The following is a 115343-nucleotide window of genomic DNA, read 5'->3' as shown; positions in this document are numbered from 1 at the left end:
ATCGGGAAGTTTATGCTTATAATATAAAGCCCCACTAAAATAGCTAAAATGATAATAAGAGAAAGTATGCCAAAAAAAGCTTTATGAACAAATCTTGTTTTTAATAGAGAAATTATATTATTTTTTTCTATTATAACAGTAATTGCCGTAAGTATTAATGTTACAGCTAATACAACCCAAAAAACAGCAGTAGGTCTTTGTGTAACTGCATAGAAAAATATCCAAGCGAAAAATAATAGTACCCAAGAAGCTATAGTAGCAATTTTTAAATTAAACTTTTTATTAGACATTGATTATAAATTCCATTTTTAATTAAGATTTAATTGAAATGTTTTAATAAATTTCAATACTGTTTTTATAATCGTATAACTATAGAAATACTTTATAATTATTTTTTTATTTGCTGTTTAAGATAAGCAGATATAAACTCATCAATATTACCGTCCATAACAGAGTTCATATTACCAGTTTCATGACCAGTTCTCAAATCTTTTACCATCTGATAAGGCTGAAAAACATAACTTCTAATCTGATTACCCCAAGCAATATCAGTTTTTTCCCCAGCTTATTTTTTTGTTTTTTCTTTATCAAGCTTTTCTTTTTCTAATTGATAAAGTTTAGCCTTAAGCATTTTCATAGCCATATCTTTATTATTATGCTGACTTCTCTCAGCCTGACATTGAACAACTATATTTGTAGGTATATGAGTTATTCTTATAGCAGAAGAAGTTTTATTAACGTGCTGACCGCCTGCTCCTGAAGCCCTATAAGTATCTATTCTCAAATCAGCCTGATTAATTTCTACTTCAATATCTTCATCTATATCAGGCATAACACTTACAGCAACAAAAGAAGTATGCCTCTTAGCATTAGCATCAAAAGGAGATATTCTTACAAGCCTATGAACGCCTATTTCAGAGCGTAAATATCCATAAGCATAAAGCCCCTGCACATAAAAACTTATTTGTTTTATACCAGCCTCATCACCAGGAAGCTCATCAGTAGTCTCTACTGTAAAACCATGCCTCTCGCAAAAACGTACATACATTCTTGAAAGCATAGAAGCCCAATCGCAGCTTTCAGTACCGCCTGCTCCTGCATTTAAAGTTAAATATGCATTCTTACTGTCAAACTCACCAGAAAATAGATTCTTTGTCTCTAATTCATTAAAAACCTTCTGAAGCTCTATACATTCAGTTTCTAATTCTTTCTCCATTTCTGTATCATTAGATTCTATTGCCATTTCAACAAGTTCATAAATATTGTTAGCATTTTTTATTAAGTTTTCAATAGGCTCTATTTTATCAAGAAGAAGCATTCTCTCTTTCATTATTTTTTGAGCAGCAATATTATCATTCCAAAAGTCATCTTTAGAAGATATCTCATCAATTTCTTTTACCCTTTTATATATAGCCTCAGGGTCAAAGATACCCCCTTAAAATTTCAGTCTGCTCTTTAATCTCTAATACTGTATTTTTTATTTCAGATAATGTCATAATATTTTTCCAATATATTAATTATTATTCAATAGAAAGCATTCTAACGCCATTAGTAGGTTTTACAATATAAACATCAGCGTCCCTTCTAGTTTTCTCTTTATAATTAGTATATAAAGCTTCTATTACATTTTCTACTTCAGTTTTCTTAAGCAAAATTAAAACACCGCCTCCAAAACCTGTACCAATCATACGTGCACCAAGAACTCCGTCCATTTTTGAAGCTTCTTCCACCAAAATATCTTGTTCTGCAGTAGAAACTTCATATAATTTACTTAAACTATCATGAGTTTTTGATATTAATGCAGCTAAATCTTTAATAGCACCTTTCTTTATAGCTTTTACAGCTTGATTTACTCTATCCTCTTCAGAAGATACATATAAAGCTCTTCTTTGTTCTTTATTTTGCAAAGTCTCTTTAATAAAATCAGCATCTTTAGGCTTTAAATCTGATAAAAATTTAATAGAAGATTTTTTTTCTTTAAGCTTTTTTAAAGCATTATCACATTCTCTCTTTCTAGCATTATATTCACTATCACTAGAAGTTCTTTTTTTATTACTATTAACTACCGCTACACAATACTCACCAAAGTTTATATCCAAATATTCATAGCTCATTTTAAACATATTAAATAGTAATAAACTATTTTCTTTTCCTAAAAATATAGTAATATGATCGCTCAATGAAGTTCTATGAGAAGCGTATTTAATTTCGCCTTCATAAGATAATTTAGCCAATTCTATAATATCACTTTTATCTAAACCATTTACATCAAAAATAGCATAAGTTAAACAAGCACATAATGAACTAGATGAAGCTAATGAAGTATTAAAAGGCAAATCTGTATATGCATAAATATCCATACCAGTTATTTTATATTCTCTTTCCAATAATACAGAAAAAACACCCTTAAAATATATAGCCCATTCATCTTCTTTGTTTTTTTCTAATTCATTAAAGGTAAATGATTTTTTAGCTTTAAATGAATGACCATAAATATTAATTTTATTGTCTGGTCTTTTTCTAACTACTAAATAGGTGCCTCTATCTACAGCAGCTGTAATAGTATCACCGCCTGAATAGTCTATAAGTTCTCCTATAAAAGTTAATCTTCCAGGAGCAAAATACAATTTTACTTCACCTTTTTGTCCAAAGACATCTCTAAATCTTTCTACTAATCTTAAATGTAATTTTGGTATCATATAACCTTCTCAGTTAAATTATTTGTTATTTATATTATAAATTTTAAAAAAGTCAACTACTTTTAACAGATAATATAATCGATAATATTATTAAAAAGTTAACATATTTTATTATATTTTTATTTTATTAAAAATAACATATAAAAAGTAAAAAGTCAATTATAAACGGTATTTATATATTATCTTTTTCCAAAAAACAATTTAGCACATAGTTTAAAAATCTCAGATGCTATAATCACTATAAAAGACAAAGCAACTATTTTAACCCAAGTAAATAAACTTAAAGGTACAGTATTAAAGAAGGCCCCAGCAAATTGTGTAGCTAATATCTGTAATACAAAAGTACCAAACATGCTTAAAAGTACTAATTTGTTATCAAGGAAATGTTTGAATACACTATCATAACCTAATTCTCTGCTATTGAAAGAATTAAATATCTGGAACATTACAAACATAACAAATAATACAGTAGAAGCTTCAGCATCACTTACATTTAATATATTAAGCTTACTTTGAAGCATAAATAATATAATCATCACAGTACCGGAATATATAATCTTTCTAAGCATACTTAAAGTAACTATATTAGCATTTCTTTTAATAGGCTTTCTCTTCATTAAGTTGCTTCTAATAGGTTCAAGTCCTAAAGCAATAGCAGGAGGTCCGTCCATGATAATATTTATCCATAATAACTGTATAGCTGTAAATGGAGATTTAAATCCTGTTAAAGTAGATAACAACACAACTACAACAGAAGCAAAGTTAACTGTAAGCTGAAACTGTATAAATCTTTGGAAATTGTCATATATACCGCGTCCCCATTGAACTGCCTTAACTATTGTAGCAAAAGAGTCATCAAGAAGCACTATATCACTAGCCTCTTTTGATACTTCTGTACCTGTTATACCCATAGCAACACCAACATCAGCATTCTTTATAGCAGGAGCATCATTTATACCGTCCCCTGTAACCGCAACAACATTACCCATCTCTTTTATAGCATTAACAACACGCATCTTTACTGTAGGAGTACTTCTTGCTATAACAGAAATCTTACTTAAATTCTGCTTTAATGTGTTATCGTCCATAGCATCAATATCTTTTGCCTCAAGAACTATGCTATTTTCATCAAGTATTTTTAATTCTCTTGCAATAGCTCTTGCTGTAACTATATTATCTCCTGTAAGCATTTTTATGTTGATACCAGCACTTCTGCATTGCTCTACAGCATCATAAACTTCTTTTCTAACAGGGTCAGATATAGCAACAAAACCGTCATATATCATATTGCTTTCAAGTTTCTCTCTTATGTTCTCTACATTATCATCAACTTTCTTGTGAGCAAATGCTATAACCCTCTTTGCCTCTTCTTGGAACTTCTCTATAGCCTCTTCTATACATTTTTTCTCTTCGCTGCTAATATCACACATAGCCATTATCTTTTCAGGGCTTCCCTTTGTAAATACAACACTCTCACCGTCTATTTTGGCAACAGTAGTCATATTTTTTGTCTCTGATGAAAAAGGATATTCGTATATTATTTTAGCACTTTCTCTTATAGCTTTATAATCAAAACCAGATTTTTTAGCCCCTACAAGTAAAGCACATTCTGTAGGATTGCCCAAAAACTTAATTTGACCATCTTCTTTATAATCAATATCAGCAGTAGAGTTAATAGCAAAGTTATTAATTATGTTTTTATCTTTTATATTCTCAGGCTCTACATAAGCACAATTAACAAATAATTGATTTAATGTCATTTTGTTTTCTGTGAGAGTACCTGTTTTATCAGAACAAATTACATTAACACTTCCTATAGTCTCACAAGCAACCATCTTTTTAACCAATGCATTTTGTCTAGCCATTTTTATAATATTAATAGATAAAGACACAGCTACTATTGTAGGAAGTCCCTCTGGAACAGAAGCAACAATCAATACTATACTAGTAATAAAAGCCTCAGATATAGTTTCAAAATTAGCAGTTCCAAGTCTAATATGATTAACTAATTGAATTATAAAAACTATCATAGAAGCAGTGATACCAATTATAGCTATTTTTTTACCCAATTCTGCTAATTTCTCTTGAAGAGGTGTTGAAGTTCTTTGTGTTTTTGAAAGCTCTCTTGCTATTTTACCAAACTCTGTAGAATCCCCTACGGCAGTAATAACCATTTTACCATTACCAGTAGTAACAAAAGAACCAGAATAAGCCATATTTATTCTATCTGCAACTGCTGTTTTTTCATCTGTAATTACAGCTTCAGCATCTTTTTCTACAGGAACACTTTCTCCTGTTAAAGCAGATTCATCTATATTAAGCGATACACTTTCAATAAGTCTTCCGTCTGCAGGAAGTTTGTTTCCTGTTTCTATAAAAGCAATATCACCCACAAGCAAATCTTTTTGATTTATTATTTCTATATTGCCGTCTCTTATAACTTTTACTCTAATATCTTCATTTATGCTATTTAATGCCTCAAATGCTTTAGCACTTTTTCCTTCCATCACTATTGTAATTGTAATAGATAAACTTATAGCGATAAATATTCCCAAACATTCCAAAAAGTCAGCATGCCCGCCATTAAAATATGCTACAGTATTTACACCTATTGCTATTAAGCCTGCAAATATAAGCATAAGTATCATAGGCTCTTTTAATGATTCTAATATTTTTTGAATCAATGTGGCACTTTTTTCTTTGGTGAAACTATTAGCACCATACTTTTCTAAGCTTAATTTTTGAGCTTCTTTTGTAAGACCTATTTTGGTGTCAACATTAAGCTCTTTGAGAATATCTTCTTTGTTTCCTAAAAAGCTACTCATCATAAAATACAACCTCTCATTAATAATAAACTGTAAAAAAAATGCATAAAAAAAGACTCATGCATAAATAAATCATCAAAGTGTTTTTTACTGTGAAAATTTATTTATACTTGAGTCTCATTAATTAAGGCTAGCCAAACTTCTATTACTTATAGTATTTTTTGATAGAAGTTGCGATTGTTGACTTAGCCACGTAAAAACTTACGTCAACTACTCCCTCTGAGTATGTTAATTATAATAAACTATAATCAATATAATGTCAAGCAAATTTATATTAATTATTTATTTGGAAAAATTACACCTTTTTTAAGTATAATATTTGCATATATTTCAAGTTCGCTTGTAGCCACAATTGCATAAACATTTTTACATCTGTCATAATAAGCAAATCTTTCCAAATACTCATAATTTACTTTTTGATGTTTAGAAATTATGTCTTTATATTTAGCCCACACATCAGGCTCTCTTCCAAAATCAGCATTAGGCTGCATCAATACAACAGGGCTTTCTACAAAAGTATCTAAAGGAAATAAAGGCATAATAGCTTTTAAAACTGTAGGTATATCTATACCATCAAGTCTTATTATTTTTTTTACATTATAGTCATGAGAAGGAAAATTTCCGTCAGCAAATAATATTTCGCTTCCATGTCCCATTTCGCATAATGTCTTTAATAATTCAGGTGAAACAACAGGGTCTATTCCTTTTAACATATTTAAATCCTTAAACAAGATTTTAACTTTTTTAATAAAAGCCCCATTTAATAATAATCTATTAAATGGAGCTTAAAAATCATAATTAATTATTTAGTTACTTTTCCAAACAAAGGTCCAAAATGTTTACAAGCTCTAAAATCAGCACCTTCTAAATCTTTTGTACCAAATGCTTTCCAAGCTTTAGGTCTAAATATTCTCTCTTCACTTACGTTATGCATACTTACAGGTATACGGAGCATAGAAGCTAATGTAATTAAATCAGCACCAATATGACCATAAGCAGCAGCACAGTGATTAGCACCCCAATCATTCATTACAGAATAAACATCTTTGAAAGAATCTTTACCTGTAAGTATAGGAGCAAACCAAGTAGTAGGCCAAGTAGAGTCAGTTCTTTTGTTAATAGGGTCAAATATACTATTATCAATATTAACAGCATAACCTTCAGCTATTTGAAGTACAGGACCATAACCTTTAACTAAATTAAGTCTGATTATAGTCATAGGCATTTCACCTTTAGTTAAGAAAGTAGATGAGAATCCGCCTCCTCTAAAGTATTCTCTGCTTGCAGGAGAGAACTCTGTAGCATCAAGACATTTTTTAGCCTCTTCTTCAGTGATATTCCAATATTCTTTCAAAGCAGGATTTCCGCCAATCTTTTGCTCTCCAGTCCAGTCTAAAGAAGCAGCACCAGAGTTAATTAAGTGAATGATACCGTTTTTAGCTTTACCAGTAAGCTCTTTACCAGTAACTCTTTTAACTGCCTCAGGACTCCAATAAGTTCTAACATCTGCGAAAAGCTGAGATTTGCAAGTTAATAAATGAGCAAATAGCATAGAAAGACCATTCAAAGAGTCATTTTCAGTAGCAACAACATAAGGCTCTCTTATACCGTTCCAGTCAAAAGATGAGTTAAGAATAGCTTCAGCAAAGTCTCCATTAGGCATAAAGTCAGTCCAATGTCTTTGACCTTGGAAACCGCCAACTATAGCATTATGACCTTGTGCTTCTTCTATATATCCCATTTCTGCTAACTTAGGATTGCCCACCATTAAGTCACGCATAATCATAGCCATTTTTATAGAAGTAGCCCACTCTTTTTCTTTTTCTTCAGCAGTAGCTTGTACTTTATTTTTATCTACTCCAAACTTACATTGTTTAGCCCATTCCCATGCTTTTTTGAACTCTTCTTTATCATAGATTTCTAGTTCTAATCTTCTTTTGATTTCACTCATATCTACGAATTCAGTTCTCATTCCTAAATAGTCAAGTAAAAACTCAGCATCAACCATAGAGCCCATAATACCCATAGCAACATATCCCATGCTTATGTATGATTGATCTCTCATAGTAGCAACAGCAAGTCCAGCTCTTACAAATCTTAATATTTTTTCTTTAACATCATCAGGAACATTTTCATCACCTGCATCTTGAACATCTTTACCATAGATAGAAAATACAGGAAGTCCTAATTGAGTGTGTCCTGCATCAGCAGCAGCCAAGTAAACTGCTCCAGGTCTTTCAGTACCATTAAATCCCCAAATTGCTTTAGGTATAACAGGAGTCATATCAATAGTCTCAGAACCATAACACCAACAAGGTGTAACAGTAAGAGTTAATTTAACATTATTTTCATCAAATTTTTTCTGACATCTAGCAGCTTCAGCAACACCGCCGATTGTAGTATCAGCTATTACACATTCAACTTTTTCTCCGCTAGGGTGTTTAATATTTTCTTCTATTAGCTTAGCAGCTATTTTAGCCATGTTCATAGTAGTGTCTTCGAGAGATTCTCTAACTCCGTTTCTCCTACCATCTATAACAGGTCTTATACCTACTTTAGGCAAATTATTTTGCATTCTAAACATATTGTTTAAATTCCTCCGTTAATTGAATAAATAAAATTATTCATATAATAATTTAGCTATTTCTGGGTCATCAATATTTGTTTTGTCATACCATTTAGCACCAGTATCAACATTAGCAACAGGTTCGCCTTTAGAAGCTTTATAAGCTAAAGTTACAGCTTGATAACCAATACTATAAGGGTCTTGAGTAACAGAACCTTGTATTATACCGCTTCTTATAGCATCTAATTGAGGTTTACCAGAGTCAAATCCCATAACAACCAAATCACCGCCGTCTTGAGCATCGCCAACTATAGTATTAGCAGCACCAGCTTCAGCACTTTTGTATACTACTAAGAAACCTCTAGCCATAGCTTCATTAGATAAATATATACCTAAAACACTTTTTCCTCTTAAAGCATTAACTTCGTTAGCTATATCAGCTTCGTTTTGAGTAGTAGGAACTATAACTTGTAAAGTATATTTTCCAACTGTAGTAGCATCACCGTCAGCTAATTCAGTAAATCTTTTTACAAAACCTTCAGCTCTTCCTATACCAGTATCAGAGTTGTCTAATTGAAGTACAGCAATTTTAGCTTTATTAGCAGAAGTGAAAGTAGCTATTCTAGTTTTTAAAGCTTCAAACATTTTATCAGCAACTACAGCAGCAGCAGCTCTGTTATCAGTAGAAGCAGTTGCAAGTACAGCACCTTGTGCCTGATCAGGTAATATACCAGAGTCAAAACCGATTAAAGGAATATTTTTTTCTTTTATTCTTTTAATTTGTTCTGTGAAATCACCTGTTACAGCAGCAAAAGCTATAGCATCTGGGTTTTTATTAATTTCACTATCTAATAAGTCTTGCTGTATTTTTGAATCAGATTCTGTTTCAGGTCCAACAAAACTAATTTTTACACCATTTTCTTTAGCAGCATCTTCGGCACCGTTTCTAACAGTTACCCAAAACTTATGCTGGAATCCTTTAGATACAACAGCTATATAAGGCTCTTTATTTCCGCAGCTTGCCAACATAACTGTTAATCCTATTAAAGTAGTAGCTAGTAATAAAATCTTTTTCATTTTATTCTCCTTAAAAAATATTTTTTTATTTTTAATTTAAAGATATTATCATTTTAATTTTTTCTTTTCTTCTAATAAAGAATTAATTTTAGCTTGTACCTCTGATATCTCTTTAGAATAGTCTTTAGTATTATCAGATATCATATAATCTATTCTTACTCTATAAGATTCAATTTCTTCTTCAAGCTGTTCACGTTTTTCTTTTTTTACATCTACTTTTTTTACTTTATTAGACATTTTTATTCTATAAACGTCTATAAGAACAGCTATAATAACTACTATACCTATAGTAAAGTATTGGAAGAACTGCTCAACACCAACAGAAGGAAGTCCTACTTTAAGTACAGACATTATATATACACCAATTATAGTACCTATTATAGAACCAACACCGCCAGAAAGAGAAGTTCCTCCTATAACTACTGCAGCAATCGCATCAAACTCATAACCCTGTCCAGCTCCAGGACTTATGCTTGAATAGCTAGCAGCAAAAGTTAAACCTCCTATACCACAAAAAAATCCTGCTATAGTATAAGCAATTATTTTCCATTTATTAGTTTTTATACCAGAAAGTCTTGCAGCCTCTTCATTGCTTCCTAAAGCAAATATATATCTTCCTACTATTGTTTTAGTAAGCACAATTACAGATATTATTGTAAATATGGCTAGCATTATAAAACCAGATGGGAAATTAGATTCTGTAGCGTTAAATAATACTCTAAACCAACCATAATCAGGGTCTGTTATAGTTGGATAATATATAGTTTGAGATTTTGAAACAATACCAGATAAACCTTTTGTAACCATTAACATACCTAATGTAGCAATAAATGGAGGCAAATGGAAATATGAAATTAAACAGCCATTTATAAATCCGCCTAAAGTTGCCACTGCTATTACTATAATAAGCACTGCCCACATAGGTGTTTTGAAATTTGTTATCATTACGCCGCCAACCATTGCCGCAAACAGAGAAAGAGAACCAATGGATAAATCAATACCGCCTGTTATTATAACAAATGTTACACCTATAGCTAAAAATCCAATAAAATAAGAGTTTCTTAATATCAATGAAAATGTATCAAATGTAAAGAAATTTCTTCCTGCTATAACAAAAAAGACATACAATATAAGAAGAGCAACTATTGTTAAAAATTTTTGAAGTCCATTATTTTTTAGATATATTAGAGAATTTCTTACTTTTCTCCTCATTCTAGCTTTAAAACATAACTTACCAGTAAAAGTGTTAGTTTCAATATTGTACATATATAAACTCCATAATATTATTTTTTTTATAGTAAATGATATTATCTCATAGTAGCATATTTCATAATATCATCTTGAGTAGTTCCTTTTATGTCTAATTCGCCTGTTTTTTTGCCTTCAGACATAACCAATATTCTGTCACTCATTCTAAGTATTTCTACTAAGTCTGATGAAATCATTATTATAGATTTTCCCATAGATACTAATTTTTCCATAAGATTATAAATCTCACTTCTTGCTCCTACATCTATTCCCCTTGTAGGCTCATCAAATATTAATACCTTACATTCTTTTATAAGCCAATTCGCTATTACAACTTTCTGCTGATTTCCTCCAGATAGATTCTTAACCAACTGTTCTACAGACGGCGTTTTAATATTTAATGATTTTACTTCTTCTTCTGCAGTATTTTTTACTTTAAGATTTTGAACCATAAGCATATTTGAAAACTTATCATAATTACCCATCATCATGTTTTCAAATACAGGAAGACCTAATGCTAAACCATATCTTTTTCTGTCTTCTGAAAGATAACCAATACCGCTTTTTATAGCATCAACTGGCGATTTAATTGATACCTCTTCTCCATCAACAAATATTTTACCGCTTTCAAATTTATCAGCACCAAAAATAGCTCTTGCAGTTTCTGTTCTTCCAGCACCCATAAGTCCCGCAAATCCTAATATCTCTCCATGTTTCAAAGAAAAGCTTACATCTTTAACAACACCAGGTACTACTAGATTTTCTACTCTTAATATCTCTTTAGCATCTTTTGCTACTTTACTTTCAGTTTTAGGTGTTTCATATATAACACGTCCAACCATCAAGTTAACTATTTCATCTTTGTTAGTTTCTTTTGTTATTTTTGTGTCTATATATTCTCCGTCCCTAATAACTGTTATTCTGTCTGATAATATAAATAACTCATCTAATCTATGCGAAATATATACTATTGATACACCTGCTATTTGTAAATCTTTAATAATTCTAAAAAGCTCTTTTGTTTCAGACTCTGTTAAAGCTGCTGTTGGTTCATCAAGTATTAATATCTTTGAATTATGAGTTAATGCTTTTGCTATTTCTACTAATTGCTGTTTTCCTACAGTTAAAGAACCTATTTTTGCAGATGGGTCTATATCCACATTCATACCTTTAAATATTTTACCAGCACGTCTTATCATCAATTTATCATCTATAAGTCCAAATTTATTTAAAGGTTCATGACCTATATATATATTTTGTGCTACAGTTAAATGATTCATCAAATTTAACTCTTGATGCACTATTGATATACCCATCTCCTCAGCTTCTTTAGGTCCTGATACTTCTAAAGGTTTTCCAAAGTATTCTATAGTGCCAGAATCTTTTTTGTATATACCAGATAAAATTTTCATAAGAGTAGATTTACCAGCACCATTTTCACCTATTAAAGCGAGTATTTCACCCTTAACTAAAGAAAAATTAAAGTTTTTTAAAGCATAAACACCTTTAAATCTCTTTTCTATACCTGTCATTTTTAAAATAATATTATCAGTCATAGAATGATTTATCCTTAATTTATTTTTTATCTAATTAATATTTTAGTAAAAATAATAACAATAATCAATAAAATATGTTATTTTTTTATAAATAATAAATTTTATAAAAAATAATTATTGTTTTAAAAAATGATATTTTTAAACAAAAAAATGACATTTTAATAAAAAAGATTATTTTTTTATTGAATAGGAAATAAAAATTGATTATAATTATATTAGATTATAAAAATGGTGTTTTTTTATGACTAGTAAAATTTATTCAATAGCTTGTGATTTTGGTTCTTCTGGAGGTAAAATATTTTTATCGAAGTTTGAAAATGATAAAATGACTTTAGAAGAAGTACATAGGTTTTCTTTATCCCCTATAAAAATTAATAACTATTATTATACAGATTTTATATATATGTATAATGAATTGTTAAAAGGAATTAAAAAAGTTGTAGATATGGGTATTCAGCCTTCATCTTTAGGTATTAATTCTTGGGGTGTTGATTATGGTTATTTAGATAAAAACGGAGAATTATTGTCTAACCCTGTAAATTATAGAGATACTAGAACCATAGATACTATAAAAAAACTAGAAAAAATCGGATTATCTGCAAAAGAATTATATAAAATAACTGGAATATCTTGCATGCCTTTTAACAGCATAATGCAAATATACGAAGATATACAAGGCAGAGCAAATATAGTAAATAATGCTTCAAAATTATTATTTACTCCGGATTTATTTGGATATTTTTTAACAGGCAATATTTCTGCTGAATATACAATATCTTCCACTTCTCAGCTTATAGATATAAACAAAAAAGAGTGGTCAAAAGAAATTCTTGAAAAGATTAATTTTGATATTAACAAACTTCCATCATTTCAAGAACCAGGAAGCAAAAAAGGTTTATTAAAACAAGAAATAGCAGATTATTTAGGCTGTAAGCCATTTGATATTATTGCTGTTGCTTCTCATGATACCGCTTCTGCCGTATTATCTGCTCCTATATTTGATGATAATACAGCATATTTATCTTCTGGCTCATGGTCTTTGCTTGGAGTAGAATTGAAAGAAGCAGTATTAACTGATGAAGCCTTTGAAAATGGTTTTACAAATGAAATGGGATACAATAACACTATAAGATTCTTAGAAAATATTAACGGGCTTTGGACTATACAGCTTCTTCAAAAGAAATATCAAATCTCATTCAACGATATGGAACAGCTTGCAAGAGATAATATTAAAGATGAACACAGAATAGATATTAATGATAATAGATTCTATAATCCTAAAGACATAGAAGATGAAATATTAAATTATTATAAAGATACTAATCAGGCTAATATAGAAAAAGATAAAAAAGGTGTTATAATAGCTTCTGTATATAATTCTCTAGCAGAAAGTTATGCTAAATATATTAATAGTCTTAAAAAACTTTTAAATAAAGATATTAATAAACTATGCATTGTAGGCGGCGGAACAAAAGATAAATTAATATGCGAGCTTACAAAAGAAAAAACTAATTTAACTGTTTCAGTAGGACCTATAGAATGCACTGCTACTGGTAATATATTAGCACAATTTAAAGCTTTAGGGGTTTTAAAAGATACCAACGAAATGAGAAAATTAGTTGTTAATAGTTTTGATATAAAACAAATATAATGTTTTTTTAAATAATAAAATTTTTAAGGAGAAAAAATGGCTACTGCAAACAGAAAAGATTTAGCTAAAAGCATAATAGAAGCTTGTTTAAATATGAGAAAAGATGGTGTTAATCAAGGTACTGCTGGAAACATAAGCATAAGATTTAAAGATGGTATGCTTATTACACCTTCAGGTATGCCTTATGAGATTATGACGCCTGATGATATTGTTTTTGTAGATGGTAATGGAAAACCAGAAAAAGATAAAATACCTTCAAGCGAATGGAGATTTCATTTATCTATTCTTAAAGATAACCCTACTTTTAATGCTGTAATACATAATCATGCTATTTATTCATCTATGGTTTCTATTTTAAATATAGATTATATTCCAGCTATTCATTATATGGTAGGCGTTGCAGGAGGAAATAAAATTCCTTGTGTTAAATATGCAACATACGGCACTCAAGAATTATGCGACAATATTTCTAAATCTATGAAAGGATATAAGGCTTGCATACTCAAAAATCATGGACTTTTAGCTGCTGATGAAACATTACAAAAAGCATATCATGTTATGATGGAAGTTGAAAATCTAGCTAGATTATATATGGGAGTAAGAGGTATTGGTGATTACTCTATTTTATCTGATGCTGAAATGGAAATTGTTTTAGAAAAATTCAAAAATTATGGTCTTAATGTAAAACATAAAACTAAAAAAACAACAAAAACAACAGTTAAATCTTCTAAGTCTAAGAAGAAATGATTTTTAATAATTTTTTATATAAGAAATAATTTTAAAAAAGGAGTATTTTAATGGCTAGATACATTTTAAATGAAACAAGTTATTTTGGCATAGGTATAAGAAGCGAGCTTGCTACAGAAATTAAAGCAAGAGGTTTCAAGAAGGCTCTTTTAGTAAGTGATAAAGTTTTGGATTCTTGCGGTGTACTTAAAAAAGTTAAAGATGTTTTAGATGGTGCTAATATTGCTTATGATGTATTTTTGGATATTAAGCAAAATCCTACTATTAAAAACTGTAAAGACGGTTTAGCAAAATATAATGAATCTGGTGCTGATTTCTTAATAGCTGTTGGAGGCGGTTCTGTAATGGACGTTGCTAAAGCTATAGGTATCACAAAAAACAATCCTGATTTTGCTGATGTTAAATCTCTTGAAGGAGTTGCTGCTACTAAAAATAAAAGCGTACCTATTATGGCACTTCCTACTACTTGCGGTACTGCTGCTGAGGTTACAATCAACTATGTAATAATTAACGAAGAAGAAAATAGAAAAATGGTTTGTGTTGACCCTAAAGATATACCTATAATTGCTTTTGTAGATGCTGAACTTATGGCTTCTATGCCTAACAGTCTTGTTGCTGCTACTGGTATGGACGCTTTAACTCATGCTATTGAAGGTTATATTACTAAAGGTGCTCATACTATTTCTGATATGTTTGAATACAAAGCTATGCAGCTTATATCTAAACACTTAAGAGGTGCTGTTAAAGATAAGAACATGACTGACATGGATGGAATGAGTATTGCTCAGTATGTTGCTGGTATGGGTTTCAGTAATGTTGGACTTGGTATTGTTCACTCTATGGCTCACCCGCTTGGAGCTATATTTGATATTCCTCATGGTGTTGCTAATGCTGTACTTCTTCCTACTGTTATGGAATTTAATATGCCTGTTTGTATAGATAAATATGTTGATATAGCTGTGGCAATGGGTGAAAAAGTTGATGGATTAAGCAAAGAAGAAGCTGCTAAAAAAGCTGTTGAGGCTGTTAGAAAACTTTCTAAAGATGTTAATATTCCTGCTAATTTAAGAGAATTAAAAATCAAAGAAGAAGATTTACCAAGATTAGCAAAAGATGCTTTAGCTGATGTATGTACTGGCGGAAATCCTAGAGATGTAACATTAGACGATATATTGGCTTTATATAAGAAAGCTTATTAATTAATTATATATTCTATATTCTTAACTTTAATAAAAAGGCTGCTTGAAACATTAGCAGCCTTTATTTTTGATAAATATATTATCAATATTATAATTTTTTCTCACTTCCTCTCAAATTAAATTGAGCAGAAAAATTATATATTTGTTTAGACATATTGAAACTTTGCTGTTCTAATAACACTTCAGTTGCATTAACTCCTATGTCAAATGCTGGAAAAACTACTTCTGATATATTCTGATTCTCTGAATACAAATTAACTACCTTGTCAAATGATATTATTGATACATCTTCTGGTATTGATAATTTTAATTCTTTTAAAGCCTTTAATATACCTATAGCAACTATTTGATTAGCCGCTAATATAGAATCAAATTTTATATTTTCTTCTACAAGTTTTTTAATTATATAGTACCCGCTATCGCTATTATTAAAATCACCATAATATACTCTTTCCATTCCATTATCCAAATTATGGCTCTTAATACTCTCTAAAAATCCATCTTTTCTCTCTTGTGCATTACTTAAATTAAGACTTCCTGTTATTATAATAGGATTTTTTGCCCCGCCCTCTATTAATAAATCAGTTGCTTTTTTAGCAGCACTAAAATTATTAGATAGATTTTTTATATATATATCTTCAAATTCTAAATCTCTATCAACCAACGATACAATATTACTATTTTTATTATATGGCAATTTATCTCTTTTAGCAGAAGCAGGAACCCATATCACTCCTATATCTTTATCATTTTCTATCCTAGAGAATATTTTTGTTTCCTCTTCAATAGATTCATTAGTTAAATATATTTCAAATGGTATATCAGATTTTTGTACAACAGATATTATACCGTTAAACATATCTATATAAAAGCTATTACTTAAATCTGGAATTATTAAAATAACTCTCTTTATAGCATTCATAGAAAAATAATTATCTATACCATTATTCTTTAAAATGTCATTTATTTTATTTCTTGTAGATACTTTTACAGAATTAGGATCTTTTAGCATTCTAGAAATAGTTGCTGGAGACACACCGCTTATTCGAGATAATTCTCTTATTTTCAATTTCATTTCCTCTATTTTTTAAATACATCTCATTTTTTAATTGCAAATATTATAATATTAAAACAAAAAAAGTAAATATAAATTATTCATTGTTTCATTTTTATAAATATATATATTTTTTGTTTTATAAAAAAAAACAGATATAAATAAATTAAACTATAAATAATTTTAAATATGTTTGCAAAAAGATAGAAAAAAGAATAAAATACTATAGTTAATATAATATATATTAGTAGGTGTTTATGAAAAAGAATATTATTATCTTTGTTATACTTTTTGAATTAATTATTATAATAATGACTTCCGGATTAGGTGCTCAAGGGAAAGCATATATACCTGATATAGTATCAAAGAATAAACTAAATTACGGCAGTGCATTAAAACTATATAATGATAAGCAATATAAAAAAGCATATGCACAATTTACAAATCTAATAAACAGCAGCAATGATTTATTAATAAGAGATTATATTATATATTATGGAGCAAAAAGTGCTTTAAGTACTAATATGTATGATGAGGCAATAGATTTATATTCTAAACTTATGACAGAATATCCAAGGTCATCATTATACCCTTTTGCTGAACAATATAAAGCATTAGCAGAGTTCTACAAAGATGATTATCCTATAAGTAATTTTTTCAACAGCAACAAACAAAAATGGATAAAAGAGTTTGTTGGATTAAAAGCAATGAAAGAAACTGAAGACACTAATAAAGCAAAATTAATAGCATTAGAGTTAACTAAAAAATACATAAACAGAGAAGCTTTAATATATTTAAATAATAATTTTGAAGAAGAGATATATAATTTTAATAATAATATAAAATATAAAGCAGCTGTAGAATTATATGATGCTGGATATAGAACTGCCGCTTTAAAATATTTTAATAATCTTATAGAACTTAATGCCTACAAAAACAATTCAATATATTATAAAGCAAGAATTAATCAATTAGCAGGAAACAGAGAAAGTGCTTCTACATTATTTAATGAATATCTTGCTAATACCAACAATAAAGAATATAGAAAACTAGCAATTTATTGGAATGCTAATAATTATGAAAGGCTAAAAAATTATACTAAAGCGAGAGAGTTATATAATACTTTTTTAAGAAATTATCCAAAAGATAGTTATGTGCCAAGAATTTATAATAGCTTTATTAATATAAGTTTAAATAATAATAATTTGCCTGAAGCTAAAAAATATTTGACAAACTCTCTAAAGAATTTCCATAACAATAGATATACAGAACTTTCATTAAAAAGTTATTTAAGAAAGGCATTAAAATTAAAAAATAAAACAGAAACATATTATGCAATTAATGAATTAGACAAAATATATCCAAAATACAGACATGACTTTGTATTATCATGGTATATGTGGGCTGCTGAAGAATTGGGTGATACTGAAACAAGAGATAAGTATATAATGAAAAGTCTGCTTGAAAGTAAAAATCCTTTTTATGTAAAAGGAGCTTTAAGTTTAGCAACTGATGAAATGATAAACAATGTTTCTAAAAGCAATACTTACTATTTAAACGAAGCAAAAAAATATTATGCTGATTCAAATTATACCCAAACTATGCAAATGCTTGATAAAATGCAGTTTATAGATTATATAGTAACTAAAAAAGAAGATAATTTAGTAAAAGAAGCAAGAGCTATAGCTAAAGAAATATTTATGCAAAATAAATTTGTTCAAGACTTTTATTCTAATAAAAAAGAAAATGAAATATTCAATGAATTATCTTTGCAAACAAGAGAGGAAGTAAACAAACCTATATTATTATATTATTATGGTGATATGGACAATGCTTATAGAGAATTTAATACAGTTTATCAAAAAACACAGGTTACTTATCCTTTATTTTATTATGCAGAAAAGATATATAAGTCATCATTAAACACAAAGAGATTTATGCAGATTTGTGCTAATATAGGAAAATATTTTGGATATAATTATTATGACAATGTGGATTTACTTCCAGATGAGTTTAGAAAATATGTTTATCCTAGATACTTTGATGAATATGTTGTACCTGAGGCAAAATATTATAAAATAGAGCCAAATTTTGTATACTCTATAATGAGAGAAGAGAGTTTATTTGATGTAAAAGCAAAATCTTATGTTGGGGCAATGGGGCTTATGCAATTAATGCCTACAACTGCCGCTGCTGAAAATAAAAAATCAAGATATAGATATAACCCTCTAAACTTAACAGATGCTAAACAAAATATTAATATTGGCATATCGCATTTAAGCTGGTTATTCCAAAGTCAAAATGCTAGTAATTATGCATTAGTTGCTGCTAGCTATAATGCTGGTTCTGGAAGAGGAAACAGATGGAAAAAAGAATATGGTACAAATAATATGTATCGTACTGCAAGGTTTATAGATATAGAAGAGACAGAGTTTTATGTTGAAAGAGTAATGAAAAGCTATGAATATTATAGCAGATATTATAAAAACTAATTAATATTTTATACTATCTTTATAATATTTTAACCCTTTATATGGAGCTCTTAACTCATAATTTATAATATTATTATACCAATTAATATAGTTAAAATTTTCAACTTCAGACATAATAGAATGTTTTTCTTCTGTATGTATATCATATTTATTAAACATCATAGCAATAGTTTGAAGTATATAATAAGCAAATATATCATTTAAAGTTTTGCTATCAATTTTCACAACACCTCTTTGAGATACAAAAACTTTATTATTAGATAAAAAAGGATAAGTGCTAATTACAGCTAAAGACTTTGTATTTTCAATATTTTTATTTTCAAGTACTAACCTATCTATTATTCCAGCCTCAGATATAGCTTTAGCATCAGCTCCTTTATAGTTCGCTGTTATAGGCATATTTATTATTATAATATGCGAATCTATTTTAGAATCTTTTAAGGCACTTCCTATAACTCTCCAATACTGTGCTGTATACATAGCTACAATATCTTCTCTAAGTAATTTTTTCCGTTTGGTAATGGTGTATTCCAGAGGGTTAATATATTTTGTTTAAAACTAGGTGCTATATTTGAAGCTAATTCCTCTAATGAGGTTGTTGAACTATCATAATTAAATAAAGTTTTTAGGCTACTGTAGGTTTCATTAGAAAGAGAATAGTAAAGAATATTTTTTGCTAAAATACTATTACTTGTTTTTTTTATATCAATATAATCTCTTTTAAAAAGTTCAATATTCTTATTTAAAAGTTTTCTATTGTTCTTATAAAAGTCTTCAGCATTAATTCCTTCTTTTAATACATATTTTATTCTATAACCTAATAATTCATAAGTTAATAATGGAAGTTTTGAATTAAAAATATAAAAAAAATCTGACGGATTTAATGCGGCTAGATTATTATCTTTAACATATGTAATATTTACAACATATTCTTTATTTTTATTTAACGGTTTTATAGTTTTATTGCAAGAGCAGATAATAGATATAATAAATAGTGTAAGAAAGAATATTTTTTTCATAATAACAAATCACTCAGACATAGAACCGCTTACACCATATGCTTCTATTCTTTCTGTTTCTACATAATATCTAATCTCTCGACCTCTAACAATACTATTTTCTTGCGAAAGATAAGGATTTTCTCCCCATAATCTTAAATATTTAGCCTTATCAAAATATGTAGCCCAAGCACTTTTTGAGTTCATATCCTTCATCTCAACATAAACATTTCCATTAGCCCTTAATTTCTCATCATCATTAAATATCTGCATAGTAACAGAAGTTATCTTCATGCTTCTATTTTCTAAATAAGCATGCGGAGAACCGCTAACTGTAGCAACCTTAGTATCAGGGTCAAGATGAAGTAAATCACCCTCTAATGATATACCTTCATCATAATCTACCATCACAACATCATTGTGAAATATAATATCTCTAAACTTCTCATCTCTTTTATATTCTATCCACTCACCGAAAGATATTATTCCTCTGTCTGGTATTCTTACAGAAGGATCTTGATACATATATATATGCTCATTATCCATATCATATATAATATATCCGCCTTTAAGTATCATATTCTCTTCAAAGAAATAAGCATTAACATTTCCATAAGCATATAAAAATCTATTAGTCTGATTTGCCCCACCCTTTTCATCTAGAAAAAGTCTATCCGCCGTTACAATATTATAATTACTCACCTTGCTATTTTTAGTTTCATTAGTTTCACCAGTTTGAACATAATCATTAGTTTGAAGTATATATATCTTACTTCTTCCCATAACATTTGCTGTAGAAGTTTTTGCATTATATTCCAATATCTCGCCTTCTATTCTATCACTGCCTTGATAAAGTCTTGGATTTCCTTTTAACACAGAAATTTGCGTATCCATATCATAAATTAACTCATCAGAATATCCATCAGTTCTTCTGTCATTTTCTTTATCTATATGTATAAGATGAACATTGCTTATAGCCTTTGCAGTAGGAGTATTAAAATCTCTCTCCATAAAAGTACTTTTTATTGTCATATTGTTTGTAGATGAACGAAGTATTGGATTATTTCTAGCATATGCATATCTAGTTTTACCATTATAGCTAGCATATCCTGCATCTATTGTAGAGCCGTTTGTTTTACTTAAAAGTCTAACCTTTCCTGTGAATGTTGCAAGCTCTGTTTCTTTATAAAAAGTCATCTTATAGCTTGTTATTAAAGCTGATTTATCTTCTAATCTAGAATTGCCTGTATATTGAAAAACTTGATTTTTATTGTCGTATGTAAATTTATCAGCACTTCTTTGAGATTGAGGCATTAATGTAGATATTAATACAAATAAAATTACAAATGAATAAAAAATCTTACTCTTCAGCAATTGGCACTCCTATAGCATCACCTTCATCTTTTTCATTATATACAGTTATATTTTCCATAGCCAAATCACCTTCCATACTGCTTCCAGTAAGCCAGCTTCCATCTTCTTGCTCTACTCTAATTGGTACAGGGCTTTTAAAATGGCTTTTCTCATGATCATACTGTACATACTCAGTATATAGAGTACTATTATTAGAAGCCTTTGCAACAACATTTGTAAATATTTCTGTATATAAAGTATTTTTATTTATTTTAGCAAACTCTCCGGATACTCTTGCTGCAATAGTGCCATCAGCATCATAAGTATAATTACGTGAATCATATAACTCTATTAAAGCTCTGCTGTCATAAAACTTAGCATTAGTTGCAAACATATCCATTTGTTTGAAATTGGTAACATAGCTTTCTCTTCTAAAACCATAAAACTCCATCTCAGGAGGGCGTTCAAAATTATCATCTCCAGTATTTTGTCCTATCTTGCTAAAATCAGTACAAGAGATTATAGAAAATATCATTATATTAAAAAGAATAAAACTCTTTGAGAATTTTTTCATAATCACCCCTAGCCTTTAATACCATATCTATGGCAGCCCTTACAGCACCATTTCCTCCCTCTTTATCTAATACTATATTAGCAATTTTTTTTTACTTCTTTAATAGCATTTTTTGGTGCAAAAGAAAATCCAACATATTTTGAAGGTGCTAAATCTATAACATCATCACCCATATAAGCAACTTCTTCATTTTTTAAACCATATTTTTCTATTAATGTCAAAAGAGCAGGCATTTTATATTCTTCACCCTGTATTAAATCTTCAAAACCATGTACTCTAAACTTATCAAATCTTTTTTTCACACAACTAGCCTTACTTCCAGTAATAACAGCAATTTTAATTCCAGCTTTTAATGCCATTACTACACCCATACCGTCTAAAGTATTGAAAAATTTAGTTTCTACGCCATTATCATCAAATATAAGTTTGCCATCGGTCATAACACCGTCTATATCAAAAACAAACAATTTTATTTTTTTGGAGTTTTTTAAGATTAAAGTAATAGGATAAAAAAGTTTTAAATTCATGATTGTATTGTAATTGGGGCTTACAGGACTCGAACCTGCCCACCCGGTTTAGGAAACCAGTGCTCTATCCTGATGAGCTAAAGCCCCTTATTTAAAGAAGCTCAAACCAAATCGGAGAGTGTGGGACTCGAACCCACATGGGTGTTAGCCCGGCGGTTTTCAAGACCGCTGCTCTACCAATTGAACGAACTCTCCAAAATTAAATATGTCATGTATTATAACATATTTAAAATAAATTTCAAGTTTTTATTTATAAAAAATTATTTACAAACCTCCATCATCTTTACAACTTATATACAATATAGAAAAATTAATATTGATATTTAATAAAAGCTTTACAAAAAATGAAAAATTATGTATTTTATATTGACTTATATATTTTTTATATTAAAATCATTCGTATGAGACAACAAGAAATGACACCTATATTAGAAAATTATTTAGAAACTATATACAATTTGGAAGTAGAAAAAAAGTTTAAAGAAGCTATTAGAATTACTGATATAGCAGATTTAGTAGGACGCTCAAAGGCAAGCGTTAATACAGCTATAAAAACATTATCCAAATTAGGCCATATAAAACATGAACATTATGGAGATATAGAATTAACAGATTCTGGAAGAGCTATAGGAAAAGATATAGCTGAAAGACATGCAATATTCTATTATTTCTTAACTAAAGTATTAAATATAGATGAAAAAATAGCAGACGAAGAAGCTTGTTTAATAGAACATGCCATGAGCAGAGATACAGTACATAAGTTTAAAGAGTTTCTTTGCGATTATTGTAAGAAAGAAAATATTTTAAATAAACAAAACTAATAATATTTATTTTATTAAATATTATTAGTTTATATACCTTATAAAAACTCTGTGATTCTTTTTTATAATTTCAAAATACTATTTAAACAATATAAAGATTTAATAAACATTCATAACAATTAAAACAAATACAAAAATTATATTATTTCATCTTTTATCATATCTTCAAAACTCTGTCTTTTTCTTATAATATAATGTTTATCTTTGTCTATCATCACCTGTGATATTAATGGACGTGAATTATAATTGCTAGCCATACTAAAGCCATAAGCACCAGCATCAAGCAAAGCAACATAATCACCCTCTTTAAGAGTTTCGCATTCTCTATCATTAGCAAACACATCAGAGCTTTCACATATAGGTCCTACAAAATCATAATTTGAATATTTATCAGTTTTTACTAAAGGCATTATTTCATTATAAGCTTCATACATAGCAACCCTAACATAATCATTCATACCGCCGTCTAAAATAGCATACTTTCTGCTAAGCTCTTCTTTTATATATTCAACTCTCATTATCAAAGCACCAGACTCTGCAACAAAATATCTTCCAGGCTCTGTTGTAACACTAAGTTTCATATCTTTAAGAAGACTTATACTATCTTTTTTAAACTTATCAAAATCAAATCCAGAATGTGCCCTGTTGTATCTTACACCAAATCCTCCGCCTATATCTATATTTGTTATATTAAAGCCTAAACTATTAACCTCCGCTATCAAATCTCTCATTACTAGTATTGCTTTATAAAAAGGTTCAGCATCTACCATTTGAGAGCCTATATGCATAGATAATGAATCTATTTCTATATTATCTAAAGACTTTAACATATTAGCATTTTCTCTAATTGTCTTTATACTAATACCAAATTTATTTCCATTAATTCCTGTTGTAATTTTTTCATGAGTATGAGCATCTATATTCGGATTAACTCTTATAGAACATTTTACTCTTCTTTTTAATTCCTTTGCTATAGAGTTTATTCTTATTGCCTCTGGAATAGATTCTATATTAAAACGCTTTATATTTAATTCTATTGATTTTCTTATCTCTTCTTCTGTTTTAGCAACACCTGAAAATACTATATTCTCTGCCTTTCCGCCTGCTTTTATATATTTCAAAGTCTCGCCAATAGATACTACATCTCCTCCAATCCCCTCTTCTATCATCATCTTTAATATAGATAAATTATTCTCAGCCTTAATAGCATAAACAATAGAATGATTCTCTATATCAGAAAATACATTTTTTAAAAACCTAATCTTTTGTAAAATATCGTTTTTTGAATAAATATAAAAAGGAGTCTTATAAACATCTGTAATATTTCTAATCTCAATATCTTCACACATTAAAATATTATCTTTATAGTATATCATCAAAAAACTCCTAGCTATTATTATTTAAGGATACGTTATAATACTATACATAGAATAAAAGTCAATGATTTTATTATGCATTATATTTTTAACTTGCAATAAAATAAAAATTATATATATTTATTATTATAGGATAAATTTATGGCATAATATACGGAGATTTATAAAAAATGCCTATAGCACCTTTAGATTTACAAGTGCTTTATATGCAGCAATCGCATATAGGCAGAATGGAACATGTAAGAATGGCAGCCAAAACAATAGCCATGCAATCTGAAGATAAGGATATACATAGAGATTCATACATAAAAGATTCAACAGTTGTAAAATCTGAAAACGTTGCTGAAGATAATAAAATTAAAGAGAAAAAAGATAATCAAAAAAATAAAGGTTATATGTCATATAGAAAAAAAATAAAAAGAAATCTGTATTTAATCAAAACTATGATGATAGCCAAAATAATAATATAGAGATAGAAGAAGTATCCCTTACTGAACAAAGTAAAGGATTAAAAATAGATATATTTGGATAAAAATAGGATAACTCTAAAAAATGCAAATCTTAATTAGTATAATAATCAATGTTATAATATTAGCAGTTGTAATGCCATTATTTTATGTATATATAGTTTCAAGAGCGAGGGAGAGATTAGAAAAAGAGGTTATAAAAAAGGCAAGAGATGAAATTGAAGCATTGGTTAAAGAATTTAATAATATAGCATTAAGCAGAATATCATTATTAGAAGATGCTATAACTAGAGCGAATAATTTAAACAAACAATTAAATGAAAAAGATCCTCAATTTAGTCAATTAAAAGAAAAGAAAGAAGCTGCTTTAAATGCCAACATAAAAATGAAATATGATGTATCTGCATTAGACGAAAAAAATATATTAGATATAAAAGTGGAAGATGATAAAAAAGATATTACTGAAGAAAATGAGGAAAAAAATAAAGAATCATTAAATAATAATAATATTTTAGATATCACAATAGAAAAAACAGAAAAAGAAAACAAACAAATAGAAGAAAATAATGTTAAAAAAACAATTAAAGAAGATAATAATTCTAAAAAAGAAGAAATAAAAATTAGCAGATATGATGAAATAAAGAAAAAATAAAAGAAAATAGTAAAAAAGAAGCCATAGAAAAATTAAGAAAGCAACTCGATATGACTATACGAAACAACATAACATTAAATAGAAATAATAATTTAGAAGATAACAACTCTGCTAATGATTATAACTCTGATGAAAAAATAAAACATGAGAATATACTAAAGCTACATAAAGAAGGTCTTAGCAATAAAGAAATAGCAGCTAAATTAAAATGCTCATTAACAGAAGTTGATATTATAATAGAATTAAATAACAATTAAATATTTTATATTATAAATAATCAAATCTTCCAAGTATTCTCGCTAAATGTGCAATTATTATTTGACGTTGTATTGGTTTTGCAATATAGGTATCTACTTTAAGATTTACAAATTCCATAAAAGTGTCTTTATTAGTATGTGAAGTAACAACAACTATTTTTCCTTCATAATTCAAAGCTCTTATTCTTTTAAGTAAATCTATACCATTCATCTGAGGCATTTCAAAATCTAACATTATAATATCTGGTTTGTCTGGTATTTCTCTTAAATATTTCAAAGCAGCCATAGCATTATCTGCTTCCATAACAACATTAAAATCTTCTGATAATAATATTTTTTTCTCAGCTATTCTTATAATACTAGAATCATCTACTATCATCACTTTATATTGTTTACCGTTTTTACTATTGAAACCTAATGGAGTTGATGGCATAATTAATTCTCCAAATATATAAGTAAATATTTTTTAAAAATATAACGCGTAATATAGTATTATATTATTACACTTTTGTCAATTACATATTTGATTTTTATCTATTTTTTTGTTATCATATTTCAATGAATATATCTATAAAATTACATAACAAACTGCAACAGCAAAAAGAAGAATTATCTGATATTTATAAAATCGATGTAAATAAAGATGGATTAAAAATAATATATAAAAATAATAGAGCAATACACAGCAAATATAATATTGAAAATGAATGTAAAAGAGCATTAGAAAATATAAATAAAAACAAAAATCTAATAATAATATACGGTTATGGATTAGGATATATATTAAAATATTTATTAGAAAACATTAACAATTATTTTAATGATGAAATTATAAAAGATTTAAAAATAGTTATTGTAGTAGAAGATGCTGCCATTTTTAAGTATTCATACTATAATATTTACTCTACAAACAAAGAAAACATTTTTTTTATAGATTCTGAAGATGACATAGAATATATAAACAAAATAATAGATTATAAAAATATTAATGGTATAAATCTTGTAATGCTGCCATCACTTACAAAAGAGGAAAAAGATAATGCCAATATATTTTATACTAATATATTAAATAATATGGAAAAAGAATTGTCTAATATATTAACAAATATGTATTTTGAAAATATATGGACAAAAAACATTATATTTAATAGTGAATATATTAATAAATCTTCTGATGTATCTATATTAAAAGATGCATTCAAAGATTTTAAGGCTTTATTAATATGCCCTGGACCTACTTTGGAATATTCTATAAAAAAAATAAAAAATAACAGAGAATCATTTATAGTAATATGCGTAGATACAGCTTATAGTGTACTTTGCAAAAATAATATAATACCAGATTTTGTAGTTACTGTAGACGGAGGATTTTTTAATTCTTTAGATTTTATTTATGAAAGTGCTGATTTTCCATATTTAATAATGGATATAGCATGCAATAAAATAATACCAAAAAGATTAGAAAACAAAACTAATATAATAAGATTTAGTTCAAATGAAAACTTAGAATTGATAAAATATATTAATGATTATACTGCTATATCAGCATTAAATACTTCAAGTACAGTAGCAAGCACTATGATTGATTTTGCATACTATACAGGTTTTAAAGATGTACTTCTAATAGGTTTTGATAATAGCTATCCATTTTATCAAAGACATATTAAGCATACATTGTCATACGAGTATATGATAAACAAAACAAATAAAATAAAAACATTCGAATCTTATTATTTTAATACAATAAAAAACAACACTAATATTGATGTTTACCCTCCTACAGAGTTTGTATTTGAAAACCAAATAGAGTATTTTAAAAGTTTCAAAGATAAATACAAAAACATGAATATAAAAAGACTGACTTATGATGCTGTAAAAATAGAGTATATTGAAGAGGGAAATATTGATGATTTTGTATTTGATAGAAATATGGCATTAAATATAGCTGATAAAAAATATAAAGAAAATGATAAAACTAATATAAAAGAAGCTTTTAAAAAGTTAAAAACTATATTAGAAGAGTTTAAAATTGAAATATTAAATATTTATAATGAAGCAAAAAATACTAATGATGAAGAAAAAATAAACAATATTTATAATACTTCTATAAAAACAATAAAAACTTATCAAAAAAAAGCAAATATATTAAAAACAATACTCTCTTCTACTATGATGATGTCAAATAGAGCTAATTCAACAAAAAGAAATAAACTTATCTTTCTTCTAACTGAAACATTAAGCAATGTTACCTATTTTTTAAGCAGAATAAACATAGCTATAAAAAAATTATAAAAATATTAATTTTGACAAAATATAATTTATTAGTATAATATTAAGTCATATAAACAATTATTAAGGTAGGCAAACTATGTCAACATTAAAAACATTTACAAGTAAAGAAAACAATAAATTTGACTATGATTCTAGATTAAATAGACTATTAAACATTACTAAAGAAACAATTTTAATAACCAAAAACGAAAACATATTTTATTTGACAGGTTTTAAAGGTACAGCAGGCTGGCTTTTAATATATGATTCTAAAAAGTATTTATTTGTAGATTCAAGATATTTTGAAGTAGCATCTAAAATCACACATAAAACTACAGTTGTTTTGGTTGCAAATACTTATCAAGATGCTTTAGCTGATTTTATAAAAGAAAACAATATAAAAGAAATAACTGTTGCTAAAAACTCATTGTATCTTACTGATTATGAAAACGTAGTAGCTTCTATGGTAAATAATTCTATTAAGGTATCTATAAGTAAAGCTGATATAGACTCTATAAGAATAGTAAAAGAAAAAGAAGAAATTAATATAATAAAAGAGAATCTACACAGTGCTGAAAAGGCTATGATAAAAATGCTATCAACAGTAAAAGAAGGAGTTACAGAAAAAGATTTGGCAGCTGAACTTGAATATCAAATGAGAAAAGAAGGCGGAGATAAAACAGCATTTGACACTATACTTCTTTTTGGTGATAGAACATCTCTTCCTCATGGAGTTCCATCAGATAGAAAATTAAAACTTGGTGATAATATTTTAATGGACTTTGGTTTATCAAGAGACGGATACAAAAGCGATATTACTAGAACTTTCTTTTTCGGCAAAGGCGATAAATTTAATGAAATGCAAAAGATATATAATATAGTAAAAGAAGCAAATGAGAAAGGAGCAGCTGCTATACATTCTGGAATAACTGGAAAAGAAGTTGATAATGTTGCAAGAGAAGTAATAAAAAATGCAGGATACGGACAGTATTTCGGACATGGTCTTGGACATGGTGTTGGACTTGAAATACATGAATCTCCTAGATTATCACCTATAGTTAATCATGTGCTTGATGGCGGAGCTGTAGTTACTATTGAGCCTGGAATATATCTCCCTGATTTTGGAGGAGTGAGAATAGAAAACATGGCTATAGTAACTAAAGATGGTCCTGCAATTTTAAACAGCACACCAACTGATTTAATTGTATTATAAAATATGGCTAGAAGAAAAAAGAAAAAATTAAATAAATTATTTTTGCTTTTTATAGCAGTTGTTTTTGTTTTAATATATCATTATTATGATAGAATAGAAGCTCAATATTCTTTTATAGATAATAAAATTGAAAGATACAATAGAGATGATTGGGGAAAATGGGCAGATGATGACAATGACGGACTTAATACAAGAAATGAAGTTCTTTTGGAAGAGTCTTTAATAAAGCCTTTAATATCAAATAATAAAATAGTATCTGGCAGATGGTATGATAAATACACAGGCAAATATTTTGATGACCCTAAAGATTTGGATATAGACCATTTAGTGCCTTTAAAAAATGCATATATGAGCGGTGCTAGTAATTGGAGCAAAGAGAAAAAAAATAGATATTATAATTATTTGAAAAACGAACATCATTTAATAGCTGTTTCAAGAAGTGCTAATCGTTCTAAGGGTGATAAATCTCCTCTTGAATGGCTTCCAGAAAATGAAGAGTATCAATGCGAATATATTAGACAGTGGTATAAAATAAAAACAGATTGGGGACTTACTATTGAAAAAGGCTTTGATGAGCTATCTAATAGAGTTTGCAAAGGAAAATAAAAATATTTACATTATAATTTTTAATTGACAAAAGATAATAATAGTTTATTATAAAAACACATAATTACATAAGGAGACTATAATGAAAAAGTATCTATTTCTAATGATATTAATAATCAATAGTTCTGTTTTTGCTAAAAGCGGTTTTGAAGCTATAATTAATGCTAATATTGGTAAATCTATTGGCATACCTATTGGAGACGCTGGTTTTGAGAGAAAAGTTTCTTTTGGTTTTGATGGTGCTCTTACTGCTCAGCTTGGTTTTTTAGCAGATTTTAATAATAACATGGCTATGAGTATATTAGGAGAAATAGGTTTTAGTCATGATAGTTTTGCTTATAAAGTTCCTAATACAATGTATCAAAGAAATACTATTAATAACAGGTTTACTAGTTTACAATTAGGAGTACTTCCTAAATTTAATATTAATAATTTTTCTCTTGGATTAGGAGCTGGAGTAAAAATTCCTTTTCATGGAAGAATAGAATCATATACAAGAGTATCATATACTGAAAGTTATAGACATTATGAGAAGATTAGTTTTAATGATATAAAATCAATATACAATCAAATGTATGTTATACCATATATAAAATTAACTTTTGATTGGTTTTTCTCAGATATTAATTATAAAACTAGAGAATTTGTTGATACAAGAGATTTGGGTATTGGATTTTATTTGGGATATAATTTTGGACCTAAATCAAAAAATTATATAGGAACAGACAGTTTTGATATTGGTTTACAGCTTTCTTTAAGATTTAAACCTGCTAAAAATTAAAATATAAAGAGCATTATTTTTTACTGAGTAATGCTCTTTTATAAAATATTCTCTTTAGTTTTTGAAATTAATACAATATCGCCTATTTTCATTTTTTTATCTACTGCTTTACACATATCCCATATAGTTAAAAGAGATATACTAACTGCAGTTAAAGCTTCCATTTCTATTCCTGTTTTATAGCTGCATCTGCAATAAGACATTGCAATTATTCCGTCATCTTCCAAAATAAAATCAATAGAGACTTTTTCTATATTAATATTATGGCATAAAGGAATAAGATTAGAAGTTTGTTTTGCTCCCATTATACCAGCTATTCTTGCAACCGATATAACATCGCCTTTTTTTATATTGTTTTCTTTTATTAAATCAATAGTCTCTTTTGATAAATATATTTTTCCCTGAGCTTTGGCTTCTCTTTTTAAAATATCTTTATTTCCAACATCAACCATATTGGCATTGCCATTTTCATCTATATGAGTTAATTCCATATTATCCTCCTATCATACTAATAGATTTTACATCACTATAAGTGCCATTTTCAGGCTTACCTTCAATACATTTTATAATAGAGCCTCTTATATCATTAAAATCAATTTTAAACTTAATATTACTATGTAAACAGCTAAGCAAATAACCATCAGAAAGAAGCCTTATCCTATTACAATACTTGCATCTATGAGGTCTGTCATAATTAATACTATCAACCTTTTGAGTATTAATATTATAATATTGAATAGTTTGCAATTTAGCATTAACTTCACTTGCATATTTTTCTAATAACGGTAATTCCTCCCTACTCTTCTCATCATAAACAACAACATTAATCTTTAATTGAAAACCAAGTTTAGAAGCTGTTTCAATTCCTATTAAAGCATCTTTTAAATTACCGCCTCTTGTAATATATTTATATCTTTCATCGTCTAAAGTATCAAGAGAAATATTAATAGAATCAAGACCAGCTTTTTTTAATCTTTCTGCTATAGGAGATAGGATAAGGGCATTTGTAGTCATAGCTATAGTTTCAATATTTTTTAAGGTTCTAATCATAGCTACAAGCTCATCAATATTTTTTCTCACCAAAGGCTCTCCTCCAGTAAGACGAACCTTTTTAACTCCAAGCTCTGCCGCTTCTTTTACAACATTATATATTTGCTCATAAGATAAAATTTCATTATGAGTTTTTTTCTCAATGCCTTCTTCCGGCATACAATAAACACATCTTAAATTGCATCTATCTGTAACAGATACCCTAATATAATTAATCTCTCTATTAAAGGAATCTAACATCAACTACACTCCCCGCTTTTATGTTAGAGACACCTATATCTATTTTTAATATACCATTAGCCTCAGAGAATGACGCTATCATAGAAGAATTATTATAATTTATAAGTTTAGCTTCTAACTTTGTATTATTATGAATAAGCTTTACAGGTACATACTCAAGTCTTTCATTATCTTTTCTGTTAAACTCATCTGTTAATACAGCATTTGTATAACTACTATCATAATTTAATCCCAAGCAACTTAATATATACGCCTTTACCATAATCTCGAAAGTCATAAATGAAGAGACTGTATTACCAGGCAAAGCAAAGACCGCCTTTTTATTAAGCTTACCAAAAAATAAAGGTTTACCAGGCTTCATAGCTAAACCATGGAATATTTGTTTCACTCCAAGCTCTAATAACTCTTTATGCACATAATCAAAATCCCCCATAGATACTCCGCCACTTATAAGTACAATATCATTTTCTTCTATAGCTTTAGAAAGTATATTTTTTATCTCTCTTTCATCATCATTTACTTTGCCATAAAACTTACTATCACAAGATAATGCTAAAGTTCTTGATACAAGCATAGGCGCATTAGCATCATATATTTGTCCTTCTTTTAGGCTCTCTCCAATATTTGCTATTTCATCTCCTGTGGAAACAACCGCTACTTTAATTTTTTTCTTTACATCAATATTTGAAAAACCAAAGCCTGCTAATATTGCTATATCTTTTGGAAGTAAAAATTTTTTATCTAGTATCTTTTCACCTGTTTTTTTATTGTTTCCTTTTTTTATTACATTATTACTAATTTCTTTTTTTGTAAATTTAATAGTAGTTTTATCTGCTTCTATTTTTTCAGTCCATTCAACCCTCTGTACAGCGTTGCAATTTTCTGGAAGCATTGCACCAGTCATAATCTTTACGCATTCACCGCTATTAACTTTTATTTTCTCACAAAGCCCAGCATATATAATTTTATTTTTAATTAAAACATAATCATCTTTATTTTCATCTTCTTTATTGTATGCATATCCGTCCATAGATGATTTGCTAAAAGGAGGGTCATCATTTAAAGCATAAATATCATTAACTAAAACTCTATTATAAGAATCAAGTACAGATATTTTCTCTTCTCCATAATCCTCTATATTTTCTAATACCAATTTTAAAGCCTCATCAGGATGCAAAAAAGTTCTAGACATTTTTAATTACCTCAAAAATAAAATATTAAATTATATTATTCTAAAAACATAATATTATCAATATTAATAGCTAAGTTTATCTCCATTCCAACATAATAATCTTTTTTATAATTACATTTTTGCAAATGCCATATTATCTCACTTTCAGTATTTATAGGAGTAACAGTGATGACATAAGAAAAAATCTCTTCTACTATCTTTTTAATACGGCATTTTATATTAATGTTTTGAGAATCATTGAAATTATTATTTTCAAAAAAACTATTAGCCCTAACTCCTACATAATTTATATTATTATTATTACTATTAATTATAATATTCCAATCAATGCACTCTATTTTTTTATCTTCTAATAATCTCACACTTGAAAAGTTCTCACACCCAACAAGCAAAGCAGAAAAATATGTCTTTGGACTTTTAAAAATATTATGCTTAGAATCTATAACCTCAAATTTCCCTCTGTTTAATATACCTATATTATCAGCCATCTTATAAACTTCTTCTCTGTTATGAGATACAAATAATGTAGTGCCGTTAAACTCTTTGATGCTAGATAAAATAAACTTTTCTAACTCCAACTTTATATGATAATCTAAAGCACTTAAAGGTTCATCTAATAATAATATATTAGGAGACGATACAAATATTCTAGCTAAAGCAGTTCTTTGCTGTTCGCCTCCAGATATCTCTCTTGGTTTCTTATTTCTTATATCATATATAAAAAACTTTTTCATTATATCTTCAATATTAGTAACTTTATTTCTAATTCCTGTTTTTATATTCTCTTCAACTGTCATGTTTGGAAACAATGCATAATTTTGAAATAAAAATCCAACATTTCTTTTTTGAGGTTTAATATTAATATGCTTTTTAGAATCATAAAAAACTTTTCCATCAACTTCTATATATCCGCTGTCTGGTTTCTCTATACCTGCAATACATTTTAATGCCATACTTTTTCCGCTTCCAGAAGCTCCGAGTATGGCAAACACTCCACCATCACTCGTCTCAAATTGTAAATCTAAATCAAAATTAGATAATCTCTTTTTAATATCAACTATTAAGCTCAATATTAAAACCTCAAAATATATTTCTTATAATCTTTTTTTAATGCTGCTAGAAACAGGTATTATAATATTCATCATCATTATGCTTATAAATGATATAGCAACAATTATTATAACCCACCTAAAAGCTAATGCCCTATCTCCAGCCTGCACAGCAGTGTATATTGCTAGTGATATGGTTTGAGTTCTATTAGGTATATTCCCCGCAATCATAATAGTAGCGCCAAACTCACCTAAAGCCCTTGTAAAAGAAAGTATGGCTCCACCTAATATAGACTGCCAGCTATTTGGAAGCATTATTCTCCAAAATATCCAATTTTCAGATTTACCTAATGTTCTAGCCGCATTTATAATATTAGTGTCTATCTGTTCAAAAGCTCCTTTACTAGTTCTATACATTAATGGAAAAGAAACTATAAAAGAAGCAAGTATAGCTCCCCTCAAAGTAAATATAAAAGGAAAACCTAACTTTTCAACTATGCTACCTATGAAAGAATTTCTGCCGAAAAATATAAGCAAAAAAAATCCAACAACCGTAGGAGGAAGCACTAAAGGAAGGGTAAATACTATATCAAATATAGATGAAAATCTCTTTATTTTAAAAACTGCAAATGCAATATATATTCCAACAAAAAAAGTTATTATGGTAGAATAGAATGTCCGTTTTTAAAGAAAGTATTAATGGAGAATATTCCATATTATTATACTACATTATTTTACTACAGTAAAACCATAATTTTGAAATATCTCTTTTGATTTGTCTGTAGAAATATACTCTATAAACTTTTTTGCTCCTTCTTTGTTTTGAGAAGATTTTACTATTGATATAGGATAAATAACTTTTTTATGAGTGCCTTCTGGAGCTTCTGCTATTATATTAATATTTTTTGCTATTTTAGCATCTGTAGCATACACTATTCCGCAATCAACTTCTGCAGTCTCTACCCAATCAAGCACATTTCTAACATCAGAACCATAAACAGCTTTTTCTTTAGCAATATCTAGTATAGATAAATTACTTAATATCTCTTCAGAATACTGTCCTACTGGTACACTTTTTGGCTCACCAAGACCAAGTTTTTTTACATTAGAATTAGTTATATCTGTAAATGATTTTATATTTAAATTAGAGTTCTTTGGAGAAATTAAAACAACTTTATTTTCAAGCAAATCTTTTCTAGTTTCACTGTCAATTAAACCTTTTTCTTCTAAAGCATTCATTTGTTTTTGTGCTGCAGAGAAAAATATATCGGCAGGAGCAGAAGCTTCTATTTGAGCTTGCAAAGCACCTGATGAAGCAAAAGAAAATATAATTTCTGTTGATGTTTCTTGTTTATAATTATTAGCTAGTTCTGTAAGCACATCTGTTAGACTTGCTGCTGCTAATACATATATTTCTTTATTTTCTGAATTAGATTGAGTATTATTTGATTGATTACATGATACAAACAAATATGATATTAAAAAAAATGCAAATATAATCTTTTTCATAAAATTCCCTTATATTTCCTTTATTTAATTTTTATATTAATGCCCTTCACCTTTTATCATAGCTATAATATGTTCAAGCAAAGGAACAATTAATTTAGTGCAATATTTTGCTGCCTTCTCACTTCCAGGAAAGTTTACCACAAATACATTATCATTGATTCCAGCATAGCCTCTTGAAAGAGAAGCAAATATAGTCTCTTTCATAGATTCCTGCCTTAAATAGTCTGATACTCCCCTAACCTCTTTTTTACAAAACTCCATAGTAGCTTCAGGAGTTACATCTCTTTGTGATAAACCAGTTCCCCCTGTAGTTATTATTATGTCAAACTTATCTTTATTATTTTTTAATGTATTTAATATTATATCATATTCATCTGGTATAATAATTTTATTGATAATTTTATCTTTTAATTCTTCTTCCAAAGTTTTTATTATAATCTCACCAGATTTATCTTGATATATGCCTTTATATGCCCTATCAGATACAGTAATAACAAGTATCCTCAACTGTAATCTCTCCTCCCTTAATTACTCTAGCAAATATGCCCCTCTTAGGCATAATACAATCACCAACCAACTTTTTTATGTCGCATCCTCTATGGCATTCTTTTCCTATTTTTGAAACTTCTAATATTGTATCGCCTATATATATTTTAGTGCCTATTTTTAAATTATAAAGCTCTACACCTTTGGTAGTAATATTTTCAGCAAAATCACCAGGCTTTAAATTAGAGTTCATTTTTTGATTTGTATACTCTATATCTTCAATTGCAAGCAAAGAAACTTGTCTATCGGTTAATTTATCAAAATGAGCATCATTAAATACACCTTTATCTTCAACTAAAACAATGCTTTTTACAGGTGTTTTTATAGTGCCTGTATTTTTAGATATATTCAAAGATACTAAACTAAATTCTTTATTATTCATATTTTTATTAGTATATTAAAAAAATGAAATTAGTCAACAATGTCTATCTTTTATTAACATATTTTTTAAGTTTAATTAAAAACTCATTTTTTCCATTTTCATCTGTAAGAACATACTTAAAAATAAATCTAAAATAAGGGTGATAAACATATGTTGTTTCTTTTATAGTTATTTTCGTTTTATCGTTATCTAAATCTTCTAATACATATGTCCACAAAACGGTAAATTCATTTTCTAATTTAACAATAGATATCTCTGATTTATCATCATTATTAATTCTTCTTACCTCAGTTAAATCTTGAGATATTTTTTTATTACTATAAGTTTGTATGATTTTTAATTTGTCATCATCTATTTTTTCTACTTGAACAAGTGATAAATACTTTAACCATATAGGATAATTCTCATAATTCACTAGTAAATCAAATAAATCATTTCTTTTTATTTGTAAAATAGAAGATTTTGATTTTGTAAATGATGGAGGTAATTTTTTTCCTATATGGTTAGGTACTAATATCATTACAGCCATTAATATTAATGGAAGAATTATAAATACTGGAACTAAATAAAACATATTATTTTATTTACTCTTATAAAATATTAATTACAAGAAGCTTTACCAGTTCTTACGTTAGTTCCGCCAGCAGCTTTTATCATGCTGATAATATTTTGATTTTTTGGATTCGCAAGCATAAGTATAAGCACTTTTATTTAATTGTCTGCTTACAATATTTACATCTACATTTTTACTTAATAAAAACTTAACAGCATCTTCTCTGCTATTGCCAGCTGCTACCATAAGCATTGTTTCACCGTCTCTTTTATCCTGCTCATTTAAATTTAGTCTTCCATTATACAAAGGATACAAATACTCAATTACTTCAATATTTCCTCCAAGTATAGCAGATTTAAAAGCACTAGTAACATCAGCAGTATCACCTGCATATAAGTTTGCACCTTTACTTACTAAATACTGAACTACATCTAAATATCCTATAAATGCAGCCCAACCTAAAGCTGTTTGTTTTAAACTTGCTGTATCTTGAACTTCAATATCCTGTCCTGCTTCAACCATTTTTTTTATCTCTTCTAAATTACCCTCTTTAACAGCATCAAACCATTTAGCATTAGGTCCTTTTGACTTTTCTCTATAAAATATTCTATGAGAAAGTCTTCTTGGATTTGCTAAATTTGTTAATTGTTCTGGAGTTAATCTTGTAAATCTAGCAACTTGTGAATACAAAGACAATGACATCATTAATCCAGCAATCATTAATAATATTATTCTTTTCACTTTTTACCCCCTAGTAGTAAAATTGCTAACATTATACTTTATATTATAATATAATCAATATATTAATACAAAAATAACTGCTTAATTATTATTCATATAAATGAGCCAAATAATGACTTCTATTTAAATATTCTTTTAAATCATTTGATGAAATAAATATTCTCTCTGCAATTTCTTCATATTCATCTGCAGAGTCATTAATATCTAGATCAGGATATTCAGGCATAACTATAATACCTGTATCTGTTAAAAGAAATATTAAACTATCTGTATTGTTATAAAAATAATCAGAAACATCATATTTAGATAACAAGCCTTTGCTATCAGTAACTAAATCTTTTAAATAGGAACTTATACTTTTTTCACTATCTAATTCAAATATAAGAGAATTATTCTTTACAATAGCTTTTTTAGTATCTTTATCTACTTCTACAGTTCTTTTGTATACGCATATTACTTCATCATCATAGTATGATATATCAAGGCATCTAAAGTCTTTAAACTTCCTATAATATATAAGACCAATATAATCTAAAGGACAGAATATATCAAAAATAAGATTTTTATTGTTCAATTTCTCTTCAAGCTCTTTTCCTTTTTCTTGTTTGAATCTTTCATCAAAATTGTAAGCTCCGCTGATAGCCATATTTATTTTTTCTTTTCCTCTAATAAAAGGATAATTGAAATTAAATAAATAATTAGTAAGCATTTTCTTTGTTTCATCAACTCCCAAACCATCATATTTGTAAGATAGTTTATCAGGAAAACTCATCTGTTCAATTGGAAGATAAAATTGTTTTACTTCTATTTCAGGCTTTCTAATAACTTCAAAAACTCCTTCTATTATTTTATTTTCAATATTCATACTATATTCAATTTCAGATGTTTTTTCATAATCTAAATCTTTTTTAAATGTTATACTTGCTAATTTGTCTCTTACATTTTCTTTTGAATACCAACCCTCAAATTTAGGTTTATCATTTGGATTAAATTCATAATATTGAAAAGGAGTTTCTATTTTGTATTGTCTGTAATATAAATCCTTAAAATATTTTTTGTCATAATCATGGTAAACTACCATTTCATCTACATATAATTTACTAGTTTCACGAATAATTAATTCATCACCTCTATTTATAAATGTTTGACTTGGAAAACGGTCAAAATATTCATTTGCAAAGCCGTCAAATTGTCTTTTTCGTTCATCTTCTGCCCAATTATTATTTAATGATAGTATATCCTCCATTTTAGAATGGTTATCGTTAAACCATTTTGCATAGGCTTTATCTTTATACATATAGCAATAAATATATATATTATTTACTTTATCTTTAAGCATAAAAAAATCTTTTCCATCTACTATTATTTTATTTTGAGAATACCATTGCTTTGAACGCTTCTTTATATACATAAAAATAATATAAAAGATAATAATAAAAACTAAACCTATAATAAACTTTGTATTGTCATCTTGATTTAATAGAAAGTCAAATATATTTTCCATTATAAAAACTCCTATTGTTTTAAACTATAAATGAGTAGCAAGTTTATAGTTTAAAAAATTATTTTTTGTTGTAATGTTTATATTTTATAGTTGTTAATAAACCTTATTGCTAAAAACAAAAAGCTCTAACTAATAAAGTAAATAAAATTTTAAAATATGATTTTTTATACAAATCTCTTATTCTATCTAATTATAATTTTTTAATATGTTCTTCAATATAATTTTTTTAATTTACGCAAATTAATTGATGAAACTTGCTCTGTTCCTTCATAAACAGACATTTCAAGTCCTTCATTAGTAAATTTAAACTCTATATAAGCATCATTTGTAGATATAGTTTTATAATGATTCTCTGATACTTTAGATAATTTATTATTTGCTATATTTCCTTTTATAGCTCTGTCGCTTTCCATTACAACATCTACGCACTTTTTTACAACTTCTATTGTAGATTCATCATTAGGATAATTAATTTCTATACCATTATAACCTACAATTATAAGAAGCGATTTCATATATGTTTCATCAGCTGACATAAAATATTGTCCGTATAGCTCTTCAGGTATATTTGTGTTTTTTTCTGTTTTTTGAGAACATGCTATATTTGTTACTAAAAAAATTGAAATTAATAAAAATTTAAAAATATTTTTCATCATATAACCTCCATATATCGTTTTATTATAAAAATATTTTTTACTGTGTCAATAATAATTTATTGATTAAACAAATAATATAAATGATGATCTTTCTTTATATAGTCTTTTATATTCTTATTATCAATAAATATTTTTTCGTATCCTTTTTCTTTCATTATTATAATAAATGAATCAGTTACTCCAAAAACTAAATTATCTATATTAGAATAAAAATCACTTTTGACATTATATTTTTTTAATAATTCTTCAGCATCATTTACTAAGTCTTTAAAATAAGGTGTAATTAATTTTTGATTATTCAAATCATAAATAAGAGAAAATATTATTTATTATAATTTCTTTACTATCTTCTATTTTTATAAGTCTTTTGTAAATACAAATAGTTTTTTCATCAAAGTATAATATATTAAAAGCATATAAATCCTTAATTTTAATAAAATATTTTCTTAATTTATAAACAGAGATTTTTTTCAAAAAAGAATTAATTTCATCTGAAAGTTCATTTTCTTTTTTATACTGAAAATCCTTTGAAAAACTAGATTCTCCGTTAATATCAAAATTTATTTTTTCTTTATTGTCTATAAATGCATAATAAAAATTAAATAAATAACTAAGAATTATGCTTAATTCTCCATAGTTTTTTAAATATCCAAATCTGTTTATATTAAAGTTTTTTATGTTTATTTTAGGTTCATTTATTAATTCAAAAACACCTTCTATTTTTTTGGAATTAATATCCATAATATATTGAGCTTTTGAAATATTAGCATTATTTAAATTTGTTTTTAAATTGATTTCTGCAATATTTTTTATTTTAGATTTTATAAAGTCTTCTTCAGTATAATAATCAAAAACTTCTATTTTACTGCTGTTTCCTCTAATTTCATAAATACCAAATAAATCTTCATTATTTATAAAAATTTTCCCTCTATACAAATAATGAATACCCTCATCAATATTTTCAAATTTATTGCAGTAAATATATATATTATTAATCTTATCTTTAAGTATTGTAAAAGTTGTATCCTTTATTTCAAAATAAGGACGGTATTTATTTTTCATTAAAAGTTTAAAAACAATAATCAAAATAACAGTAACAATAATTAAAACAAAATATTCGTTATATAAAATACTATATAATAATTCTTTCATAATCTTTATTTAACCCCAAAAATTATTTTACATATATAATTTAATAGTCAATTAATACGAATCCTAAAACTTAAAAAACTAAAATTTTTTATATATAAAATCAATCAAATAAATAAGCCAAATAATGCTTCTTTATTTATATACTCTTTTATATTTTTATTATCAATAAATATTTTTCCATAGCCTTTTTCTTTCATTACTATAATAAATGAATCTGTTACGCCAAAAATTAAACTATCTATATTTGAATAAAAATCTCTAGGTACATTATATTTTTTTAATAATGCTTCAGGGTCATTTACTAAGTCTTTAAGATAAGGGCTTATTAATTTCTGACTGCCTAACTCAAATGTCATAAACATATTATCTATTTCAGCAAGATGCAAATCTTCTAACTTTGAAACTCTTTTATATAAAGATATTGTTTTATCATCATAGTATAATATATTAAAACTTTTAAACTCTTTAAGTTCATTATAATAATCAGCATAATTATCAATATAGTTTAATATACTCTCATTCATTAATGATTTCCAATGTCTTTTTTTAGACTCTTTTACATAGGATTCTACTATATCTTTATTTTCATTTATTTTATCTTTTAAAAACTCATCAGAGAACTCTTTCACTCCATTAATAGATGAATTTATTTTTTCTTTTCCATTTATAAAAAGATAATCAAAATTAAATACATTTAGAGAAAATATTCTCTCAGAACTGAATAAAGTACTTTTATCATTATACAAACCAACTATATCTGTATTATGCAGTCTTATTATTTCTGCTTCATCTTCTCTTATAATTTCAAAAGTTCCCTCTATCTTTACAGGCTCTCTTAAAGTCTTTTTAATATTATCTCCAACATAGTCAACAATACTGTCATAAGGCTTAAACTCAATGACATAGTCAATTTCTGATTTTGATGTATCATCTAATTTTGTCTTGAATTTTATTTCAGCAAAAGTTTCAGCATCATATCTAGAAGATCTGCGACCATCTGATGAGTGTTTATTAATTAAAATTGGATTATCTTTATCATAATAATTGTCAATTCCTATTCTTTCAGCTGAAAAGTAAACATCATTTATAATAAAACCATTATCATTATTTATATATATTCTTCCTATATATGGAAACACATTATTTTTATCAAAGTATAAATCATTATGATTATCATTTGTTCTATGCTCATAAACATAAATATAAATATTGTTTACTTTATCTTTAAGCATAAAAAAATTATTTTTATAAAATCTTACAGGATTTTTATTAGCATTATTTTTAGGTATATTAATAATTATTATGACAAGAGCTACTAAAATCACTGCTGCTAACAAAATTATTATATCCTTATCCATAAATTTAGTTATTAAATTTTTCATAATATCTCCTATTGTTGTTATGCTCACCTCAGCTTAATGTAAACTACTAACTAAAGTTGCGAGCTGCTTCGGCTCACTTGTTTTAGTTGTTATGCCCGCCTAAGCTTAATGTAAACTGCTAACTAAACTTGTCAGATGTTTCGGACAACTTGTTTTAATTGTTATACTCGACTCAGATCAATATAAGTTGCCAACTAAACTTATAAGCCATTTCGACTCACCTGTTAAGCTTGTTATGCTCACACAACAAGCTTAACACTTTAAAATTAATTAAATAAATAAGATAAATAATGCTCCTTGTTTATATTATCCTTTATATCATCTAAAGCAATAAATAATTTTTTCTCTCCTCTTTCTCTCATCAATATAATACCTGCTTCTGTTATAAGAAAAATCAAATTGTCTATATTCTTATAAAAATTACTATCATATCTTTTTAATATCTCATCAGCATTATTAACAAAATCTTTCAAATAAGGACTTATTAATTTTTCATTATCTAAATCAATGATGAGTGATATATTATTTACTGTAAGATTATTATTAGCTTCTATCTTAGCAAATCTCTTGTATACGCATATTGTTTTATCATCAAAATACACTATATTATCAGCATTATAAAAATCTTTTAGTTTGTCATAATATTTAATTTTAATATCATTAAATGGCATACTCTCATGTTTCTTTAAAATCTGTTCAACATTTATCTTCAATTCCTTTTTTTTATCAGAATACGATTTATTATCTCCGTTTATATATGAATTAATTTTATCATTATTCTTTATATTGAAATGATATAAGTCAAATAAATAAGAAAGAATATTTATAAAACGATTATGTTTTGCAGACTTACTAAATATTAATTTAGAATATTCTACATTAATAGCAGGATTTCTATTTACTTCAAAAACTCCATTTATAATTTTAGAATCAGATATTTCTATAATATAGTTAATTTCTGTTTTATCACTATTAAAAAAATCATAAAGAGAACAATCAAATTTTATAATGGCTTTTTCATTTTTTTCTATAATAAAATCATACCAGCTAAAATATTCTTTATCATTTTTTTTATTATCATCAAAATCATAAATAACAATATAATTATCCATAAAATTACTGACTATATTATAATATCCTTTTAGCTTATCATTATTTATAAATATATTTCCCAAAAAACCACGCATTACAGATACTACTCCGCCATAATAAGCATAACAATAAATATACATATTATTTACTTTATCTCTAAAAGTTATAAACATTGAGCTCTCTTCATAAATACTAGGAATATATCTTCTTTTATATACATAAATAAGAGAAGAAAATAAAGCAATCATAATAACTATAAGAATTAAATATTTACCAAATACTAATTTCAAATAATATAAAAAATTATCAGTTTTAGCTCCGTTTAAAACTAATATAGCTGCTATATCTTCATTGCCTTTATCAAGTGCTATTTCAAGCCCTTTGTTTAAATCCATTTTGAATTTATTTCCAAAAAATAAAAATTTCTTTTTCAATAGGCTTTTTAACATAGGTTCATTTTCTTGATTAACCGCCAACAAAAACTCATCGTTTATATCATCATCATTTTTATAATGTTTTAAGATAATTTCAACAACATCATAAGCATAATCATCTACAGCACTGTAAAGAGCCGTTTTACCATTAATAGATTTTTGATAAACATCAGCATTATTTTTAAGTAAGAACTCCACTATATCAATTTTGGAATTATATTTTGAATAAGTATAAAGCAAAGTATAGCCGTCATATACTCCGTTTATATCATATTTCTCTATAAACTTCTTAACAGCTTCTAAATTCCCATAACCTTCTGCAGCATTTTGATATTCATATTCTAAACTATCTATTTCTACAACATTATATTTTTTATAAAGTTCTATTTTTTCTTTTAATACTTTTTCTGCTTCCATTTTTAAAAAATTTTCCATATATCCTTGAGGGTCTTTTGCCATTTCTTTTAATTCATCTTCATTTGCAAACATTTCATCAAAAAGATTTTTATAGTAATTAGTATCATATTCCTCTGAGTACAAAAAGAAAGATGTTATTATTAATAAAATAAAAGATATAATTAACCTAAAAATATTTTTATTTTTTAACATATTTTACCTCATAAAGATTATAAGGATTTTATCCTATACTATAGAAATGTATATGTCAATATAAAAGAGTAAATGGAATTTAAGGCATGAAACTTACATTTACATTTTTTATTATGTCTATTTTTTGAGCTTCAGGCTTTGAATATTTAGCTGATGCTTTTTGAGAATTAGCTTGATTTCCTATATTAATAACAGAAGTATAAAGCACATTATTATCCTGATATATGGTAGCTTCAACAACTATTCTATAAGTACCGTCTTTTACTACGTTTCCTTGATTATCTTTACAGTCCCAAACTATATTAACCTTTCCTTGTTTAGGAGTAGGTTTTGATACAGCATCAATTATATTTTTATCTATACTTTGAGCATTAGCTTTTTTCTGCCAATTATTTAGAGATTGTTTTCTATATGTCCAGCCTTCTCTTCTTCCTGTAAAATCTGTGATATATATTGTGGCTATATAATTACCGTTATTATCTTCTGCCCAAGCAGCTATTTGATTACTGGAATAACCCGGTCTTTTTGTATAATCGAAAGTTATATTAACTTTTTTAGTATTACTCTGAGCATAATTTTCATTGACATATGATAAAGCAAAAATCATAAATAACATAATAAAAAGTTTTTTCATAAAAATACTCCTTTATAAAAAAGCTATATAATATATTACACTAAACCAGAATATTTCTCAAAGAAAGACTGTAATTTTTCTACAACAATTTGTTTTTTTTCAATTTTATTTCCTTGTTTACTAAATCTTGATATTGAAGGAAGTATTTTATCAATATCACTTCCTGAAGTTATTATCTCTCCATATTCAAAACAGCTTGATATAAACTCTTTTGTTTCTTTTTCTTTTAAATTTTCTTCTTTAATTAATATACTTAAGTCTTTCTCTTTCTCTTCCCTTACATATTTATAAAACTCTTCTTGTATATCTGTTTCAGAAGTATTCATTTGATTAATAAAGTTTTCAATTAATTCTCTCTTGCTTCTTAATTCAATACCAGCATTAATTAATTTTCTAACATATTCTATTATAGTAGGTTTATCTTTATTTTCCATTTTTATATTTTGCAACTATTAAAAGTATATAATCAATATTTACTTCAACTTGTTTAATTAACTCTATTTCAAATACAACATCATCTTGAATATTTTCTATTTCAAGATTGTTATTATTGTCTTTGTTTTGAGTAAACTCTGTATATAAATCATTATACTTTCCTTTATAATCTTGAAAATCTATATCTGACATTATTTTCTCTCTGTCTTCTCTAAATTTATCAAAAGCACAAAGAGTGTTTATTATTTTTAGGAAATCTCCAAATAATTTAATAAATTCCTTTTTCTTTTCTTCTGTAGCAATAACTTCATTAATAGGAAATTTAGTTTTTAGTAAATCAGCAATTTCTGTGTATCCTAAAACATGCTCGCCATTTTCATTGTATCCATTAAAATAGTCTTGATAACCTCTAAGTAATGCTATAGACTTGGCTTCTTTATCACCAAAAACTGCAAGTGCTTCATTTGTATTCTTTTCTAAGTTCATAAAAGAAACTATATTTCCAAAAGTCTTAACAGAGTTTAAAATTCTGTTCGTTCTTGAAAAAGCCTGTATAAGACCATGCATTCTTAATCTCTTATCAACCCATAAAGTATTTAATGTAGGAGCATCAAAACCTGTTAAAAACATATTCACTACTATTAAAATATCTATTTGATTATTCTTCATTTTCATTGAAACATCTTTATAATAATTTTCAAATTTATCATCAGATGTATCATAATTTGTATTAAACATTTTATTATAATCTTTTATAGCATTCTCAAGAAACTCTTTTGAATCATTATCAAGATTTTTTGTTTCAAACTCTTCATCTTGAATTATTTCATTATCCTCATTTTTGACAAAGCTAAATATTGTAGCAACTTTTAATTTGTTTTCAGTTTCACTCATTTGTCTTTGAAACTCTTTATAATATTTTTTAGCAGCTTTTATAGATGATACCGCAAAAATAGAATTAAAACCTTTAACTGTCTTTTTTTCTTTTATTTCTTCAACAGTGTTATACTTTGATTTAGCCATTGCCTCTACATTCATAATAACATCATGACTATAATAAGAATTACTTGCATTTCTATAAGTTTTTTGCTCAAAATGTTCTAATATATATTTTACTATTAGTTTTATTCTATCATCATGTAAAAGTATATCATCAGTATTTATGCCCGGCACTTTTTTATCTTCAAAATCTTTAACTTCTTTTACAGTATTAATATAATCAACACGGAAAGGCAAAACATTTTTATCACGAATGGCATCTACTATGGTGTAGGTGTGAAGCTTTTCCCCGAAAGAATTTTCAGTAGTTTTTAGATTTGGATATTTTTCGTAGTCTTCTTCTTTTTTAAAAATAGGTGTGCCTGTAAAACCAAATATATTATAATTTTTGAAAGCCTTTTTTATCTTTTCATTCATATCGCCAAATTGAGAGCGATGACATTCATCAAAAATCATTACAACATGCTTTTTATAAACTTCATGATTTTCATTATTTTGAATGAACCTTGATAATTTCTGAATGGTAGTAATAATTATTTTGGCCCCATTGTCTTCTAATTGCGATTTTAATATTTTTGTGGAAGTATTGCTGTTTGCTGCACCTTTTTGGAATTTATCATATTCTTTCATTGTTTGATAATCAAGGTCTTTTCTATCAACTACAAAAAGCACTTTATCTACAAAATGAAGACTTTTAGCAAGAGTGGCTGTTTTAAAACTTGTAAGTGTTTTTCCGCTTCCTGTGGTATGCCAAATATAACCGCCTGATTCTTTTTTCGACCTTATTTTATGATTTTCAGATATTATAATTTTGTTTATAATCTTCTCTGCCGCTGCAATCTGATATGGACGCATAACCAATAATTTTTTATCTGAAGTAAATACACAATATTTAGTTATTATATTTAATAGAGTGTGCTTTGCAAAAAAAGTCCTTGTAAAATCAACTAAGTCTGGAATAATCTTGTTTTCAGCATCTGCCCAAAAATTAGTAAACTCAAAAGTATTTGATGTTTTAATTTGATGCTGAGTATTACTCACATGAAGGCTTCTTGTAGTGTTTGAATAATATTTTGTATTAGTGCCGTTTGATATTACAAATAATTGCACATATTCATAAAGACCTGAGCCAGCCCAGAAATTTTCTTCTCCATATTGGTTTATTTGGTTGAAAGCCTCTCTTATATTAACGCCCCTTCTTTTTAGCTCAATATGAACCATAGGAAAGCCGTTTACTAAAATAGTAACATCATATCTCGCTTTTCTCTCTGAGTGTGTTTCTGTGTATTGATTAATAACCTGCAGATGATTATTATATATATTATCTTTATCTATAAAATTAATATTTTTTATATATCCATTTTCTAAAGTTATATTTTGAATATAATTTTCTTGTATCTTTTCAGTTTTGTTTATTATATTTTCATTTCCATTAGCTATAATAGAATTAAAAAAATCATTCCATTCATTATCAAAAAAAGTATAATTATTTAATTTTTCTAATTGAGTTCTAAGGTTTTTAATTAAATCATTTTCATTTTTTATATTTACGTATTCGTATCCTTGTTCGGTGAGCTGTTTAATAAATTCTTCTTCGAGTTCTGCTTCAGATTGATATTTAGTTCTAGTTCTTTCAATAGGAGTATATTTAGCGACAACGGTACTTTCCTCAGACATTTTGATGACGTCAATTTTCTCTTTGTTTTGCATATAAACTCCTATTTAATTTCTTTTAATAATATGTTCTTTTTCCCGCGTACGAGCTGTACCAATACTCGCCGTATGGGCTTACCGCACGGTAATGCTTTTCTTTAATTATAATCTCTTAGGCGTGCAGGGGTATTGCTTTTTAATACACAATTATTTCTTCTTCTCCTTAAAAGTAAGTAATTTATCTCTGTAGTATTCATATTGCTTTTTACGCAATTTAATCTCAGCGGGCAGCCCCCTAGTGATGTCATTACACAAAGCATCAAACTTGTCTAATATGTTTACAATACGTTCCTGCTCCTCTAATGGCGGTACTGGGATTTTTATATTTCTTATGCTGTCTGAAGTTATTGAATCAAATATAGCACCTTTGGACTTATCTGCAATATACTTAATGATGTTTTTCAAACTATAAAATACATATTTATTACTGACTTCACAATTAGAATTGATACTGCATAGACCACGACCTATACATATATCAGTATTAGCTATATTTAATTTTCCAACAGGAGCCCTTACACTCATTAATATAGAACCATTAACAGCAATTTTTTTTATATCAGATGAATATGTATTAATTAAAGGGTAAATAGTACCAAATGAGGCACATCCTTGCAAAAATGGAAGACCTATATTTTTATTATTATATGATTTAGAATCTGGAGATTGTCCCATTACTATATGAGCAATATCTCCTAGTCTTTTCCATTGAGCTTTATCATTGCTAAAAGTTAAAAGCTTGTCCCTATAATACTCATACTGCTTTTTTCTTAATTCTAATTCTCTATTTAATAAATCTTGATATTTTGTAAAAGTGTCTAATATACGAACTATCTCTTTTTGTACTTCTATTGGCAGGAGCGGAATTTTTATTTTAGTAATTTTATTTTTATTGATACCGGGTATACCAGCACCATTTTTTAATTCCATTATATGTATTTCTATATTTTTTAATACAAAAAATAAATATTTATTTATTAATTTATCAGTATTTGGTTTTATTATATAACAATGAGCACCTGCCCAAAATTTTTCTAACATAAAATTTACAAATCCAGCTGAAGCACCGCCCTGTGAAATTGTAATTGTTTCTTCATACTCATTGAAATTATTAGTATATCCTGAAGCTTGTATCCCACCATTAATTACAGGATATCCTTCTTTTATCATATTTTTTCTATTTAATTGTTCTCCTGTATAGATGATACAAACATCTTCTAATGTTTTATACTCCACACCGTCGGGGCAGTATTTCTTTAAAAGCTCTTTTAGGGTGCTCATAATATTTTTTTAGGCCTCTATTTCCTTGATTATCTTATCTATTGCCTTACGAAGATTGCTCTCTTCTAAAACTATTGCCTCCAAATCTTTATTTAACACTTTTATATCTACTTGCTCCCTTGTGTCTTTCTGCTCTACATAAGTGGATACTGACAAATTATAATCCTGTGCCTCTATCTCTTCCTTTGTTGCTAAATAGCATTTATGGGCTTTACTCTCCCTAGCCTTAAAATAAGACAAAATATCTTCTATATTCTTATCGCTTAATTTATTATTGTTCGTTGCCTTTTCATAATCTTCGCTTGCATCTATAAATAAAGTCTTACTGTCTATTTTTGATTTCGATAATACCATTATACAAGTAGCTATTGATGTGCCGTAAAATAAATTGTCTGGAAGCTGTATTATGCATTCTATATAGTTATTGTCTATCAAATATTTTCTTATTTTCTGCTCGGCGCCTCCTCTGTACATTATACCAGGAAAACATACTATTGCTGCAAGTGCTGCAGTATCGAGCCAAGAGAGAGAATGAAGAATAAATGCAAAGTCGGCTTTTGATTTTGGTGCTAATATTCCTGCAGGAGAATAGCGGGGATCATTTATTAAAAGAGTATTATCTTCACCTTCCCATTTTATAGAGTATGGCGGATTAGAAACTATTGCATCAAAAGGCTCATCACTTAAATGTTTAGGTTCTGTTAAAGTATCTCCATGGGCTATATCAAACTTTTCAAAACCTATATCATGCAAAAACATATTTATTCTGCATAGATTGTATGTAGTAATATTTATTTCCTGACCAAAATAATGTATTTTCTTTTCTTCATCTTTTAATATTCTTTTGAACTTTAAAAGCAAAGAACCGCTTCCGCATGCAGGGTCATATACTCTTTTAATTTCACTCTTTCCTGTAATTGTAATTCTTGTAAGAAGCTCCGAAACCTCTTGAGGTGTAAAAAACTCTCCTCCGCTTTTGCCTGCACTTGATGCATACATACCCATTAAATACTCATAAGCATCCCCGAATGCATCAATTGAATGGTCTTTAAAATCTCCAAGCTCTATATCAGCAATGCCGTTTATAAGTTTTCTTAATCTCTCATTTCTTTTAATTACAGTAGGTCCTAATTTATTACTGTTTACATCTATATCATCAAAGAGCCCTGCAATTTTTGTTTCGCTTTTAGTTCCTTTAGCAGAGTTTTCTATATCTTTAAATATTTTCTGAAGTTTTTCATTTAGATTATGTTTTTCTTTGCTGTCTTTTTTACTATCTTGATTATTAGCTTCTTTTCTTATATTTTCAAAGAGTTCACTCGGATATATAAAAAAGCCTTGTTCTTTTATGATATCAGATTTTACATCTTCAACATCTTTATCATCTAAATCTGCATAGTTAAATTCTTTGTTGCCAGAGTCCCATTCATTTTGATTTAAATAGTTTGCAAGGTGCTCAGAAATATACCTATAAAAAAGCATTCCAAGCACATACTGCTTAAAATCCCAACCGTCAACGCTTCCCCTCAAATCATCAGCTATTTTCCATATTTTGCTATGAAGTTCATCACGCTCTATTATGCTTTTATTATCTGCCATTGCTCTGCTCCAAATTACATAGATTTACATAATTATAAAATTATTTTATGATTTTTTCAACATTATAAAAATTAATATAATCAGAAATTAATTATTTTATAAATGTATATCCGCTTTCTTCAACTAAATATTGCCCCTCTTTCGAAAGTATAAAATCTATTAGTTTTTTTATATTTGGATTGTTATCCATAGCCTTTTTAGTTGTTACAGCATAAAATGTAGTTGATAGAGTATAAGAGCCATTTTGTATATTTTCTTTATTTGGTTTTATATTATCTATAGTTTTTAATAATAATTTTTTTGTGAATTAAAAATAAAACTAAAGCAGAAAAATCTATTAAAAATATATTTATTTAAGCTATTGAATTTTTTTATATTTTTTATATAATTAATTATACATATATGGGGTATATTTGAAAATGAGCAATACATTATCATTAATTATATTATTAATAGTATTTTTTATAATAATAACTTTTGTGAAGAAAATAATATTCAATATTATGAGCAAAGGTAAATATAAAAACATAAAACTTAATGAAGCTATAGAACTATATAAAAATAATAAAAACATAGGTTTAATAGACGTGAGAAGTTATCAGGAAGTGCAATATAGCGGATACATAAAAAACAGTATAAACATAGCTTTAGATGACAGCAATTTTGACAATAAAATGTCTAAACTAGATAAAGATAAAGAATATATAGTTTACTGTGCAAGCGGTTCTAGGTCTTCTTATGCTTGTATGCGTATGTATAAATTGGGTTTTAAAAATATATATAATCTTACATATGCTGGATATTCAGCACTCAGTAATGCTTTAAAAAAATAGTTTTCAGTTCTTTTTTATAATTCTTAAATTGACAATTATTTTATTTTATGTATATTAATTTTATGGAGAGAGCATGAGAAAGATATATATTTTTTTGTTTATAATTTTTAGTTTAACAGCTTATAGTCAGAGTTTCAATAGCTTACTTAATAAAAACACAGAAGCTATAATTGTTTTTAGCCTATCAACTAATGATAATAAAATTACAGTAAAAGCAAATATTCCAGAAGGTTATTATGCATATTTAGAATCAAAGATAGCAAATAAAATATTATTCTTTGCAGACAATAAAGAAATAAATACAACATATCCAAAAGGAGAAAAGTATCATGAGGATATTATAATAAAAGGCGAACAAGAGTTTATATTAAATGATATTGATATAAATAAAATTAACTTTATAAAAACAACTTATCAATTATGCTCAGCAAAAGACAATGTATGCTTACAGCCTCAAAGCAAAGTAATATACGGTGAAGAAATTGATATACCAAATAATAATATAACAGATGAAAAGCCAGAGAATGCAAGCTCAATAGAAAACTATATAAAAGGAAGCAATAATATATTTATAACATTAATTTTAATATTTGCAGCAGGACTTGCATCTGTGCTTTTGCCTTGTACTTATCCCCTACTATCTATAACAGTATCTATTTTGGGAACCACAACTGATTCTAAAAACAATAAAAAATCAAGTGTATTGGCTTCACTTTTATTTGCTTTAGGAGTAATCACAACATATACTCTTTTGGGTGCTGTAGTTTCTGTGGCTGGATTTGCTTTTCATAAAACTATACTATTTGGAAGCATTGGATATAATCCTATTGTTTTAACCATATTAGTACTACTATTTTTATACTTTACTTTTTCAATGGCTGGATTTTATGAGATTAAAGCTCCTTCATTTTTACAGTCTGCTAAAACAAATGCATACGCTAAAAAAAATCAATCAATATTCCATAAATACATAATGGGACTTCTTGCAGGAATAGTTGCTACTCCTTGTGCTGCTCCTATAATAGCGGTTATATTAGAAATAGGTTTTCTTAATCCTGTATTTGCTACTCTTTATATGGCTGTTTATGCTTTGGGTTTTGCTTCTGTATTATTTGTTCTTGGTACATTCGCTTCAATACTCACAAAAATGCCTAAGGCTGGAACTTGGATGGTTTATGTTAAATATATTTTCACTTTCCTAATGATGATAATAAGTTTCTATTATGCTAATATACTTTTTGGAGTTTTAGGATTTAATAAAATAAGTTATATACTTGCTTCAGCTACAATATTAATATTTGCTATATTAGTTTACATAATAAAAAATAAAACTGCTATGTTGAGTGCATTAGAGAAAAAAATATTTGTTTCTGTGCTTATAATATCTATAGCATTAGGCTCTATTTATGGAATTATAAAACAAAAAAGTGAAGTTTCAAATCTCGTAACATACAATGAAGCATTAGAGCTTTCAAAACAAAACAACAAACCGATACTAATAGATTTCTCTGCTGTTTGGTGTGCGAATTGTTATGAGCTTAAAGAGAAAGTATTTGTAAATGAAGAGCTTAAAAAATTCATAGATGATAATTTGATTTTCACCGAAGTTGATGTTGACAAATACAAAAATATTTCTGATGAGTATAATGTTAAATGGCTTCCTTGGATAATAGTAATTGACAGCAACAAAAACATATTATATACAAAGAATTCATTTTCAAGTTTTGATGACAAAATGGCTTTGAGTATAAAAGAAGATTTAGAGAAAATAATTAATAAATAAATTTAATATTTTTAAAATTTTTAAGTTTGTCAATTTTTTATTGTTCTTTTTCCCGCCGTAAAAAGAACCAAAAAGTGCAAATATAAAATTAATACTAAATCATACTAATTTTATATTATATGTAATATAAATTATAAATTTAATCTAAAATATAGCCATTCGAGAAACGTATCCGAGTTTATCGAGGATATAGGTTCTCGTTGTATAGGTATCCTATACTGTACTGCAAAACATTATCAAACGCCAACTATACGTGCGGTTTATTATCCAAATATCATTTCTTTAAATTTGCTAAACTAACTAATTGTAATAATAAGTCTTTTATATCTTCTACAGGAGAATTATCTGGTTTTCTTTTATTTAAATTAACAGCAGGACTTTTATTTATTGTAGTGCTAACTTTATTTACATAATCAGTTAATATTCTTTTATCACTTGTATCTAGTTTTTTCAATTCTCTACTATAAATATAAAAAGATGACAACACCAAAGATTTATGTTCATAATCTTCTGATAATTGTATTGTTTCATGTACACGCCTATTAAAATATTTTGTAACGCATAATAATAAACCTAAAATTCCAAAAGATAATACAAGTAATTTTATATTAAAAAATAAATTATAAGTGTGCAACTTAGTATTTATAATAAAAAAAGTAATCAATACCAATATATCCACAAGTATAGAAACCATAAAAAATATATGATTAAGTACATATTCTTTTTTCAATTCCATAGATTTTATATAAAATTTTTCAGATAGTCCATAATTAAAAATATCTTTATTTAAATCATATATTTTTTCTTTTATATCATTTGTATTATCCTCATTATTATTATTTTCTTCTTCTAATTTATTTAATTGTTCAATCTTATTTTTCATATCATTTAATTCTATATATTTCTTATTGTATGATATAATTCCCTCATTAATAACTATAAAATTACAAATCTTAAATATTTCAATGATGCATGAAGAACCAGATTTAGTAAAAGTATTATTATTATCATTTGAATCATGCAATATCTTATTTTTATACTCTTCAAATTCAAAATGTTTTCCAGATATTCTAAGATTATTTATTAACGATGATAAAAATTCAGTATTATTAATTATACCAGTCCATATACTAATAATTTCATCTTTTATATTAAATTCATAGGCTCTAGATAAACTCTTACCAAGTTCTGTTATAATTTTATCATCTCCAATAATTCCAGTTGAAATTAAAAAATGATTATTTTTAATTATGGTATCTTTATGTAATCCAGAATTATTAACTATATCATTTAAAGAATATACTTCTTTTTTTACAGAATCATATGCCTGTATTATTTTTATTAAATTTTCATAACCAACAGCAGGTAATTTAAAAACTTCCATAAAATCTCCTAAAAATTATATTTTATTAGTATTACTTTTACTTTTTCTTTGCTATATAACTTCAATAATTTTGATATTATATAGTATTTTATTTCCAAAGAATAACCTCTCAATCACCTTAAATCATTATCATTCAAATTATAAATTTACATAAAAAATTATCAACCCACTATATATACACTAATTGGCAAACAAATACTAATTACAGCATTGTAAATTTAATATGAGTTAGTCAAACTAAATGTGCATCGACAAAGTTCCGCTATGGTATCGTAATGTATGATATTGGCAAAATAATAACATAAAAATTGACAATTCAAAAATATATTAGTATAATGCCTTTAATATTCTAAATATTTTAAAATGAATAAATTAAGGAAGTTTTATGAAAAAAATTATATTAATGACAGCTTTAAGCTTTTTAATAAGCTGCAATAATAAATCTGATAATACACAAAACAATACAACAGTTAATAACAATACTACTCAAAATAAAATTATAACTCAGCAAACAACTGCAGCAAGAAATAAAAAACCTGAATTCAAAAATAAATATCCAATTAAAAATTACACAGAAGAAGAAATCGATGAAATATTATACAAAACTATTGACTCAGAATTAGCAGATTATGGAATATCCGACAATTCCAAAAAAGAAAGAAGAGAAGAAGAGAAACAAAGATTAGAGCCTATAAAAGATTTATTATTAAAAGGCATAAATAGCAAAGATGAAAATGGAAATAATGTATTAATGTTAATACCTAAACTTGATTATAGAAATTATGCTTATAATGATTTAGTAAGATGGCTTGTTGAACATGGCATTAGCTTAGATGATACTGAAATACTAAATTACAATTATACTGATAAGATTATAGATTATTTATTAGACAGCGGAGTTAATTTTGATTATAATACAATATATAATAAAATTAACTCAGAAAATAATAATTATAATTTAATATCAAAATTAATTAGAAAATTAGAATCTGCAGGTTATTATTTTTCTGATATAGATTATCAATTACAAAGCGACTTATTATTTAAATCTATTTTAAATGATAATTTAGATTTAGTAAGACTATTTTTAAAGCTTGGTGCTGATATTAATTCCATAAACAGAATGAAAGACGGTTATGTTGGAACTCCTTTAATGTATAGTGCCTATTATGAAAAGTACGATATTATGGATTATTTAAAAGAGAACAATGCTGATATTACTATTCACTGCTTTCAAGATACAGAAGAATTAGAAAGTATTCATACTGATGATCCTCATATATCTTTTGTATTGATGGAAAATTTTCCTGTTTTAAGTCCTACAAATTTAATTAATACTGTTATCACTGGAAATAATAATGAAGATTTAATGATAAGGATATTAAATAAAATATCTCAAACTTTTAAATTTGCAGATACTAGTTACATTTATTCTCCTACATCACAAACTGAGTTTACAAACAATAATGAAAAATATATTTTAATACAAAGTCATATATTAAATGAAGAATATGTAGAAAATCTTATATCAATGGAAAAATATGTACATGATTTTGAAGTAAACGACAAATATTTTAATTATGTAAGTATATGGAAAAGAGATAAAAACGATGAAAATAAAGCGCAGTTCATAACAGGCTTTTATCCAATGCAAAATGATGACTATTCACAAACTTATGATATTGCTTCATCAGGAAATTACGTTACAGTAGAAGCAACCGATGATAATGGTACATATTATTATACATTCATAATAGAAAATAATGATTTTTATTTAGATAAATTTTCTATGGGTCAGTATAATGAGAATATTTCACTATCAGGCACTAATATTAATATTACAGAAGAAAAAAACGAAGAGCATTATTATAATTACAAAACAGATGCTAGTAAATTTAATCATACCAACAGAATAAAAGCTATTGATTTAGAAAGAGGTTTCTTTAGTAAGTTAATAGAAGAATATAATAAATAAAATAAAGGGATTAAAGTTTTTTAATTAACTCTAATCCCTTTTGTATTTATATTCATTATAGTTTAAATTAGATTTCCTCGCCGTTCTCTATTTTAGTAAGCAAGTCAACTCTCCTAGCATGCCTTCCGCCTTCATATTCAGCATCAAGCCATTCTTTTACTATCATCTTAGCTAAATCAACCCCTACCACTCTAGCACCGAAAGCTATAATGTTAGAATTGTTATGCTGTTTAGAAAGCTTAGCAGAATAAGGTTCACTGCAAACTGCCGCTCTTATGCCTTTTACTTTATTAGCAGCAAGTGAAATACCTATACCAGTTCCGCATATCAAAACTCCGCATTCGCATTCTTTACTTACAATAGCATCAGCAACCTTTTTTCCATATATTGGATAGTCTACACTTTCTGTAGTATGCGTACCATAATCAGTAACAGTATGTCCTAATTCCTCTAAATATTTTATTATCTCTTTTTTTAATTCAACAGCTGAATGATCGCAGCCTATAGCAATTTTCATAATTTTATTTCCTTTTATATATATTTTCTAATATTAAAATCAATTTATAATAAACAACGTAAAATTATTTATAAACTATAAGAAAACTCTAATATAGCATAAGTTTTATTATCTTCACTATCAAACTTAAGTAAAACCTTATCATCAATTACTGCCTTCTTTACAACTATAGTATCCCCTAAAGCAGCAGGTACTCTGTATTCTATTCTTATTCTTTTATAATTATCTTCTACATAATCTATTGCCATATCAATATATCTAGCGTTATTAACATGATTATTATCATCTATAAAATATTTTTTTACTTTAAATCTATCAACTTCTTTTAGAGTGTCATTATCAACTTTTATTTTTCTTGGTAAATAATTCATTTCCTGCTTTTCATCAAATTTAATTTTTTTTGATAAAATCAGAAGGCACTCTAATTAAATTACCATTAGATAAATCAACAAAACCGCCTATAGCATAGCAAATAACAAGCTCATTATAATTTTCATCATATATTACAGTATTTCTATATCCATAAGCCTCATTGCATTCATACACATAAGTACGTACTATTACTTTGTCGCTATATTTTGGAAGCTTGTATATATCAACTTGTCTAGATACCAAAAACATACTCACATTATTTTCATTAAAATATTTTGTAAGCTCTTCTTCAGAATCTAATTGAAAAAATGAACAATCCTGCATTAAATCAAATATTGATGAAGTTTTTAAAAGTCCGTCTTTATCAATCTGACTAGTACCTACAACTGCTTTCATTTCATACATAATTAGTAAACCTTTTTAATTAAATAATTTTAAATATTATAATACTAAAATAATAATTGTCAAAGTGATTATAATATTTGTACTATGAACTAATTTTCCGCACGGTTAACGATATTATATAAATAGAAAAATTTAAAAAATAATATTATTACAAATTATAAAATCTATTTAGCGTGCGGTTAAAAAATTGAAAATGAATTTAAAATTATAATAATACCCCAATAGTAAGCATTCTTCCAATCTGAAGAGCATCTCTCCTATAAGAATAAAAATTATCATCATAACTATTAAGATTAGAAAGCTCAATATTATTCTCTAAAATACCGCATTTTATCATTTGACTCTTCACTTCTAAACCATTATCAATATGCCATTTATTATTAATTATAGTTTTATTTTTGAAATGAATTGCTACTTCTTCTCCAACTTCATAATCTTTTAAAGCTATGTATGGACCAATATAGGCATACATTTTAGATGGATTAGCATTATATTCTTTTATCATAATATTAATAGTTTTTTCTGTAATATTTTGAACAGTGCCTCTCCAACCAGAATGAATTGCCGCCATAGAATTACTTTCACTGCAATAAAGTATTATAGGAACACAATCAGCTGTTTGCACTACTAAAGGAATATTTTTTAAGTTTGTTATTATAGCATCGGTTTCTTTAACTAATTTTGCTCTGCTTCCAAATGAATTAATATTAGTTTCATCTATTTTTACTATATTATCTTTATGGACTTGATTCATAAAAATGGCTTTATTAATATCAAAACCAATAGTATTAAAAAAAGTCTTCTCTTGATTGTCTCTATATTCTAAAGTAATGTCTTTAGGATTCACATTTGATTCTTTAGAAAGCACAGCTATATATATATTATCATTTTTATTATTAGGATAATAAATATTATGCATTCTTTAACCTTTTAATCTCCGCCTCTAATTCTTTTACTTTATTAGTAAGGTCTTTAGTTTCGCTTCTTGATTGTTCCATAATATTTTCATACAAAACAAAAAATTTCTGTGCATATTCCAATTTTTGCTTTAATTCATTTATCTCTTCTTTATAGATGTCTATTTTAGAAGCGAGAAGTTTATTATCTTCCTGCAATTCTAAAATAGTTTCTTTATCATTATATTCCACTTATACAAATCCTAATTTTTTCTATATAATATAATTATGTACATTAAAATTGAATTGTCAAGTTAAATTACATAATTATATTATCATAATCAAGTAAATATGAACTATAATACAAATAATTATTTAACAATTAATTTTTTATATATTAGATACAATAATATCTGATATTTCAGAACATTTTACTAATTTGTATAAATTAGATATATTTTTATCCTTAGGCATAATATCTATAGTTCTATAACCTTCTTCTATAGTTTTATAAACAGCTTTTTCTATATTTTCTGCCTCTTTATCCAAATTAAAAGAATGTCTAAGCATCATAGCAAGAGAAAGTATAGTACCTATAGGATTAACCAAATCCTTACCTGCAATATCAGGAGCAGAACCATGAATAGGCTCATACATACCAACAGTATTATCAGCAAGACTTGCAGAAGGAGCCATACCTATAGAACCAGTTATAACGCTAGCCTCATCAGAGAGAATATCTCCAAACATGTTTTCTGTAACTATAATACCAAATTGAGAAGGATTAGCAATAATCTGCATAGCAGCATTGTCAACATACATATCATTATATTTAATGTCGCTATATTCTTTTGATAAATTATTCATAACCTCACGCCATAATTTAGAAGTATGAAGCACATTAGCTTTATCAACAGAAGTTAAAGGCTTTTTAAGTTTTCTAGCCATATCAAAAGCAACCTTACCTATTCTTTTTATTTCATTTTCATCATAAGGCATAATGTCTATTGCTTTTTTTGTGTTATTAGTGTTTTCAAATTTATGCTCTCCAAAGTATACGCCACCAGTAAGCTCTCTCACTATAACAAAATCAATATCATTTTTAGTAACAATGTCTTTTAGAGGAGAAGCATATTCTAATGGTTTAAGCATTTTTATAGGTCTAATATTAGCATAAAGCCCCATACCTTTTCTTAATTTAAGAAGCCCCTTCTCTGGTCTATTCTCAGGAAGAACATTATCCCATTTAGGACCACCAACAGCACCCAAAAGCACAGAATCAGAAGATTTGCATTTTTCTAAATTTTCATCAGTAAGAGGTACTCCATATTTATCTATAGAAGCCCCGCCCATATCAACATATTCTAAATTGAATTTATGAGAATATTTTTGCTCTATTTTTTTTAATACATCAATAGCCTTAGAAATAATTTCAGGACCAACACCGTCCCCTTCAATAACAACAATATTTTTTTCCATAAATAATTATCCCTTAAATTAATTTTTTAAAGAGTTCAAAAGCCCATTAGAGTTAATAATATTTTTTATAAACTCTGGAAAAGGCTCTGCTTTGTAGCTTTCATTTTTAGTAATGTTTGTAATAATACCGCTGTCAAAATCAACTTCAACCTCATCACCAGCATTTATTTTTTTACTAGCCTCATCGCATTCTAATATAGCAAGCCCTATGTTAATAGAGTTTCTATAAAATATTCTAGCGAAAGATGAAGCTATAACGCAGGATATGCCAGATTCTTTAATAGCAATAGGAGCATGCTCTCTTGAAGAACCGCAGCCGAAATTCTCTCCTCCCACCATTATATCGCCTGCTTTAACCTTGCCTACAAAATCTTTATCAATATCTTCCATACAATGAGAAGCCAACTCTTTATGATTAGCAGTATTTAAATATCTTGCAGGAATAATAACATCAGTATCAACATTATCTCCATATTTATGAACGAAACCTTTAGCTTTCATATTATCTCCTAATTTAATTATTATTAATAATAAATACGGCTATAAAAAACTACATTCCTAAAAACTTTCAGCCGTAAAATTAGTAATGAACAATTTTTTAATTTATCAATTTTTTGTTGTTCTTTTTCCCGCCGCAAAAAGAACCAAAAAGTGCAAGTATAAAAATTAATGTCAAATAATACTAATTTTATCTTTAATAAGATAAATTATTAAATTTAAGCTAAAATATAAATTTATTTTAACAAATTATATTTTATTATAATATTATAACAATTATTACATTTTTATCACTTAGGCTCTGTTATGTATCCTGTCAAAGCACTATATGCTGCTGTAGCAGGACTAGCCAAATATACTTTTGAAGTTTTATCTCCCATTCTTCCAACAAAGTTTCTATTAGTTGTAGTAACAGCAACCTCATCATGTGCAAGTATTCCCATATATCCGCCTAAACAAGGTCCGCATGTAGGAGTTGATACTGCACAACCAGCGTCAATAAATATATCCATATAGCCTAATTTTATGCACTCTTTATAAACTTTCTGCGTAGCAGGAATAATTATGCATCTTACATTCTTAGCTACTTTTTTGCCTTTTAAAATGTTGGCAGCTATAGCCATATCAGACAATCTTCCATTTGTACAAGAACCTATAACAACCTGATCAACTTTTATGTCTTTTAATTCTTTAGCTTCTTTTGTGTTTTCAGGTAAATGCGGGCAAGCAACTGTAGGCTCAATTGCAGATAAATCAATATCATACTCTTTTTCATAAACTGCATCATCATCAGCTTTAAAAATAGTATAATCTCTTTTTACTATGTCTTTTAAGAATTCTATAGTTTTGTCATCAACTTCAAATATTCCGTTTTTAGCACCTGCCTCAATAGCCATATTAGAAATACAAGCCCTATCGTCCATAGTAAGAGATGAAACACCCTCTCCTCTAAACTCCATTGACTTATATAATGCTCCGTCAACACCTATCATACCTATAATATGAAGTATAACATCTTTACCAGATACATTTGGCTTTAACTTTCCTTTAAGATTAAATTTAATAGCAGCAGGCACCTTAAACCAAACCTTTCCAGTAGCCATAGCAGCAGCCATATCTGTACTTCCAACACCAGTAGAAAAAGCACCAAAAGCCCCATAAGTACAAGTATGAGAATCCGCCCCAATTATAACTTCACCAGGAGCAACCAAGCCCTTTTCTGGTAAAAGTGCATGCTCAACACCCATATCACCCACATCATAATAATGAGTAATGTCATGCTTATTAGCAAAATCTCTACATTGTTTGCATTGCTCTGCAGCTTTAATATCTTTGTTTGGAGCAAAATGGTCCATAACCAAAGCTATTTTCTCTTTATCAAAAACTTTATTAAAACCATGCTTTTCAAATTCATTTATAGCAACAGGACTTGTTATGTCATTGCCTAAAACTAAATCGGTTCTAACCATTATAAGCTCACCTGCTTCAACTTTATCAACTCCAGCATGTGCAGCTAAAATCTTTTGTGTGATAGTCATTTTTATATCCTTCAATAATTAATTAGCATAAATATATAAAATCATAATATATCATAAAAAAGGGCTTCTACAATCTATTAAAAATTGCATAAGCCCTATAAAATTACAATTTGTTCAAACCATTAATATAAGCCATCAAACTTGCCTTTATAATATCTGTATTTACAGCTCTTCCAATAACTGTTTTATCATCAGAAGCAAGTCTCACAATAACCTCTCCTAAAGCATCTTCACCTTCTGTAATAGCATTAATACTATATGTAACCAATTTAGCTCTATTTGATGTTACAGAGTCAATAGCTCCAAATGCCGCATCAATAGGTCCGTTTCCTTTTCCTATAGCCTCAACAACATTATCTTTATTATCAACTATAGAAACAGAAGCAAAAGAAGATATTGAATCGCTGTCATTAACCATAAAGCTTTTTAATGTATATGTAGGATTTTCTATATTTGTATTTCCTATTAACAATGCTTCAATATCAGAATCAGTAACTATCTTCTTCTTATCTGCCAAAGCTTTAAACTCTGTAAACTTATCTTCCAAAACTTTATCATCAATGTCATAACCCAAAGATTCAATTCTGTCTTTAAAAGCATGTTTACCAGAATGTTTTCCTAACACCATTTTATTTTGAGGTATTCCTATATCTTCAACATTCATAATCTCATAAGTAGAACGCTCTTTTAATACTCCATGTTGGTGAATACCAGCCTCATGAGCAAAAGCATTAGAACCAACTATAGCCTTATTTGGAGCAACCACCATACCAGAAATTGTAGATAATAATTTTGAAACTTTATAAATGCGTTTAGTGTTAATATCAGTATAAGCATTATAAAAATCTTTTCTTGTTTTTATCCCCATTACAATCTCTTCCAAACTAGCATTACCGGCACGCTCACCTATACCATTAATAGTACATTCTACCTGAGTAGCACCAGCCAACACTGCAGATAAAGAGTTAGCAGTGCCAAGTCCTAAATCATCATGACAATGCACAGATATATCAACATTCTCTATACCCTTAACATTCTCTTTTAAATATTTTATTAAGTCAGCCATTTCAATAGGTGTAGTATATCCCACAGTATCAGGAACATTTATTGTAGTAGCACCATTTTCTATAGCTATAGTATAAGCTTTTGCTAAAAACTCTCTGTCGCTTCTAGATGCATCTTCAGCAGAAAACTCTATAAACTCAAATTTGGTTTTAGCATAAGAAACAGATTCTTTTATAGTTTCTAATACTTGCTCTCTGGTCATCTCTAATTTATGCTTTAAGTGTATATCACTTGTAGCTATAAACGTATGAAGCATAGGGTGTTTTGCTTCAGCAAGTGCCTCATAAGCTCTGTCTATATCTTTTTTGTTGCATCTTGCTAAGCTTACCAATTTTGCATTTTCTACAACCTTACTTACTTCTCTTATAGCATTGAAATCATCATCAGAACATATAGCAAAACCTGCTTCTATGATATCAACACCTAATTTATCTAATTCAGCTGCCATCTCTAATTTTTCAGCCAAATTCATAGTACAACCAGGAGACTGCTCTCCATCTCTTAAAGTAGTATCAAAAAATTTTAATCTTTCTCATTGTTAAAACCTTTTATAAATAAACCATTGTATAATCAAATACTTTGTTTTTAATTTTTAGTTATACTAAACTAATTACATTTTGTCTATTTGTTATTATCAACTTTTTTGGACGCACAAAAAAGTTGCAAAAAACGCAAATACTAAAGTTTTACATTTTTGTAATATTTATTAAATAAATAAAAATCTAAAACTTAGATTAAAAAAGTATTTAATTATAAGCTTGGATAAAAATTACTTTTTAATCCAACTCATCATCTTTCTTAACTCTGCACCGACTTTCTCTAATTTATGCTCACTCTCTAATCTCTTAGTAGCATTAAATTTAGCCTTGCGTCCTGCACTAAACTCTTGTATAAACTCACTAGCAAAAGTTCCGTCTTGTATCTCTCTCAATACTTTTTTCATCTCTTTTCTAGTTTCATCTGTTATCATTCTTCTGCCAGTTCTGTAATCGCCATATTCAGCAGTGTTTGAAATAGAATATCTCATCATAGCAAAACCGCCGGAATATATTAAATCAACGATTAACTTCATTTCATGTATACATTCAAAATAAGCCATTTCTGGTTCATAACCTGCTTCTACTAAAGTGTCAAAACCAGCTTTCATTAACTCTGTAACACCGCCGCACAATACTGCCTGCTCACCGAATAAATCAGTTTCAGTTTCTTCTCTGAAAGTAGTCTCAAGTATACCAGCACGTCCTGCACCTATTCCAGAAGCATAAGCTAATGCATAATCTTTAGCTCTTCCGCTTTTATCTTGATAAACAGCTATCAAACTAGGAACACCTCTTCCTTCTAAATACTGACTTCTTACAGTGTGTCCAGGTCCTTTTGGAGCTACCATTATAACATCTATATCTTTAGCAGGTACTACAAATTGAAAATGAATATTAAATCCATGAGCAAACATTAATACATTGCCCTCTTTCATATATGGAGCTACCTGACTATTATAAATATCAGCAGCAACCTCATCTGGTACAAGCATCATTACTATATCAGCAGCCTTAGCAGCTTCTGATACTTCCATTACTTTAAATCCTGCTTCTTCAGCTTTTTTGCAATTAGCACTGTCTTTTCTAAGTCCTACTATAACATTCATTCCGCTGTCTTTTAGGTTTTGAGCATGAGCATGTCCTTGACTGCCGTATCCCATTATAGCTATAGTTTTTCCGTCTAATAATCCTAGATTACAATCAGCATCATAATATTTTTTTATCATTTTATTTCTCCTTAATATTTGTTTTTAGTTTATTAAAATATTTATTATAAATTATCAAAACTCAAAATTATTTATTATATTCATATCAGGAACATCATCACCCAGTTGTATAGATGTTACCCCTGTCCTTGAAAGCTCTAATATATTGAAATCTTTTAACGCTTCTAAGTAGCCGTCTATTATAGAAGCAGAAGCTGTAATTTCAACTATCATGCTTTTACTTCCTATATCAAGTATAAGTCCATTATGAGCATTTGTTATATCACAAACTCTGCGTTTATTTGAATCATCTATTTCTATTTTTACCAACAACAAATCTCTTATTATGCTGTTACAATGGTCTATTAAATGAACAGAATGAACCTCTATAAGTTTAGAAGCTTGTTTCATAATCTGTGTAATATGCAAATCATCTCCATCTGTAACTATAGTCATTCTTGATATGCTAGGCACACAAGTTACTGAACAAGTAATAGTTTCTATATTAAATCCCTTTTGACTAAATAATAAAGTTATTCTATTTAATACACCAGAACTATTATCTACAAATAAAACTAAAACCCTTCTTTGTTTGTTATTCATTTTTTGCTCCTACTATTTTTTAATCTACTATTATATCATCTATAGTTCCGCCAGCTGGAATCATAGGTAAAACTCTCAAATCTTTATCTATAACACATTCTATCCAAACAGGACATTTACATTTTAATGCCTCTTCAAAAGCACTTTCAAATTCGCCTATAGTTTCGCATCTAAACCCTTTAGCTCCAAACCCTTCAGCAACTTTAACATAATCCATTTTTTTATTGATATCAGTGCTTGAATATCTAGATTCATAAAATATTGTCTGCCACTGTCTTACCATACCTAATGTACTATTATTAAGTATTATTGTTATAATAGGTAAATTATATTCAACAGCAGTAGCTACCTCATTTAAGTTCATATAAAAAGAGCCGTCACCTGTTATATGTATTACTCTCCTATCTGGCTTAGCAACCTGAACACCTAAAGCAGCCCCATATCCAAAGCCCATAGTTCCCAAACCTCCGCTAGTTATAAAACTCCTTGGCTTAGTATGGCGTATATATTGAACAGCCCACATCTGATGCTGACCTACATCGGTAACATAAATAGCTTCATCTTTAGTTTTATCCCCTATTATATTCATAACTCTGCTAGGATAAATGCCGTCTTTATTTGTATTTCTTTTGAAATTCTCTTCTTTTTCTTTTGATATTAAATCAGATAAATATTTTACCCATTCATCATCTTTCACTCTTTTTACAAGTTTATTAAATCTATCTAATACATCATTCAAATCACCTATTATACTATAATCAACATTAACATTTTTATTAATCTCACTTCTGTCAATGTCTATATGCACCTTTTTAGCACTTCCTCCAAATTTAGAAGTATTCAAAGCAACCCTATCGCTAAATCTAGTACCAATAGCAAGTATCAAATCAGCTTCATTCATAACCTTATTAGCAGTAGCAGAGCCATGCATTCCCAAAAGCCCTATATTTAATTTATCATTATATCCTAATACACCAGCCCCCATTAAAGTATGTACAGAAGGAATATTAGTATTAATCATAAACTCTCTTAATTTATCGCTTGAATCTTTAGCTCCTCCGCCAAAATATATAATAGGCTTTTTAGATTCATTTATCAATTTTGCTACTTCTTTTATAGTGTTTTCATCTTCAGAGCTTATTTGAAGCTGTTTTGGAGTAATTTTTTGTTTGCTTACGAATTCTGTTTCTGCTACAGTTATATTTTTTGGTATATCTATTAAAACAGGTCCCTTTCTTCCAGTATTTGCTATATAGAAAGCTTTTCTAATAGTATCAGCCAAATCTTTAATATCTCTAACAACAAAATTATGTTTAGTGATAGTCATTGTTATTCCAGCAATATAAACCTCTTGAAAAGAATCTTTACCTATTAAACTTGTAGGTACATTAGCTGTAATTGCCACCAAAGGCACACTATCCATATATGCTGTAGCTAATGGTGTTACCAAGTTAGTAGCTCCAGGACCGCTTGTTGCAATTACTACTCCTGTTTTTCCGCTTGCTCTTGCATATCCGTCAGCAGCATGACAAGCTCCTGCCTCATCAACAGGCATTATATGCTTTATTTTATCTCTATATTTATAAATAGCATCATATATATTTAAAGCAGCTCCGCCAGGATAACCAAATACAGTGTCTACCCCCTCTTCTATTAAAACTTCAATTAAAACATCTGAACCATTCAATTGCATAAAAATCTCCTAAAATCTACTAGATTCTATATATAGTATTATAAATATATACAAATATAACAGAATACAATTTATTATTTTTTTATTTTTTGTATGTGTGTATTTTTTTATAAAAAGAAACTTTACAGGATAATAATGAGAGATAGGAGAATAATAGATATGTTAGTTTGATTGAAATGTTTGAAAAATGACTTCATACATCTTCTCCTTATCTTATTTTAGTATCTATTATATAATACTTCTAATAATATTGCAATAGCAAAATCAAATATTTTAATAAAAAAATTATGTTATCTAATAAAATATAATTCAAAAAAGTACCAATATGTAATTTAAGAGTGTTGACTTTTTATTAAAAAAAAGATAATATTAAAACAAACTAATAATTTTCAAGGGGGAATAATTATGGGTATTTCTGATGAAATAAAATCTGGCATTTATACTGGTATAGGATTTATGCTTAAAGGAAAAGAAAAAGTAGAAGAGGCTGCAAAAGAGTTTATAAAAGATAAGAACATGAGCACAGAAGAAGGCGAGAAATTTGTAAAAGAAATGGTTACTAAGGCTAATGAAACTAAAGAAGAAATAACTCAGTATTTAGATGAGAGAATAAAAACTACTATGGATAAAGCTGGTTACGTAAAAAAAGAAGAATATGATGCTATAAAAAAAGAATTAGAAGAATTAAAAAGCAAAATAAACAATCAGCAGTAAATTATAAACAATACTAATAATTAAATAATTGGGGCATATTGTGAAGGGGAAAAAGTCTTTAAATAGAACAAAAGAAATTATATCAGTTATAATAGCATATGGTTTTAAAGATATAATTGCTGTTACGCCTATATTAAAATTGGTAAAAAATCCAATACAGAAATTCAATGTAAAATATAAAGGCATAGATTTAAGAGGTTATAGCAGAGGTCAGAGAATAAGAATGGCCTGCGAAGAACTAGGTACTACATTTGTAAAATTAGGTCAAATACTTTCAAACAGAAGCGATATACTTCCAAAAGACATTATTGATGAATTAAAAAAACTTCAAAACAATGTTAAGCCTTTCGATGAAAAAGAAGCTGTAGCAATAGTAGAACAAGAATTACAAAAACCTATAAGCGAAGCTTTTGAATCTTTTGATACTACCCCTAAAGCAAGTGCCTCAATTTCTCAAGTGCATACTGCTGTATTAAAAACAGGCGAAAAAGTTGCTATAAAAGTAAAAAGACCAAACATAGAAGAAAATATACTTAATGATATTGAAATAATAACTTGGCTTTCTTCTATACTAGAAAAATATAATGAAGAGTTTGCTTTAATAAGACCTGAGAAATTAATAAAAGCTTTTAAAAATCAGCTTTTACAAGAATTGGATTTTAATTTTGAAAAAAATAACACTATAAAATTCCAAAAGTTTTTCAAAAATAATAAAAATATAAAAATAGCTAAAATATACGAAGAGTACAGCACAAAAAATATATTAACTATGGAATATATAGAAGGAATTAAAATCTCTGATATTAGTCCTGATGATACTAAATATGATAGAAAAAAACTCGTTTCTATTGGTGTTGATTGTGTATTAGAGCAAATATTTAAATTAGGTTTCTTTCATGCCGACCCGCACCCTGGTAATTTAATGGCTTTAGATAATAATGTATTATGTTTTTTAGATTTTGGTATGATTGGGTTTATACCTCCTACTTCAAAAGAGGCTTTCTCTTCTCTTATAATGAGTATTAATAATGCTGATTATATTAATCTTGCTAAAGCTGTACTTGATTTATGCAATCATAGTGAAGTGCAAAACATGGAAGATTTTAATATGGCTATATTTATGCTTGTAAACAAATATATAGATATGCCATTAGAAAACATAAACATAGAAGATATATTTAATGAACTTATATCTATAATAAGAGAGTTTAGATTAATGCTCTCTGGAAATATAATGCTTCTTATAAAATCTTTAATAGTATTAGAAGGTGTGGGAAGAGACTTAGATAAAGACCTTAAATTAATAGAACATATAAAGCCTTTTGCCTTCAAGTATGTCAAAGAACAATTAAAGCCTGATAATCTATTAAAACAATCTAGAAATTTAATTAATGATTATTTTCATGTTTTAAAAAACGTACCTTCGGATTTAGGTGAAGTTATAAGCTTAATGAAAAAAGGTAATATAAGAATACAGCTGGAACATAAAAAACTTGATACACTTGCAAATACTTTAGATAGCTTGGGAGATAGATTAAGTTATTCTATAGTATTAGCTTCATTAATTATTTCAAGCGGACTTATAATAGCTACAAAAATGCCTCCGCTAATACATGGTATATCATTAGTTGGACTTGTGGGTTTCTTATTATCTGGAATTATGGGTTTTATTATGATTATAAGCAGATTTGTAAGAAAATATATAAAGAAAAAATAGTTCTCTATACAAAATTATATTTTCTCTAAATCTTCTTTGTTAATCCAGCCTTTTGATATTCCTTTAACATAATACCAATTAGAGGACTCTTTTATCACTCTAAATTTTTCTCCCTCATATACACTAGATACAATATCAGACTTTATACTGCTTCCGCTATATATGTTAGTATTTCTTATAATTATAATATAATCTGATTTTATAGTCTTATATAAATATATAGAAAATACAAGCAAAATAACACAACTAATCAGCAACAAGAAATTAATATTTTTCTTTTTAATAAACAACACAAATAAAAATACACTAAAAAATACAAATAAAATCAAGCTTATATAAAAAGCAATTATATAAAAAGAATCATAATCTTTTCTTTCTGTTATTTTATTTATATTGTTTTTAATCTCTTTATCGAAAGGCGATATATTCAAAGCTCTCTCATACCATAACACAGCATAACCATTACTATTAATCTCATAATATGAAGAAGCTAAATTATAATACAAATCTTTAGACACCACATTAGAGCTTATTAAATTAAGATATAAATTATTAGCCTCTATATAACTTCCTTGATTATATAAATCATTTGCATTTTTAAATATATTATTAATATTTTCTAAATCATTTTGAGCAAAAAGGAAATTGCATCCAAAAACTAAAAACATTATAATAATTTTTTAATACTCATAAATAAAAGTCACTTCTTTTTGTTAATACTAGTAATTATTTCAATAGCCTTACTATGATAATCTGTATTCTCACTCTGTTTATTTCCAGAATAAAGCTCTCTCTCACAAGAATCTATTATAGACTTTATCTCTTTTATTTTTTCTTCTTCTACTTTTCCATTTAATTCCAAATAAATATTTTTGGAGTTTGTATTTAATTTCTTTTTAATCTCTTTTTCTATATAAGAAATAACACTTTTACAATACTCTTCTCTATTTCCTTCATTATAATTTGAAATCATAATACTAATACCAGATTCTTTATTATTGTTTGAAGGAGATAAAGCTAATGTTTTAATCTTCTTAGAAAATACTATAATAAAAGAAAATATTATTAAAATAAGTATATAAATATAAACGATATTAATGTTTAACAAATTAAAAGGCTTTTCATTTTTTATATAAGTATCTTTGATATTAATAACATTAGGCTGATTATTATTATCAATAAAAGAAGAAGAGCCAATATTACCGCCCATCATATTAAAAGATATATTTTCCGCATAAACATTACTATAACTTTTAGCCTCTGGAGAAAAATAACAAAAAGCTATATTTGACAAACTAAACTCTCCGCTATTAGTAGCAACCATAACATACTGTTTTGTCTTTTTGGCCATCATTCTATCATCTTCAAACCAATTAGTTTCATATGTTTTTGGCTGATAAACAGAAAAATATTTATTGATATTTGTGTCAATACTAGGCATATTTATAATAGAAGTATTACCCTCTCCAAAAACCTCTAAACTAACAACCACCTCTTCACCTATTTTTAAATTAGTTTTATTAGCCTTAACAGTAAAATCAAACTCACCAACACCGCCTGAAAAGTTTTTGTACCCTGTATTATCAGGAAGAGGCAAAACCTTTATATTATATTCTTCTTCACCATAAAGAACTCTATCAAAAAACATATTATTCTTTTCAAAAACAAACTCAGTAGTAATAATGCTTTTTTCTCCCTCTTTCAAAGCATATAACACTTCTTTTTTTAATGGTATAACGCTCACTCTTTTACCATTAATTATCTCTGTAAAAGAATTATACTCAGAAGAATCTGTATAAGAAATAAAATCTGTTCTGTCTGCTATTTTAGATATACCAACCACATTAACAGGAATATGAGTATATGCTTTTTGTATAATATATATAGGCTCATACAAATATACTTCTGTTTTATTTATAGTGTTTTCAACATGTATATCTTCAGAATAATTCATAAATCTGTCAAAAGAATCAGAATCAGGAGCATCACTTTGCTTTTCTCTCACAGGCTCATCTACAACCTCTAAAGTAACAGTATTTGCCTTGTAAGTTGTATTATCTATTTTTACAGTGATATTATCTATTTTATACACCCCAACTCTGTTTGCAACATAAGTATAGCTATAGGTTTGAATAGATTTAAAAGTCCCACCGCTTAATGTCATATTTCTTGTTTGCGAAGTTCCTCTTAATAATAAGCCGTCTATGTTTGGTATTGTAACCTTTCCTTTTGTATTATTAATAGTTACAGATAAACTAAAAAGCTCACCGACACCTATTTTTTCATCAGAGAGTTTAGCCGTAATTGTAGTTTGAGAAAATAAGACAGAAACATTTAATAAAAATAATACAGCAACTATTACTTTACCAGTCTTTATCAATTCTTCCTCCGCCATAATATTGGTCATCATTTTCTTTATCTTTTCTATATTGTCTCAAAGAATCTAACAGTCTATCAATATCAGTTTGTGCATTTTGCTCTTCATCATTTTGGTTGTTGTTTCCATTATTGTTATCTTGATTATTCTGATTATTGTCTTGATTATTATTTTCTTGATTATCGTTATTGTTTTGATTGTTATTTTCTTGATTATCATTATTCTGATTGTTTTCATTATTGTTTTGATTATCTTGATTATTCTGATTATTATCTTGGTTATTATTTTGATTGTTATTATTATTTTCATTATTATTATTCTGATTATCTTGACTATTTTGATTAGAGTTAGCATTGTCTTGATTATCATTATTATTATTTTGAGCAGACTCTCCGCTATTTTTCTTCTGCTCTTCTAATTTCTTTTTGGCGTACTCTAAAGCACTTTTTGCATTATTATCATTAGGGTTATTAACCAAAGATTCTATTAATTCTTCTATGGCACCAGCATAATCTTCCATTTCTATTTTGCTTATACCTGCATTATAGTAAGTTGAGCTTTTTATATCTTTAGAAGTTTTTTCTGTAAAATTCTTTTTAGCCATATCAAAAGCTTGAACTGCTGACTCCATATCTCCCATAGAAGATAAAGTAGTACCCATATTATAATATATTTCAGGAGATGTAGGCAATTTGCTTAAAGCCTTCTCATACAAGCTTATAGCATTATCATAATCGCCTTTTCTTAATAATCTATTTGCCCTATCAACATCAATCTTCGCTGTAAACTCATTTAAAGAAAAAGCATAGGAGCTTGAAAATAATATTAAAAATACTAGTAATACTTTTATTCTAAACAACACAATATAAATCACCTATTTATTTAGTATCTTTAATGATACTACTTTTATTATTTTTGTAAAGAACTCTTTTTTGAGTCAATATATTTAATATGCTAGCAATTATAATTAAAATAGTTGAAGCAAACAAAAATATTTGAAATCTATCTTTATAGCTTCTATTATTCTTCATTGTAGAAACACTATCCATATTATTTTTTATATCATCAAATATTGATTTTAAAGATATATTATCAGAAATATAAGATTTACCGCCTGTAGAATCTGCTATTAATTTTAATGTTTTATCATCTCTTTTTGATATAACAGTATTTTCAGAATATCCAATATCACTTCTTATAGTAGCCCCAAGTTCAGAACCAACTCCAACAGTATAAACACTAATATCATTGTCTTTTAATTCTTTTAATATATTATCAAAATACCCCGCATGGTCTTCACCGTCTGTTATAAGTATAATAGATTTTTTTCCAGGTATATTAACATTAAAAGTATTTTTTGCAGTAACTAAAGCATCAGCAATTCTAGTACCCTGCAAAGTTACAGATTTAGTATTTAATTCATTTAATATATAAGAAAAAGTTTCCATATCTTGAGTAAAAGGCGAAGCAACAAAACTAGTTCCCGCAAACCCTACTAAAGCTACAGAAAGATTATCAGTATTCTTTACAAAATCTTCTATCTCCAATTTTGCCCTTTCTAATCTTGAAGGCCATACATCATCAGCCTCCATAGAACGAGATAAATCTAATAATATAGTTATCATATAATTATTAGTTTTTATTTTTTGCTCTATTATACCCCATTTAGGCTGCATTAATGCAAATATTGATAATGATAAAGCAAGTATTAAAAATGAAGCAGAAAATATTCTTAGTTTAGATATTCTTTTATAATTTTTATCGTTTTTAAAATTAGTGTTCTTAGTAAATACAGATAATACCCTATTCACCTTAAAACGAGAAGTAACTAAAAAAAATATTAGTACAGGTATAATTACAAAAAGAAATACAAACTTAAAATCTTCTATAAACATAATACAATAATCATATACTAATTTATTATTTAATCAATAAGAAAATCAATTATCGCTGCTGTATACAATATCTCCGTCAATTATAGTTTTTAACACTTTAATATCTTTTATTTCTTTTTTATCCACTTCAAAAATATCTCTATCTAATACAATAAAGTCAGCTAATTTATCTTCTTCTATGCTTCCTTTTAGTTTATCTTCAGAAGACAAATAAGCACTTCCCATAGTATATAAATAAACTGCCTCTTTAACAGTAAGTTTCTCTTCAGGCATCCAACCGCCCTCTGGCCAGCCATTTAAATCTTCTCTATTAACAGCACAGTGAATACCTTCCATTATATTAATTCCGCCAGCAGGACCAGCAGTACCAAAACCTATATTAATGCCCATATCCATAGCTGTCTTATAAGCATAACTTGTTTTAGCCCTCTCCTCACCAACACGCTCTTCAACTATATGCATATCATAATTTAAAAATATAGGCTGATAATATATAGCCACATTTAACTCTTTTATTCTCTCTAACAACTTCTTATCAGTTATCTGACAATGTATTAAACCATTTCTTCTATATTTGAAATCTTTAGTATCTTTAATTTTTTCAATAGAGTTTAATGCCATCTCTATAGCACCATCACCTGTAGCCTGTATAATAACAGAATAATCTAAACTATTTGCATATTTTACTAATTCATCAAGCTCTTCTTGTTTATACTGACTTACACCTCTAAAGCCTTTAGCATCATTATAATCTTCTCTAAGTAAAGCAGTCCTTGAACCTATACCGCCGTCTATGATAAGCTTTATACGTGCAACTTTAAATCTGTTATCATTAATATATTGATAGTAATAATATTGCCTAAAATCATCTATATCTTGTTTGTTAATAAACTCTGCTTGTTCGCATACTCTTATCTTTAATTTCTTTTCTCTATGAAGCTTTTGATAAGCATCTATTACCTTTCTATAATCAAAATCAGGAAGACCTCTTAAATCATCAGCCTGTACAGATGTAATACCCATCTTAAAAAACTCTTCTTGTGTGTCTAATATTATCTCTTTTAATTTATCCATCTCAAAAGATTTAATTTTTGATAATATTAAAGTCATAGATTTTGAAGATATAAGACCATTATCAAAATCTATAGTATCAGATTTCATGCTTTCTGTAATGCCGCAAACTTCAAGAGCTTTACTATTAGCAACTATCATCTCTCCGCAGCATCTTCTAAAAGCAACAGGATATTCACTAGATATTTCATCTAAATCATGTTTATTAAGCATTCTCTTCTCTTCAAAATAATCCTGATTCCATCCTCTGCCTATAAGCCAATCATCATACTTTTCAGCCTTCTTAGCAATATCAATAACCTCTTTTATAGATTTACAATTTCCTAAATCCAACATAGTGTTAAAACGAGCATAAACTACAAAATTAACATTACTATCATTAAAACCAGGTATAACTGTTTTGCCTTCTAAATCTATTATGTCAGACGCATCTTTATATTTTTTTAATACCTCTTCATTACTTCCTGCAAAAACTATAACCCCATTATCAACAGCAACTGCCTCATAAATGCTATCATTTTTATCCATAGAATATATTTTAGCATTCTTAAAAACTCTCATTATTTTTATTCCTCCAATACACCTATTTTTTATATTTTATTTTATTCTAGCATGGCCTTTATACTATCAATCTCTTCATTTATTAAAAGCCATTCATTTTCTTTTTCTTCTATTAATTTTTTTACTTCTAATAATCTCTTACTCTTATCATCATTATAATCTTTTTCAAAAAACTTTAATATATCAGTCTCTTCTTTTTTATAATCTTCTATTTCTTTCTCATATTTTTTCAACATAGATTCAGCTTTAGAAAGTCTGTTTCTAATTTTTTTTCTCTCTTCGTAATTACTATTATTTTTTTCTGCAATATTTGTTTCTTTGCTGTTATTAGCCTCTTGATATTCTAACTCTCTCTCCTCTTCTTCCAATGCCTCCAAACGTACCTTATAAACATAAGCCTCATAATCACCATTATATAGAGAAAGTTTTTTATCTTTAACTTCTATTATGGTATCAGCAAGAAGACTAGCAAAAGTTCTATCATGCGAAGTAAAAAATATAGTGCCGCCATAATCACGCAAAGAATTAGCAAGAGCCTCAACAGTTTCAAAGTCTAAATGGTTAGTAGGCTCATCTAATATAAGTACATCTGCACATTGTGTAATAGCACAAAGCAAAGATAATCTTGCCATTTCGCCTCCGCTTAACACTTTTACATCTTTATTAACATCTTCTCCAGAAAATAAAAAACTTCCCAAAAGAGTTAAAAGCTCTTGAGTTAAAAGACCTTGTTTTGCATTCTTCTTCAAATAAGAAAGCACATTATCATTTGCAGTGATATTTTTATAAGTGTCCTCTCCAAAATAAGCAAGCTTTATACCATAAGAATAATTATAGCTTCCAGATACAGGATTAAGCCTTCCTGCTATAGTTCTTAAAAAAGTAGTTTTACCCTCTCCGTTTTCTCCAAGCACGGCAACCCTGCTTCCTCTAGGTATCTCCATTCTCCTGCTTGTTGCTACAACCTTTTCACCATAGCCTACAGATAAATCATCAGATATAATAGCAAAGCCTTTTTTAGATTCAACTTCAGGCAGTCTTATTCTCACACTTTTTGCCGGGTGATTAATCTCTATAGTTTTTAATTTCTCTATTTGTTTTATACGAGATTGCACTGCTTTTGCTTTTGATGCTTTATATCTAAACCTTTCAACAAATCTCTCTAAATGTGCCTTTCTCTCTTCTACATTCTTATTATATTTTTTTATTGTATATTCTTTCTCTTCTTTATATTCAAAATAATCTTCTATATTACCTGGAAAATAAGTAAGTTTACCTTTTTCTATTTCAACAGTCTTATCGCAAGTGGTTTTTAAAAACTCCCTATCGTGAGAAACTATTAAAAAACCTCCGTTATAATCCATTAAAAAATTCTCTAAATCTATTAATGTATTTAAATCCAAAAAGTTTGAAGGCTCATCTAGTATTAAAAAGTTAGGCTCTTCAAGCATCATCTCTGCAAGTTTTACCCTCATTCTATAACCGCTGGATAAACTGCCAATATTATAATTAACTTTTATATGGTCAATTCCAAATCTGCTTGCTATCTTAGAACATTTCCAAGATTCTTTGCCGCTAACTCTTACAAGATAATCTATAACCTTCTCACTCTCATCAAAATCTCCCTGCTGACGAAGATAACCAATTCGCACATCATCAGAAAATATTACCTCTCCATCATCTGCATCTTCAATCCCCATAAGAATTTTTAAAAGAGTAGTCTTGCCTGCTCCATTTCTGCCTATCATGCCTATTTTGGATTTCTCCTCTATAAGCAAATTAACATTATCAAGCAAAATTCTGTCTATAAATCTCTTTGATATATTAACTATATTTATAATACTCTTAGCCATTTTCTTAATTTTATTTAAAAATATTTTATTAGTAATTTAGTAAACAATTCTATAACAGTTTTAAAAATTATTCAATAACATAAAAATCATCTTTTTCTTAAAATACATATATATTCTAATTTATTTACATTCCCCGCCCTATTATATTTTTTGCATCATTAAAAATCTTTACTTTAATTTTCTTAAAATGCTGAATTTTAAAAAGCATGCCCGCCCAAGTTTTAATTAGATTCTTAATATATTTTCCGCACGTTAAATAATATTTATAAATATAATCTAATTTGCATTTCAAATTAATTAATATATTTTTATTTAGCTTACCGTGCGGGTATGATTTTTTTTAAAATTTTAAAATTGCAAAAATAAAAAAAGCCCTATAGAAAATTCTATAAGGCTTTTTATTTAAAAATTATTATAATTATTTAGCAGTATAAGCAACCATAGTCATCCAAGATAATGGTTTGTTGTAGTGAGGAAGGAAGAAGAAGTCAGATAATGCAAAATCTTGAACAGTCATTTCATTAGCTATAGCAAGAGAGAATGCGTGTATAGCTTCAGCATGATTATGTTTAGAAGCAATCTGAGCACCTAATAATCTTCCAGTACCTTCTTCATAAACGATTTTTACTAATACATCTTCATAAGTAGGCATAAACTCAGGTCTTTCAGCATCTCTAAAGAAGTTAGATTTAACTTTTAAACCTTTCTTCTTAGCAGTCTCTTCAGACCAACCAGTAGAAGCCATATTATAACCAAATACACAAATAGCGTTAGAACCTTGTGTACCGCAATAATTAACTTTTTTACCTAAAATATTATTAGCAGCAACAATACCCATTCTTACAGCATTTGTAGCTAAAGCAATATATTCATGAGATTTAGAAGAACAAGAATATACACTAGAACAGTCTCCTATAGCATAAACATTCTCATCTTTAGAAGATTTCATAGTAGTATCAACTACAATAGCACCATTAGGTAAAGTCTCTAAATAATCTTTATAAAGTTCGCTATTAGGTCTGAAACCAACAGACATAACTACCATATCTACATCATAAGAACCTTTGTCAGTAACAACTTTTTTAACTCTGTCATCACCTTCAAATTTCTTAACAGTTTCACCTAAATGCAATTCTATACCAGCATCTTTAATTCTTTTTTCAGCCTCATCAGTAATCTCTTTGTCAAAATAGTTAGCCATAACTCTAGGCATAGCTTCCATTAATATAACTTCTTTACCATGATTTTTGAAAGCTTCTATAAGTTCAACACCTATATAACCAGCACCAACTACCATAACTTTTTTAACTTCTGGTTTAGCTATTTCATTAATAATATCTTGACCTTGTTGATAAAGTTTAGAGAAGAAAATACCTTTTTTAAGACCATAAGTAGTACCTTCTTGTTTTAAACCCTCAATAGGAGGAGTTACAGGCCAAGAACCAGTAGCAAGAATAAGTTTATCATAATTATCTTCAAACTCTTTACCAGTTTTTAATTCTTTAACAGTCATTTTTTTGTTAGCCCAATCTATTTTTGTTACCTCATGGCCCATATAAACTTCTATTCCTTCGCTTTTCAAACCTTCAGGACTAGCATAGAATAAACCTTTAGGATCTTTTACTACGCCGCCAACCCAAAGAGCAATACCGCAAGCTAAGAAAGATATATTATCGTTTCTATCATAAGTAACTACCTGACAATTAGGATCTGTAGCTTTTAAAGTTTTTGCAGCCCATGTGCCGGCATGGTTACAACCAATTACTATTACTTTCATAAAAATAACCCCTTTAATAATTAATTTAAATATATTATATTATAATGCTTTTATTATAATAAAAAAATTATTATTAGTCAAGTTATTGTATATAGAAAGATAAATTTCAATATCACATGTATAATAATATGAAAGAATTAAGCATATTAATATACCAATAATATAAATATTTATATTAAATTATACAATATATTTAAGTTTGACAAATATAATAATTTGAATATAATATAAAAAATGGTTTTGAGTATGAATAATATTATAGCAATATCTGGAAATATATTAAATGATAATGGCAGTAAAAAATCATTTGCAAACGATTCTTATATACAATCAGTTGTGAGAGCAAATGGAATACCTGTTATAATGCCAATAATAAAAGATAAAGACATTATAAAAAAAACGCTAGAAAATGTTTCTGGTGTTATCATGACAGGCGGGGTTGATATTCACCCATTCTATTTTAATCAAGAACCGCACCCTAAAATTGGTACTATATCAAAAGAAAGAGATGAGTTTGATTTCACGGTACTCGATTATGCATTCAAAATGAAAAAACCTATATTAGGAATATGCAGAGGAATACAGCTTATTAATGTTTATTTTGGAGGAGATTTAATTCAAGATATAGAATCTCAAACAAAAAGCAATATACTGCATTCTCAAACAGCTCCGACAGATGTTGCAACACATAAAATAAAAATAGATAAAACTTCTATTCTTTATGATTTATTAGGAGAAGAAAGCGAAGTTAATAGTTTTCATCATCAGGCAATAGGAAAAACAGCCAAAGATTTTAATATTGCTGCAAAAGCTAATGATGATATTATAGAAGCTATAGAATATAAAGATAAAAATCATTTTATATTAGCCCTTCAATGGCACCCAGAGTTAATGTCTGAAAACAATATAAAAATGCAAAATATATTTAATAAATTTGTTTTTATTTGTGGAAATAATAAATAAAATAGTATATTTTAATTATATAGTTATCATTTTTTTCGATATATGTAAATATAATACTTTTTATTTTTTGGATTTTTTATGGAAAGAAATAGATTTTTGAATATATTAATTATCTTGGCATCAATTTTATTACTATCCTGCCACAAAGAGCCTAAAAAAATATTAAATGAAATAACAGTATCAGTTGGAGGCAAACCAAATACAATAGACCCTTCAAAAACTTCTTCTATTAGCTCTATGATATATATAAATCATCTATTTGAAAACCTTACCATAAAAGATGAAAACGGAAATATAATACCAGGCTCAGCAGAAAAATGGATATCATCAAATAATAACACCATATATATTTTTTATATAAGAACAAATGCTAAATGGGCTGATGGATTTGATTTAAAAGCTGATGATTTTGTATATGCATGGAGGAGAATTGTTGATCCTAAAACACAGTCGCCTCTTGCTGTATATTTAGAGAATATAAAAAATGCTCATGAAATAATAAATGGAAATATGGATAAAGAACAATTAGGAGTAAAGGCATTAGATAATGATACTTTATATGTTGAATTGGAATACCCTGTTCCATATTTTGATGAATTAGTATGTCATAGTGCATACACTCCTTTAAGAGAAGATATAGTAAGCAAAAATGAAAATAATTGGTCTTTGAATGCTGATACTATGATTGGAAACGGAGCTTTTCAGATTGTGAGGCTAGATGATTATAGGCTTGTTATAAGAAAAAATACAGATTACTGGAATTATAAAAACATAAAGGCAGATATAATTAATTTTGAGTTTATCAATAATCCTAATGAGGCTCTAAGTTTAATAGAAAAAGATGAATTATATTTTTATAATAATATACCTATAGAAAAAAAAGATGAATTGTTTGAAAGGAATATAGCAAAAAATACAGCAAAAACTTCATTATATTTTTATGAAATAAATAATAGAGTAAATCCTCTTTCAAATGCTATGGTAAGAAAAGCAATATCATTAGCTATAGACAGAAACTTTATAATAACAAATATAGTAAAATCTGATGATATAGTAGCATCAGCTATAGTGCCTTATAATATAAAATATGATAATAAAGATTTTAGAGCAGAAGATACAAACAACTATTTTTATTCTGAAGATTATCACAAAAATATAGAATTAGCTAAAAACTTATTAGAAGAAGCAGGATACAAAAATGCAGATGATTTTCCTGTAATAGAATTATTAACAGATGATGGTCTTCATTTAGAAATAGCTAATGCAATTAAAAAAAATGCTTAAAGAAAATTTAAATATAGATACTATAGTTATTTCAAAACCATATAATGAGTTTATAAGAACAAGAAGAAGAGGTAATTTTGATATAGCAAGACGCAGTTGGGCTGGAGGCTATAATCACCCTATGTCATTTTTATCATTACTGCAAAAAGATTATATACTAAACGAAGGAAAATATTATAACCCTTTATATGATGAGAATATAAGAAATTATTTAACAACTCAAGATATACAATATTTGCATTCAGCAGAAAAGATTGCTATAGAAGATACGGCTATTATACCTATATTTTATTATAACAGCATAGTTATGCAAAACCCAAAACTTATTAATGTTACATGCGACAATTTTGGTGTATACAATTTTAAGAATGCTGAAATTATTGAAGATGCAGACAATTAATTGATAATTATATAATTTAATAATTAATTTATAGGTTTGCCTTCTACTGTTCTTAAACTGCTAATTGGCATATCATTATATTTTTTTGCTTCTTCTTCGGATAGTCTTGTCCATTTTACACTAGCACCAACTACTCCGCCTTTATCTAATGAAGCTTTTAGAGATAATGATTTTTTATCATCAGCCAAAGTAATTTTAGCATAATATGAGCTTCCTTGGTCTGTATGATATATTCTTCCAGTTTGCCACTCACCATCTTTAAACTCTACATCATAAATAAATGTAAGTCCTCTAAGGTCTTTATCTCTAAGGGCTTTATCTGGATTATGAATATCAAGAGTAGTTTTTACATCATCTTGAAAATCAATTGCATAGGCATAAAGTTTATTATTAATTACTATTATCTTAGCAACTTTCATTCTTCCTTTAGGTTTATCAGGCATAAGCCAAAAACCTTCAATATCTTTAGCATTATTTGCTCCATATACAAATGAAGAAAATAAAATAATTAATAATATAATCTTTTTCATTATTTTATCCAAACTATTAATGTTTTTTATTATCTAATAAACTTATTAAAATCTAGAGTATAAGAAATATAAGCACCTATACCAAAATAATATCCGCTTGCAAGCTGTTCAACATAAGGACTAAAATTGATAGATAAACTAGCATCACTATTAAGCACTAAATAAACACCAAGCCCAAGACGATTTAAGCCCAACATAGCCTTATTATAAAAGTCATAAGCCAAATGATATTCAAGATATATACCAGCAAGTGAAAAACCAAACAAAGAACCAGGATAAACACCAATAGCAGTTTTGAGTCTTATATAATTAACAACACCTCTAGGGTCATTAAAAAACATAGGTACTTCCAAATTGGCATACATCGTTAGAAAATCTCCAAGCCCTATTAAATAGTGTATCTGAGGATTTAATCCGAATTTCTGCTTTGAAGAACCAGGAAATAATACCTCAACTGCCCCTATAAATCCATTAAAAAATTGAAATCTAGGCATTATAGAAAATTGAGGCTCTCCTTCAACACCAACACCCACTTCTGGAATATAAGTAAGAGGAAGCACTCTTGCAAATATATCAAAATTCTTTAGTATACCAAAATTAAGCATAATAGGACTTGATAAAGTATATTTTTTATTTCCTATTCTCATATTATCTAAGTACAAAGTACCGCCCAAACGAAGTGCACCTGTCATTCCAGTGTACATATTATATGGAAATGAATATGCTAAAGAAGATATTAGTATAAAGAGTATAACAATTTTTTTCATAAACACTCTTAAATAAATATATTATTTTCTTATAAAATATAATACATTCTATAAAAAATATCAATAAAAAATATACAAAAAAAGCCAAATAAGAATTACTTCTTAAATGGCTTTTTTATATATTAAAGATTATTTATTTATTTTATATTAACAGCATTTCTTGATAAGAAGTTTTTTCTATCATTAGCATATTTTGTTTTTGAAGTATTAGGGTATTCACTTAAATATTGATTATATGTTAAATAAGCTTTATTAAAATCTCTTACATTGTTGTTGCCTGTTTCATAAATCTCTGCAAGAAGAAGCATTGCATCTGCTCTTTTAGAGAATTTCTCTTTTGAAGCTAATGATTTCTCTAACATATTTAATCCGTCAGAAATTTTACCTATTTGCTTCAAACTGTCAGCAATTTCATATACAGCATTTCCATAAGAATAAGTATTAGGATATTTAGCTATAACATCATTAAAATATTTCATAGCTTCTTGATTATTATTTTCAACTTTTCTCACAACACCCATTGAATATAAAGCAGCTGCCTTTTGATTGTTGTTAGCAGTTTTTAATTCAGAAGCTTTTTTATATGTATCAAAAGCATTAGTATAATCTTTTTTCAAATTATAAATATCGCCTACTCTAAAATAACTATAAACTGCATATTTTGAATCTGGATATTGAGAGATCACATTATTATAAGAGCTTATAGCATTATCATAATCTTTCATATTTTTAAGTTCTTCTGCTGATTTAAATAATAAAGCAACTTCAGAATTATCTTCTGCTTGTGTTGTTTTAGTTACTGTTTGTTGCTGTTGTGTAGTATTATTAGCAGCATTTGTTGCTGTTGCATTTGTAGCTGCTGTATTATTTGTTGTGTTTGTATCAGTTGTATTTGTAACTGTTTCGTTTGTATCCATTATCATATCGTTTGTAGTAGGTGCTTCATTAGTAGTCTCAGCATCAAACATTGTAGAATTAGTATCTGTTATAGCATCTCCGTTAGTTACATTGATTGTATATATATATCTTTTTATTATATTTTCTTCTGTATCTACTTGGAAATTAAGTTTTGCTATACCTGGTGTTAATGTAGTGAAAGTAAGAAAGGCATTAGTTTTATCTCTAGTAAATCTTACAAAATCTAAATTTGTAGAATAGCTTGTAATACGAATATATCTGTCAAAATTAGTAGCATTCAATTTAATAGAAAATAAAGTATTAGCCGCCAAATCTATTGATTTAAGTAAATCTTTCTCTAAAGGCTCTCCCTTAGCAGAGACAGGCATTTCATTAGTTACCACTTTATCATCTGGCTGTACTGTGATTGTTTCTTGAGCAAATAATAGCCCTGTGAACATAATACAAGAAAATACACATGCAAATATCTTTAAACGCATATTTTTCTTCCTCCTAAAAGTTATTATTTATTTTTTCGGCTTTCCACATAATTCCTTGAGCGTTCTAATTCCTCAAAACTCAAATTATTTTTTGTTGAAAGCATCTCCCCTTCTATAATCTTTTTATCATCATTTTTTATAATATCATTCGAAATCATAGCATTTTCTTCTTCTGGCGTTAAAGGAACTATATCAGGCTTTTTATTTACTCCTATAATAACACCTATTAATATAATAAATACAAACCAAGAAGATAATATTATAATAAATAACTTCCTTTTCTCTGCATAAAAATACTTTATTTTATCAATAATTTTTTTAAGCATTAGTTTATCCAAATAAATATTATGTTAATTAAAATTATAAAATGAAAAAGAAATTTTGCAATCATAATTTTTTATTAATCATAACTTTTATATATAATTACTATAACATATATTATTTAATTTTGTAAATTATGAGAATAATAAGAATGAATAATAAAATATCATAAAACTTGACTTTTTTTATAATTCTATTATCATGAATAGTCAATATTTTAATGTATATAAAAATAGTATTTAGGCTATATTTAAAGGATAAAATCTAAAAAATGGCAGAAAAATTAAAAAAGAAAGATATTAAAGAAAATAACGAAAAATCTGATACCCTTTTAGATTATAGCAACAATGAAGAAGATAATACTACTTTTAACATAAAAGATGTAAAAATAATAAACGATGAAAGGCAAAACTGGCTCTACTACACGCGTGCACCTCTAATGGATAATTACAGAGACAATCTTTATAGAGAATATTTCAGCATATCAGTATTATTGTCATTACGCGGTGAAGGAAATGAAAAGAGCTTAGGACTTTCACTTAAACTTATAGACATAGAGAAAAAAAAGCAATTAAGAATTGTAGAGCTTGAGAGTTTTTTATTTTCTTGCGTTACTGGCGATAAACAAAAAATAGAAGATGAAGAATATAGAATAGAATTAGAAGATTTTGGCAGAGGCGAAGCTAAATTAATAAGATTTTTAAACAATTTATATGCTGATGCTTTACAAAATCAAGAAAACGGTAAATTGTGGTTTAAAGATTATAATGCTTATCAATGTTTAACTATGCTTAAAGAAGTAGCAAATATTAGATTAGAAAGCAAAGTTATAACATTCAGCGATGAAGTATTAAATATTATTATAGAAACATACTACAATGAAAACAAAGATTTAGTATTAGACATCAATATAAAAGATGTAGAGCTTAACAAGGTTTACACATTTGGTGAGAATTGCGATTATATACTCTATAAAGATATTTTTTATGAAACTAATCCGTCATATCCAAAAATAAAAAAACACATATTTAAAAAGCCTATAACTGTTAATAGAGCATATATTAAAGATTTTTGTTCGAGGGTGCTTCCAAACTTAAAAAAAGATTTCCATATCGAACTTCCAGAAAACATAAAAGAAAATGAAATATTAGCATTTCCTGCACAGGCATTATTGTTCTTGGACTATGACGGAAGCAATGTATTTTCTACTATAAAATTCAAATATGGTTCTTTTACTGTTGATCCTTATACTAATAAATTCACAAGCAGCAATATGTTTGATAATGAAGTAAATGAAATATATAGAGACAAAGAAAAAGAGGAATATTTTTGTAATACTTTATCTAAATATTTGGATAAGGTTGGAGATTATACTTTTGCTTCATCAGATGATGAGAAGATATTTTATTTATGCTATAAAATTTTACCTATGCTTCAGGATAAAGGCTGGACTTGTTTTTACAGTGAATCTTTTAAATCTCTCAAACTAAATGTAAAACCTCTTAAAATGAAAGTCTCTCTCACTAAAGACATTAACTTCTTTGAGATTAATTTTTCATTTGAAGGAGTTAAAGAGATACATGATTTATCAGATATTATAAAAGCTGTAAAAGTAGAAAACAAAGAATATATAAGGCTTCAAAACGGTTCATTTGTGCCGATAGATTTAGAGGTTATTGATTATATAGCAAAAATGCTTAAAGATAACCCTATAGAAAATGATGAAGATAATAGATATTTGCTTCCAATGTTTAGTGCTCCATACTTTGCTGATATGCTTGAAAAACATAGCGGTATAGAATTAGATTTAGATGACAGTGCAATAGAGACAATATCAAATATAAAAAGAGTTGATTATGATGAAGAGCCTCCAAAAAACATAATAGGAGAGTTTAGAAATTATCAGCTTATAGGGTATAAATGGCTTAGAAAACTTGCGGACATGTCATTAAACGGCATACTTGCAGACGATATGGGTCTTGGAAAAAGTTTTCAGACTATAGCTACAATCTTAAAGGAAAAAGAAAACGGGGAGAAACTCACTTCTTTAATAATAGCACCAACTTCATGCGTTGCCAATTGGTATTATGAAATAAAAAAGTTTGCCCCATCTCTTGAAGCAATAGTTTTAACAGGAAGCTTAAAATCAAGAATGAAAAAGATTAGGGCTGTAAGCAATTATGATGTAGCTATAATATCCTACTCTACTTTAAGAAGAGATGTAAAAGCACTTAGCGAAAACGAGTTTAATTATGTGATACTCGACGAAGCACAGCATATAAAAAACGCCAACACACAAAATGCAAAAACAGTAAAAAGCTTAAAATCATTAAAAAGGCTCGCATTAAGCGGTACGCCTATAGAAAACAGTATAAGCGAAATGTGGTCTATGTTTGATTTTTTAATGCCGGGCTTTTTGGGCAAGCATAAAGACTTTATTGAAGATTATGAAGCTCCTATTTTATCTGGCTTAGAAACATCAAATGAGGCTTTGGATAATCTCAAAACAAGAATAGCACCTTTTATATTAAGAAGACTTAAAACAGATGTACTTAAAGATTTGCCTCCAAAACACACTGTTGTAAATTACTGCGATTTAACTAAAGACCAAAAAGAGCTTTATATGTCAATACTTGAAGCTGCAAGAATAGAGATATTTGAAACAGTAAAAAGAAAAGGTTTTGCACAGTCGCATATAGAAATATTTTCAGCACTCACAAGGCTAAGACAAGTTTGCTGCCACCCAAGACTTATGCATCAAGATTTAAGAGGTGATAGTCATACAAGCGGTAAGTTTAATATGTTTATAGAGATGATTAGAGAGGCTATATCAGGCGGGCATAGTGTGTTGGTATTTAGTTCTTTCACAAGAATGCTTAATATTATGAGAGATGCGTTTAACAAGCTCAATATAAATTATCTTTATTTGGACGGCACCACAAAAAACAGAATGGATTTAGTACATAGATTTAATGCAGGAGAAGCTCCTATATTTTTACTTAGCCTAAAAGCAGCAGGCACAGGACTCACACTCACACAGGCAGACACTGTTATACATTATGATTTATGGTGGAATCCTGCAGTTGAAGACCAAGCAACCGACAGAGCATATAGAATAGGACAAAAAAGAGTGGTAACAAATTATAAACTAGTAACGAGAGGAACAATAGAAGAGAAGATTTTAGAGCTTCAAAACAAAAAAAGAGTGCTTATAGATACAGTAGTAGGCGATTCAATGGGCGATATTAATAAACTAAGCTGGGACGAAGTAAAGAATCTTATTAATTAAATTTTATATATAGCAACTAAAAATTATTTTAGTATATACTTAAAATTTTATATTTGCTCAAAATCTAGTTTTTTAATTTTAATTATTTTGCAGGGCTTTGCCCACCGCTGTGCGTACTTAGTAGCACCCCACTTCTTTTGCCGTAGACAAGGTACCTTTAGGTATGGGTGCAAAGGCGGGAAAAAGTTTAATAAAATAAAAACCTTTATAACAAAATATAATTTTTTAGATATATTAAAAAATTAATTAAACTTCTTTATCTTCTCTATCCAAGATTTGTATTCTTCGTCTGTAATCTCGTCTAATATATTAACATATGGGTTTAATTTTTGATGTAGCTTTGTAAAGTAGCTATTATCCCACTTTATAGGTTTTGTCCACATGCCTTCACTGTCCATTATAATAATAGGAGTGCCTTCAATTTGAGGTATATCCTCCGGAGAAATATCGCTATGCAAAATATTATCCAAATCAAGCTCTCCATTATCATCTTCTATTTTGTATGAACCGTCACTTTGTAAAGCATATATTGTATAGTATTGCTGATGAGCGGTTGTTTCAATAATCTCTTGAGAATACTCCTCCCCTCTTGCCACTTTATAAACCAACTCATTAAACTCAAAATTATCTATTCCATATCTCTTTAATAACTTTTTATTGTAAATCTCATTTTCAAGAAGCGTAATTAAATGAAAGCAATTATTAGTGTCAGCTGTTTCAATAAAAAATCCTCTCTCAACCTTTGGAGAAAGTACAAGTATTTTTGTTTTTAATGAAGCATCAATTCCAACATGCAAATATCTCATACTAGGAATATAAGTTTCTATATACTCTATATATTCAGTAGGCTCTAAACTTCTAAAATATTCACGAAGATTAAGATTGCCGCATGTTAAAGTCATAATCGCAGGTATCATAGTATCAATACCAGTAAAAGCAGCAAGTGCCTCATAATCTATTCTATACATTATATCAATATCTAAATTATCTATATCATCAGTTGTTAAATCATCTTCATCTATATTGTATGCCAAAGCAGCATCATTTATATATTTACAAGCATAATAAATATTTTTATAAAATAAATCTATTATTCTTTTGCCAATCTCTTCATCAATATTATCATCATGATAAAATGAATGTGCAATAAAATTAGAAGCACTAAAAGATTTTAATATATCCATATCATTAAGTGAAAGAGAAAGCTCTTTACATATTTTAGGCATATCATCAGAATGCTCTAATTCTTTTAATTTTAAAAACTTTTCATTTTTTTTAATTAATTTTGTATCTTGAACTTCATCTATATTTGACTTTTCTTTAGCATATTCCAAATAATCTTTTAAAATAGTATTCATAAATAATCCTAGTAAAAAATGGTAATATTTTAATTATATCATAAAAAAGAAATATATGGTATAACTAACACCAAAAAAATAGCATAAATCAAAGCAGGCAAAAAATCCCCCGTTTTAATTTTTGTGATATTAAGAAGATTAAGTCCTATCATCATAACAGTAGCTCCTCCAACAGCAGAAACCTCATTAAGCATAGTCTGAGAAACATAGGGCTCTAAAAAAGAAGAAAGCAAAGTTAAAGCTCCCTGATAAACAAATATACTAATCACAGAAAAAGCCACCCCTATGCCATAAACTGTTGTCATAAATATAGCAACAAAACCGTCTATCACGCTCTTAGTAAATATTAAATCATAATTGCCGTTAGTACCTGCTTGAAAAGAACCTACTATCGCCATAGAACCAGAACAAAAAAGTATTGATGATGTTAAAAAACCTAAACTAAAATTCCATGCATTATCTTTAAATGAAAAAGTCTTTTTTATGATTTTACCAAAAGATTCAATTTTCTCTTCTATAGAAAGCATAGTACCCGTAAGCCCTCCAAGCATAATAGATATAGCAAATATAAGTATATGCTCAGTAATAATAGCCATAGAAATACCTATAGTTAAAGATATTATACCCGCAGAAATAAATACAACTCTCTCATATTTTTTTGATAAATTATTTTTAAATATTATTCCAACAATAGAACCAATAAAAACAGTAATCATATTAACAAATACAGCCAACATATTTTTATCCTTATAAAAAATAATAAATTAATATACACTAATAATTTTATAAGTTTCTAAATAAAAAATCTAATTTTATAAAGAAACCATAATAATATTAAAAACTTTTTGCTACAGTAAAAATCTAATATAACTTTTGCAAAAAATATAGATTTAACAAAATACAATTCTTTAGTATATACAAATAAAAAAGGGCTCAACTTAATTATTTAAGTTAAACCCTTTGATATCTAAATCAAAATAATATTAGCTCCAAATAATAAGCTTCATATCAAATTTGTAACTCAAATCTTTATTGTATGGGTACATTCTTATAGCAAAACCACTCTGTCCGCTATTGTTACATACTAAAGCTCCGCTAAATGAATGTCTTCCATTACCTAAATCAGCAGAATGTTTCATTTCAATTATAGAAGGCTCTATAATCTCTTCTTTCATGCTTAATTTACCATAATAAAGCTCAACTCTCACAGAATCAGGTGCTATATCTCCAAGATTTACTATAGTTTTTATTTCAAATTTGCTTCCAACTTTTAAATTTCTTGAAGGCATCTCAGAAATAGTATTTTCAAAAGAAACCTTAGACCATTTATCATATATATTTTGTTTCCATTCTTTTAATGCTTTAGGCTTTTCAAAGTCATTTTTAATCATATGCAAATATCTTTTGCTTGCTTTATTATAGAACTTATTATAATAATCAGCAACCATTCTATTTGTAGAGAACACAGGACAAACAGTTTGCATACTCCATTTCATAGCAGCAACCCATTCACGAGGTATATCATCTCTTCCTCTGTTATTATAATAAAGAGGAATAATCTCATTTTCTAATACATTATATATAGCTTTACTTTCAACATCATCTTGATACTCTAAATCTGAATACTGCTCTCTATTACCAATAGCCCAACCATTTTGAGCATCATAAGCTTCGTCCCACCAACCATCTAATACACTGAAATTCAAACCACCATTAGGCGGAACTTTCATACCGCTTGTACCGCTAGCTTCTAAAGGTCTTCTTGGGTTATTAAGCCATACATCTACACCCTGAACCATATATCTTGCTACATTAATATCATAGTCTTCTAAAAATACTATATGATCTCTAAAATCTTCTCTTCTGCAAATTTCAGATATCTCTCTAATAAGCTCTTTACCGCCATTATCATGAGGGTGTGCCTTACCAGCAAATATTATCTGTACTGGTTTATCTTTATTGCTCAATATCTTCTTTAATCTATCTAAATCTCTAAATAATAAAGTTCCTCTTTTATATGTAGCAAATCTCCTTGCAAAACCAATAGTTAAAGCATCAGGCGACAATATTTGGTCAGCATGCTCTATTTCATTTTTTGTAAAGCCTCTATTTGTAATTTGAGATTTTAATCTAGTTCTGCAGAAATCAATTAATCTCTCTTTTCTTCTCTCATGAGTTTTCCAAAGTTCAGCATCAGGTATTCTTTGTACTCTTTCCCAAACCTCATGCTCTAAAGGCTTAGTTCTCCAACGAGGACCTAAATATCTATCTAATAAGTTTTGCATATCAAAAGAAATCCAGCTTAATGTATGAATACCATTAGTAATAGCATCAATAGGAAGCTCATCTTCTGGAACTCCTTTCCATATATCTTTCCACATAGCTCTTGAAACATGACCATGAAGCAAGCTTACACCGTTATTTTCAGCAGATAAATTAAGTGCCAAAACTGTCATACAGAAATTTTCTTTATTGTCATCAGGGTTAATTCTTCCAAGTCTTAAAAACTCGTCCATAGACATGCCAATATGCTTAACATACTCGCTGAAATATTTCTGTACCATATCTATAGGAAATACGTCGTTACCAGCAGGTACAGGTGTATGTGTTGTAAATACGTTAGAACTATAAACAACCTCTCTTGCCGCATTCTTATCAAGATGATTATTTTCCATAAGCTGTCTCATTCTCTCTAAAGAAAGAAAAGCACTATGTCCTTCATTCATATGATAAATAGTAGGCTTAATACCAAGTTTGTTTAATGCCTTAATACCGCCAATACCAAGAAGTATCTCTTGCTGTATTCTAGTCTCTAAATTACCGCCGTAAAGCTGAGCTGTAATATCTCTGTCTTCTACACTATTTTCTTCTATATTAGCATCTAAATAATAAAGCTCTATTCTTCCAACATTAGCCTTCCAAATTTGAGCATAAACTTTTCTTCCAGGCAAATCAACATCAACTTTCATTGTCTCGCCGTTTTTATCTAAAACCTTTTCTAATGCTAAATTAAAAAAGTCATTTTCTATATCATATTCCTGCTGCCAACCATCAGCATTTAAATACTGTCTAAAATAACCTTTTCTATATAAAAGTCCAACAGCAACAAAAGGCAAACCTAAATCACTAGCAGACTTTAAATGGTCTCCAGATAATATTCCTAAACCGCCGGAATAATTCGGCAAAGATTCATGCAATCCATATTCAAAAGAAAAATACGCAATCTTTTCATTTTTAGTTTTTTGAGAATCATCTAAACTATCATACCAAGTTTCTTGATTCATATATGTCTTAAACTCATCATAAACTTCAGCTAAGTTCATCATAGCTGCATCATCATGAAGCATAGTATCGAAACATTCTTGTGAAGATTCCCCTAAAAGTCTTATAGGATTATGGTCTTTTTTATCCCAGTTGTCAATATCTATGTTCCTCAACAAATTAATTGCTTTCTGATTCCAAACCCACCAAAAGTTTTTAGTTATCTCCATCAATGGTTCTAACTCTTTTGGCACAGAAGGTGAAACCATGTATTTACTTACTTTCATAAATATACCGCCCTTTAAAATTTAGATGTTTTAATTTTATAGTATTTTATAATAAAATCAATGTTTTTTATACATTACAAAATAATTATTACAATAAACTATATTTTATATTATCGCATTAATATGAAAAAACAAAAAATATTTTTTTTAATAACTAAAATTATATAATATAATTTCTCATTGACTTTTATTCTTCCTCATTTATAATCAATTTTCATTAATACATATTATGAGCTATATTTATTTTAGGATTTTAAAAAATGCAAGAAAATAATAAATTAATAAATAATATAGATAACATAAACATTAAAATAAGAAAAATATTAGAAAATAATTTAATAGCAAATTTAATTATTATTGCTATAGGTTTTATTGCATCATTAGCAATGAGTATATATTCTTATTTAAATATTGCTAAATTAATTGATAATGTTTATTCCACTACTAATTTTAATATTTTTTTTATAGATAGTTTTTATTTTTATATATTTTATTTTTTCTGTTTTAGTTTGATTTTCAATATTAATTCAAAGTTTAATTTAATAAATATTGTTATAATATTTTTATCTTTTTTATTTGTGTCGATTCTCAATTTAAGCACTACTTTCTTTGCTGTAATTAATACTATTGAAAATATGGAACTATATTCACAGTTTTATTATATTAAATATATATTTTCTGTTATCATATTTTTTATAATAATAGCTTTATCATATAATGGATTTCAAGTATTAAATTCTAAAACTATTTCAGAGTTTTTTACATTTTCTGCGGATATATCAATATTTGCATGTTTAATAGCAGGTGTAGTATCAACAGTATTTGGAATATTTGCAACGATAGTTATATTTTTGATAAAAGATATTTTTAATATTTTAGATGAAGAGATTATAATAAAATTAATAGTATTATCAATATCATTCTTAAGTTCAATATTTCCTTTTTTGGTATATATAGTCTATAAAAAAATGAAAACTAATATTTCTATATATTTATCAAGAATATTAATGCCTTTTAGTTTATTATTTATATTTATACTTTTGCTTCTTCTATTAATGCCTGATATAAGACCTTATGATAATAGAGTTACTTTTGTACTTTATAATATTATGCTTGCTGTAATTGTATTAAATATGTTCTTTGTAAGGGCTGATTATAAATCAAGTATATTTACTAAGGCTTTATATATTGTTCTTCCTATAGTAGCAATATTGTTTGATATATTAGTATTAACTTCTTCTTTGTATAGATTAGCAGAATACGGAATTACTCCAAACAAGATAACATTAGTAGGCACAAATTTAGTTATGCTTGGCAATTTAGTTTTTATAACATTTTTTAATATCAAGTCTATTTTAAATATTTTTAAAAACAATGAAGATATAAAAGATATTAAAAACATTACTATAGGAGACACTAAGAATGTGCTTTATATATATGTTTACGCAGCATGGGCTTTTATAGTATGTTTTATAATGCCTTTATTTTATATTTTCTTTAGTTGATATTTTTATAAAAATACCAATTGTTTTTTTATATATGATATTATAATTTCATATGATAATTAATTCATAAACCTAAAATATAAGGATATATCATATGAAAACTAAAATAGTTACAATTATTGCAGCTGTAATAATAATTTCAAATAATCTGTTTGCAGCATTTACATTAGATTTTCTTGCTAAACTTGGAGTTGTTGGAAGTTTTACAGATTTAACAGGAAGTGTACTTGAAGGAAGAGGAGATTTAAACTTACAATTGGGATATAATTTTCCAATAGGTACAAAATTGAAAGGTATAGACTTGTTATTTGATACAGGTATTAATTTTGGTTCTTTATCTGTAAAAAATAATCCAAGTGATAAATACAGTATAAATCAAATGGATATAATGGGTATCAATACTGGTTTAGCTTGTAAATTTGTAGTAACTCCTATATTTTTACCCAATGCCCTTAATACTAATCAATCTGCTGTTTATGGTATTTCTGCTGGAGCTAGATTTATACCTTTCATAGATGACATTAATGAAAAGCCTAATCAAGTTCCTATATCATTATACGTTAATTTATCTGTTGAGAGAAGAATATATACTTATGACAATCGTGCTTTTGTAGTAGGTGCTAATATTTTTTACGAATATATGTTTTTTAATAAAAATGATGTGTCAAAACTATTTGCTTCAAGAAATATAAATCAGCACCATTCTATTGGTGCATTAATTAGCGTGGGATTTCATTTTGGAGAAAATTAAAAATAAATAAAGGGCTTGCAAAATATACAAGTCCTTTAATTTAATCATAACAATATTTTTTAAATATAATCAATCATCTGTATTAACTTTAAAATATTCTAGTTCAGATGATAAATTATTAGCTCCATCTACAATCTCTTTTCCTAAAATAGAGCTTTTGTTTGCTAATTCTGAGTTCTCCTGAGTAATCTCATTTAATTCATTCATAGCAACATTAATTTGTCTTACACTATCTTCCTCTTCAGAAGCCGCTTCATATATATTAACTAATATGTCTGAAACCTCTTTAGCCGATTTTTCTATCTCTAGAAGTATCGCTAAAGATGATTTAACTGACTCATCTCCAATTTCTATTTTGGCAACTGTTTTTTCTATAATGTTAGTAATATTACCAGCAGCCTCATTAACATTTTGTGCCAACGCTCTAATCTCAGAAGCTACAACAGCAAATCCCCTTCCCTGCTCTCCTGCACGAGCCGCTTCAACTGCCGCATTTAGTGCTAATATGTTTGTCTGAAAGGCTATTGATTGTATTAATTTTGTAATATTAGAAATCTCTTTACTAGATTCAGAAATCTCCATCATATTATGAGATATTTCATTAACAGCATCAACTCCATGTTGAGTAGACTCAGTAACCTTAGAACTCATATTCTTAGCTTCAAATGAACTCTTTGAAGTATTTGATATAGCTGTAAATAAATTTTCTATAGAGCTTGTCATCTCCTCAACAGCAGCAGCCTGAGATGAACTTCTATTTGATAAATCATCAATTCCGCCTGATATTTCTTCAGAAGAAGCATTGATAAGAGATATATTAGTTTTTAATTTAGAAAGTATCTCATACATTAGTTTTTGCATATCATTAATAGAATTTGATAAAACTCCTGCAACATCTTTTCTTGCTAAATCTTTTTTATTAAATTTATTATCAAACTTACCCTCTTTCATAAGCTTCATTATATCAATAGCCCTGTATAAATTATTAGATAAAGGTATTACTATTTTTGCTACTAATAAACATTCCAAAATTATAAGGAGAACTATACATAAAAATAAAGAAAGCATTAAAAAATTAAATTGTGAATAAAACGGCTTAGCACTTCCTCTAAATACTAATAACCAAGGAGCATTATCTACTTTTTGAATAGAATACCATTCATCTTTTACAATATTCAAATCACCAACATGCGATAATAAATTGCCGCTAAAATTAGCAAACGTTTTATAAGTAAATAAATTATTTGTTTCATTTAATATATAATTATCATTGGTATGAGTCATAAAAATACCATTCTCAGAAACAATATAAACCTCTTCTTTATAATTCTTTTTTAAACTTTCTGCTATACCGTTTATATTATCAAAATCTATAGCACATACGCCTTTTAATGAGTTATTAGTATAAACCGCCTTTGAAAATGTTACAGTAAGATTTTTAGATACATAATCAATATAAGGATTGCTTATCATTATATCATTAGTAGCTACAGCAGCTCTATACCAATCTCTTGAAGTTTGGTCATATGTTGTTGGAAAAGGTTCTAATGAATTTATAAAAATACCTCCTCTGGAATAAGGAACAGTATCTCCAAAATAAAGATTTAAATAACCTGAATCAAGCTTCTGAACATTGGTTAAGAAATTTCCAACCTCAACTAAACTAGGATTAGATTCTAAATAGGCTCCCATAACATATATGGTATTTTTTAATTCATCAACATAACTTTCGTTCTTGTTTTTGTCTTCTAATAATTCTAAATATCTCTCATTTAAGAATCTTTCCCTATACAAGGGTTTATAAATAATAAAAATTGCTACAAATAATAGTAATAAAAATATTATAATAGGTGCTATAAATTTCACCATTAATAAATTTTTCATAAATAAACCCCTATATAAAATTAAAACCGTTAGGCTTAGATGATAACTGTTATTAGAAATAAAGTCAAAAGCTAAATTAAAATTTTTTTAAAAAAATTATTTTATAAAACGCTATACTATGTAATTTAGTAAGATATAAGTAAATTACATATTTACAAAATAATTTTTAACTACTATAAAAAACTACTTACTGTATTTTTCTAATATATTTTGCATTTCATCCTCAAACTCTATATAGAATTTTAAATCTTCATTATTTATAGATGGGTCTGCTCCGTTTTTTAATAAAAGCTCAAATATATCATTTTTGTGATTTTTAGCAGCTACAATTAATGCAGTATTTCCTTCAGGATCATACATATCAAGATCAGCATTATTTTCTATAAAAAATTCTAGAAGATTAATATTATCTCTCCTTACAGCCATCATTAATGGAGTATATCCGTCCCTTCCTTTTTTATTAATATCTGCATTATTATCTAATAATATCTTTGCAATCTCTCTCTTTTCTACAACAGTTAAAGCTGTAAGTCCCCTATCATCTTGAAAGTTAACATCTCCGCCTTCAGATATATATTTATTTATTTCATCAGTTTTGGAATATAAAACATCAAAAATAAATTGAGTATTTTTTTTATATTCATCATCATGATATTTACTAAAAATTTTATACATCTCATCATTCCAATTTTCATCTGCATAATATGAACATCTTCTTCCATAACCATCTCTTGCAAATACATCAGCTTTATTTTCTATTAAAATTTTTACTATATTAATATGATTATGCATAGCCGCAAGAATTAAAGCAGTGTAGCCTGATTTAGTTTGAATATTAATATCAGCATTATGCTCTATTAATAAGTTTAATATTTTTTTAGCATTGTGGGAAGCAGCATACATTAAAGGTGTAGCATTTTCATTATCTAAAGCATTTACATCAGCTCCCCTTTTTATAAACTCTAAAGCTATATCAAAATTATCATCATTACTAGCAACATATTCTAAAGCTGTTTTATTTAAATAATTTTTAAAATTAACATCAGCATTATTCTCTAATAATATTTTTATTATTTCTTTATGATGAAACTCTGAAGCTAAAATCAAAGCATTAGAACCTATTGAATCATCTGATTCATCTATTGTATTATTAATATCAATTCCTTCAGCAATATATTTTAAAACTTTATCAATATTATTTTCAGCAGCAGCATATAAAAATTGTATCTCTCTAGAGGAAGCTTCTTTTATTAAATCTGCTATTTCTTTTACATAATTATTTCTTTTATATGCAATATCTAATGCAGTTTTTGAAGATTCATTTTTTAATGTTAAATCAGGTTTATATTTAAGAAGAAGTTCAACAATATCTCTATTTTTTTCTTCTACTGCATACATTAGAGGCGTTTCTTTTCTATGGTCTGATAAATTTATGTCGGCATTATGCTCCAACAATATTTTTACTATATCATAAGAATCAGCATCACAGGCTAATATTAAAGGAGTCTTTTTAAATTTATCTTGCACATTTATATTAGCATTATATTCAAGAAGAAGTTTAACTCCTTCAATATTTCTTCGTTCACATGCATTAAGCAAGGCGGTATTCCCATTATAATTATTTGTTAATTCCGTATCAGCACCGTTTTCTAATAAAGTCCTCATAAAATCTTTTTTTTCTTCATCGTAAGAAGCAAGCATCAATGCCGTAGAGCCTTTGCTATTTTGAGCATTTATATCTGCACCATATTCTAATAATAATTTTATTATTTCTATACTAGGGTTGTTTTCTATAGAAATATAATATATAAACGCTGTTTCTCCTCTTTGATTTTTATAATTAGGGTCATAGCCGTTTTCAAGTAATATTCTCACTATTTCAGTATAATTTTGACTGCAAGCTATCATCAATGTTGTTAAATAATTTTTTTCTAATTTAGTCTCTATATACATATCAGCTTTATGTTCAAGAAGAATTTTAACGACATCTAAATTGCCATAAATACATGCATATATCAAAGCAGTATAATTATAATTATTAGTTATATCTACAGAAGCATTATACTCCAATAAAAGTTTTACTATGTCAGTATTTCCTTTATAAGAGGCAATCATTAAAGGAGTGTATCCTTCTTCATTCTTAAAATCAATTTCAACATCTTTTTTTTCAACATCATTTTTATTATTGTCAATTAATATTTTTGCTATTCCAAATACATTTATATTTATATAATTATCTTTATTCAATAAATATTTTATTTTCTGAATGTCCCCATCTTCTACAGCGTTAAAAAATTCAATTTTTTCTTTATTTGTAAACACTATGAATCCTAAATTTATAAATTTTTAAATAAGAAATAAAGTTCTATAATACTTATAGATAGTATATTAAAAAATAAATAAATATCAATAAATATATGCTTATAGAGTAAAAACATAGAAAAAATCTTATAAATACATAATAAACATAACATTTTCCAAAAAATTATAAAAAAATATCTAAAGCTGTCAAAAAAAATTAATAATTAATTAGCATCAACCGATAATATATACTAGTTCAAGGATGGACTAATAAACAATTTTCACGGAGGAACCATATGGTTATCAATAATAATATCAGTGCAATAAATGCACAAAGAACTCTTAAATTCCGCCAAGTAGATTTAAGAAAAGACGCAGCTCAAATTTCTAGCGGTATGAGAATCAACCAAGCTGGAGATGATGCTAGTGGATTAGCAGTATCTGAGAAAATGAGAACTCAGATTCGCGGTTTACGTCAAGCTGAAAGAAACACTCAAGACGGTATATCTTTCATTCAAACTACTGAAGGTTACTTAGAAGAAACTACTAATATCCTTCAAAGAATTCGTGAATTAGCTATACAAGCAGCTAACGGTATCTATACTGATGAAGACAGACTTTATGTACAAATCGAAGTTTCTCAATTAGTAGATGAAATCGACAGAGTTGCTTCACAAGCTCAATTCAACAAACTTAACATGTTGACTGGAAGATTTGCTAGATCTACAGGAGAAAATACTCCTACAGCTTCTATGTGGTTACATATCGGTGCTAATATGGACGAAAGAAAACGTGTTTATATTGGTACTATGAACAGCCAAGCTCTTGGACTTAAAAATCCAGTTGGACCTGCTACTACTGCTACTTTCATTAGTGTTTCTAGCCCTAATAAAGCTAATACAGTTATAGGTATGGTTGATGAAGCTCTTCTTAAAGTATTAAAACAAAGAGCTGACTTGGGTGCTTATCAGAACAGATTAGAAATGACTGCTCAAGGCTTAATGGTAGGCTTTGAAAATATGCAGGCTTCTGAAAGCAGAATTCGTGATACAGATATGGCTGAAGCTTCAGTTAAACTTGCTAAAGACCAAATTCTTAACCAAGCTAACTTGTCTATGCTTGCTCAAGCTAATCAGTTACCACAAGGTGCTCTTAGATTATTACAATAATAATAGCCTAATAGCTTAAAAATAAAAAGGGTGATGCTTTACTGCTTCACCCTTTTTTATTATATTAAATTTATTTTAACTATTTAAACCATCAAAAAAACACAAATCCCAATTACAAAAATACTATACTAACAGTTTATTACCATCTTAAATTGATTGGATATCTCCTTCTTTATAGCCTGCAAACTCTGTGAAATTGATGATTGACTCACATTAAAAATCTTAGCCAACTCAACCTGACTCTTACCCTCTGAAAATAATTTTAATAATTGCTTTTGCTTTGGTGAAAGTATTGCTACAACTAAATTTGAAAGCCTCTCATATTCTACATAACTCAAGCTATTTGTATAAAGTATATTCTCCAAATCTTTATCAGTTAATACCACTTCCCTACAATAATCCCTATTTTTCTTAAACTCCCTCTTTCCGTATCTAATCTTTTTTAACATCTCATCGCATAATTTTACACATGTATTATATTTAGGACATAAATTACACATTATCAATACTCCTTTAGTACATATAAAATATCTTCTAAAAGCATAGCTGAATATTCAATAGATGTATCAAAATTAAGCTTCTTTACAGCATTATCAACATCTACCCTCATTATAACCCAATCCTCCCAATTAACTTTTTTATTGTAAAAATAATCATCATCGTCAATATTATCTAGTATTATTTTTACAAGTTTTTTGTTATAATTTTTAAACTTTCTTGTTGGCGGTTTATTCATAATAGCTCTCCCAAACTAATGTATAGCAATATACTGTATATTACTATAGTAGTTTTATATACTATATACTCTTTTTTTTCAATAGCTATTTTGAGCTTTTTTAACATTTTTTTATATTTTTTGTTTTTTGATTGTAATAGTTAATAAATATATATAAGAGCAGCATGATGATAAAAGAAGAAAATAAATACATATGTAAATGTAAAGAATTATCCATTGAAGAGATAGAAACATTAAAAAAAGAATACGGATTAAAAACACTAAAAGATATAGTAAAGAAGACAAAAGCAGGCACAGCTTGCGGAGGATGCAGAAATCGCTTAAAGGAGCTATTTAAAGATAATTTAAGATAAAAACATTATAATTCTACATATCCTCTATATGCGTATCTTGCTTCACCTTTCATAAATACATTATTATCTTTATAAGTTAATATCAAATCTCCTCCTAAAAGGTGATTGAGTATAATATTATCAGTTCTTTTGCTAATAAATCCAGCCACACAAACAGCCGAAGCACCAGTACCGCATGCTAAAGTTTCAGCACTTCCCCTCTCCCAAGTTCTTTGTATAACTTCTCCCCTATTAAGAACCTGCACAAACTCTACATTTGTTCTATTTGGAAACATAGGATTATTTTCCATAAAACTTCCAATATCATCAATTCTCATATTTTTAACATCATCTACAAATATAACACAATGAGGATTGCCCATAGATACACAAGTAAAATAATAAGTTTTTCCATTAAAAGTAATAGGCTCATCTATTATTGGAGTTTTATCTATAGTAGTTGGTATTTTTAATCCTTCAAGTATAGGAGAGTCCATATTTATCTCAACGCTATCAACTTCATCATTTTTTATAAATAAATTAGCCTCCAAAACGCCCCTTAATGTTTCTATTTTCATTGGATTATTTTTTGATATATTATTATCATAAGCATATTTTGCCACACATCTTATACCATTTCCGCACATTTCAGATTCAGAACCGTCATAATTAAACATTCTCATAGTTACATCAGCTATTTTACTCGGCATTATTAAAACAATACCATCAGCACCAATAGAATAATGTCTATGACTTAAAATTGGAGAATATTTTTTGGCATCTTCAACTGTAAAACTCTCTTTAAAACAATCTATATATATATAATCATTGCCTATGCCATGCATTTTAGTAAAATTCAAAGTCATAATAATAAACTCCAAAACATAAAAAATATTTATTTATTTTACTTTAATTTCTATAGTTTTAGCTTTTACCCTGCTGTTTGAAACAGTTACTGTTATAGAGCCTTTTTTGTTATTAGATTTTACCCAGAAAGAATAATATCCGCCCTCAAGTACAGGGTTATCATTTCCTATTAAAGAACCAGAACCTTTAACTTCTATCTTTATAGCTTCGTTAATATATGGAAGTCTGTTTCCTATAGAGTCAATAGCCTTTACTGTTATTCTTGTAGCGTCCCAAGCAGAACCGTTGCTTACAGCATTAATTTCTTTATCATCAGCAATTACTTCCAACTCTTTGAAAGTAGGATTTTTTAGGAAATGTTTCTCTATTACAGCATTGCCGTCAATATATCCCACAACTTTAGCATCTTCCCAATTCATAGCACTAACACCAGGAATATTTCTCTCCATTTGTATAATAACAGGAGCATGTTTCAAACCTTGATATTTTGCAGAAGCAGGATATTCTTTTGCTAATAATTCATTTTTATAATAAAACTCCACATAATCACAATTTGTAGCAACCATTAAAGGAGATATTCCTCCTATAGCTCTCTCACCTCTTGCATATATAGTGATAGGCTCTAATACAACACAATCTTTTTTATTCATCTGTGAAGAGTATACGCTTGCAGCCAATTTTTTATTTCTAAACATATCGCAAACGCCATGATAACATATTCTATCACCCGAACCAAAATCATAATGAGTATGATAATCAAAAGCACACCAGCCAGTAGAACCAGATATACTCTCATCTATAGCAACAGCATTAATAACATCAAAATGTCTTTTAGTATGCTCAATCAAACGTTCCTCAGAGTCTTGCATCTTTGTAGGAAACATATGTCCATTATATTCTGTTATCATATAAGGCACGTTTTTATCTAATTTTGTAACAAACTTTTGAGCTCTTATAGGGTCATTAACTCCATCGCAATTAAAGTCATTCATAGTATATACATCTTCTAAAAGCTCACTTCCCATTATATATCTAACACCGCCTGTTTGTCTTGTTTTATCCAACTTATGAGCTACTTTATTAGTTTCTTTGTAGAAGCTATGATTATCCTGACTCTCATTAATTCTCACTCCCCATATAATTATAGAAGCATGATGAAAATCTCTCTCTATCATATCTTTTACATTTTCTATAGAAACCTTCTGCCAATCTTTATCACCTATATGCTGCCAGCCTGGTATCTCTTCAAAAACCATTAAGCCTATTTCATCGCATCTATTTAAAAAATGTCTTGAAGCAGGATAATGCGAAGAGCGAACTATATTAAGTCCCAAATCAAACTTTAGTATATCAGCATCTTTTTTCTGCATTCTCTCAGGCATAGCATAACCAACATAAGGAAAACTCTGATGTCTGTTTAATCCTCTTAATTTTATTTTTTCACCATTCAAAAAGAATCCGTTATCTCTAAACTCAACATCTCTAAAACCAATATTTACACTAACAGCATCTTCATTAGAAAGAGAAGCCTCAAGTCTGTAAAGTCTAGGATTATCAATATCCCAAAGCTCTATTCTGTCTGTATCAATATATTCTTTTATATTTATATCAGTAAATAACTCATCTTTCTTTAGAGTAATTTCTTTTTTTATTTCGCATATATGATATTCTCTGTTATAGAGATTAATAAATAAAGTTTCTTTTTTGTCTTCTTTTTTGCTGTTTCTTATTCTCACTTTTCCAGTTATATTTTGTTTAGCGTCCCCTATAATCATAATATTTTCTATAGACACTTCATCAACTACAATAATTTGTACTTCTCTATATATACCGCCGTAGCATAAATAATCTATTTCATTTCCAAAAGGAGGAATATCTTTTCTCTCTGTGCTGTCAACTTTAACTGCTATAATATTTTCTCCATCAACTAAAGAATCTGTAATATCATAAATAAAAGGTAAATACCCACCTTTATGTTCACCAAAGCTCTTAGCATTTACAAATACTTCTGCAGCAGCCATTACTCCTTCAAAGTTAATTAAAACTCTCTTATTTGCAAAATCTTTTTTATTATAATTAAATATATTTTGATATCCAGCAACAAGCCAAGTATCAGACTCATCAAAATAATGAAGAGGTATTTCTTTTACAGTATGAGGCAAAGTTATGGTTGTTGATTTTAGAATGGTGTTTTTTATATCATCATTCCACTTTTCTAAAAACTTCCAATTAGTATTAAAATCAATTACTTTTCTCATAATAGCTTTACTCCGATAAGGCTTATAATTTTTATTATTAAATATAGATTTTATTATTTAAATAACAAAAAATCAATTATAATTTTATCATTTTTTAACAAATAACTAAAAAAATAAAATTATCTCATAGGCTTGAAAAAAAAAATCTTATATTATAAACTACTATATATTTTAAAAGGAAAGAGCGGGTAAAAGATGAAAAAAGTTATTATAGCACTATTATTTATTTTTAGTATTAATGTATTTGCAATAGACGATATGTTAGACAAAGATAATATGCATAACCTTATAGACGGAGTAAACTCTACAAGAGCTGGAAGCGATAGAATAAGCACTATTTATAACTTTTCTCCGCTTATGAATCATAACAGACCTTTTAAGCTTGGTGTTTCTATATTAGATTTAAGATATATGTTTGATAATACAATCACAAACTCTAAAGGAGAGCAGAACTTTGCAATAGCTCCTAAAGGTTTTATTGGTTTAAGCTATGGAATATTCGGCATAGGTTATCAATTTAATTTATACAATAATTTAAACGAAAAAAATGCTCCTATAATATCAACACACTCAGCATCTTTTGGCTTTGCAACAGATAAATACAGATTATCAGTTCCTGTGTCTTTTGGTGTTGCTGATGGAAGCCGTTATGGTGCTAAATTAGCTATAAGCACAACTCCTAAATTTACATTTTTATTTAGAGGCGGCTTATTAGATGAGTTTACTATATCATTACATTATGGAATACAATTATCTTCAATTACAAATAATATAACAGACACATCAGTTGCTCCTATGGTGATAGGCGGAAGTTTGTACGGTACAGTTATGCTTTCAAGATTTGACAGTGCACCTGTACAGATAAGTTTGCCTATAAAACTTGCTTTCTATTATGGTATAAAGAGCAGATGGGCTACTATTGATGCTGCTTATGCTGAAGATATGCTATTTAATTATTTATACAATGAAGATGGAGAGCGTGCTACAGACAGTATGCGTTTTTATATAATGCTTCCTGCTAAATTTGAATCTAAACTTGGAGCTATATATTATTATATAATGCCAAGACTTATGTTTGAAGGAAATATTTATAAAACTACTGGATTATATAAACTTTATTATGGTATAGAAGGCGAATTGCAAGTTACCCTAATAGAGAATCTTACATTCGGTCTTACGGCATATGCTGATGGTCAGGGCTTAATGCGTAAAGACAAAGATTTTGAAATTAATAATGCTTTTGGTGCTGGAATAGATATTTGGGGTATATGGAGATACTAATATTGTAATTTTCACTCAATAAAATATAATACTCTATAAAAAATATGGAGTATTATAAGTGAATATTTTAGTTATAAATGGAAGCCCCAAAGGAAACGGCAGCATTACATTACAAACATTGCTTTTTTTAGAGAAAGCTTTTACAAATCATAGTTTCTCTTTTTTAAATGCTGCTCAAAAAGTAAGATACTACGAAAAAAACTTTAATGAAGTAGAAAAAGAAATAAACAAAGCAGATATTATAATATTTGCCTACCCCGTTTATACTTTTTTAGTGCCGTATCAACTGCATAGGTTTATAGAATTATTAAAAGAAAAGAATATTGATTTATCTCAAAAATATGCTACACAAGTATCAACATCAAAACACTTTTATGATACAACAGCTCATAAGTTTGTAGAAGAAAATTGTTTGGATTTGAATCTTAAATATATCAAAGGGTTTTCTGCTGACATGGACGACTTGCTTACAAAGAAAGGTCAGGAAGAGGCTATAGAGTTTTTTAATTATTTAATATTTTCTGCTCAAAATAATATAAACTCTAATAATAATGATAATAAAGAAAAAAATAATATTAATATTTATAAAAGACAAGTTGAAACAACATCTATTAAAGATGAAAATAAAGACGTTGTTATAGTTACAAACTGTGCTAAAGATGACACTAATTTAAGAAATATGATAGAAGATTTTAAGGCTATGTTTAATTACAGCACAAGGGAGATAAATATTAGAGAGTATAAATTTCATGGTGGCTGTATGGGGTGTTTTGGCTGTGCTATTACGGGTAAATGTGTTTATAAAGATGGATTTGATGAGTTTCTAAGAAGAGAGATACAAAAGGCTAATGCTATTATTTATGCTTTTACTATAGAAAATCATTATACACATTCTAGTTTTAAGATTTATGAAGATAGGCAATTTTGTAATGGACATAGAATGGTTACTGAAGGTATGCCTGTTGGATATATTGTAGCGGGTGATTATGACAAAGAATATAATTTACAAACTCTAATTGAAGCACGCTGTGAAGTTGGAGGAAATTTCTTAACTTATGTTGCAAACGACAATAAAGACAACACTTTAGAAGAATTAAAAAAACTCTCTCAAACTATGAATTATGCTATACTAAATAAATGCTCACGACCAAAAAACTTTTACGGCGTAGGAGGAATGAAAATATTTAGAGATTTAATATATATTATGCAAGGAATAATGAAAGCTGACCATAAATATTATAAAAAACATAATATATATGATTTCCCTCAAAAACAAAGAGGAAGAATGCTTCAGATGAAATTAGCAGGATATTTAATGTCTATTCCAAGCGTACAGAAGAAGATGAGAGGCAAAATGAATCAATATATATTAATGCCGTATAAAAAAATAATAGATAATACTTGCAAAAAAATAAATTAATAATTATAAAATAATGATATTACATAATTTTTTTAGTATTGTTTTTATTATTAGTTTATAATACAATAAATCATTATTACAAATTTATTTTAGGGGTAGAATAATGATTACAGGTATATCATCAACTAGTAATACCAATAAATATGTGCAAAGTATAGGCGGTGTAGAAGTTACAGTTACAACCGACCTTACAGAAAAAACTACAACCATAAATGTGGCTGCAAAAGTAACAGGCGGGGCTTTAAACGCTCAAGCTTAAAATAAATATTTATAACAATATAATTTTTGGGGATTTATGAAAAATATTTTTTTTATTTTACTAGCTTTATTCTCTTGTAAGCTTTATTCTTTAACAGATGATGAAGTAAAATTTTTAAAAGCATGCGAAAATGGAAAATATGAAACCGTTATAACTATGCTAGATAGAAAGGTAAATGTAAATGTTACAACAGAAGACGGACTTACTGGTTTAATGCTTGCTTCGCATAAGGGATATCCGAATATAGTAAAACTTCTTATACGACATAATGCTGATGTTAATATAGTGGATAATGTTGGATATAATGCTTTGATATTTGCTGCTTCAGAGGGAAGAAATGATATTGCTAAAATGCTTATAAAGGCAAAAATAAATATTAATGCAAAAAACAGCTATGGAGAAAATGCTTTGCATGTGGCTTCATACAAACTCTATAGCAATGTTGTTCAAACTCTAATTGACTCTGAAATAGATATTAATGCGGTAAATAATGATGGAGATAATGCTTTGATGATGGTTTTCATGTCGGCTGCTACAAGAGAAGAGATGATGCCTACTATTGAAATACTATGTAAAAACGGTATAGATGTTAATGCTAAAGATAAAAATGGAGAATCTATAATAGCATATATAAGAGCTAACTATAAAAAAGGTGATGCTTTAATAGAATATTTACAACAATATGGTGCTGTAGAATAATTAATACGCTTGAATTTTTATATTTTTATTATATATTATATCAATCATGGAAAATAATATAAATGAAAATATAAATGTTCAGCCTCAGGAACAAAACTCTAATAATGATTCTAATTCAGCATCATTGCCTAATAATGAGTTTAAAGTTTCTCTATCAAGCATAGATTATGAAGGTCCTCTTTCAATACTATTTGATATGCTTAAAAGAAGCGAGAAAAATATATACGAAGTTTCAATACTAGAAATAATTGACCAGTTTATAGAATACTTAAAAGAGCAAGCGGCATTAAATTTAGATTCTACAGGCGAGTTTTTAGTAGTAGCTTCAGATTTTCATTTATACAAATCAAAAATGCTGCTTCCTCATGATATGGACGATGATAAGTTTACAGATAGGCTTAAATTTGAAATAGTAGAGCAGATGCTTGAGTTTCAAAGATATAAAATGGTTTCTGAAGAGCTTGATAGGCTTCAAGAATATTCAGACTCTATATTCGAAAGAAAAGATACAGAAAGAGTTAAGTTTTTTCAAAATAACAGCAGCAATGAAGATAATGAAATGGCTTGGAAAGATGTTACTCTTTATGATTTGGTATATGCTTTTACAAAGGTGCAATTTGTGCCTGAAACAGATTTGGCTGTGCTTTCTGGTATGTCTAATTTCCATATAGATAATGCTATTGATATGATAAGAATAAAATTAGCTGAAGAAGATGTATTTCCATTTATAGTTTTATTTAAAGATGGTGTTACAAAGAGACAGCTTGTTACATTCTTTCTTGCTATGCTTGAACTTGTTAAGGAAAAAGAGATTTTATTGAAACAAGACATAAAATTCGGCGATATTTACGTATTTAAAAGAAAAGATAATAATAATAATAATAATAATAATAATAATAATGAACCTAATCAGGATTTAAATAATGAATGAAAATAAATTTAACAATGGCTATATATTTGCCATACTAGCAGTTATAATATGGAGTACAAATTTTGTAGCTGCAAGATACCTCACAGGCTTATCCCCAATAGAAATATCATTTTACAGATGGCTTGTTACTTTCTTGGTCTTAACTCCTTTTTGTATAGTAAGTTTAATAAAAAATATTCATCTTTTAAAAGGTTTATGGATAAAAATTATAATAATTTCAGTATTGGGTATTACTATTTTTAATACTTTTGTATATTTGGCAGCTCATACTTCTAATGCCACTAATATGTCTTTAATAGCAACATTATCCCCTATTATAATAGCTTTGATAAGCAGAGTTCTATGGAAAAAACATTTAAGCAAACCTCAAAAACAGGGATTATTTATAATTATTTTAGGTGTTATTATTTTACTTACAAAAGGAAGCATAGAAGTTATAAGCAAATTAAAATTTTCTATAGGCGATTTATATATGATTTTCGCTGTAATATTATTTGCAGTATATACTCTAACATTAAGAATTAAACCTAAAGACTTCCCTCAAACTACTTTTTTCTATCTCATGGTAGCAATAGGTCTTATTCCATTAGCAATATTAATGATTCCTAAATATATTAATAATCAAGCACATATTCTAAACTTTAATTTAGCAATTGTGCTTATATATATTGGTATATTTCCTTCAGCTATGGGATTTATATTTTGGAATATAGCAGTATCCAAAATAGGTGCAATGAAAGCAAGCATAATATATGATTCTGTACCTTTCTTCTCTACAGTTGGTGCTATTATTTTACTTCATGAAAAACCATATATAGCACAAATAATAGGAGGAGCTTTAATATTAATTGGAATTATATATTCATCTCTTGCTGATAATAATAAAAAAATAATTACGAAATAATTTTATGTATTGATTTTTCTATTATATCCATTTTCTCTTCATATGCATTAGTATTTTCTATTCTTTGAATGCCGTCATAAGCCTGCCATAATGAGACTAATGATATATAATCCTCATCTCTATCTTCTTCTTTGTAATTACCATACACAATAGATGAAAGTACGCATTCAAAATCACTAGTTATTGACTTATATATATTTATAGCCCTTTCATTATCCTCAATCTCTTCAAAGCAAATTGCTGTTTTTATCATATCAGGTCCAATCAATGCCCTATAGTCTTGCATAACATTAGCAGTAATATAACTTTTATAATGCATAACCTCTGCCCTGCTTCTAGCATCTCCTGCCATCTCTGAAAACAAAGCAAGTACATCAAATATATTTCTATATACTGAAGAAGATTTTATTATATTGATTTTATCTTTATCAAAATTTGAAACTAAATTATGTGATATTACAGATATAGATTCATAAATATATTTTATTATTATATTTAATTCCTCTTGATACTTACCAAAATATAAAGCAAAAATAAACCTTACAAAGTCTCCATATAGTAAAGCATTATTTATATTCGTATCAAAAGTAATATTTTTAATAGAGTTAATAGTTTTGTATTTGAATAATTCATCTATAACTTTTATTACACTTCCATCATCATAATAATGAAGCTTTGAATATTCCGCTACAAATAACTCTATAGCATTCAGCTTTCTTTTATTATTATCTGCACTAAACTCTCTTAAATAAGATTCTATAGTTGATTTAGCCAAAAAAGTATTTGAAGAAGATATTGCTTTTAATATATCCGAATATTCTCCTTCAAATAATTCTTTTTTTAAAGTTACAATTTCTTTATTATCTGGCATAAATATAATCCAATATATAATTAAAATAAAAGCTTATATTTTTTAATTATCTTTACTGTCTTTACCATGGCAATGCTTATATTTCTTACCGCTTCCGCAAGGACAAGGGTCATTTCTGCCTATTTTGTTTGTCATTTTTACTTGAGCCTGTGCTATTTTTGGTTTAGCATTTTGATTGTTATTATCCATTGCACTAGCACTGCTCTTCTCTTCAACTCCTCCGTCAAAAGCACTTTCTCTTTCTGTGTTATTAAATGCATTAGGCATTATTCTCACTCTCATTAAAAGATTAATAAGCTCATTGTGAATAACGTCCATAGTAGCTACAAACATTTTATAGCCTTCAAGTTTATATTCTGTAAGAGGGTTTTTCTCTGCATATCCCCTTAAACCAATACCCTCTCTTAAACTGTCCATAGCAAATAAATGGTCTTTCCATCTATTATCTATAATTGAAAGGAATATATTTTTCTCTACTTCTCTAAATATCTTTTCATCTACTTCAAGAGATTTTTTTCTATATGCTTCTAATAATATGTTGGTGAGATTTTTTATTGCATTTTCAACTCCGCCTTCAACAGTTTTGTTTGCTGCATCTTCATCTATACCAATTAAATAACTATTAAGCCATTTTGTTATCTCCATAGGATCAACAGTTTTTTTACCATCAGCTATCTCTCTCACAGTAGAATCAGTTACATCAGAAATAATCTCTTCTATTCTTGGAGAAATATCATCAGAATAAAGTATATAATCTCTCTCAGCATAAACTGCCATACGCTGCTGATTCATAACATCATCATACTCAAGCAAATGTTTTCTTATATCAAAGTTCCTTCCCTCAACTTTTCTCTGAGCATTTTCAATAGATTTATTAAGCCACTTGTGTCCAAGCTCTTCTTCCTCACCCATACCCATAGCAAGCATCATACTAGAAACTCTCTCACCACCAAAAAGTCTCATCAAGTCATCTTCAAGCGATAAGAAAAATACACTTAATCCAGGGTCTCCCTGTCTTCCGCTCCTACCGCGAAGCTGATTGTCAATACGTCTAGCCTCATGCCTTTCACTTCCTATAACATGCAAACCGCCAGCAGCAAGTACTTTTTCTTTATCTATTTTAGATTTTTCATTTATTTGTGTAATTCTCTCTACCTTCTCAAGCATCTCTAAAGCATTATTCTTTTCAGCTAACTCTCTAGCCTCATCAATCTTACCAGCAATAACAAATCTTACAAAAGCTTCTTTGTAAAGGTCTATAGATTTTATTTTTTGATTTAATTCTTCTTTTTTGTAAGGGTCTCTCTCTTTAAATGCCCTGTCTTTCATTATTGTAAGTATTTGTTCTATCTCAGAAACACCTTTAGCAATAGGGTTACCTCCTAATACAATGTCCGTACCACGACCTGCCATGTTTGTAGCAAGTGTAACAGCACCAGGCTCACCTGCTTGGGCGATTATCTGAGCTTCTCTTGAGTGGTTTTTAGCATTAAGTACTTCATGTGTAATTTTATGTCTTTTAAATACTTTAGATAATTCTTCGTTCATCTCAACTGACACTGTACCAACTAACACAGGTTTTCCTGCATCTTGAAGCTCTTTAATATATTTTGCTAATGCCTCAAATTTTGCTTTTCTTGTTCTATATATTCTGTCTGATAAATCCTGTCTTGCTATAGGCTTATTTGTAGGTATAACTGCAACATCTAACTTATATATTTTATAAAACTCTTCTGCCTCTGTTTCTGCAGTACCAGTCATACCAGAAAGTTTTGGATACATTCTAAAATAGTTTTGGAAAGTGATTGTTGCATAAGTTTGAGATTCATTTTGTATAGCAACTTTTTCTTTAGCCTCTATTGCTTGGTGAAGTCCGTCACTATAGCGTCTTCCTTCAAGAACACGACCTGTAAACTCATCTACAATCAAAACCTCTCCGTCTGTAACCATATAATCAACATCGCGTTTAAATACCTTATGAGCCTTTAATGCCTGATTAACATGGTGAACTATTGTACTGCTTTGAGCACCATAAAGGTTTTCTATATTAAGAAGTTTTTCTACTTTCTTTACACCCTCTTCTGTAAGGTATACGTTTTTATCTTTTTCTATCAATACATAATCACCAGTGCCTGCCACCTCTCTCATTCTCTCATCAGTTTCTGCCTGCTTAAGCATAGGTATAATTCTGTCTATCTCATAATACATTTTAATATTTTTTTCTGCAGGTCCTGATATTATAAGAGGAGTTCTAGCTTCGTCTATTAAAATACTGTCAACCTCGTCCACTATGGCATGATAAAACTTTCTCTGAACTTTATCTTCTTTTCTCACAACCATATTATCTCTTAAATAGTCGAAACCAAACTCGTTATTAGTACCATAAACAACATCGCAATTATAAACCGCTCTTCTTTCTGGTGAATGCGGTCTAGTATTATCAAGTATACCAACACTAATGCCAAGCATAGAGTATATAGGCATCATCCATTCAGCGTCCCTTTTAGCAAGATAATCATTTACTGTAACTACATGCACACCAAGCCCTGTTAAAGCATTAAGATAAACCGCCAAAGTAGCAACAAGAGTCTTACCTTCACCCGTTTTCATCTCAGCAATTCTTCCTTGATGCAAAACTGCTCCGCCCATTATCTGCACATCAAAATGCCTCATGCCCGTAGTTCTTAAACTTGCCTCACGTACAACAGCAAATGCTTCTGGAAGTAATTCATCTAATATATCTTGAAGTTTCTTTTTATTTTCTTCTTTTGATAAATCTAATTCCTCTGTCTTACAGCCTATATAA

General features: G+C 27.7%; 97 protein-coding genes, 2 tRNA genes and 5 pseudogenes (2 of these 104 running past the window's edge). 31 read left to right on the top strand and 73 right to left on the bottom strand.

What is annotated here, in order from left to right:
- The 9 genes and pseudogenes from BPP43_RS02290 to BPP43_RS02250 form a co-directional block, all read right to left on the bottom strand.
- A protein-coding gene (locus BPP43_RS02290; protein WP_013243091.1) for a GldG family protein crosses the window boundary here: on the bottom strand, positions 1–290 show its beginning. Its footprint begins 1339 nt before the window's first position; the window shows 290 of its 1629 coding nt (coding positions 1–290); the start codon lies at positions 288–290; its stop codon lies beyond the left edge, outside the window.
- 98 nt (positions 291–388) lie between these two features.
- A pseudogene (gene prfB, locus BPP43_RS02285) lies at positions 389–1496 on the bottom strand (peptide chain release factor 2).
- Positions 1497–1520: 24 nt separating this feature from the next.
- Positions 1521–2699: a galactokinase gene (gene galK / locus BPP43_RS02280; RefSeq protein ID WP_013243093.1), complete on the bottom strand. Its 1179-nt coding sequence runs from the start codon at positions 2697–2699 to the stop codon at positions 1521–1523.
- A 179-nt stretch (positions 2700–2878) separates the two neighbouring features.
- On the bottom strand, positions 2879–5527 hold the full coding sequence (locus tag BPP43_RS02275) for a calcium-translocating P-type ATPase, PMCA-type (RefSeq protein ID WP_015274039.1): 2649 nt from the start codon (positions 5525–5527) through the stop codon (positions 2879–2881).
- Positions 5528–5802: 275 nt separating this feature from the next.
- Entirely contained in the window at positions 5803–6237 is a 435-nt protein-coding gene (locus BPP43_RS02270) for an RbsD/FucU family protein (RefSeq protein ID WP_013243095.1), read from the bottom strand.
- 89 nt (positions 6238–6326) lie between these two features.
- Entirely contained in the window at positions 6327–8108 is a 1782-nt protein-coding gene (locus BPP43_RS02265; RefSeq protein ID WP_015274038.1) for an L-fucose isomerase, read from the bottom strand.
- Positions 8109–8144: 36 nt separating this feature from the next.
- The gene (locus BPP43_RS02260) at positions 8145–9167 is read right to left on the bottom strand and encodes an ABC transporter substrate-binding protein (protein WP_013243097.1); all 1023 of its coding nucleotides are present in this window, start codon (positions 9165–9167) and stop codon (positions 8145–8147) included.
- Between the two features lie 48 nt (positions 9168–9215).
- Complete coding sequence (locus tag BPP43_RS02255) at positions 9216–10433, bottom strand: ABC transporter permease (protein ID WP_013243098.1); 1218 nt, start codon at positions 10431–10433, stop codon at positions 9216–9218.
- A 41-nt stretch (positions 10434–10474) separates the two neighbouring features.
- Positions 10475–11971, bottom strand: coding sequence for a sugar ABC transporter ATP-binding protein (locus BPP43_RS02250; protein ID WP_013243099.1), 1497 nt, complete (start codon positions 11969–11971; stop codon positions 10475–10477).
- A 241-nt stretch (positions 11972–12212) separates the two neighbouring features.
- Here BPP43_RS02250 and BPP43_RS02245 point away from each other — a divergent pair, with 241 nt between their 5' ends.
- From BPP43_RS02245 to fucO, 3 genes are read left to right on the top strand one after another with little or no spacing between them, the layout of a single operon-like run.
- On the top strand, positions 12213–13622 hold the full coding sequence (locus BPP43_RS02245) for a rhamnulokinase (protein WP_014936040.1): 1410 nt from the start codon (positions 12213–12215) through the stop codon (positions 13620–13622).
- Between the two features lie 36 nt (positions 13623–13658).
- The gene (locus BPP43_RS02240) at positions 13659–14369 is read left to right on the top strand and encodes an L-fuculose-phosphate aldolase (protein ID WP_013243101.1); all 711 of its coding nucleotides are present in this window, start codon (positions 13659–13661) and stop codon (positions 14367–14369) included.
- A gap of 50 nt (positions 14370–14419) precedes the next feature.
- Entirely contained in the window at positions 14420–15568 is a 1149-nt protein-coding gene (gene fucO, locus BPP43_RS02235) for a lactaldehyde reductase (RefSeq protein ID WP_013243102.1), read from the top strand.
- Positions 15569–15656: 88 nt separating this feature from the next.
- Here fucO and BPP43_RS02230 read toward each other — a convergent pair whose 3' ends face one another.
- Positions 15657–16637, bottom strand: coding sequence for a LacI family DNA-binding transcriptional regulator (locus BPP43_RS02230; protein WP_015274037.1), 981 nt, complete (start codon positions 16635–16637; stop codon positions 15657–15659).
- Between the two features lie 242 nt (positions 16638–16879).
- Between BPP43_RS02230 and BPP43_RS02225 the strand changes: the two genes are divergently transcribed.
- The gene (locus BPP43_RS02225; protein ID WP_015274036.1) at positions 16880–19114 is read left to right on the top strand and encodes a lytic transglycosylase domain-containing protein; all 2235 of its coding nucleotides are present in this window, start codon (positions 16880–16882) and stop codon (positions 19112–19114) included.
- Here BPP43_RS02225 and BPP43_RS12745 read toward each other — a convergent pair whose 3' ends face one another.
- The 7 genes from BPP43_RS12745 to BPP43_RS02195 form a co-directional block, all read right to left on the bottom strand.
- Positions 19115–19594, bottom strand: a complete 480-nt coding sequence (locus BPP43_RS12745) for a hypothetical protein (RefSeq protein WP_435369420.1) — start codon at positions 19592–19594, stop codon at positions 19115–19117. It lies immediately after the preceding gene.
- Positions 19595–19596: 2 nt separating this feature from the next.
- A complete protein-coding gene (locus tag BPP43_RS12740) occupies positions 19597–20133 on the bottom strand; it encodes a hypothetical protein (RefSeq protein ID WP_435369419.1) in 537 nt (178 codons plus the stop codon).
- Positions 20134–20142: 9 nt separating this feature from the next.
- Positions 20143–21426 (bottom strand): LptA/OstA family protein, encoded by a 1284-nt coding sequence (locus tag BPP43_RS02215; protein ID WP_041752855.1) that lies wholly within the window; start codon positions 21424–21426, stop codon positions 20143–20145.
- 46 nt (positions 21427–21472) lie between these two features.
- Entirely contained in the window at positions 21473–22039 is a 567-nt protein-coding gene (lptC, locus tag BPP43_RS02210; protein ID WP_015274034.1) for an LPS export ABC transporter periplasmic protein LptC, read from the bottom strand.
- 77 nt (positions 22040–22116) lie between these two features.
- Positions 22117–22566 (bottom strand): KdsC family phosphatase, encoded by a 450-nt coding sequence (locus BPP43_RS02205; protein ID WP_015274033.1) that lies wholly within the window; start codon positions 22564–22566, stop codon positions 22117–22119.
- 14 nt (positions 22567–22580) lie between these two features.
- Positions 22581–22653, bottom strand: a tRNA-Arg gene (locus tag BPP43_RS02200).
- A 25-nt stretch (positions 22654–22678) separates the two neighbouring features.
- Positions 22679–22761, bottom strand: a tRNA-Ser gene (locus tag BPP43_RS02195).
- 221 nt (positions 22762–22982) lie between these two features.
- Between BPP43_RS02195 and BPP43_RS02190 the strand changes: the two genes are divergently transcribed.
- A complete protein-coding gene (locus BPP43_RS02190) occupies positions 22983–23387 on the top strand; it encodes a metal-dependent transcriptional regulator (RefSeq protein ID WP_013243109.1) in 405 nt (134 codons plus the stop codon).
- A gap of 137 nt (positions 23388–23524) precedes the next feature.
- On the opposite strand, the gene lysA is transcribed toward BPP43_RS02190, so the two are convergent.
- Positions 23525–24763, bottom strand: coding sequence for a diaminopimelate decarboxylase (gene lysA, locus BPP43_RS02185; RefSeq protein ID WP_013243110.1), 1239 nt, complete (start codon positions 24761–24763; stop codon positions 23525–23527).
- 170 nt (positions 24764–24933) lie between these two features.
- Here lysA and BPP43_RS02180 point away from each other — a divergent pair, with 170 nt between their 5' ends.
- From BPP43_RS02180 to BPP43_RS12630, 3 genes are all read left to right on the top strand, one after another.
- The gene (locus BPP43_RS02180; RefSeq protein WP_014936047.1) at positions 24934–25233 is read left to right on the top strand and encodes a hypothetical protein; all 300 of its coding nucleotides are present in this window, start codon (positions 24934–24936) and stop codon (positions 25231–25233) included.
- 82 nt (positions 25234–25315) lie between these two features.
- Entirely contained in the window at positions 25316–25882 is a 567-nt protein-coding gene (locus BPP43_RS02175; RefSeq protein WP_015274032.1) for a hypothetical protein, read from the top strand.
- 50 nt (positions 25883–25932) lie between these two features.
- Positions 25933–26139 carry a helix-turn-helix domain-containing protein gene (locus BPP43_RS12630; RefSeq protein WP_015274031.1) on the top strand — a complete coding sequence of 69 codons (207 nt, stop codon included), beginning with the start codon at positions 25933–25935 and terminating at the stop codon, positions 26137–26139.
- A gap of 10 nt (positions 26140–26149) precedes the next feature.
- On the opposite strand, the gene BPP43_RS02170 is transcribed toward BPP43_RS12630, so the two are convergent.
- The gene (locus BPP43_RS02170; RefSeq protein ID WP_013243113.1) at positions 26150–26572 is read right to left on the bottom strand and encodes a response regulator transcription factor; all 423 of its coding nucleotides are present in this window, start codon (positions 26570–26572) and stop codon (positions 26150–26152) included.
- Positions 26573–26697: 125 nt separating this feature from the next.
- On the opposite strand from BPP43_RS02170, the gene BPP43_RS02165 reads away from it, so the two are divergent.
- The 4 genes from BPP43_RS02165 (at position 26698) to BPP43_RS02150 (ending at position 31010) form a co-directional block, all read left to right on the top strand.
- Positions 26698–28431, top strand: a complete 1734-nt coding sequence (locus tag BPP43_RS02165; RefSeq protein ID WP_015274030.1) for a motility associated factor glycosyltransferase family protein — start codon at positions 26698–26700, stop codon at positions 28429–28431.
- 76 nt (positions 28432–28507) lie between these two features.
- Positions 28508–29623: a M24 family metallopeptidase gene (locus BPP43_RS02160; protein ID WP_013243115.1), complete on the top strand. Its 1116-nt coding sequence runs from the start codon at positions 28508–28510 to the stop codon at positions 29621–29623.
- 3 nt (positions 29624–29626) lie between these two features.
- Entirely contained in the window at positions 29627–30229 is a 603-nt protein-coding gene (locus tag BPP43_RS02155; protein ID WP_013243116.1) for an HNH endonuclease family protein, read from the top strand.
- 82 nt (positions 30230–30311) lie between these two features.
- A complete protein-coding gene (locus BPP43_RS02150) occupies positions 30312–31010 on the top strand; it encodes a hypothetical protein (protein WP_014933009.1) in 699 nt (232 codons plus the stop codon).
- A 38-nt stretch (positions 31011–31048) separates the two neighbouring features.
- Here BPP43_RS02150 and moaC read toward each other — a convergent pair whose 3' ends face one another.
- The 20 genes and pseudogenes from moaC to BPP43_RS02055 form a co-directional block, all read right to left on the bottom strand.
- On the bottom strand, positions 31049–31501 hold the full coding sequence (moaC, locus tag BPP43_RS02145) for a cyclic pyranopterin monophosphate synthase MoaC (protein WP_014933008.1): 453 nt from the start codon (positions 31499–31501) through the stop codon (positions 31049–31051).
- A 1-nt stretch (position 31502) separates the two neighbouring features.
- Entirely contained in the window at positions 31503–32300 is a 798-nt protein-coding gene (locus BPP43_RS02140) for a GTP 3',8-cyclase MoaA (RefSeq protein ID WP_015274029.1), read from the bottom strand.
- Positions 32284–33492, bottom strand: coding sequence for a molybdopterin molybdotransferase MoeA (locus BPP43_RS02135; protein ID WP_015274028.1), 1209 nt, complete (start codon positions 33490–33492; stop codon positions 32284–32286). Before BPP43_RS02135 ends, BPP43_RS02140 begins: the two co-directional genes overlap by 17 nt.
- A 35-nt stretch (positions 33493–33527) precedes the next feature.
- Positions 33528–34562 (bottom strand): sulfate/molybdate ABC transporter ATP-binding protein, encoded by a 1035-nt coding sequence (locus BPP43_RS02130; RefSeq protein ID WP_015274027.1) that lies wholly within the window; start codon positions 34560–34562, stop codon positions 33528–33530.
- Between the two features lie 24 nt (positions 34563–34586).
- A complete protein-coding gene (gene modB / locus BPP43_RS02125) occupies positions 34587–35177 on the bottom strand; it encodes a molybdate ABC transporter permease subunit (RefSeq protein ID WP_289844198.1) in 591 nt (196 codons plus the stop codon).
- Between the two features lie 93 nt (positions 35178–35270).
- Positions 35271–36050: a molybdate ABC transporter substrate-binding protein gene (gene modA, locus BPP43_RS02120; RefSeq protein ID WP_015274025.1), complete on the bottom strand. Its 780-nt coding sequence runs from the start codon at positions 36048–36050 to the stop codon at positions 35271–35273.
- A 36-nt stretch (positions 36051–36086) separates the two neighbouring features.
- Entirely contained in the window at positions 36087–36557 is a 471-nt protein-coding gene (locus BPP43_RS02115) for a MogA/MoaB family molybdenum cofactor biosynthesis protein (protein ID WP_015274024.1), read from the bottom strand.
- Complete coding sequence (locus BPP43_RS02110) at positions 36529–36978, bottom strand: MOSC domain-containing protein (RefSeq protein ID WP_015274023.1); 450 nt, start codon at positions 36976–36978, stop codon at positions 36529–36531. The genes BPP43_RS02115 and BPP43_RS02110 overlap by 29 nt, the downstream gene beginning before the upstream one ends.
- Before the next feature lie 43 nt (positions 36979–37021).
- Positions 37022–37552, bottom strand: a complete 531-nt coding sequence (locus BPP43_RS02105; RefSeq protein ID WP_015274022.1) for an SRPBCC family protein — start codon at positions 37550–37552, stop codon at positions 37022–37024.
- A 26-nt stretch (positions 37553–37578) separates the two neighbouring features.
- Positions 37579–38233 (bottom strand): annotated as a pseudogene (locus tag BPP43_RS02100) (ankyrin repeat domain-containing protein).
- Between the two features lie 127 nt (positions 38234–38360).
- The gene (locus tag BPP43_RS02095; protein WP_015274020.1) at positions 38361–39776 is read right to left on the bottom strand and encodes a hypothetical protein; all 1416 of its coding nucleotides are present in this window, start codon (positions 39774–39776) and stop codon (positions 38361–38363) included.
- Between the two features lie 212 nt (positions 39777–39988).
- Positions 39989–40429 (bottom strand): hypothetical protein, encoded by a 441-nt coding sequence (locus tag BPP43_RS02090; protein WP_015274019.1) that lies wholly within the window; start codon positions 40427–40429, stop codon positions 39989–39991.
- Positions 40430–40488: 59 nt separating this feature from the next.
- Positions 40489–41584 (bottom strand): annotated as a pseudogene (locus BPP43_RS02085) (hypothetical protein).
- Positions 41585–41684: 100 nt separating this feature from the next.
- A pseudogene (locus BPP43_RS02080) lies at positions 41685–42966 on the bottom strand (hypothetical protein).
- Between the two features lie 266 nt (positions 42967–43232).
- Positions 43233–45101 carry an ankyrin repeat domain-containing protein gene (locus tag BPP43_RS02075; protein WP_015274017.1) on the bottom strand — a complete coding sequence of 623 codons (1869 nt, stop codon included), beginning with the start codon at positions 45099–45101 and terminating at the stop codon, positions 43233–43235.
- Positions 45102–45180: 79 nt separating this feature from the next.
- Positions 45181–45735, bottom strand: a complete 555-nt coding sequence (locus BPP43_RS02070; protein WP_015274016.1) for a DUF2271 domain-containing protein — start codon at positions 45733–45735, stop codon at positions 45181–45183.
- A 35-nt stretch (positions 45736–45770) separates the two neighbouring features.
- Entirely contained in the window at positions 45771–46169 is a 399-nt protein-coding gene (locus BPP43_RS11895; RefSeq protein WP_252832369.1) for a type I restriction endonuclease subunit R, EcoR124 family, read from the bottom strand.
- Complete coding sequence (locus tag BPP43_RS02065) at positions 46159–48879, bottom strand: type I restriction endonuclease subunit R (RefSeq protein WP_252832368.1); 2721 nt, start codon at positions 48877–48879, stop codon at positions 46159–46161. Before BPP43_RS02065 ends, BPP43_RS11895 begins: the two co-directional genes overlap by 11 nt.
- A 150-nt stretch (positions 48880–49029) precedes the next feature.
- On the bottom strand, positions 49030–50163 hold the full coding sequence (locus BPP43_RS02060) for a restriction endonuclease subunit S (RefSeq protein ID WP_041752804.1): 1134 nt from the start codon (positions 50161–50163) through the stop codon (positions 49030–49032).
- A 9-nt stretch (positions 50164–50172) separates the two neighbouring features.
- A complete protein-coding gene (locus BPP43_RS02055) occupies positions 50173–51762 on the bottom strand; it encodes a type I restriction-modification system subunit M (protein WP_015274014.1) in 1590 nt (529 codons plus the stop codon).
- A 419-nt stretch (positions 51763–52181) separates the two neighbouring features.
- Here BPP43_RS02055 and BPP43_RS02050 point away from each other — a divergent pair, with 419 nt between their 5' ends.
- Positions 52182–52595 carry a rhodanese-like domain-containing protein gene (locus tag BPP43_RS02050; RefSeq protein WP_013243137.1) on the top strand — a complete coding sequence of 138 codons (414 nt, stop codon included), beginning with the start codon at positions 52182–52184 and terminating at the stop codon, positions 52593–52595.
- A 73-nt stretch (positions 52596–52668) separates the two neighbouring features.
- Positions 52669–54378: a protein-disulfide reductase DsbD family protein gene (locus BPP43_RS02045; protein ID WP_015274012.1), complete on the top strand. Its 1710-nt coding sequence runs from the start codon at positions 52669–52671 to the stop codon at positions 54376–54378.
- A 274-nt stretch (positions 54379–54652) separates the two neighbouring features.
- Here BPP43_RS02045 and BPP43_RS02040 read toward each other — a convergent pair whose 3' ends face one another.
- On the bottom strand, positions 54653–55762 hold the full coding sequence (locus tag BPP43_RS02040) for a hypothetical protein (RefSeq protein WP_015274011.1): 1110 nt from the start codon (positions 55760–55762) through the stop codon (positions 54653–54655).
- Positions 55763–56147: 385 nt separating this feature from the next.
- Between BPP43_RS02040 and BPP43_RS02035 the strand changes: the two genes are divergently transcribed.
- A complete protein-coding gene (locus BPP43_RS02035) occupies positions 56148–57737 on the top strand; it encodes an ankyrin repeat domain-containing protein (protein WP_015274010.1) in 1590 nt (529 codons plus the stop codon).
- A 67-nt stretch (positions 57738–57804) separates the two neighbouring features.
- Here the strand turns inward: BPP43_RS02035 and rpiB are convergent, their stop codons facing one another.
- The 11 genes and pseudogenes from rpiB to ilvB form a co-directional block, all read right to left on the bottom strand.
- Positions 57805–58254: a ribose 5-phosphate isomerase B gene (gene rpiB, locus BPP43_RS02030; RefSeq protein ID WP_013243142.1), complete on the bottom strand. Its 450-nt coding sequence runs from the start codon at positions 58252–58254 to the stop codon at positions 57805–57807.
- Between the two features lie 68 nt (positions 58255–58322).
- A pseudogene (locus tag BPP43_RS12535) lies at positions 58323–59031 on the bottom strand (acyl-[acyl-carrier-protein] thioesterase).
- Between the two features lie 205 nt (positions 59032–59236).
- The gene (pgeF, locus tag BPP43_RS02020; protein WP_015274009.1) at positions 59237–59950 is read right to left on the bottom strand and encodes a peptidoglycan editing factor PgeF; all 714 of its coding nucleotides are present in this window, start codon (positions 59948–59950) and stop codon (positions 59237–59239) included.
- Entirely contained in the window at positions 59943–60179 is a 237-nt protein-coding gene (locus tag BPP43_RS02015) for a hypothetical protein (RefSeq protein ID WP_013243145.1), read from the bottom strand. The genes pgeF and BPP43_RS02015 overlap by 8 nt, the downstream gene beginning before the upstream one ends.
- 138 nt (positions 60180–60317) lie before the next feature.
- Entirely contained in the window at positions 60318–61406 is a 1089-nt protein-coding gene (gene leuB, locus BPP43_RS02010; protein WP_015274008.1) for a 3-isopropylmalate dehydrogenase, read from the bottom strand.
- A gap of 18 nt (positions 61407–61424) precedes the next feature.
- Complete coding sequence (gene leuD / locus BPP43_RS02005; protein ID WP_014936083.1) at positions 61425–61907, bottom strand: 3-isopropylmalate dehydratase small subunit; 483 nt, start codon at positions 61905–61907, stop codon at positions 61425–61427.
- Positions 61908–62194: 287 nt separating this feature from the next.
- Positions 62195–63442: a 3-isopropylmalate dehydratase large subunit gene (gene leuC, locus BPP43_RS02000; RefSeq protein ID WP_014936084.1), complete on the bottom strand. Its 1248-nt coding sequence runs from the start codon at positions 63440–63442 to the stop codon at positions 62195–62197.
- Between the two features lie 103 nt (positions 63443–63545).
- Positions 63546–64979 (bottom strand): 2-isopropylmalate synthase, encoded by a 1434-nt coding sequence (locus tag BPP43_RS01995; protein ID WP_015274007.1) that lies wholly within the window; start codon positions 64977–64979, stop codon positions 63546–63548.
- Between the two features lie 297 nt (positions 64980–65276).
- Complete coding sequence (gene ilvC / locus BPP43_RS01990) at positions 65277–66272, bottom strand: ketol-acid reductoisomerase (protein ID WP_015274006.1); 996 nt, start codon at positions 66270–66272, stop codon at positions 65277–65279.
- Between the two features lie 54 nt (positions 66273–66326).
- The gene (gene ilvN, locus BPP43_RS01985; RefSeq protein ID WP_013243151.1) at positions 66327–66854 is read right to left on the bottom strand and encodes an acetolactate synthase small subunit; all 528 of its coding nucleotides are present in this window, start codon (positions 66852–66854) and stop codon (positions 66327–66329) included.
- A 19-nt stretch (positions 66855–66873) separates the two neighbouring features.
- Entirely contained in the window at positions 66874–68547 is a 1674-nt protein-coding gene (gene ilvB / locus BPP43_RS01980; protein WP_014936088.1) for a biosynthetic-type acetolactate synthase large subunit, read from the bottom strand.
- A gap of 405 nt (positions 68548–68952) precedes the next feature.
- On the opposite strand from ilvB, the gene BPP43_RS01975 reads away from it, so the two are divergent.
- On the top strand, positions 68953–69261 hold the full coding sequence (locus tag BPP43_RS01975) for a phasin family protein (RefSeq protein WP_013243153.1): 309 nt from the start codon (positions 68953–68955) through the stop codon (positions 69259–69261).
- Positions 69262–69301: 40 nt separating this feature from the next.
- Complete coding sequence (locus tag BPP43_RS01970; RefSeq protein WP_013243154.1) at positions 69302–70978, top strand: ABC1 kinase family protein; 1677 nt, start codon at positions 69302–69304, stop codon at positions 70976–70978.
- Positions 70979–70992: 14 nt separating this feature from the next.
- Here the strand turns inward: BPP43_RS01970 and BPP43_RS01965 are convergent, their stop codons facing one another.
- The 7 genes from BPP43_RS01965 to BPP43_RS01935 form a co-directional block, all read right to left on the bottom strand.
- The gene (locus tag BPP43_RS01965; protein ID WP_015274005.1) at positions 70993–71646 is read right to left on the bottom strand and encodes a tetratricopeptide repeat protein; all 654 of its coding nucleotides are present in this window, start codon (positions 71644–71646) and stop codon (positions 70993–70995) included.
- A gap of 32 nt (positions 71647–71678) precedes the next feature.
- Entirely contained in the window at positions 71679–73358 is a 1680-nt protein-coding gene (locus BPP43_RS01960; protein ID WP_015274004.1) for a BatD family protein, read from the bottom strand.
- Positions 73342–74217, bottom strand: a complete 876-nt coding sequence (locus tag BPP43_RS01955) for a tetratricopeptide repeat protein (protein WP_015274003.1) — start codon at positions 74215–74217, stop codon at positions 73342–73344. Before BPP43_RS01955 ends, BPP43_RS01960 begins: the two co-directional genes overlap by 17 nt.
- Positions 74218–74233: 16 nt before the next feature.
- The gene (locus tag BPP43_RS01950) at positions 74234–75250 is read right to left on the bottom strand and encodes a vWA domain-containing protein (protein WP_015274002.1); all 1017 of its coding nucleotides are present in this window, start codon (positions 75248–75250) and stop codon (positions 74234–74236) included.
- Between the two features lie 45 nt (positions 75251–75295).
- Entirely contained in the window at positions 75296–76882 is a 1587-nt protein-coding gene (locus BPP43_RS01945; protein ID WP_015274001.1) for an amidohydrolase, read from the bottom strand.
- Positions 76883–76923: 41 nt separating this feature from the next.
- The gene (locus tag BPP43_RS01940) at positions 76924–78735 is read right to left on the bottom strand and encodes an ABC-F family ATP-binding cassette domain-containing protein (RefSeq protein ID WP_015274000.1); all 1812 of its coding nucleotides are present in this window, start codon (positions 78733–78735) and stop codon (positions 76924–76926) included.
- 418 nt (positions 78736–79153) lie between these two features.
- A complete protein-coding gene (locus BPP43_RS01935; protein ID WP_013243161.1) occupies positions 79154–80512 on the bottom strand; it encodes an FAD-dependent oxidoreductase in 1359 nt (452 codons plus the stop codon).
- 246 nt (positions 80513–80758) lie between these two features.
- On the opposite strand from BPP43_RS01935, the gene BPP43_RS01930 reads away from it, so the two are divergent.
- The 3 genes from BPP43_RS01930 to BPP43_RS12735 all read left to right on the top strand — a co-directional run bounded on the left by BPP43_RS01930 (position 80759) and on the right by BPP43_RS12735 (position 83159).
- A complete protein-coding gene (locus BPP43_RS01930) occupies positions 80759–81475 on the top strand; it encodes a gamma-glutamyl-gamma-aminobutyrate hydrolase family protein (RefSeq protein WP_015273999.1) in 717 nt (238 codons plus the stop codon).
- 78 nt (positions 81476–81553) lie between these two features.
- Complete coding sequence (locus BPP43_RS01925) at positions 81554–82759, top strand: peptide ABC transporter substrate-binding protein (RefSeq protein WP_252832365.1); 1206 nt, start codon at positions 81554–81556, stop codon at positions 82757–82759.
- Positions 82752–83159, top strand: coding sequence for a periplasmic substrate-binding domain-containing protein (locus BPP43_RS12735; protein WP_252832364.1), 408 nt, complete (start codon positions 82752–82754; stop codon positions 83157–83159). The genes BPP43_RS01925 and BPP43_RS12735 overlap by 8 nt, the downstream gene beginning before the upstream one ends.
- A gap of 23 nt (positions 83160–83182) precedes the next feature.
- Here BPP43_RS12735 and BPP43_RS01920 read toward each other — a convergent pair whose 3' ends face one another.
- From BPP43_RS01920 to BPP43_RS01905, 4 genes are all read right to left on the bottom strand, one after another.
- Positions 83183–83689, bottom strand: coding sequence for a DUF2147 domain-containing protein (locus BPP43_RS01920; RefSeq protein ID WP_015273998.1), 507 nt, complete (start codon positions 83687–83689; stop codon positions 83183–83185).
- Positions 83690–83718: 29 nt separating this feature from the next.
- A complete protein-coding gene (locus BPP43_RS01915; protein WP_014932957.1) occupies positions 83719–84456 on the bottom strand; it encodes a hypothetical protein in 738 nt (245 codons plus the stop codon).
- Positions 84457–84593: 137 nt separating this feature from the next.
- Positions 84594–85853, bottom strand: a complete 1260-nt coding sequence (locus tag BPP43_RS01910) for a tetratricopeptide repeat protein (protein WP_015273997.1) — start codon at positions 85851–85853, stop codon at positions 84594–84596.
- 23 nt (positions 85854–85876) lie between these two features.
- Positions 85877–86179 carry a hypothetical protein gene (locus BPP43_RS01905; RefSeq protein WP_013243167.1) on the bottom strand — a complete coding sequence of 101 codons (303 nt, stop codon included), beginning with the start codon at positions 86177–86179 and terminating at the stop codon, positions 85877–85879.
- Between the two features lie 266 nt (positions 86180–86445).
- Here BPP43_RS01905 and BPP43_RS01900 point away from each other — a divergent pair, with 266 nt between their 5' ends.
- A complete protein-coding gene (locus tag BPP43_RS01900) occupies positions 86446–89463 on the top strand; it encodes a DEAD/DEAH box helicase (protein ID WP_013243168.1) in 3018 nt (1005 codons plus the stop codon).
- 242 nt (positions 89464–89705) lie between these two features.
- Here BPP43_RS01900 and BPP43_RS01895 read toward each other — a convergent pair whose 3' ends face one another.
- The 3 genes from BPP43_RS01895 to glgP all read right to left on the bottom strand — a co-directional run bounded on the left by BPP43_RS01895 (position 89706) and on the right by glgP (position 94369).
- Positions 89706–90821, bottom strand: a complete 1116-nt coding sequence (locus BPP43_RS01895) for a hypothetical protein (RefSeq protein WP_015273996.1) — start codon at positions 90819–90821, stop codon at positions 89706–89708.
- 38 nt (positions 90822–90859) lie between these two features.
- Positions 90860–91558 carry a DUF554 domain-containing protein gene (locus BPP43_RS01890; protein ID WP_015273995.1) on the bottom strand — a complete coding sequence of 233 codons (699 nt, stop codon included), beginning with the start codon at positions 91556–91558 and terminating at the stop codon, positions 90860–90862.
- 246 nt (positions 91559–91804) lie between these two features.
- Positions 91805–94369: an alpha-glucan family phosphorylase gene (gene glgP, locus BPP43_RS01885; protein WP_014936102.1), complete on the bottom strand. Its 2565-nt coding sequence runs from the start codon at positions 94367–94369 to the stop codon at positions 91805–91807.
- 260 nt (positions 94370–94629) lie between these two features.
- Between glgP and BPP43_RS01880 the strand changes: the two genes are divergently transcribed.
- Both BPP43_RS01880 and BPP43_RS01875 read left to right on the top strand, forming a co-directional pair.
- Positions 94630–95874, top strand: a complete 1245-nt coding sequence (locus BPP43_RS01880) for a hypothetical protein (RefSeq protein ID WP_015273994.1) — start codon at positions 94630–94632, stop codon at positions 95872–95874.
- 94 nt (positions 95875–95968) lie between these two features.
- Entirely contained in the window at positions 95969–96625 is a 657-nt protein-coding gene (locus BPP43_RS01875; protein ID WP_015273993.1) for a hypothetical protein, read from the top strand.
- Positions 96626–96694: 69 nt separating this feature from the next.
- Here the strand turns inward: BPP43_RS01875 and BPP43_RS01870 are convergent, their stop codons facing one another.
- Positions 96695–98509 carry a methyl-accepting chemotaxis protein gene (locus BPP43_RS01870; RefSeq protein ID WP_015273992.1) on the bottom strand — a complete coding sequence of 605 codons (1815 nt, stop codon included), beginning with the start codon at positions 98507–98509 and terminating at the stop codon, positions 96695–96697.
- Between the two features lie 183 nt (positions 98510–98692).
- The gene (locus BPP43_RS01865) at positions 98693–100831 is read right to left on the bottom strand and encodes an ankyrin repeat domain-containing protein (protein WP_015273991.1); all 2139 of its coding nucleotides are present in this window, start codon (positions 100829–100831) and stop codon (positions 98693–98695) included.
- Positions 100832–101106: 275 nt separating this feature from the next.
- On the opposite strand from BPP43_RS01865, the gene BPP43_RS01860 reads away from it, so the two are divergent.
- Positions 101107–101979 carry a flagellin N-terminal helical domain-containing protein gene (locus BPP43_RS01860; RefSeq protein WP_013243178.1) on the top strand — a complete coding sequence of 291 codons (873 nt, stop codon included), beginning with the start codon at positions 101107–101109 and terminating at the stop codon, positions 101977–101979.
- Positions 101980–102107: 128 nt separating this feature from the next.
- Here BPP43_RS01860 and BPP43_RS01855 read toward each other — a convergent pair whose 3' ends face one another.
- Positions 102108–102479: an ArsR family transcriptional regulator gene (locus BPP43_RS01855; protein ID WP_013243179.1), complete on the bottom strand. Its 372-nt coding sequence runs from the start codon at positions 102477–102479 to the stop codon at positions 102108–102110.
- A gap of 2 nt (positions 102480–102481) precedes the next feature.
- On the bottom strand, positions 102482–102715 hold the full coding sequence (locus BPP43_RS01850; protein ID WP_013243180.1) for a hypothetical protein: 234 nt from the start codon (positions 102713–102715) through the stop codon (positions 102482–102484).
- Between the two features lie 167 nt (positions 102716–102882).
- On the opposite strand from BPP43_RS01850, the gene BPP43_RS01845 reads away from it, so the two are divergent.
- Positions 102883–103068 carry a (2Fe-2S)-binding protein gene (locus BPP43_RS01845; protein WP_014932944.1) on the top strand — a complete coding sequence of 62 codons (186 nt, stop codon included), beginning with the start codon at positions 102883–102885 and terminating at the stop codon, positions 103066–103068.
- A 5-nt stretch (positions 103069–103073) separates the two neighbouring features.
- On the opposite strand, the gene dapF is transcribed toward BPP43_RS01845, so the two are convergent.
- Positions 103074–103913 carry a diaminopimelate epimerase gene (dapF, locus tag BPP43_RS01840; protein ID WP_013243183.1) on the bottom strand — a complete coding sequence of 280 codons (840 nt, stop codon included), beginning with the start codon at positions 103911–103913 and terminating at the stop codon, positions 103074–103076.
- Between the two features lie 33 nt (positions 103914–103946).
- Positions 103947–106172 (bottom strand): glycoside hydrolase family 2 protein, encoded by a 2226-nt coding sequence (locus BPP43_RS01835; protein ID WP_015273989.1) that lies wholly within the window; start codon positions 106170–106172, stop codon positions 103947–103949.
- A gap of 195 nt (positions 106173–106367) precedes the next feature.
- Between BPP43_RS01835 and BPP43_RS01830 the strand changes: the two genes are divergently transcribed.
- The 6 genes from BPP43_RS01830 (at position 106368) to BPP43_RS01810 (ending at position 111666) form a co-directional block, all read left to right on the top strand.
- A complete protein-coding gene (locus BPP43_RS01830; RefSeq protein WP_013243185.1) occupies positions 106368–107453 on the top strand; it encodes a hypothetical protein in 1086 nt (361 codons plus the stop codon).
- Positions 107454–107511: 58 nt separating this feature from the next.
- Entirely contained in the window at positions 107512–108873 is a 1362-nt protein-coding gene (locus BPP43_RS01825; RefSeq protein ID WP_015273988.1) for an NAD(P)H-dependent oxidoreductase, read from the top strand.
- 103 nt (positions 108874–108976) lie between these two features.
- The gene (locus tag BPP43_RS11700; protein WP_014932940.1) at positions 108977–109132 is read left to right on the top strand and encodes a hypothetical protein; all 156 of its coding nucleotides are present in this window, start codon (positions 108977–108979) and stop codon (positions 109130–109132) included.
- 36 nt (positions 109133–109168) lie between these two features.
- Complete coding sequence (locus BPP43_RS01820) at positions 109169–109831, top strand: ankyrin repeat domain-containing protein (RefSeq protein ID WP_013243188.1); 663 nt, start codon at positions 109169–109171, stop codon at positions 109829–109831.
- Between the two features lie 46 nt (positions 109832–109877).
- Positions 109878–110762: a segregation and condensation protein A gene (locus BPP43_RS01815; protein ID WP_015273987.1), complete on the top strand. Its 885-nt coding sequence runs from the start codon at positions 109878–109880 to the stop codon at positions 110760–110762.
- Positions 110755–111666 (top strand): DMT family transporter, encoded by a 912-nt coding sequence (locus tag BPP43_RS01810; protein ID WP_015273986.1) that lies wholly within the window; start codon positions 110755–110757, stop codon positions 111664–111666. Before BPP43_RS01815 ends, BPP43_RS01810 begins: the two co-directional genes overlap by 8 nt.
- Here BPP43_RS01810 and BPP43_RS01805 read toward each other — a convergent pair.
- Positions 111656–112537: a hypothetical protein gene (locus BPP43_RS01805; protein WP_015273985.1), complete on the bottom strand. Its 882-nt coding sequence runs from the start codon at positions 112535–112537 to the stop codon at positions 111656–111658. The genes BPP43_RS01810 and BPP43_RS01805 overlap by 11 nt on opposite strands.
- Positions 112538–112579: 42 nt before the next feature.
- On the bottom strand, positions 112580–115343 hold the 3' portion of the coding sequence (secA, locus tag BPP43_RS01800; protein WP_015273984.1) for a preprotein translocase subunit SecA. Its footprint extends 173 nt past the window's final position; only the last 2764 of its 2937 coding nucleotides appear in the window; the start codon falls outside the window, past its right edge; its stop codon occupies positions 112580–112582.

This window comes from Brachyspira pilosicoli P43/6/78, from assembly GCF_000325665.1.
GTDB lineage: Bacteria > Spirochaetota > Brachyspiria > Brachyspirales > Brachyspiraceae > Brachyspira > Brachyspira pilosicoli.
Note: the sequence above shows the minus strand (reverse complement) of the source record. Positions and strands in the feature narration are given on the sequence as shown.

Bases quoted from the DNA above. Each gene is read 5' to 3' on its own strand.
- BPP43_RS02035 (WP_015274010.1), top strand. From the start codon at position 56,148: ATGAAAAAAATTATATTAATGACAGCTTTAAGCTTTTTAATAAGCTGC.
- lysA (WP_013243110.1), bottom strand. From the start codon at position 24,763: ATGATATACTATAAAGATAATATTTTAATGTGTGAAGATATTGAGATT.
- BPP43_RS12740 (WP_435369419.1), bottom strand. From the start codon at position 20,133: ATGAAAAAAATATTCTTTCTTACACTATTTATTATATCTATTATCTGC.
- BPP43_RS01880 (WP_015273994.1), top strand. From the start codon at position 94,630: ATGCAAGAAAATAATAAATTAATAAATAATATAGATAACATAAACATT.
- BPP43_RS02245 (WP_014936040.1), top strand. From the start codon at position 12,213: ATGACTAGTAAAATTTATTCAATAGCTTGTGATTTTGGTTCTTCTGGA.
- BPP43_RS02075 (WP_015274017.1), bottom strand. From the start codon at position 45,101: ATGTTAAAAAATAAAAATATTTTTAGGTTAATTATATCTTTTATTTTA.
- BPP43_RS01835 (WP_015273989.1), bottom strand. From the start codon at position 106,172: ATGAGAAAAGTAATTGATTTTAATACTAATTGGAAGTTTTTAGAAAAG.
- fucO (WP_013243102.1), top strand. From the start codon at position 14,420: ATGGCTAGATACATTTTAAATGAAACAAGTTATTTTGGCATAGGTATA.
- BPP43_RS12745 (WP_435369420.1), bottom strand. From the start codon at position 19,594: ATGTATACAGCACAGTATTGGAGAGTTATAGGAAGTGCCTTAAAAGAT.
- BPP43_RS02165 (WP_015274030.1), top strand. From the start codon at position 26,698: ATGAATATATCTATAAAATTACATAACAAACTGCAACAGCAAAAAGAA.
- BPP43_RS02155 (WP_013243116.1), top strand. From the start codon at position 29,627: ATGGCTAGAAGAAAAAAGAAAAAATTAAATAAATTATTTTTGCTTTTT.
- rpiB (WP_013243142.1), bottom strand. From the start codon at position 58,254: ATGAAAATTGCTATAGGCTGCGATCATTCAGCTGTTGAATTAAAAAAA.
- BPP43_RS02065 (WP_252832368.1), bottom strand. From the start codon at position 48,879: ATGCAAAACAAAGAGAAAATTGACGTCATCAAAATGTCTGAGGAAAGT.
- BPP43_RS02070 (WP_015274016.1), bottom strand. From the start codon at position 45,735: ATGAAAAAACTTTTTATTATGTTATTTATGATTTTTGCTTTATCATAT.
- BPP43_RS02095 (WP_015274020.1), bottom strand. From the start codon at position 39,776: ATGGAAAATATATTTGACTTTCTATTAAATCAAGATGACAATACAAAG.
- BPP43_RS02270 (WP_013243095.1), bottom strand. From the start codon at position 6,237: ATGTTAAAAGGAATAGACCCTGTTGTTTCACCTGAATTATTAAAGACA.
- ilvN (WP_013243151.1), bottom strand. From the start codon at position 66,854: ATGAATAACAAACAAAGAAGGGTTTTAGTTTTATTTGTAGATAATAGT.
- pgeF (WP_015274009.1), bottom strand. From the start codon at position 59,950: ATGCATAATATTTATTATCCTAATAATAAAAATGATAATATATATATA.
- BPP43_RS01830 (WP_013243185.1), top strand. From the start codon at position 106,368: ATGAAAAAAGTTATTATAGCACTATTATTTATTTTTAGTATTAATGTA.
- moaC (WP_014933008.1), bottom strand. From the start codon at position 31,501: ATGGAATTAACTCATATAGATGAAAATGGCAATGCCAATATGGTTGAT.
- BPP43_RS01950 (WP_015274002.1), bottom strand. From the start codon at position 75,250: ATGTTTATAGAAGATTTTAAGTTTGTATTTCTTTTTGTAATTATACCT.
- BPP43_RS11895 (WP_252832369.1), bottom strand. From the start codon at position 46,169: ATGGAAAATAAAGATAAACCTACTATAATAGAATATGTTAGAAAATTA.
- BPP43_RS02060 (WP_041752804.1), bottom strand. From the start codon at position 50,163: ATGAGCACCCTAAAAGAGCTTTTAAAGAAATACTGCCCCGACGGTGTG.
- BPP43_RS02160 (WP_013243115.1), top strand. From the start codon at position 28,508: ATGTCAACATTAAAAACATTTACAAGTAAAGAAAACAATAAATTTGAC.
- BPP43_RS02040 (WP_015274011.1), bottom strand. From the start codon at position 55,762: ATGGAAGTTTTTAAATTACCTGCTGTTGGTTATGAAAATTTAATAAAA.
- BPP43_RS01965 (WP_015274005.1), bottom strand. From the start codon at position 71,646: ATGTTTTTAGTTTTTGGATGCAATTTCCTTTTTGCTCAAAATGATTTA.
- BPP43_RS02140 (WP_015274029.1), bottom strand. From the start codon at position 32,300: ATGTTAGATTCCTTTAATAGAGAGATTAATTATATTAGGGTATCTGTT.
- BPP43_RS01860 (WP_013243178.1), top strand. From the start codon at position 101,107: ATGGTTATCAATAATAATATCAGTGCAATAAATGCACAAAGAACTCTT.
- BPP43_RS01900 (WP_013243168.1), top strand. From the start codon at position 86,446: ATGGCAGAAAAATTAAAAAAGAAAGATATTAAAGAAAATAACGAAAAA.
- modA (WP_015274025.1), bottom strand. From the start codon at position 36,050: ATGAAAAAGATTATATTTGCATTTTTTTTAATATCATATTTGTTTGTA.
- BPP43_RS01925 (WP_252832365.1), top strand. From the start codon at position 81,554: ATGGAAAGAAATAGATTTTTGAATATATTAATTATCTTGGCATCAATT.
- BPP43_RS01810 (WP_015273986.1), top strand. From the start codon at position 110,755: ATGAATGAAAATAAATTTAACAATGGCTATATATTTGCCATACTAGCA.
- BPP43_RS02110 (WP_015274023.1), bottom strand. From the start codon at position 36,978: ATGAATAATAAAGAATTTAGTTTAGTATCTTTGAATATATCTAAAAAT.
- leuC (WP_014936084.1), bottom strand. From the start codon at position 63,442: ATGACTATCACACAAAAGATTTTAGCTGCACATGCTGGAGTTGATAAA.
- BPP43_RS02190 (WP_013243109.1), top strand. From the start codon at position 22,983: ATGACACCTATATTAGAAAATTATTTAGAAACTATATACAATTTGGAA.
- BPP43_RS02255 (WP_013243098.1), bottom strand. From the start codon at position 10,433: ATGTACAATATTGAAACTAACACTTTTACTGGTAAGTTATGTTTTAAA.
- BPP43_RS01895 (WP_015273996.1), bottom strand. From the start codon at position 90,821: ATGAATACTATTTTAAAAGATTATTTGGAATATGCTAAAGAAAAGTCA.
- BPP43_RS01995 (WP_015274007.1), bottom strand. From the start codon at position 64,979: ATGAATTTGGCTGAAAAATTAGAGATGGCAGCTGAATTAGATAAATTA.
- BPP43_RS02250 (WP_013243099.1), bottom strand. From the start codon at position 11,971: ATGACTGATAATATTATTTTAAAAATGACAGGTATAGAAAAGAGATTT.
- BPP43_RS01845 (WP_014932944.1), top strand. From the start codon at position 102,883: ATGATAAAAGAAGAAAATAAATACATATGTAAATGTAAAGAATTATCC.
- BPP43_RS01935 (WP_013243161.1), bottom strand. From the start codon at position 80,512: ATGAAAGTAATAGTAATTGGTTGTAACCATGCCGGCACATGGGCTGCA.
- BPP43_RS01890 (WP_015273995.1), bottom strand. From the start codon at position 91,558: ATGTTGGCTGTATTTGTTAATATGATTACTGTTTTTATTGGTTCTATT.
- BPP43_RS12630 (WP_015274031.1), top strand. From the start codon at position 25,933: ATGACTATACGAAACAACATAACATTAAATAGAAATAATAATTTAGAA.
- BPP43_RS01875 (WP_015273993.1), top strand. From the start codon at position 95,969: ATGAAAACTAAAATAGTTACAATTATTGCAGCTGTAATAATAATTTCA.
- galK (WP_013243093.1), bottom strand. From the start codon at position 2,699: ATGATACCAAAATTACATTTAAGATTAGTAGAAAGATTTAGAGATGTC.
- leuB (WP_015274008.1), bottom strand. From the start codon at position 61,406: ATGGAAAAAAATATTGTTGTTATTGAAGGGGACGGTGTTGGTCCTGAA.
- BPP43_RS02240 (WP_013243101.1), top strand. From the start codon at position 13,659: ATGGCTACTGCAAACAGAAAAGATTTAGCTAAAAGCATAATAGAAGCT.
- BPP43_RS02150 (WP_014933009.1), top strand. From the start codon at position 30,312: ATGAAAAAGTATCTATTTCTAATGATATTAATAATCAATAGTTCTGTT.
- BPP43_RS02275 (WP_015274039.1), bottom strand. From the start codon at position 5,527: ATGATGAGTAGCTTTTTAGGAAACAAAGAAGATATTCTCAAAGAGCTT.
- BPP43_RS01945 (WP_015274001.1), bottom strand. From the start codon at position 76,882: ATGAGAGTTTTTAAGAATGCTAAAATATATTCTATGGATAAAAATGAT.
- BPP43_RS01820 (WP_013243188.1), top strand. From the start codon at position 109,169: ATGAAAAATATTTTTTTTATTTTACTAGCTTTATTCTCTTGTAAGCTT.
- lptC (WP_015274034.1), bottom strand. From the start codon at position 22,039: ATGAAAAAATTCTCAAAGAGTTTTATTCTTTTTAATATAATGATATTT.
- BPP43_RS01920 (WP_015273998.1), bottom strand. From the start codon at position 83,689: ATGAAAAAGATTATATTATTAATTATTTTATTTTCTTCATTTGTATAT.
- BPP43_RS11700 (WP_014932940.1), top strand. From the start codon at position 108,977: ATGATTACAGGTATATCATCAACTAGTAATACCAATAAATATGTGCAA.
- leuD (WP_014936083.1), bottom strand. From the start codon at position 61,907: ATGAAAGCTAAAGGTTTCGTTCATAAATATGGAGATAATGTTGATACT.
- BPP43_RS02175 (WP_015274032.1), top strand. From the start codon at position 25,316: ATGCAAATCTTAATTAGTATAATAATCAATGTTATAATATTAGCAGTT.
- BPP43_RS02090 (WP_015274019.1), bottom strand. From the start codon at position 40,429: ATGAAAAATATTTTTAAATTTTTATTAATTTCAATTTTTTTAGTAACA.
- glgP (WP_014936102.1), bottom strand. From the start codon at position 94,369: ATGAAAGTAAGTAAATACATGGTTTCACCTTCTGTGCCAAAAGAGTTA.
- BPP43_RS02180 (WP_014936047.1), top strand. From the start codon at position 24,934: ATGCCTATAGCACCTTTAGATTTACAAGTGCTTTATATGCAGCAATCG.
- BPP43_RS01805 (WP_015273985.1), bottom strand. From the start codon at position 112,537: ATGCCAGATAATAAAGAAATTGTAACTTTAAAAAAAGAATTATTTGAA.
- BPP43_RS01915 (WP_014932957.1), bottom strand. From the start codon at position 84,456: ATGAAAAAAATTGTTATACTCTTTATACTAATATCTTCTTTAGCATAT.
- BPP43_RS02260 (WP_013243097.1), bottom strand. From the start codon at position 9,167: ATGAAAAAGATTTTATTACTAGCTACTACTTTAATAGGATTAACAGTT.
- ilvC (WP_015274006.1), bottom strand. From the start codon at position 66,272: ATGATAAAAAAATATTATGATGCTGATTGTAATCTAGGATTATTAGAC.
- BPP43_RS02050 (WP_013243137.1), top strand. From the start codon at position 52,182: ATGAGCAATACATTATCATTAATTATATTATTAATAGTATTTTTTATA.
- BPP43_RS01975 (WP_013243153.1), top strand. From the start codon at position 68,953: ATGGGTATTTCTGATGAAATAAAATCTGGCATTTATACTGGTATAGGA.
- BPP43_RS02170 (WP_013243113.1), bottom strand. From the start codon at position 26,572: ATGCCATCAACTCCATTAGGTTTCAATAGTAAAAACGGTAAACAATAT.
- BPP43_RS02265 (WP_015274038.1), bottom strand. From the start codon at position 8,108: ATGTTTAGAATGCAAAATAATTTGCCTAAAGTAGGTATAAGACCTGTT.
- BPP43_RS12735 (WP_252832364.1), top strand. From the start codon at position 82,752: ATGCTTAAAGAAAATTTAAATATAGATACTATAGTTATTTCAAAACCA.
- BPP43_RS01870 (WP_015273992.1), bottom strand. From the start codon at position 98,509: ATGAAAAATTTATTAATGGTGAAATTTATAGCACCTATTATAATATTT.
- BPP43_RS02135 (WP_015274028.1), bottom strand. From the start codon at position 33,492: ATGTCTAGAACTTTTTTGCATCCTGATGAGGCTTTAAAATTGGTATTA.
- BPP43_RS01940 (WP_015274000.1), bottom strand. From the start codon at position 78,735: ATGGCTAAGAGTATTATAAATATAGTTAATATATCAAAGAGATTTATA.
- BPP43_RS02105 (WP_015274022.1), bottom strand. From the start codon at position 37,552: ATGTTTTATTTAGTTCCAGTATTTATAATTCTTCCATTAATATTAATG.
- BPP43_RS01850 (WP_013243180.1), bottom strand. From the start codon at position 102,715: ATGAATAAACCGCCAACAAGAAAGTTTAAAAATTATAACAAAAAACTT.
- BPP43_RS02045 (WP_015274012.1), top strand. From the start codon at position 52,669: ATGAGAAAGATATATATTTTTTTGTTTATAATTTTTAGTTTAACAGCT.
- BPP43_RS01855 (WP_013243179.1), bottom strand. From the start codon at position 102,479: ATGTGTAATTTATGTCCTAAATATAATACATGTGTAAAATTATGCGAT.
- BPP43_RS01815 (WP_015273987.1), top strand. From the start codon at position 109,878: ATGGAAAATAATATAAATGAAAATATAAATGTTCAGCCTCAGGAACAA.
- ilvB (WP_014936088.1), bottom strand. From the start codon at position 68,547: ATGCAATTGAATGGTTCAGATGTTTTAATTGAAGTTTTAATAGAAGAG.
- BPP43_RS01930 (WP_015273999.1), top strand. From the start codon at position 80,759: ATGAATAATATTATAGCAATATCTGGAAATATATTAAATGATAATGGC.
- BPP43_RS02215 (WP_041752855.1), bottom strand. From the start codon at position 21,426: ATGCCTCAATCTCAAAGAAGTGCTGATAAATTTACATACGACAATAAA.
- BPP43_RS01910 (WP_015273997.1), bottom strand. From the start codon at position 85,853: ATGCGTTTAAAGATATTTGCATGTGTATTTTCTTGTATTATGTTCACA.
- BPP43_RS02205 (WP_015274033.1), bottom strand. From the start codon at position 22,566: ATGAATTTAAAACTTTTTTATCCTATTACTTTAATCTTAAAAAACTCC.
- BPP43_RS02225 (WP_015274036.1), top strand. From the start codon at position 16,880: ATGAAAAAGAATATTATTATCTTTGTTATACTTTTTGAATTAATTATT.
- dapF (WP_013243183.1), bottom strand. From the start codon at position 103,913: ATGACTTTGAATTTTACTAAAATGCATGGCATAGGCAATGATTATATA.
- BPP43_RS02055 (WP_015274014.1), bottom strand. From the start codon at position 51,762: ATGGCAGATAATAAAAGCATAATAGAGCGTGATGAACTTCATAGCAAA.
- BPP43_RS01905 (WP_013243167.1), bottom strand. From the start codon at position 86,179: ATGCTTAAAAAAATTATTGATAAAATAAAGTATTTTTATGCAGAGAAA.